Genomic DNA, 115343 nt, shown 5'->3' on the forward strand with positions numbered 1-115343 from the left:
CATCACATTGGTATTGAACGAACCTATCGGAAGCCCGGAGTTGCCACGGTTGGAGAAATTATCCACATGGACTCCCCTGCCGTCATCAAAATTAAAGCCATAGAACGGGATAGAATCAGAGGCTATAAAATCAGCCTTGAACGCCTTGATCCCGCCATTGGCAATGCTTAGCGTGTTTACGGTGTTTACAGGATCCAGCCTTTTGCGAAGGGTATCTTTCCCTATGATCACATCAACAGATGCCGACCGGTTGCCCGACTTCCCATAAAACAGGGTTGGATTGTTCAATGCTGTCAAATGCTTTACATTGTTGGCTTTATAGCGTACCCATATCGGGTTTATGGTATCTCTCTTGGTAAAGAAAACATGGCCGTTCACACCAAAAGGGCTTCTCGGGTTCTTTACGTTCAGGTAGGATTGTGTTTTCCAGTTGGTCGAGAATTGGTGCGTGAGCGTGCTCCGTGATGGCGCCGACTCCGATGTGATGTTCACAAACCCCACACCTTCGCCGCCAAAGCGCTCCTGCAGGCTGGCCCTGAAGTCTTTTACGATAAGGTCGCCATCGGTCATGGAATCGCCGAAATAGGCGATACGTACCTTGCCCTGCTTTTTTGTTTCCAGCTGCAGCAGCTTTTCGTAAAAATTGACAAGGTGCTGGTAGCCTTTATAATCTTCAAAGGTCTCTGTTGGGAATTTGATGCCGTTGACCGCCTCAAAAACAATTTTCCTGTTATTGCTGAGCGTGTCATTCTCCACTTCGCCGCCATCAGCTTCAACGGCTTCGAGCATCATACTGTCGACAACCACGTTCTTTGACGTGCCGGTCTCTGTAAATATCTTGCGCGGGAGGACTTCCTTAAACGCCAGCAGCGCCATTATAGAAATAACTACAATGATAAATGACTGGAAAAAATAAGGTTTACCCTCACCGTGGGGCATGTCTTTTTTATTGGATGTATTTTCGGTATCGGGCATGTTCTCTTTCACAAAAAATGGGCTTTAAATTACATACGCTCCGGCACGCCGATTCCCAGCAGGCCGAAAGCCGATTTTATGGTTTCTCCCACTTTTTTGGAAAGCTGCACTTTGAATACCTTCAGGGAAGCATCTTCTTCTCCCAATATCGAAACGGCCTGGTAATACGAACTGAATTCTTTGGCAAGGTCATAAGCATACCCCGCGATAAGGGCAGGACTGTACTGATTTGCCGCATTCTGAATTATTGCCGGGAATGTTTCAAGCAATTTTATAAGTTCTTTTTCTTTCGGGTGAAGCGCGATATGCGAAACGGTTGGTGTAATATCGAATTCCGCTTTTCTGAGGATAGCACGTGTCCGCACATACGACATCTGGATGAACGGGCCTGAATCGCCATTGAAATCAATTGATTCTGACGGGTCGAAAAGTATCCGTTTTTTAGGGTCAACCTTAAGCATTTGGTATTTCAATGCGCCAAGGCCTATCGTTTTATAAAGTTCGGCTTTTTCTTCGTCAGTAGACCCTTCAAGCTTGCCCATCTCATCGGCAATGCTTTTGGCAGTAGCTACCATCTCGTCCATCAGGTCGTCAGCATCTACCACGGTACCCTCACGGCTTTTCATTTTCCCGGAAGGAAGGTCGACCATGCCATAAGACAGGTGGTACAGATTAGCGGCCCAGTCGAAACCAAGTTTTTTCAATATCAGGAACAGCACCTTGAAGTGGTAATCCTGCTCGTTGCCCACAGTGTATACCATTCCGCCCACATCGGGGAAATCTTTCACCCGTTGTATGGCAGTACCGATATCCTGTGTCATATAAACGGCAGTACCATCCGAACGCAGGACGATCTTACGGTCGAGGCCTTCATCGGTGAGGTCGATCCAAACCGAGCCATCCGCTTCTTTTTCAAAAACACCTTTGGCAAGGCCATCGGCTACGACATCTTTCCCTAACAGGTAAGTGTCGCTTTCGTAATAGTTCTTATCGAAGTTAACGCCAATATTTTTAAAGGATGTGTCAAAGCCTTCATATACCCAGCCGTTCATTTTGCTCCAAAGGGCAACGGTCGCTTCGTCGCCTGCTTCCCACTTAAGGAGCATCTCCCTAGCTAAAGTCATAAGTTCGGTACTATCCTTTGCTATGTCATAAACCAATGTCACCATTTCGGAAATTCGACCTTCAACAATAAGAATGGGTTTAAGAACAGCTTCAAATTGCTTTAATAACTTTTCAGTGTTTTGTTCTGATGTATCCCCCTTTAGTTGAGCAATAAGATTTGAAATCAATAAATCTTCAGATATATACCTTTGTAGAGCGGTAGTAAATTCAGTACTGATTTGATTCAAGGAGAGAAAATCAAGTTTATTAATTAACTGTTTCTTTTCCTCATCCAATTCGTCAATACCCTTATTACAAGCTCTGATATTATTTGCTAATCTACTTTGAGTTTTATCAACTATTCCATTACGATAATTTTCAAAAATTGGAGCCGTCTGAGTTTTTAATTTGATTTCAAACAAAACATAATAATTCCCTACCAGCTTATCTCCTTTGATACCTTCGCTCTCCGGCGTTTCACCATGCCCGAACTTTTCATAGGCCAGCATCGATTTGCAGATGTGTATTCCCCTGTCGTTAATGATCTGTGTTTTGTAGACTTTTTTGCCCGAAGCTTCGATGATGTTTGCCACCGAGTAGCCCAGCAGCACATTACGCACGTGGCCTAAGTGCAACGGCTTGTTGGTATTTGGCGAGGCATATTCTACCATTACGGCTTTACCGCCTTCGGCAGGTTGTTGCTTACCAAAATCCTCGTCATCTTTTATTTCGTTGAAGAAATTGATGTAGAAGGTATCGGATATGACAAGGTTAAGGAAACCGCCCCCGGCAACATTGAATTTTTCCACTTCAGCGGTGTTGTCCAGCAGGTATTGCCCAATGGCATTTCCGAGCGCCTGCGGGTTGCTTTTTACCAGCTTTAAAAGCGGGAAAATAACCATGGTGATATCGCCCTCGAATTCCCTGCGGGTCGCCTGTAATTCTATCTTTTCAACAGAAATACCGAACAAAGCTTCAACCGCTTTTTGTATGTGGGGAACGAGGATTTGTGACAACGCCATTTTACTAAGTTTTTTAAGCGTGCAAAGATAATTATTTTAGTCAACGTACTGATGGGAAAAAACTTAAATAATCGGTAAATTTTAAGACATTGTAAATATGTTTTCCGTATCCAGACCTAAAAGGTTTTCAAAAACATTAGTTTTGAATAATTCACATGTCACTCCTCCGGAGTTTTAGCACTCATATCTAATCTAATATCACTATAAACATACCGCCCGTCGGGGCTGCCAATGATGAGTCCCGGAGGGACGGCATATTTATAGCAAAATGATAGTAAGCCTACTTGAGCTCCAGAGGAGCGAAATATAAACAGTACATATGAAACTTAAAAATCAAAGAATTTGAAAACCCAATCAATTCATTTGTAGCCCTACGAACACTTATGTTTTTAAAAACCTTTTGGCCCTTTCTAAAACGCAATAGTAAGCCGACAGCGTGTAATTCATCACAAATAAAAACTTTTTCACATTTTCCTGTAACAAAACGCGCCTTAACTTGTCTTATGGATATATGCAGATTGTTAGTGACATTAAATAAACATTAATTTATGCATAAAAAGGTACTTTGTATTGCATATTAGTTTCAGAAGCTTTACATTTGCGCCATCATCAATCATCAATCAAATTACGAACATGCATTTCAAGTTACTAATGGTGCTTCTTTTCGGGAGCATCATGACCATGACTGCCCAAAATTCCGGCAGCATCTCCGGGAAAATTACAGACAAGACGACCAATGAGCCTTTACCCTATGTAAGCATTGTGGTAAAAGACAACGGCGCTGTGGTTACCGGTGGCATTACCGACGACAATGGGGCGTTCACAATAAAAAACCTGCCTTTAAAAAACTATACTTTAGAAGTACAGTTCATGGGCTATAAAACTCACATCGCAGCCGCCAACCTTACTGAGCAGGCCAAAGCGATGAACCTGGGCACTATTGTTATAAGCGAAGTTGCCACGACACTTGACACGGTGGAAATCGTTAAGGAAACCTCTACTATCGAGCAGAAAATAGACCGGAAAGTGATCACCGTGGGCCGCGACCTAACCACAGCGGGCGGTACGGCATCGGAGATTATGAACAACATCCCTTCGGTAAATGTGGATCAGGACGGCAAGATCTCCCTTCGCGGCAACCAGAACGTAAGGGTGCTTGTAGATGGCAGGCCTACCAATATCGACCCCGCACAATTACTAAAACAGATCCCTTCGACATCCATCAAAAAAATTGAGCTGATCACCAACCCGAGCGCAAAATACAATCCTGAGGGGATGAGCGGTATCATCAATATCATTCTCCACAAGAATGCCAACGACGGCTTTAACGGCAATTTTAATACAGGTATCACTTTTGGTAAAACTCCTAAATTCAACAACTCGCTCGATTTGAACTACCGCAGCGGGAAGGTGAATTTCTTTGCCAATGTGGGAAATAACGACGGTAAATATTTCAACAACGGGCATGTATTCCGTAGCGATATAAGGTCTAACCAGCTGATTGACGTTGTAAGCGATAACCAGGGCGTACTGGGTAAACTGGGAATGGATTATTACATTAACGACCACAACACATTATCTGTATATACCAACCAAAACTACTTTACCGGCAAGACGGATATCCAGGTGGACATTCTATACCCGGAAGGTAGCGGTTTTAACGACATTTCACAACACACGATGGCTGACGGCGATAACTTCAATAACGCCTATAACCTCGCGTTCAAGCATAAATTCACCAAAGAAGGCCACACGCTCGACTTTGAAGCCAATTACAACGACTCGAGAAATACACAGGATGCCGACTATAATACCTCTACAGGCTCTGCCCTGCCGGCTGTTTACTCCGACCGCCTTGAGGACAACCGCAAGAACATGACCGCCAACCTGGATTATGTTAACCCGCTGAATGATAAGTCGACACTGGAACTTGGTACCGAGGCAAGGTTGATACGTACCGATAATAAATACAACACCAGCAACCCGAACGTGACCAACCCAAATCTGATGAATTCAACCTATACGTATGATGTGGACATCTATTCGGCTTATGGGACATTCGGTCAGAAATTCGAGAAATTCAGCTACCAGCTTGGCGCACGTTTCGAAAGCTACCATGTCAATAACGACTTCAACAAGGGCCAGGCTGTATTTAAAGACAGTTATTTTACTGTGTATCCTTCGGCCTACCTGACCTACAGCGCCGACCAGAAGAATATGTTCCAATTAAGCTTTAGCCGTCGTGTGGACAGGCCGAGCGTTGAGCAGACAAAACCGTTAAGGGAGTTCTCTACACCATTGCTGACTTCTTTGGGCAACCCTGACCTTTTGCCGCAGTTCACCCAGTCGGTGGAGTTCAACTATACAAAAATGTTTGGGCAGGGGTCTTCCGTTACCGGGGGCATTTACTACCGGTTCATCAACGACGAGATCAGCAGGATATTCTACCCCGATGAAACTACCGCCAACACGCAGGACCAGATCATGAGTTTTGGCAACTTCGACAAGAACAAGGCGTACGGGTTTGAGGTATCTGCCAATTATAAGATCGCGAAATGGTGGGACATACAGCCGGCAGTCGATTATTCGAGTATATCACAGCAGGGCACTATATCGGTGCTTGCGGAAGGCTCGGAAACCGATTACGTGATGCAGAATAAAAAAGTGGATGTGAATGCCTTCAACGCAAGGCTGAACAGCAACTTCAGGGTAAACCAGCGCCTTAGCTTCCTGCTTTTCGGTTTCTACAGGGGGCAGGTAAATAGCGTACAGAACCTGAGCAGGGAAATGTACAAGATCGATTCGGGCGCGCGTTACAGCCTGCTGGACAACAAAATGTCGCTTAGCGTGCGCTTTAACGATATGTTCCGTACGATGCGTTACGGCTTCAGCGCCAACAACCCCTTCCCGCAGAGCGGCGAGTTCCGCTGGGAGAGCCGCACGGTGTATTTCGGGCTCAACTATATGTTTGGCGCAGGAAAGAACAGGGCTATGCAGCGCAAGCAGCGTGACGACAACACCAAGCAGGGTGGTGGCGGAATGTTTTAGCCCATCAAAATTGAATAATTAATGTTTTTCATATAATTAGGTTTAGTAGTTAGTTGACCCCGGATAGTTGCGAATCCGGGGTTATTTTTTTGGCCTCTCCCTAAATTTTACTTTTAATACAATTGTAAAATATTTGTTAAAATTTCATATATTCGTAATCATAACCCTGCAAAATATGAAGCTCGAAAAAATACTTAACAATATCAATTCTTTCGAAAAGAATTCTTTCTTAAAGATCATCGACAACTTAATTTCAACTAAGCCGACAAACATCAAGCTGATTGAGAGTGTACTTTCCGATTCAACCAAAGATTTGAAAAGTGTTGACAGTATTAATATTGTCAATGTGTTTCATTTGTTAGAAAATGAATTTACAGAATACATCAAAGACGAATTTCTTAAAACGTCGTCCCAACTTGACATTTTAATTGATATCATATCCAAAGACGGCTCCTGTATCATCAGGCAGGATTGGTTTTCGAGACTGTATGAAAAGGAACTTGCAAGTTTAAAAATTAAATTAAAAGCTTTTGAGGAAGATATTGCAAATGATAAATCTGAAATCTCTGAAGAAAGGAAAAGAGATTATAACATTTATTTATCGTGCGTTAGAACAGCATATTATAATGACGAATCTAATAATCAGGAAAAGAAAATTACTTCCGATGAACATTCCATATTGCTAACACTTTCCAATTGCCTTTCATTATCGCAGGAAGAAGTTAAGTTGATCAATTATTTGATATTACCTGTTAAGAAACTCGAAATTGAAGCCGTTATAAATGAGCTGAAAGCAATTGGGATAGTATTCTATTCTAAAAAGAATAATACGATATATGTTGCGGATGAAATCGTCAGGATATTGCGAAAAATAAGGGGCAAAGAAGTTAGCGATAAGTTTTTTAGAAGAGTGCTATTGCAACTTAGAGAGCCTCAAATAAATTTAATTTGCAGGAAACACAACATCGACAGGAAGCTGACTTTAGAGAATAAAATAGCTGAGATTATAAATGCAGGTATTTCATTCAAACAAATCCTTATCGATGACATACACAAAGACGGAACTAATCTTACCGAAAAGAAAAAGTTCCTGAACGACTTTTGCGAAAAAAATTTAATGATAACTTCACTCAAGGGAAATGTTATAGAGGAAAAGATCGATAATCTAATAAAGCATTTTGAAGACATAGAAAAGGATGATAAAATCGGAATGTCACATGATGGTTTTGAAAAAATGCTTATCCAATTAGGAGAATTCGCACCTCATATAAATCAGTTACTGAAATCAAAATTTGAACTCCAGGATGAAAATGTTTTAAGAAGTAATTTTTTACTGGATTATAATATAAAACCAAGGGATATTTTAGAGTTAATTCCCGATAAGGAGTTAGAGGAATTTTCTAAAGTCAAAGAAATAAAAACAAGAGGCGATCTAATTGTGAATGTTTTGGACGCTTATAAAGATTCTGAAAATCTATTTTTAGAAAATTATGAAAATATAGGCTTTAGAAATCTGTTGGCTCTAAAGATAAGCGGCATTGTTGTAAAAGAGGCGGACCTTGGAATCAAATTTGAAGATCTGACAAAGAAAATATTGACCGAATTAGGATTCAAAATTGATGAAGACTTACGCAAAAAACTAAATACTTCAAAAGATCAAATTGACATTTTAATTAATTTGGACAATAATGACCTGATCATTGTGGAATGCAAAACAATCAAAGAAAGTAATTATAATAAATTCAGTTCCGTTTCCAGACAATTAAAATCGTATGACTCGGTCGCAAGGAAGAATGGGTATAAGGTCGTAAAATCGCTACTAATAGCACCGGAGTTTTCAGATGATTTTATTAAAGATTGTGGACTCGAATACGATTTGAATCTGTCATTGATCACAGCAAGCTCATTAATGAAAATACTTATCGGTTTCAGAAGTTCTAAGCTAAAAGTATTCCCGCACAATTTATTAATGAGAGATGTGGTTATCAAGGAAGATCTTGTTTTGAAAGCTATTGGTAAATAATAATGTTATTGAGGTATAAAGAAAGATTGCTTCGTCGTTCCTCCTCGCAATGACCGTGAAGCGTGAGTGTAGCTGCCCTCTCCTTTAGAGATCCCGATAGGCATAGGGCTGGGGTGAGGCCAATCACGGCAATATCTCAATCACCGCATCTTCCTTCACCGCTTTATATAGCTCCTCCATTTCTTCATTGGTCACGGCAATGCAGCCTGCGGTCCAGTCTTTCCAACGGTGGAATTTGCCAATGTAACCCCTGCCGTTTCGAAGGCCGTGTATCTTGACATCCCCACCGGGAGATTTGCCCTGCTTTGCGGCAGTGGCTTTGTCGGCGGCATTGGGGTACGAGATACCCAGGTTTTTGTAATAAGCGCTGTTGGGGTTGCGGGCATTGATGGTGTAGCTGCCTTCAGGGGTTTTGCAGTCACCTTCGAATTGTTTGTGGCCAATAGGGTCTTTGCCCAATGAAACGCTATAGGTTTTCAACAGTTCATTACCGGACCAAGCCTCCATTTTGCGGGCGGCTTTATGAACGACGAGGCGGTCGATGGTTTTGCCGGAAGGGAGTTGCTGCCCGGGATATAAATAGTAGATGGCAATGACTACCGGAATGATGAAGAATATCCAAAGCATTTTATTACGTTTCATTTAAGCATGCGAATATTTTACCACAAAGCCCACAAAGTTTTACACAAGGGACACCAAGCGGTACATTACTATACTGCATTGCTAATTAGAGCAGTGTAGCTCAATCTGAAATCTGAAATCTCCACTTACCACTTAATAATCGCGCTCCCCCATGTAAACCCGCTGCCGAATGCCGCGAGCACAACAGTATCGCCTTCTTTTATCTTGCCTTGTTCCCACGCTTCGGTTAGTGCGATAGGCACAGACGCCGCCGTAGTGTTGCCGTACTTCATAATGTTGTTGTACACCTGGTCATCGCTCAGCCCGAATTTCTGCTGGATAAATTGCGAAATGCGGAGGTTGGCCTGGTGCGGGATCAACATATCGATATCGCTTACCTGCAGGTTATTCGCTTTCAGGCCTTCGTTGATCACCTCGCTGAAGCGCACCACGGCATTCTTGAAAACGAACTGCCCGTTCATGTACGGATAGTAGCTTTCATCGTTCGGGTCGGCATCGGCAATGATGTCGGTTACCCAGCGCTTGCCCATTCCGGGGGCGATAAGCGAAAGCTCTTCGGCGTGCTGCCCTTCCGAATGCAGGTGTGTGGAAAGGATCCCTTTGGTAAGGTCTTCCTCGCGGGAAAGCACTGCCGCCCCTGCCCCATCGCCGAATATTACCGAAACGCCACGGCCACGGGTAGTCATATCAAGTCCGGTGGAATGCAGCTCGGAGCCTATGATGAGGATATTTTTGTACATACCGGTCTTTATGAACTGGTCGGCTACCGAAAGCGCATAAATGAAACCGGAACACTGGTTGCGTACATCAAGCGCACCAACTGTCCGCTTCATGCCCAGATCCCTTTGCACCAGTACGCCCGGTCCCGGAAAGTAATAATCAGGGCTCAGGGTTGCGAACACGATGAAGTCGATATCTTCTTTATCCAGCCCTGAACGCTCTATGGCTATTTTGGCAGCTTTCACGCCCATAGTAGTGGTGGTGTCGCCATCGCCTTTTACCACATGCCTTCTTTCTTTTATGCCGGTCCGTTCCTGGATCCATTCGTCATTGGTTTCCATGATTTTGGAAAGGTCATCGTTAGTCACAACATTATCCGGGACATAATATCCCAGGCCGGTTATTTTTGAATGGTACATTGAATTTTGATTATTTTAGTAAAAAGCATAGTGTAAAAATAAACATTCCTTAAAAAGTAGCGGGCAAAGTTTAGGAAATTTTAGGGAAAGGTAAACAACGCATAAATGCGTGTATAAAAGTTTTAGCCACAAATTACACAAATTTTCACAAATTCTAAATGCTTTGAATTAATTGAAGGAAAAAAATTAGTGGCAATTCGTGTAATTCGTGGCAAAATTTTTAATGGTTTGACTAAAAAGCATTTCAAACTGTAACAAACATATTGCTATCTTCGACTTATTGAAAAACAAACCAGATCATTATGAAGTCAATTTTCCAGATAACACTATTCCTTCTGACGGCGCTGACCACCTTCGCACAGGAAAATGTCACTTACCAGAAGCCACCCAAAGAGATACTCGAACTGGTTGATGTCCAAAGGGCACCATCCGTTTCGATGGACAGCAAGAATACGAAAATGCTGTTCCTGTACCGCAATGCCTACAAAACCCTTGAAGACCTTTCAGAAGACGAGCTCAAGCTGGGCGGCCTGCGCATCAACCCAAAGACCAATATTTCGAGTACTGTTACCTATGTGAACAACCTGAAATTTAAAAAACTGAAAGACAGGGAGCCGGTACAGGTAAAAGGCCTGCCGCAAAACCCTAAGCTGGCCAACTTTGCCTGGTCGCCGGATGAGACAAAAGCGGCTTTTACCCACACCACTGCGACAGGTGTAGAAGTTTGGCTGCTCGACTTTGCCACGCTCGAAGTAAGAAAACTTACGGAGGCCATGGCAAATGCCAATATGGGCAACCCGATCAGCTGGTTCAGAGACGGAAGCGCCTTACTGGTACGGATGCTCCCGAAAAGCAGGCAGCCGCTCATCAATACTGCCAATACCATACCTGCCGGGCCTACCGTAACCGTAAGTGATGGCACGAAAGCACAAAACCGCACCTACCAGGACCTTTTGAAAAATAAGAATGACGAAGCTAATTTTGAAACGCTTACCACATCAGAGCTCCATAAAGTTTCGCTTGACGGAAAAACCGCCTTATGGAAAGAAGCCGCCATGTACAGCAGCACCAGCTTTTCTCCCGACGGGAACTATGCGCTTGTGACCACTATCCACAAGCCGTTCTCTTACATCGTAACGCTGGATCGTTTCCCAACCACAAGCATATTGTATGACGTTTCAGGGAAAAAGCTGCAGGTATTCAATGAAAAACCGCTGGTAGAAGACATGCCGAAAGGTTTTATGGCTACCGAAAAAGGAAAAAGAAGCATAAGCTGGAGATCTGATAAGCCTGCCACGCTGGTTTGGGCCGAAGCGCTAGACAATGGCGACCCGGCGGTTGAAGTACCTTTCCGCGATGAGATTTTTGAATTGTCAGCACCGTTTAGCCAGGCGCCAAAAAGCCTCGTGAAGACGGTTAACCGTTTTACCGGAATCACATGGGGCACCGATAACCTGGCCCTCGTGAGCGATAACTGGTGGAATACCCGGAATACAAGAACGTATATTTTCAATCCTTCGGATGCTTCACAAAAGCCGGAGATCATTTTTGACCGTAATTATCAGGATACCTATAGCGATCCGGGTGATTTTGATACCAAACGCAACGCATGGGGCCGTTATGTCCTGAATATTGAGGACGGTAATGCTTACCTTGTTGGCGACGGCTTTACCGACAAAGGGCAGTTCCCATTTATCGACCAGTTTAACCTTGCCACGAAAAAGAAGACCCGTCTGTACCAGTCGAAATATACTGATAAGAAAGAATCTTTGGTTTCATTGGTCAATGCCAAAAAAGGCGAAGTGCTGGTGCAATTGGAATCTAAAAACCAATACCCGAATTACTACCTCATCAACTTCAAAAAGAAAAGTGCGCCTGTGGCTGTGAGCTTCTTTGAGAACCCATTCAAAAAGATCGAGAATGTAAGTAAGGAGCTTATAAAATACAAAAGGGCTGATGGGCTGGAACTGTCGGGTACATTATACCTTCCGGCGGGTTATGACAAAAAGAAAAAAGAAAAACTGCCGCTCATTATGTGGGCCTACCCGGCAGAGTTCAAGGATAAAAACAGTGCTTCGCAAAGCACAACCAACCCGAATGATTTTACCTATCCTAATTACGGATCTCCGGTTTACTGGGTTACACGCGGCTATGCGGTACTGGATGATGCCTCCTTCCCGATTATTGGAGAAGGTAAGACCGAGCCGAACGATACCTTTATCGAACAGCTTGTTGCCGATGCGAAAGCTGCTATTGATGCCGTTGATGCACTGGGTTATATCGACAGGAACCGCGTGGCTGTGGGCGGGCACTCGTATGGTGCTTTTATGACGGCCAATTTGCTCACACACTCCGACCTTTTTGCAGCAGGCATTGCACGGAGCGGGGCCTATAACCGTACGCTTACGCCTTTCGGGTTCCAGAGCGAGGAACGCAATTACTGGGAAGCGCCCGAGGTGTACAATACCATGTCGCCCTTCATGCATGCTGATAAAATGAAAACACCACTATTGCTGATACACGGTGAAGCGGATAACAACTCCGGCACGTTCCCTATGCAGAGCGAGCGTTATTTCAATGCACTAAAAGGTTTTGGGGCGCCCGTACGGTTTGTGCTGCTGCCGAAAGAAAGCCATGGCTATTCGGCTATAGAAAGCATATTGCACCTGCTATGGGAACAGGACCAGTGGCTGGAAAAATATGTGAAGAACAGGCCTTCAAAATAGATTATTGGATTGTTGGATATTAGACAGCAAGATATGATGAAAGACAGCCCGTACATTGTGCGGGTTTTGTTTTTTTAAGTAATTTCGCAGCACAAAATATTTATATGAAAAAACTGATCTTCTTCTTTTTTATAGCTTTCATAGTCAACATAACAGTTGTTAATGCTCAGGAAAAACCAATTGACGGAGCCTCAAAAAATCCTCCTGAAGGCTATATCCAGCCACAATATCGTGACGGCTTGGAAGCCTTTTATAAATATGTTGAAAAAGGCATAAAACGCAGGCATATGCCTTCAAAAAGTGGTAAAATCTATGCCTACTTTATTGTTGAAAAAGATGGCAGTATTTCAAATGTAAAGATCCTAAGGGGAATTGAAGAAAAAATTGATGCCCGAATAGTAAAACTCATATCGGAAAGCATAAAATGGACTCCCGGTTACATTAACGGATTACCCACCAGGGCAAGTTATAATTTGCCGATAACTATTACCATAGGCGAATAACCCTTACCCAAAAGCATTCCTGTCCACTGCCAGCGTTACTTCAGAATTTGTCTCCAGTTCCTTGTAATGCTCAAAGAAGATGACCTGCCTTCCGAGGGCAGCTTTCACAAGGTAGCGATTCCCTTTAAAATAGCACTGCTTTACGATCACTGCTAATGGACCTCCTTGTGTGATCTTTAACTGGTGCGGATAAATGAGTACAGTCTCATCAGGCTTTTGCGTAAGCGTGAGGAGTTCGAGCTTTATCTCATTCACTTCCCCAAAAAGCGAGGCGGTATATTTGTCTTTCGGGTGGTAATAAATCTCACGGGAAGGCGCTTTGTCTAAAATGCGGCCGCTTTTAACCACTATTGTTTCATCGGCAAAGGAAAGTGCATCGGTACTGTCGTGTGTTGCAACAATTACGGTTATGCCCTTTTGCTTCAGGTAGGCAAACAGGTTTCTTCGCAACGCGTTTTTACGGAAATTATCAATATGGCTGAAAGGCTCGTCAAGAAGCAGTACTTCAGGCTCCAGCGCCAGTACTTTTGCAAGGGCAATGCGCTGCTGCTGGCCCCCGCTCAGGTATTTTGCCTTTACATAGGCAAATTCGCCCATCTCGACAATATCCAGCAATTCGGCAATGCGCCTTTGCTTTTCGCCGGGATAAAAATTAGAAAGAAAGCTGCCTACATTCTCGGCTGCCGTAACAAAAGGCATCAGGTCGAAATCCTGCGCAAGGTATTTCATGTAGGGCATACCGGGAATAAGGTTGTGCTTTGGGCCGGTAACCATTTCCCCTTTGTACGTGATCTCCCCTTCATTAAGGTCGTATAATCCGTAAATGACTTTAAGCAGCGTGCTTTTGCCACAGCCGCTCTCCCCTATCACGGCTATATTCTGGCCTTTTTTAATTGTAAAACTGAGGTTATGCAATATGGTTTTATCGGTGTAACCAAAAGATATATTCTTAACTGCAAGCATTTGCCGGTGACTGTGTTTATTTTATGCAAAAATATTCAATTCATTCCACAAGATTGCCTGCTTAACAAAATAATAAGGGCACATAAAATTATGCGCCCTTATCAATCTAACCAATAAAAATAAACAAACTATAGATCAGCGACATATCTCCTTCATAGCAATTAATCCGCAATCGCTTCATTCTTTACTATATTTACGCAAAATTTACAGTTAGGGTTTTTTAATACACCCATGTTTTATAAATATATTAATCTTAGCAATTATGAAAAAGTGCCTTTCTCTGTTAACCCTTTTATTGTCGCTGTCGGTTTGGTCGCAGGCCCGGCACCCGCAAGACCAATATTCCATAGAAGCCGGTTATGGCATGGGCATTTCGGGGCATCCTGCCACAGTAGGTTTTTCGCATTTTGAAGTTGGTTTCCGTTATATGGTAGACGAATTTTGGGGAATCAAATTTGATTTTGGATCCGACCGATTCAGGATGGGCGATAACCCGGAACTTGGATCTGATTATAAAAGGTATTCGTTTCAGGGCGTACATAACCTGGGACGAACATTAAAGATCGCAGATAAAATGGGAAGCAACATCAACCTGCTTGCCCATGGAGGACTGGGCTACTCTTCGCTTAAATCTGTTATTCGCGGAGGCACTGACAATATCGGAAGTGTAATCGTAGGACTTACGCCGCAGTTTCGCATGAGCAATTCATTGGCTATTACGCTCGATGCATCGTATATACTGAATTTTACCCAGCATTATAACTTTGACGGACTCCATCCCCCAAAAGGCGACAACAAAGGCCTTAATTCTTTTACCGGACACCTGTTTACTGCATCTGTAGGGCTTACCTACTATTTTGGCAAAAACAAATCTGATGCAGACTGGCGATAAAAAAAGCCGTCCGACAGGACAGCTTTTAAAATTATTATTGGTACTGCTTATTTTGCAAGCAGGAGATTCGTAAGCTTAATATTGCTGGTGTTTACAAAGTCTACGATATAAACACTAAGCCCGAAACGCGATCCGTCAACACTGGTACAGAATTTTGGCGTTGTCTCTTTCGCAGGCTTTACATTTACCCTGACTTTTTCTGCCCGTGCAGCGGGTATCTTTTTGGCGGCCACAGTTACATTCGATGCTTTCTCGATATTAGGTGGCGCGATGTGGTCACCGGCAGTATTGGCCATCGCCGTTGCACCGCAGGCCAGAAGAAAAAAGGTAAATAAAAGCTTTTTCATAGTTGGTAGTTTTTATTGGTAAATAGTAATCGGTTTGTTTTCAGCTATAAAGATAATAAAAACATATTATCCTTTTAACCATGCTTCCCTTATTTTTGCTTTGGAAGCATCTGTTGCGTGGTAGCCTTCCATATCTTCCATAGGCATTTTTACAGTCCCTTTCAGTACCTGCTCCTTGCCGTCACGCTTAATTTTTACGGTTATTGGCTCGCCATCTTTCCACCCTGTGCTGATTTCGATCATGTCATAGATGTTGTCCAGATTGTAAGCTTTATCGTTAACAGCTAATATAACATCACTTCCCTTTATTCCCAACGTGGTCATAAAATCGTTTAGCTCGATATTCGGGATAACCACGATTTCCTTAGCAGCATTCACCGTGATATAAGGCGTTTCCATATTTTTAAGGAACGGTATGCCCGGTTTTTTAATCATGGTTTTGGTAACGCCTACCTTGGCAAAATAATCGTCATAGTTAATTGGTGTATTTCCTGCAACATAGGTCTGAAGAAATTTACCAACCTCAGGATAGGTAAGTTCGGTAATTTTTGCAAAAAGGTCGGCATCGTTAAACGGCTTGCTGCTTCCGTAGACTTTAGACAGGTCCTGCATCAGGTGCAGTATACCTTTTTGTCCGTTGCTGCTCTCCCTCATCTGGATATCGATACACATGGCAATAAGCGCTCCTTTAAGGTACACATTGTAATACGCATCCTTATACGGCTTCTGCAATATGTTCCTACTCATATTGGTGAAGTTCATCGTATCATCAAAATTCTTCGACTGGGCTATCTTTTCGGCTATCCTTGTAAAGAAGTCGTCTTCAGAGATAAGCCCCTGGTTTACCTGGAAAAGGTTCGCAAAATATTCGGTAACACCTTCATACATCCAAAGGTGCTCGCTCATTTTCGGCGTATTGTAGTTAAAGAAGTGGATCTCTTTCGAGTGAACGCTCAGCGGCGTAACGATGTGGAAGAACTCGTGGGAAACAACATCTTTGAGTGTCGAAAGCAACTGCTCCATAGGCATCGCTTCCGGCATTACCACAGTAGTCGAAGTCGTGTGCTCCAATGCACCGTAGCCGTGGGCATCAGTTCCCGTACCATCGGTAAGGTAGAGCATCACACTGTATTTTTTAGTGCTGTTTATCGGGCCGAGGAATTTTTTCTGGGCGCGCATCATCTTTTCCATTTCCGGAGTGATGTCTTTTGCCGTAACCGCTCCGGTGGGCGAATATACCGCAATGAGTATTTCCATTCCATCAACGGTAAATGTAGTATAATCCGGTTTCGAATACATGATCGGGTGGTCTACCAGGTCAGGGTAGCGCGGTGAGTTGAATACGTCAACCTCATTGCTCTTATTAGTATCTACCAACGATGTCGCACCCCACAATGCTGCCGGGTGGGTAACGGTAAGCTGGTAAGGAAGTTCGCCTTTGTCGGCAAAGTAGCCTATAAACCCGTGAATGTTCAGTACAAAGTTTTCATTTGCCTTAATATTGGTACCTGCGGGAGAGAAGATCTCATGCGTACCTTCAATATCATAGGTATCGTTTACAAGGTAAGTTACCTTTGCCAGTTTTTTAGCGCCCTGTATTGTCCATGAGTTATCATCTGCTTTTGCTACCGTAAGCTCTTTGCCTTTGCTGTCGTAGGCCTTAAAATTCTCTACGTACTTGCCGTAATTATCTTCCGAATACGTTCCCGGAACGATTTTAGGAATAAAGAAAGTAGTGGTTTCGGTATCAAAAGCAGGTGGCGTAACAGTTACCATTACCTTATCGTCTTTTACATCTTTAAGGTCAATAGCAACCTTTATATCCTTGTTCTTCTGGGCAAAAGCAGCGCTGCTAACCGAAAGCACAAAGGCAAGCGTACATATAAAATTTTTCATTTTTTAGATTTTGATATAGTAGTAAGTCGAAGAAAGGCTTCTTTTGTTACAGTTTTGAATAAAATTTTAATAAAAAAATTATTATAAATATAGTATACAACATTGTTTATTCATAAAACAGTTCTTCTTTTGTCCTGAAATAAAAGAAGCATTCACCGCGGAGGACAAGGTTCACTTAGATTACTCACTCTTGTAGTCCTCTCCCCCGACCCCTCTCCCAAGGAGAGGGGAGCGAGATGTGCCGACAGTGCGTTTAGAAACAGTACTCATTTTGTTTGCACACTTGCTCCGCGTTCTATGATAAAGAATTATTTAACCTGTTTCAGTATCCATGTAGCTATCTCATTCAATGCCACAGGCGAAAATGTCTGCTCTATTTCGCCGTATTCTGATGGGGCGCCGGTTTTACTTTCCTGGAACAGGTGGTTGAGGCCGGGGAGCAGTTTGGTCGTAACCTTTTTATTGCCGCTTTTTTGCGCCGCCCTTTTTATAGCGTCAAGATTTGCCACCGGGGCGACCTGCAAATCCTTGTCACCATTAAGGGCCAATACCGGGCACTGCACTTTCTCCAGTGCAGGCCCGGGATTGTAGCGTATAAAATTACTGTACCAAGCCGATGCCAGCTCGTTTACCTGTACCTCTATATACTGCATTACCTGGTCTTTGGGCACACCTTTCGATATAAAAAGCGGCTTCAGTTCTTTATCAAAGATTGTCAGGAGCCGTGCCTTTAAGGTATTCGTGTCAGTTTCTTCTTTTATAGCAGTGTACACCTGCTTGTTTATAGCGCCCAGTTTTGTAAGCTCTTCTTCAGGCATGCCGTTGGCTTTGCCCATCATGTAATTTTGCAGCAGCATAAGCTCATCGCCCGGAATTGCCGTACCTGCCAGCAGCACTATAAACGCCACATCCGGATTTTTAGAAGCAACTATTGGTGCTATGGTGCCGCCTTCACTGTGCCCGGCGAGGCCTATTTTATTCTTGTTGATCTCTTTCCTTGTTTTGAGGTACCGGAAAGCAGCTTCGGCATCAGTGGCAAAATCTTCCGAAGTCGCCTTCGCAAAAGTTCCTTGCGAACTGCCTGTACCCCTGTCGTCATAACGCAGTACGGCTATACCCTGCCTCGTAAGGTAATCTGCCAACACCAAAAACGGCTTGTGGCCCAACAACTCTTCATCGCGGTTTTGCTGCCCGCTTCCCGTAATAAGCACAACTGCCGGGTAAGTCCCCTCTTTTTTAGGAACTGTCAGTGTACCGGCCAGGTTTATGCCTGCCTTTTCGTTTTTAAAAACTACGTCTTCGGTATAGTACGGATAAGGCTTTGCCGGTTCCTGCGGACGCACTTTTGGTTTCACCTTTACTTCTTCACGCCCCAGGTCGAGCGGCAGTGCATAGCCGTTTTGCGTAAAAGTGCCTTTAAATATGTTATTTTCCAGTGTGCCTTTATAGTCGATTCCTGCTCCAGGAATACCAAATGCGAGTATGTTGCTTTCAAAGAAAATATCTGTTACAGGGACTGCCTTCGGGCTTTGTTCGGGCACAAGCATAGTAGCAGTATAAGTACCTGTTTCGGCTTTGGCTATAGCTACTGTAATACGCAGCTGCCCGCCGGGAAAAGTTAATACACCATGCCACGGGCCGGTAATATCCTGTGCAGAAAGGGTTAAAGAAAGGAATAACATCAATAGGGCAAAGGCTTTTTTCATCGAAAGTAAATTTTGATAAAGGTAAGTGAAGAGCGGCTTTCGCCAAAACAGAACCTATTAAAAATAAAAAACTCCCATGACGGGAGTTATGTGTATTAAAATTTGTTCCTGATGTAGTATTTGGAATCCAGGTCATCGTCTTCAATGATATTGATTTGCGGCATCGGCTTCGGCTTTTTAGCTGCGGTCTTTTTCTTCCACAATTCAAAATTGTCTGCCGATAATTGTTTGCGCATTATTTCGGTCACTTCTTTTTCGGCTAACCCGAAAATTTTCTTTATTTCCTCGAAAGGCTTTCTTTCTTCCTGGGCAAGCGTTACTATCCGTTCTAGCGCTTCCCTGTCCAGATCCGGACGGTTACTCTTCTTCATCAGATGAAAACATTAAATCAGGTAATTAAGTAAATGTTTAAGATTCATTAATCAATATTACTAAAAAAAATAATTCATTCGCAAAATGGAATGTTATTTTTATCGTTTTTGAATAGTTGAAAATTTACACTCACTTAACAGGGATTATTTTGAGGAAGATTTAATAGTGAAATGGGTTATACTGAAAGTTATGCGTTTTTACAGGTACAATTTTAGCAAAAAGTAAGATGATTCTGAAACAAGATAGCTTTACAAACCTGACAGGTTTTGAAAACATAAGTGTCGGGAAGACTATATCTTACTGTTTTACTATAAATTAAAATTAGGTCTTAATAGTGATTTCTAATTGTTAGTACTCATAACATGCCGTTCCTCCGGAACTCGTCTACGTGTCGTCTATCGTTTGCTATAGATATATCGTCCCTCTGGGACTTTAGTATAGCCCCAGAGGGGCGGTATGTTTATAGAAATATTGAATATGAGTGGTTTAGAGCTCCGGAAGAGCAGTATGTTAATTATACAAACTCTTCCCAACACTTATGTTTTGAAAACCTGTAAAGTATAATGATAAAAGACCTGACCACACACCCTTACGTATAAAGCCACGCCCAGTAAATAAGCGCCAATTGTAATGGAAGCCTAAGCAACAGCACCCACTTTGGCAGCCCCATACCGGCTTTATCATTGGTATACATGTAGATGTTTGCCGGGAATACCGCGACGAGCAGTATTATCAGGCCCCACGCAGCGATATGCGAAAATTGCGGTATGCAAAGCAGTATACCCAAAATAACCTCTGCCGCCCCACTTAGTATATTCAGCAGTTTCGGTGCGGGCAAAGATGGCGGGATCATACGCGCATACAGCCGCGGCACCCTGAAATGGTTGAGGCCTGCGAGTATATAAAGAGAAGCCATTAAATAGAGGTGCCAGGGTAAAGCCATGAATGTAGTTTACCCAAAGTTAGCGAATTATTTCTGCCCCGGCATTTTAATGTTCATCAATACAATGGCGCCAAGTATCAGTGCTATGCCCAGCCATTGCAGCAGGTTTACCTGTTCGTGAAGTATCACATAAGCCATAGTTACCGAAACAGGAAGTTCCAATGACGAAACAATGCTGCCAAGCCCAAGACCGGTGCGTGGAAAACCGGCATTTAAAAGTATCGGCGGGATGATGGTGCCAAAAAGCGCCAATACCAGCCCCCAGGTAAGGAATATCTCGAAATTAAATGTCCCGGGCCAGGTAAACGCCGTAAAGCCCAGTACGATTACCGCACCACCCATAAGCATGAACAGGCTTCGCTGTGCCGACGATATGTGTGTCGCGATAGTATTGCTGGTAAACATGGTAGCCGTAAACGACGCTGCTGCCATGAGCCCCCACACCAGTCCGCGCCAATCAGGCACAGTATCCGATTTTACAAGGTTTGTAGCCAGCAGCGTGCCTGCAAGGACTATAACAACTGAGAGTATTTTTCGTGGTGACGGCGTAACTTTGGTGAGCAGCCATTCCAGCAGCACACCCATCCATACCGTTTGCATAAGCAGTACGATACCTATGGAGACAGGGATGTATTTTACAGCAACATAATAAAACACGCTGGTAAAGCCCATAGACGTTCCCGCCACAATAAGCTGGAGCCTGTTTTTAGGGGAAGCCTTTACAACCGTATCTCCTTTTTTAGCCTTTTGGAATATATTGATCAGCAGCATTCCCGCTATCCCCAGGAGTATTTGCGATGCCGTAACTTCGGCAGTAGTGTAGCCTTCTTCGTAGGCAAGTTTTACAAATGTGGCCAGCATGCCATAGCTCGATGCGCCAAGCCCAACCAGTACAACCCCCTTTAAAACATTATTTTTTACCATTTTGCGTAAATTAAAAAGCGGGCAAAGATATTATTTAGATTTGTTCTGCAAGTTAAATATGCCCAATCTTTTTTTTACATCTTTTATATAGGAAGTCCCAATGCCTGAATACATGAAAAAATGCCTGTAAACCGGAGTTCGCTAAATACTAAAAACATAACAATATAGTTATTAGGGAATACCCTGCAACCTTACCTATATGACCAGATTTATTGTCCTCCTGTTTTTCGGGCTGATCAGCTGTATTGGCACGACTGAAACCGAAGCTGCAAAAGACTACACGTCAAACCACACCGAAGCGCTGGCCTTTTGCAAAAAACAAAAATTTAATGAAGATTATTATTTCCTGATTGATATGAGCATACATTCGGGGAAGAACCGTTTTTATGTTTATGATTTCAAAGAAAAGAAAATAACAGACAGCAATATTGTGACCCACGGCAGCTGCGACATGCTGGCCGATAATGACGAAAAATATGAAAAGGTGAAATTCAGCAACCTTGACAACAGCCATTGCACCTCATCAGGAAAATATAAGATAGGGAAACGCGATTACAGCTCGTGGGGCATCAAGATAAAATACTGGCTCAAGGGACTGGAAAAAACCAACAGCAATGCGGAGGCGAGGGTTGTAGTACTGCATTCATGGACTGCGGTTCCGGATACCGAAGTGTATCCACACTATGCGCCCTTAAGCTGGGGATGCCCTGCGGTATCGGATAACTTTATGAAAAAACTTGACGAGAAGCTTCAAAAAACGGATAAGCCTGTTTTGCTTTGGATCATTGATTAAAACAACCCTTTCAGAGCGGCATTCTTTATCCCGATCTGCGACGGGTCAAAGCTGAATTTGTCTTTCAAAAGGCTGGCATATACACTCCTGAAATCGGTCTCATATTTCAGGTCGCCATTATCAAGGTCCTTAAGGTTCGGATTACTTCCGAGTATCTTTCCTTTGTTTTTACCGCCTATAATAAACATTGGCGCGGCAGTACCGTGGTCGGTGCCTTTGCCATTATCTGCTACGCGCCTCCCGAATTCTGAAAACAATACTATGGTTACCTCATCCAGCTTTTTGGCATGCTTGAGGTCATTATAAAATGCATACACGGCATCATTAACTATGGATAATTTTGAAGCCTGCCCTTCCAGTTGGGCATGATGCGTATCAAAACCATTTAACGAGGTATAGTATACTTTAGAGTTAAGCCCACCTTTTACAAGTTTCGCGATCCATTCCATGTTCCTTGACAACTCTGTTTTGGGATAGGCTACATCCGATGGCGCTGCTTTCTTCAACGCTGTTTGTATCGCATCAGAGCCTCCCGCTATCGATCCGGCGATCTTCCGCACAAAATCAAGCTGCGGATTGTCGGATAGCTTAATGCCTTTCTCCTCGCTTTTTGATTTAAGGTCGTTGCGGTAGGTAACCGTAAGGGTATTCGGCTCAACGCCCCTCAGCGCAAGGTTGTCTATACTATCGGCATTTATGGCTGCCGTGGGATGGTGCTCTTTATAGTGCGCATCGAGAAAACGGCCCAGCCAGCCTTCGGTGAGGTGCTTGTTAGCATCCGATGCTGTCTGCCATATCTCCTGGCTCCTGAAGTGCGAGTGGTCCGGCTCAGGATAACCTACATTTTGTATTACTGACAAATGCCCCTGCTGCTGCATTGCCGCAAAACTTTTCAGTGCTGGGTGGAATGCCATACCGCCGCCTACCGCAAGCACTTCGTTTTTGGATAATGCAATATTCGGCCGGTAGTGGTAATACAGGTCATCCTGGTACGGGACAAATGTATTGAGTCCGTCGTTACCGCCGTTAAGTTGTATAAACACCAGGCAGCTATCGCCGGCGCTAAGATTTTCCTGACTGGCAAACGAATACAGGAAATCGGGAAGCAAAAGAACTCCCCCGCTAAATGTACCTGTAAGTTTAAAAAAATTCCTCCTGTTCATAACCTTCGTTTTATATTAATTGGAATTCGGGTGTCTTTACCATAAAATTGAACAATCGCAGCACACCGTTTTCAGCCCCTTCGGCGGCGGGGTTAAAATCGTACTTAAGCATAGTCTCGAAATCGCCCTGAAGATTTTCATCCACCTGGAATAACAGCCTGTTTTTCAAATCTGATATTATTGCTTTATTATTGCCTTTCCTGTCCCAGTTTAATTTTATATCAAATTTCTTAAGGTTGCTTTTCTCCTCCGCACCAAAAACATTAAGCAGCCTGCTGTCGGCAACCGTATTTTTGCAAAGCAGGTCGGCAACATTCTGGCGCTGCAAATAGATCTGGGTAGCCAGCCAGTAGGTTCCGCCACTCCATCCTTTTACGTTAGGCTGGTTAAAAAGGTCCATCCCCTGGCCTTTCGCAAACTGCGCCACCATTTTGCTGTTTATCTCCTTAATGTCCAGCTCATCCAGCAATTGTAATATAAACACCATCGGGTCTTTTATCTTGGAGCCCGATGTCGGCTTATCAAATTCTTCAGTGAATATCTTCAGTAGGAAAGGCTGTATCTCATAATCCTTTTCCCTTAGGTAATCGCCGTAGTATTTCACAAGCGCTGCAGGGGGATTGTCGTAAATGAACCACTTCAGTATTTTCTCGGTAATGTGGTAGGGCGCGTTTTTTTGCTTAAAAATAATATCCACCATATCATCCACTTTAAAGTTCCCTTTCTTCCCGAAGTATTCAAAAGGCTCATTATTTTCGGCTGAGGGGCGGTAAACCCCTCCTTTATCACCCATGCTTAGGCCAGCGAGGCCTTTAGCGCCGTTCTTTATATCCTGCTCTGTGTAGTTGCCTATACCGATAGTAAAAAGCTCCAGCAGCTCGCGGCTCAGGTTTTCGTTAAATTTCCCTTTTACATTGTTGCCGTTATCAAGGTACTTGAGCATCATATTGGTACGCAGCACTTTTTTAGTGAGCTCCCGGAAGTTCCCGAAAGCATTTTCCCGCAATACCATATTATGGGTATACACCCAGTAGTTTATCCGGACCTTGCCGAAAGTGGCAACAAAGTGATTGTGCCAGAACAAAACCATTTTTTCACGCAGTGGGAATTCGTCCTCCCGCATTTTATCGATCCACCAGGCTTTGAGGGCAAGATTGATTTGGGATTCTTCGGTGCGGGATTTCTTTGCAAAATCGCTGTTGCCTTTTAAACCTTCTTTTGAAGCCCTGACCTCGTCGGGAGTTTTGGGCTGGCCCGCCATGAAAGCGGGCAGGGCGGTATCCGGCTTTTGCGCAAAGGACTGCTCCAGGAAACGCTTTATACCGTCTTTTTTTATTTTCGCGGCCTGCTTACCGCTGAATCCGAGGCGTAATGACCAAAGTGTCTGAGTGTCCATAGTGTTGCGTTTTATAGCGTACCGTTTGTTATTAGACTATCAAAAAGGCAAAAAGTTTACAGCCTCCTATTTATTTTTTTCTGCCTCGTCCAAAAGGTCGCTCAAATGCACCCTAAGCGCCCTTACCGAGATACTGATTTCCCAGAAGGAAACAGCCAGCGAAGTGAGAAGCAGCAAAAGGCTCAACCCGAACACGTATGCACCCCAGTCCATGATACCCCCAAAAAGCAGCGCCATGGCAAAAACCGAAAAAAACAGGCTCAGTACCCCATACATCTGCATGTGGCGGATGAGCGTGAGGCGCAGGCTAAGGTTTTTAATTTCTACCAAAATACTTTTGTTGCGGTTCTGCTCATAACTGGTCTTAAGGCCGCGCACGATTGTCGCAATGGTAAGGAAGCGGTTGGTGTACGCCAGTAATATAAGCGAAGTGGCCGAGAATAAAAGTGCCGGTGTTTCTATGGGGAGGGTCATTGAATTTTTATTTTTTATTGATTATTTTTTATTGAGGTGGGAGCGTGATGATCGTAAATGCATTTCATAATCAAAGATACATAAACCTATAAAAAAAACCTGTAGCTCTCACCACAGGTCTTTCATCATCCCGATAATTATCGGAACTGATAGTCTATTATCTCTTATCTAAAAGTCTATTATCTAAAAATCTTACTTTATCAATTCAAAGCTCCTCTTCACAAATGCCGTAAGCTCCTCCCCTTTCAACAGGTTCTGGCTTAACCTTGCAAGGTCGAGTGCCTGCTTAACCAACGCTTCCTGATGGGTTTTATCTTCGGTGCTTAGGATGCTTGACGACAGCTCGCTATTGGTATTCACCACAAGGTTGTACATATCGGGGAAGTTGCCCATCCCGAACATACCACCGCCGCCGCTCTGGCTCATCTCTTTCATACGGCGCATGAATTCCGGCTGCGTGATCATGAATGGTGCAGCGCTGCTGTCCATTGCCTCCAGCTGTACCGAGTAGCCCGATTTCGGAATGAATTCCTCAATTGCGGTTTTCAGCTTTTCTTTTTCCTCATCACTCAGTTTTGATATTTGCTCCTCATCTTTTTTGATGATCTTGTCAATATGGTCGGCATCCACACGGGCGAATGTCAGGTTCTCATTGTCAGCCTCGAGTTTTTGGATAAGGTGCGATACTATTGGCGAATCCAACAACAGTACTTCATAGCCTTTATCCTGTGCCGCTGCAATGTAGCTGTGTTGTGCATCTTTATTGGATGCATACAGCATTACCAACTTACCGTCTTTATCGGTTTGTGTAGCGGCCAGTTTTTCTTTGAGCTCTTCCAGGGTGAAGAATTTACCGTCAACTGTTGGGTACAATACGAACGCGCCTGCTTTCTCATAGAATTTCGGTTCGCTCAGCATACCGTATTCCAATACGATTTTGATATCGTTCCATTTTTGCTCGAAATCCTCACGGTTTTCGGTAAATAACGATTTCAGCTTGTCTGCAACTTTACGCGTGATGTAGTTGGATATTTTCTTAACCGCGCCATCAGCCTGAAGGTACGAACGCGATACGTTCAGCGGGATATCCGGGCTGTCTATCACGCCGCGAAGCATGGTAAGGAATTCCGGCACGATCCCTTCTACATTATCGGTAACATATACCTGGTTTTGGTACAGCTGTATCTTGTCTTTCTGCACTTGGAGGTCGGAAGACATTTTAGGGAAATACAAAATACCTGTCAGGTTGAACGGATAGTCAACATTCAGGTGGATGTTGAATAACGGCTCCTCAAACTGCATCGGGTACAGCTCATGGTAAAACTCCTTATAATCTTCGTCCTTTAGATCAGCAGGCTGTTTAGTCCAGGCCGGGTTCGGGTTATTGATGATGTTATCTACCTCAACTTCTTCTGCTTTATAATCTTCAGGAGCGTCTTCCGGTTTGGGAAGCGTTTCTTTTTTCGTGCCGAATTTAATCGGTATCGGCATAAATTTGTTATACTTCCTCAGCAATTCGCGGATGCGGCCTTCTTCAAGGAATTCCAGCGAATCTTCGGCAATGTGCAGGATGATCTCAGAACCCCTGTCAGTTTTGTCAGACGGTTCCAGCGTAAACTCAGGGCTGCCGTCGCAAGTCCAGTGTACCGCAGGCTCATCCTTATACGATTTGGTGATGATCTCTACCTTTTCGGCCACCATAAAAGCAGAATAAAACCCAAGCCCGAAGTGCCCGATAATACCTGAATCTTTGGCAGAGTCCTTATATTTTTCAAGGAACTCTTCAGCGCCCGAAAAAGCCACCTGGTTGATGTATTTCTCCACTTCTTCACCTGTCATACCGATACCCTGGTCGGTAATGTGCAGCTTTTTGCCCTCTTTATCGATCTTCACCTCGATGATAGGGTTGCCATACTCTACTTTGGCCTCTCCGATACCGGTAAGGTGTTTTAGCTTAAGTGTAGCATCTGTTGCATTGGACACCAGTTCACGCAAAAAAATCTCGTGATCGCTGTATAGGAATTTTTTGATTAAGGGAAATATGTTTTCTACCGAAACATTTATTTTTCCTGTTGTCATAAGTGAATTGTTTTTTAATGTTTGTAATCTATAGCAGTCAAATAAGATACCAATAGTTTTTTGGTGACAAATTGACATTTCAGAATATCGCCGGATGTCAGAAATAATACGATTACAACTGTTAAAGAAAATGATTTTAAGAAAAGATTAGTACAGAGGAAATCACGGTATTACGACAATTCATAATGCCTTTAAAATTAGAGATTTTCTCCCTCTGACACCTTTAATTATTAGAAAAAATAAAGTATTTCCTGTTAAAAAAATGGCACGGCTATTGTAAAGTATCCCACAATCTTAGTAACTTTAGTCCTCAAAACAGAAAATCTAAACTTAAACCTGATTAACGATTATGAAAAAATTTCTCTTTCTAAGCATGTTCGTGCTTGCACTGGCATCATGCGGGTCACTTGATACAAAATCCCAATCGGGCCTTAAAGGCAACTGGACGATTTCGAGCGTAACCTATCCCAACGCTGACTATATCAAGGTGACCTCTTTTGACATTGCCGACTCCAAATGTTTTGAGGGCAGTTCATGGAATTTTGTATCTATGAGCAACAAGGGTACCATGAGCCTTAACAAAGCCGGCTGTCCTGCTTTTAGCAGCCCAATAGTATGGACAATAACCAAAGACGGTACTTTCACCCTAAAAATAACTGAAGGCGAAAAGGCAAAAAGGGTAACCGATGGCTATTTCCTGAAAGTAAGAAACCAAACCGAGAGTTCGTTTGAGCTTGTTGACAACGTGAGCGTAGGCGGAAAAAATACAGAAGTGGTGTACCAGTTCTCTAAAATGTAATCAGTAAAACAATAAATAATACCAGTATGAAATCAGTAAAAATTTATGCAATGGCAGCTGCCTTTGCGCTAAGTATAGGATTCACATCGTGTGAAGCAGTAAAAAACACCAGTAATACACAGCGTGGCGTAGCGATCGGAGCGGCAGGCGGCGCGGTGCTTGGCGGTGTATTGGGCAACAACGTAGGTAAAGGCGGCAACACAGCACTGGGCGCTATCATAGGTGGTGTTGTAGGTGGTGCAGCCGGTGGCCTTATAGGCAACAGGATGGACAAACAGGCACAGAAAATAGATCAGGCGCTTCCCGGTGCAGAGGTTGAAAGGGTTGGCGAAGGTATTAAGATCACACTTGGTGAAAACTCAGTGAACTTTGACCTTAACAAAGCAACCTTAACTGCTAAAGCCAAAGCTAACCTTGACAGGCTTGTACCGGTATTCAACGAATATCCTGATACCAACATCAATATCTACGGATATACAGACAGTACAGGAGCGGACGATTATAACCTAAAACTCTCGGAACAAAGGGCAACGGCTGTAAAACAGTACCTGGCAACAAAAGGAATCAGCTCTGCAAGGATTACTACATCAGGCCTTGGCGAAGCTGACCCAATTGCTGATAATGCCACAAAAGACGGACAGGCATTGAACAGGCGCGTTGAATTTGCCATCACAGCAAATGAGAAAATGGTTAATGACGCGAAAAAAGAAGCGGGTCAATAATCTAAAGGAACATAGTATTGTAACGGGGCTGCCAATTGGCAGCCCTTTTTATTTGGATTATATCATCCCGGAAATTATAATTTTTCTTACTTTGCATGAAATTTTAACGTTTATCCCTTTATGAGAAGATTTGCCCTTTTACTTTCTGCCTTTGTTTTGCTTACTGCCTGTAAAAAAGAAGACCATGGAGATGCCAACCTGCACATTACCGGTAACATCAAAGGACTTAGCCAGGGCAAGCTGTACATACAAAAGATTGTGGATACTTCTCTGGTAGCTTTGGATACTATTGTGATAGATGGCAAAAAAGGCTTTGAAAGCCACGTGAAAATCGATTCACCACAGATGCTTTACCTTTTTCTTGACAGGGGACAAACGAATTCTGTTGATAATAACCTCCCGTTTTTTGCTGAGCCAGGCACTATGACAATTGAAAGCAATAATGAAGAATTTTTTGCGAGGGCAAAGATTACCGGCTCCAAAAACCAAAAAATCTATGAGGATTATATAAAGATAAAAAACCGATTTAACAACGACAATCTCGACCTTGTAAAAAAGAATCTTGAAGCTTCAAAGCGCGGCAATGTAAAGCAACTGGACAGCGTAATGGCAAAATCTGACCAACTGTTGAAACGCAGGTACCTTTATACCGTAAACTTCGCGCTTAAGAATGCCGACCATGAGGTGGGGCCTTACCTTGCCCTTTCCGAAATTTATGATGCCAATATCAAATACCTGGATACCATCCGCAAAAGCATGTCGCCAAAAGTAGCACAATCACATTACGGAAAAATGCTAACCCAGTTTGTAGCCGACAGGAAAAAGGCGGAGACCACTGAATAAATACAGTAACCAATACAATAAGCAATGAGAAAAAGAAGCAAAACATTCCTTTACTTTTTTGTTGCAGCGCTGCTCCTGCAACTTATTGCCATATTAAAGTTAGTATTCCTGCCGGAAACGATTGACACATCGTTCGACATGAATATATATGACACGTATTATGTAATCGACGAATTTACCTTAATTGAAACTGTTACCGGTGTCTATTTTTTACTGGGCCTGGGCTATTGGATACTTTACAGGCTTAAAAGGAGGCCGAACATTACCCTATCGAACATTCATGCCCTCGTTACGGTTGGCGGGCTTGCCTTTTACCTTATAGCTTCGCCGGTAGCAAGTTTTATCGAAGATGATTCTTACAGCAGCTATTACCGCAATAGCGATACGCTCCTGATACTGCTCATTCCGCTTGTTGCTATAGCACAGGTTTTGTACATTATCAATATTTTTATCGGTATCCAAACGCCATACCACAGGCACAAGCGCAGAAAAACCGAATACTGACATGAAAAAGCTATTGCTACTATCCTGCCTGTTCCTTGCAATTTGCAGCCGTGCGCAGGATGTGCAAAGGCTAAACGCAACCTATACACCGGCCGAGATCATCATTACCGACCTGAATGCCGACAGCCAGAACGATACCATAAGCCTCTATGAATTGCCCGCTGCCGATGGCCTCGGGAAATTCAAAAAAATGAACGTATCGGTGAACGGCAGGCGTATGACTTTCTTCGCCAAAGATGCATGGGATGGGATTGATGATTCTTTTGCCAAAGAGAACAACAATGCGGTAAAATCGAAACTGGCTTTTGTGTATAAAGAGAAAGAACAGTCGTTTATACTACTGTTTGGCTATCCTTATCCTGCAGCCAGGGAGGAAGTTTTTATCCTCTGCATAAAAGGACGGAATATGGATATAGTATTCCATAATAAAATTGAGGAACCGCTCAGGATGGCTGACATCAATAATGATGGCCGTGCTGAACTCATTACACAGGCCACACCGGTATTCTTATCAACTGATGCAAAAGGCCTCACAGGCAGTTACAGTCCCTACCTTGTCTACAGCCTCTCCCCAGCTTTTGGCATTGACAAAACACTTACCGAAAAATACAACCGGGAATACTATGTATGGGCAGGGATGCGTTATAGTGATGCCATTAAGGTATTTTACCCTAACGACGGCAGCAAACCTAAAATAATTAAAACCAACTAATATGAAAAAAGCACTTTTACTACTGTTACTGTTCCCCGCACTTACATTTGCGCAAAGCCTTACCGGAAAATGGGTAAGCAAAGAAGACAAAGAAAGAATGGTACAATTTAATGCTGATGGCACAATGCTGTTTATCGAACCGGATACTCCCGAAGATATGGAGGGCGTAGAAATAAAATATACCCAGACTGTGGAAGCCGGCAAAAAATACCTTACCTGCGAAATTTTTATGGCCGGTGAGAAAATGGACGGCCAGAAAAACCTTTACAAGCTGGAAGGCGATACGCTAACCATTACCGAGAACCCCGAGGATGTGGAGCCCGGAAAAAGCCCTGACAATGTTTTTATACGGGTAAAGGGATAACACCAACAAATATAAAACGCAAAAACCGCTTCATTCCTGAAGCGGTTTTTTTATTGAGCCGATAGAGGGACTCGAACCCACGACCTGCTGATTACAAATCAGCTGCTCTAGCCAACTGAGCTACACCGGCGTCTCAATACGGGTGCAAATATAATAGGGGAAATCAAATTTCCAAAATAAAATTCACACTTTTTTATTGATTTTTTTGCTTACAGCGCATTGATCTTTGCAACAAGCTGACCGGCAGTTTCTTCCAGTTCCTGGTTGATTTGTTTAAAGTGCGATTTTTTATCTTCCACTTTTTTAGCATTTACTTTTTTAACAAGGCTGTCAAAAGCAACAATTGCCTCATCTATAATAGCTTCTGATTTTTCAGATGGTTTTCCGCCTGATGCAAGCTCAGTAAGATATACTGCCTCGATAATGTCTCCTAGTACGTAGTTGATATCTTTCTTTAGATTTCTAACATTTGCCATTTCTATAATTTTTTAAAATTCTCGTGCAAAACTACAATTTATATCCCAGTGTTTTGTTAAGAAATGCATATTTCTAAAAGCGTGGCTTCACCGGAAAGCACAAACGACTTCAGGACGGCAGGTACTAATACCGTATCACCTTTGCCATAACTGAATTTTTTTCCTTCAAATTCCAAGGCGAATTCGCCTTCGGTACATATATATACCGTAAAGCTGCTACCGTCTTTGCCCACGCCCTTATCGCCTTTCAGCGGCAGGAAACTTGTGGTAAAGTAAGGGCAGTCTACCATTACATTACTCTTGTTCGGTTCCTGGGTGTATTGCTTTTGGGTGTCGGTGGTATTATAATTCATGGCATCCAATGCGAGGTCTACATGAAGCTCGCGGCCTTTGCCGTTAGCATCTACCCTGTCCCAGTCGTAAATACGGTAGGTAATATCACTCGTCTGTTGTATCTCTGCGATCACTATTCCCGCACCGATAGCATGGATTGTACCCGTTTCCAGAAAGAAGGTCTGCCCTTTTTCGGCAGGCACTTCATTCAGTATCTCAATGAGGTTTTTATCCTCTAAGTGCTTCAGATATTCTTCAGGGCTGGACTTATGCTTAAAGCCAACAATAATGCGAGAACCCTCATCGGCCTGCATTACATACCACATTTCGGTCTTGCCGAAAGAGTTATGGCGTTTTTTGGCCAGCTCATCATTAGGGTGTACCTGGATAGAAAGGTCTTCCCTCGCGTCAAGGAACTTGAACAGCAGCGGGAATTGCGTCCCAAACTGCGCATGGACTTTAGTCCCTAATATTTCCGCGGGGTATTTTTCCAGTAGTTCCGTAAGCGGCTTTCCGGCATAAGCGCCATCTTTAACCACGCTCACATCGCCGTTGACAGCAGAGAGTTCCCAGCTTTCACCTGTGGTTTTTGTCGGCAGGTTGGTTTTTCCAAGGTCGGTTTCCAGCTTGGTACCGCCCCATATCCTGTCTTTCAGTATCGGTTCAAAAATCAATGGATATACTTCCATACTCATATTATTCTCCTTTATAGGTTACAAAATTTCTTGGGGTTTCATACAGCACCACTTCCAGCGCCATGGCAGGTTCTATACGCCGCCGTATCCTGTTCCATATTACCACAGCAATATTTTCGGCGGTGGGATTCAGGTTAGCAAAGTCAGGCACATCAAGATTAAGGTTCTTATGGTCGAAAGGCGTTTCCACTTCATCGTCAATAATATCCTTCAGTATTTTCATATCCATCACATAACCGGTCTGCGGGTCAATCTCGCCGGTAACGCTCACGGTAAGCTCATAATTATGCCCGTGGAAATTGTTGTTGTTGCATTTCCCAAAAACAGCATTGTTCTGCGCATCGTCCCAGTCCTTGCGGTAAAGGCGGTGTGCGGCGTTGAAATGGGCGTTTCGGCTAACGGTGACCTTCATTAATTTTTATTTTTTATTGACTATTTTTTATTACGCTCCCCAGTTTGAAATTTGTGATTTGCAATTTGGAATTTCTACAACTTGTGTTCTTCCAAATAATGGTAAAACTCATCAAAGATAATGCGGAACCATATTGTATATTCTTCCGGATTTGCCTGCATAGCTTCCTTCACGGCATCAATACCCATCCACTTCCAGCTTTCAGCTTCCTCCCTGTTAATCTGCGGGGCATCGTTATAGTAGCCTATCATGACATGGTCCAGCTCGTGCTCGGTAAGCCCGTTATCGAATGGCGCTTTGTAGATGAACGAGAAAAGTTCTTTCAATTCAGTAGTAAATCCCATTTCCTCCCGGAGCCTGCGCGTACCGGCCTCAATATTGCTTTCGCCTTCGCGCTGGTGGCTGCAGGTGGTATTGGTCCATAACAATGGCGAATGGTATTTTTGCGCCGCACGCTGTTGGAGCATAATCTCATTGTTGCTATTTAGCACAAAAACAGAGAACGCCCTGTGCAGGACAGCCTTTTCATGGGCCTCCATTTTCGGCATCAGCCCTATCTGCTCATCCCTCTCGTTTACCAGTATTACTTTTTCTTCTTCCATAACTATATTAGCTTTCAAAAATAAGAAAAACTTTGCAGAAAGAGGCTGGTTTAACGAATGTTTAAAAAGTTGATACCGTCGAATTCGGAGATGTGTAAAACAAAGTAGAGCCGTTGCAATGAAACGGCTCTACTGCGGTATGAATGCAGATTTCAATTACACATAATTTTCAAAATCATTTATTTTCACCTTCGCTTTCAGGTCAGACAGCAGGCTGTACAGTCCAAAAAAGGTACGGTTGATATAGATAAAGTGTTTCGACCCGCGGTTGGTATTCATTTTGCGCAGTGCCTTATCGTTGGCAAGCTGTTGGCTAAAGCGCGCCACATCGTCCATAAATACAGGGTCGGAAAAATCGAATTCCTCATGCTGCAACGGACGTGTAAACACCATCAGCAGTTCGCGGAACAGTTCGGAGAAGAATTTGATATCGGCAGGCGAATCGGTTTTCCTCAGCATTTCGAGCTCGTACATTTTAGCCATATAAATGTTCTCATCGTTAAGGCTTTCCGATTTTACCAAATCAAAATAAGGCTCATAAAAACTGTCGGGTATCTTCTTCATACAGCCGAAGTCTATCGCGATAAGATTATCAGCCTCATTCACCAGGAAGTTGCCCGGGTGCGGATCGGCATGAAAATATTTCAGCTTGTGAATCTGGAACATATAAAAGTCGAACAGTGTCTGCCCTATGCTATTCCGTCGCTCCTGTGACGGATCAGACTTAATAAATTCAGAAAGATGGATGCCTCCCATCCAGTCCATCGTGATGATCTTATCGCATGAATATTCATGGTAATATTGCGGGAATTTAAGGTTCGGGATGCCGCTGCACGCCTGCCTTACAAATTCACTTTGTTCCATCTCGAGCGCATAGTCGGTCTCTTCCATCAGCTTGCCTTCAATTTCATCAAAATACTCATCGGATGTGCCTTGCAGGTTGAACATACGTATAGCAATTGGCTTCACAATGGCAATATCGGTACCAATGCTTTCCTTTACACCGGGGTATTGTATTTTTACAGCAAGCTCCCTGCCATCCTTTTTTGCGCGGTGCACCTGCCCTATACTTGCGGCATTAACAGAATCGGCAGAAAATTCATCAAACATCTCTTCAGGATAAACGCCAAAGTATTTTTTGAACGTCTTCCGTACCAATGGCGCCGAAAGCGGCGGTACCGAAAACTGACTCAGGGAAAACTTGTCTGAATAGGATTGTGGCAGCAGGTTCTTTTCCATGCTCAGCATCTGTGCTACTTTGAGCGCGCTCCCCTTAAGTTCTTTAAGCGTGTCATAAATGTCTGCGGCATTATCCATGTGCAGTTCATCCTTGGTAAACTCAGAGTTCACCATCTTTTTACCGTAATATTTCAGGTAATTCCCACCCACCTTTACACCTGTGGTAACTAACCGGCTTACCCTGTCGATCTTATTGGTAGGAATTGAATCGAGTCTTTTCATTATGCAGTGAATTTTTCTTTCCAGATGAATTTACCAAGGTCAAAGAGGCTTTGCAACGGCGAATTGTACACCAGGTCGGCTGATGCTTTAACTGATTTCTCGATGAATATATCAGTTTTCTCAAACCCTCCCGAACTATCCTGCATCCAGAATTGGAATATGGAAAGCAGTTGCAGCCAAGCGCCTTCCCGCAATGCTTTGTCCTGTACTCTTCCGGCCCGTGCATAATTGCTCACATCAAAAGGCTTTTCAAGTACCAGTTCGGCGTAGGCTGTAAATGCCTTGCGGAGCTCTTTAAGCTTTACCATGTTGCGCATGCGGCGTCCGCCTTCTTCCAGTGCAAAGATGATGAAGCTCCTGTTGGCTGTAGCCAATTCGAAAAAGGTAAAGTAAAAGGCTGATATTTTTTGGGGTCCGGAATAGTCCTCATAGCCCGGAGATTTTTCAAGGATCTCAAGGGTATGGTTGAACATTTCCAAAAAGTAATGATGCTCCAATATATCAAAAGAGGGAAAATACTGATAAAAATGTGATTCTTCAAACCCGTTTTCTTTAGCGAACTTGTAAACCGAATCCGGCTTTTTGCCGTGCATCAGGCAATAATCAGAGTACTTACTGATAATTCCTGACTTCCCGATAATTATATTTTTCTTCGTAGCCATAATATAGATTTTGTACTATAAAATTACGCATTACTATCTACCAATCACATGAACAAGTGTTAATTGTCTTTCAAATATTTTGAAAGTTCAGAAAGTTAAAACACATGATGAAAAAACGCAGAAAAGATTACGAATGGGTTTTTCATTTTGATGATGGTACTTCTTTCTTAACGATTTACATCTAAAAATGTTTCATTCAAATGAATCATTCCATCACCCTCACCACAAAAACATTATCGGGTTTGGTGTTTTTTTCGTTATAATCGCTGCACTTTTTATTATCATGTGCTAACGGGCAATTGGCGACTTTAAGCGTATCGATCCCTTTGGCTATAGCCTCAAAAGTATAGGTCGTAACACCACCGGCACCATCCGCTTTGGAATTTGAAGTAAATTCGGCACTTTTAAGTTTTACCACCTTAATATTTGTGAGCCAGCAATTACCACTCCCTGTCGACCCATTCTCATCCAGTTTGATGATAAAGGTGTCGCCAACCTCCACGCTTAAATTTCCGTTCTCTCCTTTTTTGTAATGGCCTTTGCCGTCGGTGTACCAAAGCATGGCCAGCGTGATAATGAGTGTTGCTATAAAAACAATTACCCGTATTGGTTTAATTCTCATAATGCTTTAGCTGTTTCTTTTATTAAAACGATCATCACTATGTGCTAAATAACATGTGGAAGATAATGGAATTTTGTTACACGTTAAAGGGCATTCGCAACTATTTTTATACATTTGGCGCAGTTATTATCTTATGAGAAAAATACTTTTTACACTACTGGCCTTCTTTATCGTATTTATTGCAAATGCGCAAAAGATTACTGAAAAAGACCTATTGGGAAGATGGACAATTACTGCAATGACAGTATCCGGTAATCACATGGACTTTAAAAACTGTACGATCACGGTTTCTGATGACTGGCAGAAAGACAGCCCGCAAATGACAAAAGGCGAATGGGAAGCACAGCTAAAAAAAGGCCTGGAATATTTTGGCACCGCCAATACCTCTTTTTCAGAAGGCTCAATTATGTCTTTTTATATGGAAAAGATGGAATACGGAGGCGGCTACCATATTGTTGAAGAGAACGGTTCCACCTACATACAGGATGATGTCACGCCAGGAGATAAATTCCGGATTGAGCTTAAAAACGGATTGCTGTACTGGGAACTGGCTATCGATAAAGGCAATATTTTCCACCTGACCTTTGAAAAGGCAGTTAAATAACTTTCGGGAAGATCAGGATACCAGCTTAGCTGCCTGTACGTGCATCCAGTCGTAATTGCGTTCACGGCCTAAGCTCACCCAGCCTTCCTCTTCCCAGAACTCAAACCACTTATTATACTCCGGCCTCGCGAACGTCGCCTTGTCCCTGCCCCACTTCAGCTGGTTATTTTCGGGGTCAAAATCGAGTGCGATACCCCAGGAATGAGTACTTAACTCATTGCCGCCGCGTATGGGCCGGTACATAAAGCAGCCCCCAAAATAATCCAGCCGCAGCCTTTTTATTTCGGCAATGCCATAATGCTGCAAGGTCTTGTTAAGCACCCTGAGTATACTGTCCTTCACTTTCTTATGGGCGGTTATCTTTGTTGTTTTTTTAGATGGGTCCCACGCTATTATCAAAGGATATGGCACGGTGAAGGTTTCGAGATTTTTGTTTCCCGATGCTTTGGCAGGGCCATAAAAAGCATCCAGGTCGGCCCTGCGCTGCAATGGCCAGTTGTTTGGGTTTACAGGCATCCTGTCCTCAGGTCGCCAGGGTTCGGGCGCCTTACCGTAAAGCAGGATATGCCTTAGTGCGTCATAAGCCGTTTGTGTCTGCGCACCCCACAATCCGTCCACAGGCCCGGGATCCAGCCCTTTCTCTTTTGCATACAGCTGTATGGCCCCGAAAAATTTTCTTTCGTTTGGCCAGTCCGGCTTCAGTCCGGTCAGTTTATTAAGGGCTGCGTAGGTTTTATTTCCGGGTATGCCGTCAACAATACCTGCGTTAAGGTTTTTAAGGTTAAGAAAGCGCTGTGCTATCTTTATTATTTCGGGTGTTAAATCCATAACTGTCAAATTTTTACAGCTTAAATTTAACACTTTTTAGGATACGCCTGCCATTCTTTTTGATGAAAAACAGAAAATGACGTTAAATAGCAAAAACTAATTTTACCACAAGGGCGAGAAGATTTTTCAGAAGTAGCACAAGTTAACCTTCACACTGAAAACTTGCGACTGAAGACTATCTTAATATTCCCCATCAAGATAGTACCACCGCCCTCCTTCGGTCACGAATGTAGATCGTTCGTGATGCACTTGCGCCTGTAGCCTGCTATTTAAATAATAAGCCCTGAACTCAACGATGTTTTCCGAGGCATTTATGATCTCCAGCTTTACCCAATGATTGTCTTTTGCCCATTGGAGCAGGGCACTTTTACTGTGGTGTTTCCGTACTTTGGGGGCGGTAGTTTCCCACAAGTAGTTAGCATCATGAACCGCATAGGCCGAATACCGCGAACGCATAAGCGCTTCCGCGGACGGGGCATTACTTTCTCCTGAAATATAGCGTTTGCAGCAGTTGGCAAATTCAAGGCCGGAGCCGCAGTAACAGTGATTACCTGCCATAATTAAATCCGTTAGCGTAACCAAATATACAAAATGCCGCAGGTATACAAACGAAAAAAGAGCCTTGCGGCTCTCTTTCAAAAGGTATGTACAGCTAATTATTTACTTGCTGTTATTACTGTAGCCGCTTTAGTCTCGCTTGTGGTCTTGATATTCATCTTCATTCCCTGGGCTTCAAATCCCATATCCATATTTACCGTAGCATCGTTACTTGTAGGGTAATTTTGGTCCATATCGTATATCATAACACCCGATCCTGTTCCGGAGCCTTTCATATCCTGGCCTTCAATGTTCGCTTCAAGCGTCATTACATGGGTTACATCAAAAAATGCTTTGCGGCCTTCTACTTTTTTAAGTTTAAAGGTAGCTATATCTTTCATTTTCATGGTTACAGGCCCAAGCGGGATATCCATTGGCGTTTCCTGTACAAAGCTCTCACCTACTTTTACTTTTCTTTCCGGCATAAATATCTGTGAAAGGCCTTTTTCCATCATACCCATCAGCATATCTTTTACCTGATCCTGCATGCCCGGCGCTTCGATCCTTTCAAATGTAGGCATCATTCCGGGTTTCGCCTTGCCGTATATTTTAGCGCCATTCATCTGGTCGGCGCCCTGCTGGCCTGCCTCCATAGAAATTTCCATTACTATAGGCATTTCGTTATTAGCCAGTTTACCTACTGTTGTTTTGGTTGTAATGGTACTTCCTGATTCCTGCTCCATTGGCTCTTCCGCACCTTCATACGTTACGCCAACCTGTGTTTTCTGACTTGTTGTCTGCGTGTACGTAGTGTTTTGTTTGTACCCTACTTTAAAGTTTACTTCCTGTGCCTGAAGGCCCATTGTAAAAAGAAGCGCTACTACCAGAGTTGTGATTTTTTTCATTGTTAATTGTGTTTTAATTGCTCAAAGATACTTATTCCGCAATAAATAAGAGCGTTTCCACATTATTTAGTTGATCTTTTTATTGTATTCCTTTACCATAGTAAGCGTAGATGTATCGGTACTGAATACCGAGTTAAGCCCCTGAGGCTCTTGTGGCGGGTCGGCAGTAAAGTCATCGCCTTTAGCCCATTTGCCGTTCGCAGGGTTATTTTTTCCGCTTCCGCCAAAGCCCCAGAAATTCAGCGCAGCAAAGGCTTCCTTGTTTTTCACGCTCAGTGCCAGCCTGTCGAAAATAGCTTTGTAAAATGTATCCCTTGCTGAAACTGGTGATTTCCTGTCAAGGCTCTCTCCTTCTCTTGGCAGGCCGAATTCTTCCAATACAATGGGTTTGCCAAGGCGTTTTGCAACAGCGATATGCTCATTGATATAAGCAATCGTTTTTGTGATGGATGGCTGCAAGGTTTCCGCAGATCTCGTATGGTCGTACCAACTCCAGTTTTTGGGCCAGATATGCATGGTAAGGTAATCGATCTTGGGGTTGTTGTGGGTGCGCTCATATATGGCGATATCATCTGCCGACCCTGCCTTGCCCTCGCTACCGGTACATATCAGGTGATTTTTATCGAGGCTGTCGATTAAGTCGACTACTCCGTTGAGCCATTTGGTAAAGGCGGCCTCATTATCTGCTGTAAACACACGCGGCTCATTAGCTACCTGCCACGCCATGATAGTGCTGTCTTCGGTATATTTCTTCTTGGTATACGTATTCGTCCGTCCCAAAATATATTTAATATGGTCGTTAAATGCTTTAATACAGGGTTCGCACTTGTGGAATTGCTTCGTGTATTCCATGAACTGCGGCCAGGTGTTCGGCTTAATATTCGGGTTCGGGAGCTTGCCGTATCCGTTCCATTCCAGGTATTGTGCCATACCGCCGCTCCATTCCCAGTTGTTATTCAGGTACAAAACCGCATACATCCCGCGCTTACCCATTTCACTAAGCAGGTAGTCCAGTCCATCCAGTAGGTTTTCTTCATATTTACCCTGTTGCGGCTGCAGTGCCGGGGTCACAGTAAAATCCTGCGTGCCGGCTTCTGCTCCCACGAGTATGCGCAGGTTGTCAATGCCCTTCGACTTCAGTAAGTCGAGTTCTTCGGCAAGTCGCTTGCGGTCGCCTCCTTCTTTAGCGGCAAGCAGAACACCATACCAATAATTGGTACCAATGTAATGATAGGGCTTGTCGCCTTTGTAGAATTGCGTTCCTTTTACGGAAATGCCGGGTTGCTGTGCGGAGCAGGAAAAAGCCATTGGCATGAAAGCAATTATTAAAAGTATTTTCGAAATTTTATTCATATTATTTATTTTAAAGTCCTCTCCCCCTCCCGATAGCTATCGGGACTCTCCGAAGGAGAGGGGAGCCGGGACGCACCACTCAAACGATAATTGATCCGGTATGAGTGAAGCTCAATCTGAAATCTACAATCTGAAATCTGAAATTATTCAACAGGCATCGTGTACATATCCGGAAGGTCGTTTTGCAGCACCGATTCGGCCTTATTGGCAAACTGTAAAAAATCCTGCGTGTTGCTTTGGCCGGAAGGCGGAACGTAATAGCCGTCCTGGTTGTTGGTCCAGAACATCACAAATGCCAGTTCGACATTATTAGCTGTCATTGCCGTGTAGATATTGTTGGCAAAGAACCCCGTGATTGGACTTATGCCTGATGTTACCCTGAAACCTGTTTCGGTCATGGCCGCAATTTTCACTTTTTCTTTGGCAAGGTCGGATACCATTTTGAGCTTGTTGTTCGCAGTGGTCGTGCCGGTGCTGCTTCCGTTAGCGAAGTCGCCGTAATTGTCCATACCGAGGATGTCGATATAATCATCACCCGGATAGCGGCTCAGGTAATTGCCGGATGTAGTGTAGGTGTTATCGGGTGCAAAGGCGTACAGCACATTGTGCACGTTTTTGGTATCGCGAAGGTATTCGACAGTAAACTTCCATGCCTGCTGGTACTGTGCGGGTGTACAGTAAGCCGCTCCCCACCAAAACCAGTTGCCGTCAAACTCATGGAATGGGCGGAAGATGACAGGGATTAGCTTGTTGTCATCACCCTTTAAATTGTTCAGCACACTGGCAACTTTATCGAGTTTTGATTTGTAATAGTCATGGTTTACGCCTCCGGGAAGTATACTGGCAAAGGCTTCCTGTTTATGCTGTTCAGTCATTTCCGATGTATAAAACGTTTCACCTTCAAAAGGCTCACGCAGGTGCCAGCAGAAAATATTCACCATACCTTTATTATAAGCTTCTTTTGCATCATTGATAATCATCTGTTCCTGCTGGTAGAACCAGTTGGAAGGCGTGCCATCGTTATTATCATCGGTAATGAACATGAAGTCGGAGCCCAATAAGGCAGGGTCGTTGCCTGTGGCTTTCTTAATGTCCGAGTCGCCTGCCGCATTATTATAAAAGGAAGCGAAAGCATCCTGCTGGCCTATAAAGTATTTTGTTTTGGAAGTTTTTTTCAGGTTATAAAATAATGCCACGGTCTCATCGGTGGCGTTGGCATCGGCCATATAGGATCTTACATTTTCAGGTGTCAGCACATCCGGGTCTTCGGTTACGGGGCCGTCGTCGCTCATTCCTGAGTACTTATCGTCTTTAGAACATCCCGTTATTGCAAACAGCATCACTGCCAGGGCAGCCTTAAAAACATTTCTCTTTTTCATAATTGTATGTGTTAATATGCCGCTCCTCCGGAGCTCACGTATGAATTGGCATTCATTTGCTATAAATATGCCGTCCCTCCGGGACTCACACTCAAGCCCCCGCGGGGCGATATGTTTATAGAAATTAAATAGACCGATAATTATGAGCTCCGGAGGAGCGGCATATAAAATAATTTAATGAATTTTAATGTAAAGCATGGCAACTACAACCTCCGCATCAACTCCAAACACGCCCTGGAATTATGGTACGGGCATTTCCAGAAACCTGCCTTGTCCTTTTCTATTTTGGAATAGTCGGCGTTGATGCCCCATATCCATTCTCCATTGACTTTATCCAAGATGTATTGCTGAACAAATTCCCAGTTCTTTTCCACTGCTTTGAGGTATTTGGCATCGCCGGTAATCTGCCACGCGTTTACCATGCCTATCCAAAATTCGCTTTGGGGCCACCAGTGCTTTTCGGCGATAAGCTTATTTTCCTCCGGGTCAAATTCGTACCAAAGCCCGCCGTCTTCATCAAGGCCTTCAAAGGTTGCATCGGCCATTGTGACCGCGTGTTTTTTATAAATATCAATAAGACTTTCGTCATGAATCACTTCGGCGCACCATTGCAGCAGCCAGGCAGCCTCAATGTCGTGGCCATAGGAAATCACGTCCGGTTTTTCGATCCAGTCCTCACTGAAGAACAATCGTAAATGTCCTGTCTCTGCATTGATGAAGTACTCGTTAATAGTATAAAGCAGTTCCTTTATAATATCCTTTAATTCCTTATCGGGCCACACCTTGTAAAGATTTGCATATGCCTCCACAATATGCAGGTGGGTGTTCATGGTCTTCTTTTCGTTGGCATCCTTATCGCTCAGGCGAAGGTCATCAATAGGTTGCCAGTCGCGGGTAAAGGCTTCAAGGTAGCCACCATTTCCACCATCGTAACTGTTTAATTCTATTTGTTCGTAAAGCTTTTTGGCTAAAGCCAAAGCTTCCACATTTTTTGAAACAGCATAAAATTCAGACAGGCCATAGATTACGAAAGCCAGTGCATAGATTTGGTTCTTCGTATCTTTCGGATTGCCAAGGTGATCGACGCTCCAAAAGATGCCGCCATTTTCGTTGTCATAAAAATATGTGGCAATGTAGTCGTATGCCCGTTGCGCCAGTTGCAGGTGCTTTTCGTTTTTCGTAACCGGATATGCTGCGGAGAACGCCCATAAGATACGGGCATTCAGTACGGAGCCTTTGTCGGCATTGTAATCTTTATTTTCTGAATGGTCAATGGTGCCAATGAACCCGCCATGCTTTTCATCAACGGTGTTTTCTGTCCAATAGTTAAGTATGGACATTAGTTCATCGTGCATTTCCAGTTTCAGGTTTTCCATTACAGGAATTTGCTGTTATTGTCTACCATTTTTATTATGGTCGCTACCGAACCCGCCGATGTGAACGTATCCTGCGGCGTGTTCATTACGTAGTCCACCAGCTTTTCAACTGTCGAAACCGCTACGTGCATACGCGTATCCGACGATGCATAGTAGATATATACCGTACCGTCCCCATCGGCTATCCAGCCATTGGAGAATAGTACATTCGACACATCGCCTACACGCTCCTCATTTTCAGGCGCCATAAAATAGCCTGCCGGTACATGTGTCACTTTCGAAATATCATTCAGGTCGGTCATGAAAAGGTATGACGTGTAACGCAATCCCGCCGCTGTGTTGCGTACGCCATGCGCCATGTGCAGCCAGCCTTTTGCTGTTTTGATCGGGGCCGGGCCAAGGCCGTTCTTCAACTCATATATAGTATGGTATACTTTGCCAAAAATGATCTTCTCATCCTGGACAACAGGGTTCGTCATATCGTCTATAAAGCCAAGGCCGATACCTCCACCGCTGCCTACGTCGATAAAACCATCCTGCGGTCGGGTGTAGAGTGCATATTTGCCATTGACGAACTCCGGGTGCAAAACTACATTGCGCTGCTGCCCTGTTTTCGACACCAGGTCGGGAAGCCTGTCCCAGCTTACAAGGTCTTTACTGCGCACGATGCCTGCATTGGCAACTGCCGCACTTGTATCGCCGGCAGGTGCATCAGGGTCTTTTCTTTCGGTGCAAAAGATACCGTATATCCAACCGTCCTCATGGGCGGTAAGGCGCATATCGTATACATTGGTATCCACATCATCGAGTTGGGGGATCACGCAGGGCTTATCCCAAAAGCGGAAATTATCCACGCCGTTCGGGCTTTCGGCAACGGCAAAGAACGATTTCCTGTCCACACCTTCTACCCTTACCGCCATTACATAGCTAGTGCCCCACTTCATCGCTCCTGCATTGAACGCTGCATTGATGCCGATGCGCTCCATACCGTGCGGGTTGGTGGCCGCATTCAGGTCGTAGCGCCATGCTATAGGGGTGTGGGCAGCAGTAACCACCGGGTTTTTATATCGTGTATAGACACCGTTGGTTTCCGCAACGGGGCTATTCTTTTGTTCAATAAGCTGTTGGTGGGCTTTTGCAAGCGCATCATAATTCGGTATCCTTACCAGCCTGTCAGTAATCATGTCATTACCCATCTCAATATATTCTTTAATTTGTATTCCTTTAAATTATGATTTCAATACATTTATTCTTTACCACTAGGATCACGAAGATCTTTCACAAAGGGCACTAATACCAGGCTTACTTTTAAAGAACACAAGGCTTTGATCATACAGCCTTGTGAACCTTGTGTAAAAACTTTGTGACCCTTGTGGTAAAATTTCTTTGTTAAAAATCCCTGAGCCTGTTCCACCAGGTGCTCTTCATCACAGTAAATATTACGGCCAGCAGCGCCAGCACGATACCGAAGCCTGTCCATTTCGACAATATAAAATACATAGGCAATAGCGTAAGCAGTACCTGCCCTGTTATGCCCATAGCCACATTGGCCATGTTGATGCCAAAATTCCTGTTCTTTTGTATTCCCGGATCTTCCGCGGCCTGTATTTTCATGCGTACCGGTTTCCAAAAGCCCCACGGCCTTACCGTCTTGTAGAATTCTTTCAGTGTTTCCTCGTTTGTCGGAGGTGCGGCATAGGAACCGAGTATGCAAGCGATGAGCTGTATCACGATAAATACCGGGAAGAAATACAGCATGCGGGTACCGTCAAAATAATCCGTAACGCCGCTTACCGAAAGGGCCGGCGGAATGGCGCTTGCAATGATACCGGCAAACATCCCCCAGAAAAAACCGCTGGCATTGAAGCGCCACCAATACCATTTGAGCACGTTGGCACAAACGAACCCGCCGTAAAGCCCTGCCGTAATGATATTGAATATCATGTTGATGTCGCGTATCAGCAGGCCGAGGCCTACGCCAAGGACTACCATTACCGCACCCGAAATGTAGCTCATGGTAATAACCTGCTTCCTTTCGGCATCAGGCTTTATGTATTTTAAATAAATGTCATTTACAATGTATGCCTGCCCTGCATTCAGCGTTCCGGAGAAGTTGCTCATAAATGCACCGAGAAACCCGGCAAGCACAAGGCCAACCAACCCAACCGGCAGGTATTTATTGATAACCGCAGGCATAATACTCTCGAAGTTAACGCCATTCGCCGACTGGCTTAGGTCAAGGTCTTTGAAGTAGAGCACGCCCAAGATGCACAACCCCATGGTCATAAAGTAGCGTATCGGCAACAATATGATAGAAATGAAGCCGCTCATCTTGCTGGCTTCTTCCGGTGATTTAGTACTTAGTATTTTTTGGCAATCGTAATTTGGCGCAGGCCCGGCAAGGCTTTTCAGAACGCCCGAGAAGAACATCATACCCACTACTGCCGAGAATAATTTATAACCGTCTTTCTCCAGTTTTACCTGGGCATCCGCTAAAATGTGCTGCCAGTCGAGGCCCAATTCTTTCCCGAATAATGGGTTGTCCCAGCCCAGCGGCATCTTGTCGGCAAATACGATACCGGAGTCTGCCAGGTGGATCATGGCTATCGTCCCAACAAAAATGGAACACACGATCATGATCATGTATTTGATGAAGTCGGCAAGCACAATGCCGTGCATCCCGCCCACGATACTGTAGAACGTTGCTACCAAGCAGATGCTTACCCCGTAAAATTGCGCCGTGATGTTTTTTGCTTCATATAATGCTGCTGTATAATCTGCCGATCCTGCAATGTAATGGTCAAGGTGCTGGTCCAGGAACGGTACGACCTCCTTAATAGTTTCATAAGGTATGAATATCTCGAGGAACTCGCCCACACCTACGAACGCGTACGCCATATAGCCAATGCAAAGCATCAGTGCGAAAACCACCACAATAGCATGGCTTTCCCTAACACCTTTATCTGTAAGCCCAAAACGCGTGCCCAGCCATTCGGCGCCGGTAGTAGCGTTGCTGCGGCGGAGCCATTTGCTCAGGAACACCATTAGGAACACCTGGTTGAAAACCGGCCACATCCATGGGATCCAAACGCTCTTGAAACCGTACAGGAAGGCCATGCTCACGAGCAGCATCGTACCGCTGATGTCGAACATATCGCTGGCATCGCTAAGCCCGAGCATGTACCATGGCAGCTTTTTGCCTCCCATAAGGTAGCTGTCCTTGCTGCGCTTTGCGCGGTTTTTCATGACGACCCCTATAATGATCATCATTACAAAATAAAGGGCGATTATTGTAAGGTCTATGACTGTTAATCTCATTCGTTTGTTGGCTTATACACCTATCGGTATAATTTTTCTTTGGTTACATCGCTTTGGAACAATGTATTATCTTTTTTATAGAAATCTGTGAAATCCTTTTCGGATACCTGCCCTTTATAAGGCGCGTAATAGTGCATGCGTGGCGGCTTCATCCATTCGTTCCAGCCGTGGTTGCGCCATACCAGAACATACGATATCTGCTGTTTGCCAATGGCTTCGGCAAGTGTGCCCGTCCACCATTTTGCATCCGGTACGGCTTCATAGCCCGTCTCTGCAATAGCCGAAAGCTTGTTATGCTCTTTGGCTACATCGGTTATTATGGAAACCAGCTTTTTAATATCTGTAATAAACTTATCCCTTTTCGCACCGTCGCCGCCCTGGTAAATATCGAAACTCACAACGTCAACCCATTCATCGCCAGGATAATATCCCATGAAGTCGGCCTTTGTTGTTACGTTTTCATTCGACGTATTGTACACGTAAATGAGGTTGTGCACGCCTTTGCTCTGGAAATAGGTCACGGTGAATTTCCACAACTCCTTAAACTGCTCCGGGGTTGTCGTATTTTTGCACCACCAGAACCAGTCGCCTGTAAATTCATGGTAAGGCCTGTATAATATAGGAATTGGCTTGCCGTCACTGCCTTTTAAGGATAAAAGGAATTCGGCTGCATTGTCCATCCAGCCTTTGTATTTTTCATGCTGTGAGCCTCCGGGAAGTACCGAAACAACTGTACCGGGAGCATTGTCCCAGGCATCTTTGCCGCTAAGGGGATTATTTACGTGCCAGCTAACGGTATTCACGCCGCCGCGGTCGTACACCTGCTTCATGAATTCGCGCATCTTTGCAAATGGTACGCCATCAAGGTCTTTATCTTCTCTATTCTCGATACGGCCAAGGTCCCAACCATATACCGCAGGATAATCGCCCGTTACATCCTTGATATCGCTCCTGCCCGCTTCGTACTTCCACTCTACCCCATAAGCCAGCGCATCCTGGTGCCCGAACATATATCCTTTTTCTTTCAGGCGGAACAGGTTTTTGTATAATGCAATAGTTTCTTTCGTAGCATTTTTATCGACAGGAAGCGTACCCGAAGTTACCGTTTGTGACGTCCCTTTGCAGGAAATCAGGAGCAAAAAGGCAGCTAAAAGGATAAATATATTTCGGACCGGGTTTTGCATCTGCTTCAAATTTAGTGAGATAGTATTGTGAATTTGACAAATATTTAAATCTATAATTTAGAACAGTGTAATTTTAAAGACACTTTTTTGATAATGCCAAAGATAATTTGAGTCATAAATTTAAGTTAATATTATTTTATCAATATTATATCATATAATTGCAAATAAATTGACAGAAATGGACAACCGCAAATTCCACCGCGAAATCCCGCCGCTCACCAAAGGAGACAGTTTCCTTGTTTTTGACCGTACTAAAGACACATTCGACTTCCCGATACATTACCACGAAGAGTTCGAAATCAACTTCATACTGAATGGCAAAGGAGTAAAACGCATCGTGGGCGACCATATCGAAGAGATCGATGATGTCGAATTAGTATTAGTCGGCCCCAACCTGTACCACGGATGGGAACTTAACAAATGCAAAAACAAAAAAATACACGAGATCACGATACAGTTCCACAACGACCTGTTTAGCGACTCGCTTTTGCAGCGCAGGATTATGATGCCGATAAAGGACATGTTCAACCGGGCCAACCACGGCATTCTCTTTTCTAAAAAAACAGGAAAAGAGCTTGCGGACCGATTGATACAGATATCGAAGCTAGACGGGATGGATTATTTCCTGGAGATCATTTCGATACTGCACGACATGGCCAACTCACGGAACCAAAGGCTGCTTTCTACCTTCACTGTTGACTACGATACTTTTGAAGATGATGACAAAATGAAATTGGTGTATGAATACGTCCAGAAAAACTTTTCGAACAAGATCACGCTCGACGATGTTTCTGACACTGCCAATATGAGCCCGGTATCCTTTAACCGATTTATTAAAAAGCGCACCGGCAAGACCTTTGTAAATTACCTCAACGACATCAGGGTGGGTTACGCGGCACGCTGGCTGGTAGAAAAAGACCTCAGCATTTCGGAGATCGCATTCAAGTCGGGATTTAATAATATCGCCAACTTTAACCGCATTTTCAAAAGCATAAAAAATACCACCCCAAGCCAGTACCGCGAGGAGTTTTACGGTATGAAACGCTTTTTATAATACCTATTTGATTAAAAAATACAGGTGGTATTTTTCGTATAAATACAAAATGCAAAAAGTATTATTATTTGATTTTCAGCGTTTTAAATTATAATTGATTTTCGGCCATACCTTGTATAGTAACATTTACGCAAACGTTAGAGAAAATATTATCATTAAATGATAAAATAATATTAACAAACGCTTAACAACTCCCATAAATTTGTTTTTATCAATAATCTATCCTTAAAATTATTGATAGCTAAAAGAATTTGTTATTTATTTTAAGATTTAGTAACTAACCAAACACAAATTACTATGGGTAATACTCTACTTTATGATCTTATTAAATGGTGCACGAGGGGCAAAACCCTGGTTTACCTCATCCTGTTGTGCTGCGCGGGTGCCGCACAGGCGCAAAACACGGTTACAGGTGTTGTGTCCGACGGCAACGGCATGACCATTCCGGGGGTAAACGTAACCGTTAAAGGCACCGGAACCGGGGTGTCTACCAACGTTGACGGACAGTATTCTATCGATGTTCCCGCCGACGGTGTACTTGTATACAGCTTTATAGGCTTTGCAACACAGGAAATTAAGGTGAACGGCAGGAAGGAAATCAACATTGCCCTTGCCGAAAACGCAGAGCAACTTGATGAAGTAGTAGTAATAGGCTACGGAACGCAAAAGAAGGACGACGTAAACAGCGCTGTATCTACCATCCGCACCAAAGACATCGAAAACCTTAAGCAAACTACTGTAGACCAAATGATACAGGGTAAAGCCGCAGGTGTATCGGTAACCAACAACTCCGGGCAGCCGGGCAGTGCGGTATCCATACGCGTTCGCGGAACCACCTCTATATCAGGCACAAATGAGCCGCTTTATGTTATCGACGGTGTGCCGGTTTCGGGAGATGCGACAGGCAAATCGATGAGCGGCAGGCCTATAGCAGGCAACGATTTCTCATCGAGCGGAGGCTCTGGTAATAACGCTGTAAGCCCTTTATCGATGATAAACCCTAACGATATCCAGTCTATAGACATCCTTAAAGATGCTTCGGCAACGGCTATTTACGGTTCCAGAGGCGCTAACGGTGTTATCATCATCACTACCAAATCCGGCAGGAAAGGAACCGGAAAACTGACCTATGAAGGCTATACCTCTACCTCAAGCATCTATAAAAAGCTGGACGTGCTGAACCTGCGCCAGTATGCCGCACATCAAAATGCGCTATCACTCCTTTTCGGTACCGCACCAGACCAGCTTCGTCCGGAATTTGCACACCCTGAGCTATTGGGTACCGGTACCGACTGGCAGGATGCCGTATACCAGACAGCCATTTCAAAGAGTCACCAGCTTTCCTTTTCGGGAGGAAGCGAATCTACTTCCTACTATCTTTCCGGCGGTTTCCTTGACCAGCAGGGAACGCTTTTGGGCTCCGGCTACAAACGATACACGATGAGGCTTAACCTGGACTCTAAAGTGAAGGATTGGCTAAGGGTTGGTGCGAACGTGAACACGGGTATCACTAACGAAATCCTTACCATCAACCAGAGTTACGGCGGTATCATCAGCAATACACTATTACAGGCTCCGGACATACCGGTACGAAATCCTGATGGCTCATTCGCAGGCCCGCTCGACAACGCACTTAACTCGACCTATTTTAACCCTGTGGCCGAGGCGCTTTCTAAGGACAACAAACTGGTAAGAAAAAACTTTTTAGGCAATGTATATGCCGAGGCAGAAATTATAAAAGGCCTGAAATACAGGGTTGAACTTGGGGCCAATACTGAGTTTTCTGACAATACCGAATTCACTCCTGCCTATAACTGGGGCGTACAGGTAAACCAAAGCGCCGACCTTTATGACAGGAGGCAAAACTGGTACTCTGTCAACCTTAAGAACTTACTAACGTATGACAAAGCCCTTGGAAAACACAAGTTTACCGTATTGGCAGGACAGGAAGCTAACGACAGCCACTGGTCGGGAATTTCGGCTTATGGAACAGGGTTCCAAAGTAACTCGCCTTATGGGCTTAACCTTGCCGACCCGGCACAAAACACCGTAACCAGCTACAAAGGCAGCGCAGCGATTTATTCGTTCTTTGGCCGTGTTATTTATGACTTTGACAACAAATACGGCATCTCTGCTTCCTACAGGGCTGACAAATCTTCTAAATTCGACCCTACAACTAACAACCAATGGGGGTATTTTCCGGCGGTATCGGGCTCATGGAAATTGTCTAATGAAAGCTTCATGGAAGGCACCCGCAAATATATAGATAACATCAAATTCAGGCTGGGCTATGGAGAAACCGGTAACCAGCAGATAGGCAATAACCGATATACGGCCTTGCTTAACCAGCAGAATTCAGGCCTTGGTTCAGGGTTCCTTGTAGCTAACATACCGAACCCCAACCTTACATGGGAATCGATGCAGCAAACGAACCTGGGTATCGACTTCACGCTGCTTGACTCAAGGATAGGCGCCAGTGTTGATTTCTATAAAAAGACCTCCGACGGGTTCCTGTTCCAGGTTCCGCTGCCGGACTACCTTACAGGCGGCGGTGCACAGTATGGCGGTATTGATTCGCCCTACTCTAACCTTGGAGAAATGGAAAATAAAGGTATCGACATAACACTCACGTATACTACAAAAGGCAACAGCGATTTCGAATGGAATTCTACCCTGGTGTTCTCGCGCTACAGGAACCAGCTTACGGCTATACAGGACGGGCTTCCGCTGACACAGGAAGTAAACACCAACGGCTATATACCGGTTGTGGCAACCAATACCCAGGTAGGCCACCCTATAGGAATGTTCTACGGCTATGTAGCAGAAGGTTTGTTTACCACTCAGGAGCAGCTTGATAATGCCCCGTTACAGTTTGGGCAAAGCGTTGGGACGGGTGCAGGGCAAACCTACCTTGGCGACGTGAAATATAAAGATGTTGACGGCAACGGTGTTGTGGATGCCAACGATAAAACATTTATCGGCAACCCACATCCAGATTTCACTTTTGGCTTTACCAACAACTTCAAATACAAGAATTTCGATCTTTCGGTATTCGTACAGGGTTCTGTAGGCAATGATATCATGAACCTCACTTACAGGAACGGCACATCGAACGCGCAGCTTTACCAGAATGCGCTTGTGGATGCTGCCAACTACTGGACCCCGGAAAACACCAACACGGATATACCAAGGCCTATAGGATCTACAAGTAACCCTAACGTACAGATATCCAGCCGCTATATAGAAGACGGATCGTATGCAAGGATACAGAATGTAACACTGGGTTATAACCTGCCGCAGGACCTTATAAGCAAAATAAAGCTGACACGGTTCAGGATATACGGCACTGTGCAGAACCTTCACACTTTTACGAAATACAGTGGCTATGACCCTGAGATAGGTTCCTTTAACCAAAACCAGCTCCTTACAGGAATTGACAATGGAAGGTACCCTACACCGAGAACGTGGTCTTTGGGAATAAATGTAGAATTTTAAAAAAAAGAAAAAGAAAATGAAAAGATTCCGCAACACATACAAATTGTTCAGCTTAGCAATTGTATTTACAATACTATCGTCCTGCGCCGAGGATTTTACCAACAGGCCGCCGGAAGACGCCATAAGCCTTGATGCTTATTACAGCTCGAATGACCAGGTAGCATCGGCTACCAACGGTATGTATTCCAGGACATGGTTCCAGTTACATAATAAATTTTTCTTTGCTGTGGCCGAGGTGGGCTCGGGCAATATGTACTCCGGCTCAAGCGACGTTAGCGCCATGCGCAACTTCTCGCTTAACGGGAGCGACCCTGAGCTAAACCAGGGCTGGAGGTCGCTTTGGGCAAATGTAGCACAGGCCAATGCCATCATCAACTTTCTTGCCGACCGTGTGGGCCCGGGAGTAGATGACGCAGTACTGCAAAATACTATTGGCGAAGCTTACTTTATGAGGGCTACTGCTTATTTCTACCTGGTGAGGCTATGGGGGCCGGTGCCTATTATCGAGAACAACCTTGATTATGTAGGTACACCAAACATAAACACCAACAGGATCGAGGATGTATATACCCTTATAGAAAGCGATTACAATACGGCTATAGAAAAGCTGTATGAAAAAGTAAGGACTTCGAACTATGCCAATAACGGCCATGTATCAAAAGGTTCTGCTAAGGCAATGCTGGCAAAGGTGCACCTGTACCAGGGCGAATATGCCGAAGCAAGGGAACTTGCAGAAGAGGTTATTAACAGCAATGAATTCAAGTTGCTTGGCGGTACACAGCTTCCTTCTAAAGGTTTCGGCGACCTGTTTACCTACCCTAATAACAATAACGAAGAATCTATTTTTGCACTGCAATGGGTGACTGATGGTAATTACGGTTCGGCGAGCAACTGCAACACGCAGTTTGGCATCAGTACGGCTGCGCTTACAACCTCTAATGCTTCCTATGGCGGCGTGTTCGCGCCTTCGCAGGACGTACTTGACCTTTATGAAGCCGGTGATATAAGAAAGCACGAAACAATAATGGTCCCGGGAGATAACTATCCTAATGTGAAGGTTATCGTGAATGGTACTACAGAACAGGTTGGCTTTACAGTACCTGCTGCCGACCAGATAGGCGGCCAGAATGCAGGTGCCGCCATAAAAAAATACTGTATAGGTATCGTGAACGGGAATGCTACAGGGCCAGTAGATAACTGGGCGATGATGGAAAACAACACGTATATAATGCGTTATGCAGAACTATTACTGATTCATGCCGAAGCAGTGCTTGCCGGCGGTAACAGTACTTCGGATGCGGGAGCGCTGGCTTCTTTCAATGCGGTAAGGGCGAGAGCCAACCAGCCTGCACTTGCCACTATTACGTTTGACGATATTTTCCTTGAAAGAAGGCGCGAGCTATGCTTTGAAGGCGACTTCTGGTTCGACCTCTGTAGGATCCCAAGGGCACAGGCAATCGCTATTATAGCTGCGCAAAACAGGGGTAATATGTTCCTTGAAGAGCACTTTACACCTGACGAGTCTGATTTTTACCTGGACTACCCCGATAATGATGTGGCCAAAAACCCATTATTGCTGGCAGATCCGGTTCCTTATCAATTCAATTAAAAAAATTACAAGATGAAAAATTTTAACTTTAAACATTTATTGGGATTACTCACGATATTCTCGATAACGCTGTTCACCGCATGCAGCGATGATGAAAATGCAGGAGGCGGACAGCCCGTTATTGAAAGCGTAAGCCTGGCACAAAACGATTCGCTGGTAGACAAAGGCTATGCAGATAACATGTACATCATACGGGGTAAAGGATTTACAAATACCCAAAAGATCTATTTCAACGAAACGGATACGTATTTCAATTCTACCTTCGTGACTGACGAAGTAATACTTGTGACCATTGACAGGAACACACCCTATGAAAACGCACCGGACGAGCTGAAAGTAGTTACCAGTGGCGGAACTGCTATTTACCACTTTGTGGTAGCGCCTCCTGCACCTAACGTGAGGAGCTTCCAGCCGGTTAATGCTGCCGACGGCGAGCAAATCACTATTTATGGGTCGTTCTTCCTTAATCCCGTGGTAACCGTTGGCGGGGTGCAGGCAGAAGTAGTTTCGAATACTTTAACCGAAATCGTAGCGATACTGCCTCCTGGCTCACAGCTAAAGAAAGTAACAGTGACTACTATTTCGGGGGAATCGGAATGGGGAACTGCTGTAGGAACGGCTATATACGACGATGCCTTTTACGCACCATGGGACATTGAATCATGGAACAACCATACCTATGTAACTGATGCGGCCAAAGCGTACCAGGGTGTAAAATTCATCAAGAAAACTATTAACGGATGGGATAACATACAGGGTAACTGGGCCTATAACGATCAGCTGTCGCAGTACACCGGCATCCATTTCTGGATACGTTCTGACGATGCGGGCAAACTTGTGCCAATCATCAACGGCAATGGCTGGGGTGATGCTTCGAAAGCTGTGACTACCGGTACCGAGTGGACAGAATACCGTTATACATGGGCAGAGCTGGGCAACCCTGCTGCGCTACAGAATATAACATTCCAGGAATTTACCGGTGCAGCGCATAACTATTACTTCGATAATTTTGGGTACACTGTTGATTAACGATCATATATAAGTTGTTTTTGTGAACTCCCTGGCTTTGTCGGGGAGTATTTTTAAGGTAAAACACCATGATAAGAAAAACCTGCAGGAATGTTTGCACTGAACGCCTAACGTGAGATTATTTAAACAATGAAAAAGACAATATGTTCCCTTTTTGCAGTATTGGCAACCTTTTACGCAACAGCGCAGGGCAATAATTATGTACAGGATTATACCAAATACCAAAACCTGGCCATGACTCCGCCGATGGGCTGGAACAGCTGGAACAAATTTGCCAGCAATGTAGATGAGGACATGATAAAGCAAATGGCCGATGCCATGGTAACTACCGGGATGAAAGATGCGGGTTACACTTACATCAACATAGATGACTGCTGGCATGGCGACAGGGATGCACAGGGATTTATCCATCCCGATCCGAAACGTTTCCCGAACGGCATGAAGGCACTGGCCGATTATGTACACGGCAAGGGACTTAAGCTGGGTATTTACAGCGATGCCGGAAGCCAGACGTGTGGCGGAAGGCCCGGCAGCCGCGGCTATGAATTCCAGGATGCGATGACCTATGCCTCGTGGGGTATCGACTATTTAAAATACGACTGGTGTAATACCGAAGGCCTGAAGGCTGAAGGCGCTTATAAAACTATCACTGCAGGGCTGAAGCGTGCCGGGAGGCCAATAGTGCTTAGCATTTGCGAATGGGGCACCGATGAACCCTGGAAATGGGGACAGAATGTGGGCCACTTATGGCGAACAACCGGCGATATTTACAACTGTTTTGACTGTATAAAAGACCACGGCTCATGGAAAGCCTGGGGCGTAATGCAGATACTCGATAAGCAGGATGGCCTTCGGCACTATGCAGGGCCGGGCCACTGGAACGACCCGGATATGCTGGAAATTGGCAACGGGGCGCTTACCCCCGGTGAGGACAGGGCGCATTTTACTATGTGGGCTATGCTTGCTGCGCCGCTTATTGCCGGAAACGACCTGAGAAACATGAGTAAGGAAACAACAGAGGTATTAACTAATAAAGAAGTTATTTCCGTGAACCAGGACAAGCTGGGCATACAGGGCTTTAAAGTTACAGCTGAAGACGGCCTTGAAATATGGGCAAAACCTCTACAGGGCGGCGACTGGGCTATTGTGTTCCTGAACCGCAGCACGACAGCCAAAAAGATCGACTATGACTGGGCAACGCAAAAAGTGTACGATGACATCAACAAGCTGGATGCCTCTTTTAAATCTACTGCCTATACAATTAAAAACCTTTGGGACAAAAAAGATAAGGGAACGGCTACTACCAAAAAAGCTTTTAAAGCCGAACTGCCTGCCCATGACGTTATCGCCCTGAGGCTGACTAAAACTAACTAGTATGAAAAAACACTTAAACCTACTCTCCATCGCACTTCTCTTTACTGCACTGTCTTTCGGGCAGGGCGTAAAAGAATACGGCCAGCTTAGTGTAAAAGGCACACAGCTTGTAAATAAAGACGGCAAGCAGGTAATGCTCCGCGGAATGAGTTTTGGGTGGCACAGCTTCTGGCCAAGGTTTTATAATCCCGGTGCCGTAAAGTGGCTGAAGGACGACTGGCATGCCAATGTGGTGCGCGCTGCAATGGGCATTGAAACCGGCAGCAAAGGCCTGACCTACAAAGAAAACCCTGCCGATGCCAAAGCAAAAATAAGGGCTGTTGTTGATGGCGCGATTAACGAAGATATTTATGTGATCATCGACTGGCACAGCCACAACATCAACCTTAAGGAGGCTATGGCTTTTTTTGATGAAATGTCTAAAACATACGGGAAGCATCCGAACGTGATTTATGAGATATTCAATGAACCCGATGAGGAAAGCTGGGCCGATGTAAAAGCCTATAGCGAGGCCGTGATAAAGGTGATTCGCAAGAACGATCCTGACAACATCATCCTTGTGGGCTGCCCACACTGGGACCAGGACATCAACCTGCCTGCTGCCGACCCCATTAAGGGTTACAATAACTTAATGTACACAGTGCATTTTTATGCCGCAACACATAAGCAGGAACTCCGCGACCGTACCGATGCAGCGCTTCAAAAAGGCCTGCCAATATTCATATCGGAATGTGCGGGGATGGAAGCTACGGGCGACGGGCCGCTGAACGTTGAAGAATGGGAGCGCTGGATATCCTGGATGGAAGCGCGTGGGCTAAGCTGGATCACGTGGTCGGTATCGGATAAAGATGAAACGTGTAGCGTACTCAAAAAATCGGCGGCATCTGACGGGAACTGGAAAGCATCCGACCTGAAGGAAAGCGGCATTAAAACGAGGGAGTACCTTAGGAACCTTAACGGTGCCGCAAGAAAAAACAGGCAATATTCTGTAGACGGGAATTAAGATAGTTGAGTTAGTTTAAATTTGGGTTAGAAGCCTCTGCGAAAGCGGGGGCTTTTTGTTTGTTATTCTGCAAAGCTATTGCCCGGATCTATTGCTAAGGACAAAAATTTTTAAGTTTCACGCAAAGTCGCAAAGACTCATCATAGGAGCGTTATTTGAAACTACGAATAAAAAAAAGCAGCGAGCTACCACACCCGCTGCCAACATCTATAAAAATCAAAACTTTTCAACACTTTGAAAATATTTCATTAATTCAAAAAGCTGGCAGGATTATGTAAGACATAATTCAGTTAGGGAGGTGCGGTATTTAAGAGGGGCTTTGTACCCGAATTATTAACCCCGCCCGGCTTTTATTAGGATAGGACTAATATTGCATTGCAACTACAAACATTATGATCTTTTATCCTGAGTCAAAATTCGGGATAAATAATCAATGGGCATAGGTAGGAATTACCTGTTTTTATAAAACAGGTAATTCCCGCATAACAAAAATCGTGGCAAAGGGAACCTACTACGTACCTGCGCTATTATTTAGCCACAACGGAGGTAATAACAATTGAAATGCGAAAATTGCATTGTTTTTCAGACGCTCCTTACGTAATAGTATAGTGGTGTATTTTTGGCATGATGCTACATTACCGGTAGTTCATCTACCTTTATAAAGCCATGCTGTATGGCATATATCACAAGGCCTGCAATATTTTTAGCACCGGTTTTGGCAAACAGGGTTGTTTTATGGCCTTCGACGGTACGGGGCGTTAAAAACAATACTTCCCCAATTTCTTTAGCGGTCATCTGCTGGCAGATGAGGCGAAGCACCTCTATCTCCCTTTCCGACAGCGAGTCATCTTCATCAAGCGCCGGTTTCGGCGTTTTAGAGGAGATCTGGCCCCGCACGGCAGCAAGCTGGTCTTCTTTAAAATAATATCCCTGCCTGTCTACAGTGCGTATTACATCCACAAGTTCGATCGGGGAAATGCCTTTCGGCAAAAATGCCGAGACGCCCGTTTTGAGCATAAAACCCATAAAACTGCGCTGGTAATGGGACGAAACTACAATTACTTTTATATCCGGAAAATCAGCCTTGAGGTGATTTGTAACCTCTATGCCGTCCATGCCGTCCATCTTAAGGTCCAGCAATACTATGTCCGGCAATACTGCTGCTGTTGAAAGCTGCGACAGGAGGCCCGGGCCGCTATAGGCCGTAAAAAGCACTTCCATGCCATCGCAGCTGTGCAGGAATCCCTGCAGCAGGCTTACAATAAGGGAATCATCATCGGTTATTACTATCCTGATATTTTTCATAGTTCTGTAGTTTATATTTCTGCTGCCATAAATGTGGTTGTGCCCTTCCCTGGTGCCGACTTAACCCTGTATTTTGCATTAAGGTACTGCATCCTGAATTCGAGGCTGTTGAGCCCAAGGCCTTTTTTAAGCTGGCCTGTATCAAACCCGCGCCCGTTATCGTTTACAGACAATATGATATTTTTTTCTGTATGGCGAAAGGCTACCTTTATCTCTGTGGCGCCTGCGTGCTTTATAATATTGGTAAGCAGTTCCTGCACCACACGCAGCAACTGTATTTTTATATCCGGCGAAAGGTCGCCTGAAACCCTTACATCACTATAAAAATCAAGGGTAAATTTTTCTTTCCAGGGATGGAGTACCTGCTCAATAAGTTCTTCGGCTGTTGAAAATTCCAGCAGTGGCGGCGTAAGGTCGTGGGATATCCGCCGGGCCTCGGTAATGCTTTCCCCAAGCAGGTTTTCGATTTCCGGCAGCCCTGCCCCTATCTGGCTTTTCATACGGATGAGCGTAAGCTTGCCGATGAGGCTGTCGTGAAGGTCGGCAGCAATGCGCCCGCGCTCTTTTTCCTGCGCCTGCAGACTGGTTTCCATCAGCATTTTCTGGTGTTCGAGCTGCGTTTGGGCTTCCCTCAGGTTGGCCTCTGTCATGCGTTTATAGCCTGCATGCATAATCTTTACCACAAAAAGGATGATGGTAAATATCAGCACAACAATTATTGTGATCCATATAGCAATTACCTTGGGGTCCTGCCACTTTTCCATAAAGAGTATTCAAACGCTGTTAATATCCCAAAAATAGGAACTTTATTGGAGTTATGATGGAATAACGTATTTAATTACAAAGTGATTTTCTTTTGCAGATTATGGTTTTGCTGCCTGCCGTTTTTCCATACAGAATAAGTCAGATACATATAAAGCGCTATTATCATAACTATATTGATATGGAAAAAATAGAATTTTAGCCCTGTCTTTTCATTAACAAGAAAATTGAAAGGCAAAAATACTATAAGGGTAATTGTGAAAAAAACCAGAAGAACGGTATTCAATACGAAATTATTCCAGTGTGATTCTTTGAAATTACTAATTCGCTCAAGGTAAAATGCCAAAGCCATTAAAACAACTATAAAGTTATCTACTACTTTTGAATAAGGCTGGAATTGTTTTGCATCGAGTTTGTTCAATATGAAAAAATAAAATATTTCTCCTACTATATAAGCTATGCCAATGACGCCTGTTATCAAAAATATTTTATTGTATTTTTTCAGCAAGAGTTTATTGTATAGATATAAAAAAAAGCACAAATCAATAAGACTGTATACAAGAAGTATTATAAAATTATTTCCCAGTTTGCCCAAAATCCTTGCCGAAAGATCAAGGCAAAGCATTAATAAAAGGTAAAAAGTAAGGCTCTTATGGATTTTATCAAGAGATTTTTTATATACCCATCCTATAATAACCCCCGCAGTAAGAACCGCAGGGGATAAAAAACTAAAAAAGGTGCTAAAGTCTGAAAACTTCATTAATTTAAACTAATTTGCTCGCCTCTAATAAGTAAAAACTTTGTTCGGGTGCAGTGGCACTATATGGAGGTACCGGTGTTGCATAATCGTCAAATTGAATCAGTGTCTTGTCGTTTTGGTTGGCAATGATCATATCCGCTGTCATAATTCCTTCGTCACCGCCAATCTGTAATCCCAGTGTACCTATGCACTCATCTGACGCAAAGTCATCTGCATGGATATTAAACGCCTTGAACATGCCTATGGGGTCAGAGGCCTGTTTTGGTGTCCAGGTCTGATAATTATCGACCCATCGGTCCATACGCGCCTTCGCCTCCACATCGGGTATAGTATGCGATCCGGTCAGGGTCCAGAAAACTTTGCATGGCTGTGTGTAAGCCGAGATTTGCGCCTTGAATTCCTTTTTATCATACGCCTGGGGAATCAGGAAAAAAAAGAGGTCGTTTTTATAGATCCCCGGATAAGCGTGAATGTAATCTGAAGTCTCGGGATACGAAGTGTTCGTATAGGAAAAACGGTTTCCACATCCCAGGGCTGTAACTAACGCCGGGCCATCTTTAATGATAGCATTCCATTTGGCAATACTCTGTAAGATCGAACGATTTGTCATACTATAAATTTATTGATTACTAATTGGGGTTTGTTAAATTCCCGGTTACGGTTTTAACAAATTTAGCTTTTTCAGGTTACAACATGAAGTGCTACGTAATAATTTTATTATTAATTATCCTTTTCATTACTTACTATGCGGTACACAAGCAGATACGTTCTGTTAAAAATAATCCGGCCTGTACAACCGAACGTTAATTTTAATACATTAGCAACATTATAACACTAAAACAATGAAAAAATTAACGTACCTGTTCGTGGCTTTTTGCCTTACAACAGTAGCTTCGGCACAAAAATTAACCGATAAAGACATCCAGGGCACATGGAAGCTTGCCTCCCTTGAAGCAGCCGGAAATAAAATTGATGTCGTTGCGGGAAAAATAATACTTTCTCCTGAGCAGGAAGCAAAGATGACTCCGGAAATGAAACAGCAGATGGAAGCAGGCATGGCACAGGCTATGGAGATGTTCCAGGAGTCTTATGCCTATATTGATGGCAAAACCCTCAGGCAGACCATGGGCCCGGAAGAGCAAAAAGGAACCTATGTGCTTGCTAACAAAGATGGCAAGAATATAATAACGCTTACTAAAGAAGACGGTACTACGGAAGAGATCACGGTATCTATTGTAGACAAAAAACTTCACTTAGTACAGGCCGGTGAAGGTGCCAGCGCTGATTTTGCCTACACCAGGCAATAAGATTTTAAAAAGCTATTCGTAAATTATCCCATGCAATGCGTGGGATATTTTATTTAATCGCATACTATAACCGCAATACAACCGTTAGCAGATTTTAATATATTCGCCTAAACTTACTGCCAATCATGAAAAAAACTATTTTACTCTTTGTTGCCTGCTTTACGACTGCACTTGCTTCGGCACAGACGATTACAGAAACAGACCTTTTAGGCGACTGGAAGATATGCGCTTTTGACATTAATGGCATCTTCTGGGACTTTAAATCGGATACGGTTAAACTGCCTCCCGAGCTTGCAAGCTCTTTGGGCGAAAGCCAGAAAGCAGCTATGATCGCAGATGTAAAGTATGGACTGTCTGAATATAAAAACGGCACTATGGTATTTAAGAAAGGGTATTATCTTGAGCAGTCTATGGCCGGAGATGAGGCCAGCGGTACTTATACCATTGAAAAAAAGGGTGATCTTTATGTAATTAAGATTACCAACGACGATGCTAAAAATACTGTTGAAACCGTTGGTATAAAGCTGGTTGATGACCAGTTACATATCAGTATGCCGGATGAAATTGGCGGTATGACAATACTTATTTTTTGTAAATAATCCGGACCCTTAATTTCCGGTTAACCTTATTCCTTGTATTCATAATCTGCAGGCAACAAGTCGCCGGCCTTCATCCCTGCCATGTATCCTCCAAATGTGAGTTCGTTAATCGGGAAGAAAAGGCCGTTGCCATCAACATAAAAATATCCTTTGTTAAACGAAAAAGAAGATTGCTCCTTTTTGTCATAGAGTATATTGAAACTAACTCCCCTGAATTTGTGCTGTGCATCCGGTTTCGGTCCGTTAATGAAAATATTTTTTTCCGCTGAACTGGCTTCGGGGACTTTGAGCAGGGTTACTTTTTTGTAATTGAGGCTGTCGCTTACAGCAAAATATTCTTTAGGGTTATCGGGAAAACTTCCGGTATAAAACCCGAATTTTTGTTTTTGCCAGTCCTCCGCAACAATGGTCTTCATAAGGTGCACCGTTGAACCGAGATAGGTTTCCTTACGTATCTTCTCTGCTTTTTCTTTCTTTTTCGCAATGTCTGTAAAAAATGTAGTCCCCGCAAAATAGCTGCGCGACATATACAAAGGCGACAGGCTCTTAACTTTATAGGACACAGCAAAACCAGCCAGGTCAAAAATGATTTTATATTGCAGGCAGTCATTTATGATCCTGAGCGGCTTCGTGGCTTCAGCATGCAATGTGTTGTCATCCGGATCGTAATAGAGTATAATGTCCTGCTCGTTTTCTATTTTGCAGGAACTTCCGGCTTTTGACTTGCCGAGGAATTCGTCCCGGAATACCCGCATCATCTCCCTGCGGCTGAAAGGCCCTTTCTTTTTGTTGATAACAACTTCGTTCAGGCTTATGGCATCTTCGCGCAGAAGTGCTTTAAAAGGCTTTCCGTAGCCGAAAGGGTCTTCAACCCGTAATGTTTCAAAACCTATAAAGGTTATTATGAGCGCACTATTGTATTTCTGTCCCGCATTTATCCGAAAAAAACCATTAGCATCGGTACTGGCTGACAGTGTTGTGCCATCGAGATACACAAAAGCGCCTTCCAACGGTTTGTTTTCTGCTTCATCGTACACATAACCGGAAATGGTTTGGGAAAAGGCCGGCACACTAAGGACCACCAACAAAAGAACAAGTAATTGCTTCATTTAATCATTATATTACGGATATAAATATAGCGATAATATTGAAACCCTGCCCGTACTCGCCGGCAGCTATGTAATCACTATCAGTAACAGAAAGCTACTCTTCCCGTTCTACACTTATTCCTACCGCCAAGACATTGGCCAGGTATTCGTATGCAAACTTATTTTGCAGGGTTATCTTATAATCGCCTTTTTTAAGGGGCACGCCCTGCTTTATAAAAGTATGCAGGTCGCATATATCGCCGGAACATTCTGAAAGGTCATTCCCTTCTGCATCTTTAAGCGGGACGTTCAGCATTATATTTTCTATCTGTCCCGACGGGTCTTTTAAAGTTACCGCTATAGGCACTATACCATATTGAGGTTCATGCACATGCGAGAATGTTAGTTTAATATCGCCTGCATCAATATCCTTTTTCAGCTTAAAGTTAAATGTTTTAATATCTGACGCCATCCAGCGGCTGTCTTCATATGTATACTATCGATATTGCCCGGCATTATGGGCATAACGGCTCTTTTCGGCAGTGCTTACTTTTCCCGGAATAATGAATGACCGCTGTATGGTTTCGAATTATAAAGACTTAAAAAAGGGTTATGAAACCGTTATGTTTCCCGTGCAGCCACAACCCGACATCTGCTATTATGAAGGTAAAAAAATAAGTCAGGGTACACGTATCGCAATAATATTTGAGTAACTTTACCTTACAAACAAAGACGGCATGGAGTTATTCATCTACATTTTTGCATCGCTTTTTTCAGTTATCAACCCGCTTGGCGCTGTCCCGATATTCGTGGGGCTAACTCAGGATGACACCAAAAAAGAGCGGCAGCGCATCTCGCTGTGGACTGCCATAAATGTATTCCTCATCATGATCATATCGTTCTATGTAGGACAGTATGTGCTGGCATTCTTCGGCATCAGCATCGATGCATTACGTATAGCAGGTGGGTTCATTATTGTGAATTCAGGATTCTCGCTGCTTAACCGAAAGTTCAGCAAAAGCCGCGGTGTGAACAAGGAAGTAGAGACCGATGCCCAAAAGCGCAACGACATCGCGCTTACTCCACTTGCCATCCCAATGCTTGCCGGGCCGGGTTCTATATCGCTGCTTATTGCGATGTACCAGGATTATAAAGACGTTATACAAAGCCAGATAATTGCCTGCCTTGCCATGGCTGCTGTGGCATTGGTAATCTTCCTAATAATGCGAAGCTCCCATTACCTGGACAGGATTTTGGGAGCTTCGGGTATCGTGGCCATCTCAAGGATCATCGGGTTTATTGTAATCGCCATTGGGGTACAGTACATTGCCAGTTCCATTGTGAATATCGTGGAATCGATCGATTTCGGGTAGGATAGTCGCCGTTTTCAGTCGCAGTCGCAATCCTTACGGTACAGTATTTAACCAGTGTTATATATAAACTGCTGCCACTGAGGCATAAACTTTTACAAAGGCAGCTGCTTAATATCCCCATTGGCCGTAACCACATACACGATCTTCTTCTCAACGGGCGGTGCGGGAACAGGCTTTGGCTCTTCCTCCTTTTTCATTTTTATAGTCACGTGCAGGTCGTAAAACACCTGGACGCTGGGTTCTGTAACCTCGGGATTCACCACAAAATCGTGCAGTTTCACCATTACGGGATTGTAGTAACTGGTTTCGTTCTTCACCACCTCGTTCACCACGCTGTTCCTGGAATACGGCAGTTGAGACCGCGAAAAGGCTGTGTAATTGCTGTAGCTCTCCACAGGGTACACAAGATTGTAATTCTCGCCTATCGTTTTCTTTTTTGGGCCAAGGTCCTCCCCCAGCAGCAGCGCGTAATATTTTAGCTTATTATTATATTCTTCCAGCATACGAGCCTGCAGCTTTGCCTGGATGGCCTCGAGGTTAGTAATAACGTAGTCCACCTTTACCAGGTCGTACACCTCCTGCGTGGCACAGATCGAAACGATCTTATCCAGCACCGGCGTTTTGTATTTGATGATAAGGTTCTTCTTCATTTCATACCCCGCAGGCTTTTCGTTGTAGGTCTTTTTGCTGAATATCTTTTTGGAAACCTCATATTCATATACGGGTACGAACGATATCATGTCGGTTATCACCTCAATGGTGGGGTCGGAAGCTTTTATCCCGGCTTTAATAGCGTTGATCTTTTCGTTCATCAGCGCGTCGATCTCTTCCAGCGAGGTACCCACCTGCACAATGCTGAAGGTAGCCGAATACAGCGACGGCTTTTCGTTGTAAATACCGCGTATGGCAATATGTATCTCATCACCGTTGGTGCTCATGATGTTATTCATGTTCTGCACCTGCGGCTGGTAGCGGTTCTTCCCGTAGTTCACGTTGCCGCTTTCCTGTGCCAGGGCATTGATGAATCCGAGGATAAGTATCGGGAGAAAAAGTTTTTTCATGATTGTTTGTTTTTTATTTTCTATTAATTATTGAAGTTGTTTATCGTCATTGCAATGACCAACGCGTTTGGAATTTATTATTTGTTATTTGGAATTTTTACCTCTTGATGTGATACACGATCTTCATCTCCACCACATATTGCAGGCATACCTCAGGGTCGGACGGATTGATGACTTTATCGAAAGAAGAAGTGTCGATGCCCTGGTAATAAAAGGTTTTGGCTTTCCGCGCTTCTTTGCGCACGTACTGCTGGTCGTTACTCACATACGTCAGGTCTGAAGATTCGAATGCGCTGTACTTTTGGTATTGCGTGCGGGGCTGAACGCTGTAGTAGCTGTCCTGGATGATGTTGAAATCGTCCGACAAAGTTGCCTTAAATGCTTTCACATACTTTTGCTTTTTGTAGTCGATTGATTTTACTGCCTCATCGAACAATTTAGCATACAGCACATCGACATTCTCATTGATGTATTCGGCTTTTACAATATCATATATTGCAAATTCAGACGCCACATCGGTCAGCTCGTTGAAAGCCTTCACATTGGTAAGGCGTATAATGATGTTCTTCTTTACCTCAAAGCCCGTTTCCTTTTGCACCGCCCTGGTTTCGCCCACCTCATAATCGTATATTTTGGTCTGCGATATAAAATCGGTATATACATCGGCCTCCTTTACGCCAAGTGTTTTAATGGCTTTCAGGAAGCCGTCAATACGTTTTTTGATGCCATCATTACAGCCTTTAACTGTTTTTGCTTCCTGGTTAACGCCCAAAGTCACCACAAGCACATCGGGCCGCACATTCATAAGTACGCGGGTGGATATGGTAAACTGGTCGCCGCTTGCAGAGATAGAATTTTGGGGCGCATGGTTCTGTCCGCCACCGCCAAAGTAGTTATTATTATTGTTGTCGTTATACATCTGGTTGCCGCTTATCTGGGCAGAGGCATTTATGTAGCCGAGGACAAGGATGGAAAGAAGGATTTTTTTCATGATTTCTGTTTTTAATTTCTACTGATTATTTAATTAATGGCATATTTATTTTGCCGAAATGACGACAAATGTTTTCAGAGATTTTTCGACTCCGTTGCACTTCGCTCAAAATGACACAGCGCTTTCGGAATTTTATTTGGAACCTGTCATTCTAAACTTTCGGTGCAAACGTAATCCCGCCACCAAAAAAAGACAGCGCAAACCCGTGGCAAACAATAGGTAAAGTATTTTTCAGTAGTTTTACAGTGGTTTTACAGTGGCCTGAGACGCCTATTTTCATACTTTTACTACCGGATGAACGACATTGCCCTCTTTTACCTGCTCAAGCAAAAAATACTTGTAAAGTACAGGGAACATTTCCCGTATTATGATGGCGGCATACATAAGTTTGGCAACAAGGAGATCGCGCAGCTGATCGATGCCATAGAAAAAGAATGCAATGAAAGGGTGAGCGAGAAATGGGTATATACCCACCTGAAGCCACTGGAAAATGAGAAACTGCCTCGTAAGGACATGCTCAATATCTTTTGCAGGTGGACGGGCTATAGCGACTGGGACGAGTTTGCCTTCAATAATAAAAACACTCCCGGTGCCCAACAAGAAACGCTTCCGCCAAAGCACCGCAACGACAAAAAAAAACTGTATACAGTTATGGGAATAGCAGCCGTTTTACTGGCAGGGATCATAGGATTTATGGCGATGGAAGGCGATACCTTTATCTGCTTTAAGGACAAGTACACCAAAAAGGAAATTGAGGGCGACAAACTAGTTGTAAGTATCCTTAAAAAAGGTGGAAAAGAAAAACTACTCCGCCGGGATAATTGCTTTTTACTGAAGGATACCGATACCGAAACCCTGCTGCTTGTGGAAAGCGCCTATTACAAACCCGACACGATTCGGATTGCCCGGGGCGGGACTGCCGGAAATTATGAATTCGACCTGCAGCCCGATGATTATGCCATGATGATGCGCGCGTACCTGAATAATAACGCCGAAGACTGGAAGAAAAGGAAAAGCCAGCTGAACGACATTATTTCGGATGATGCCGTAATAGAAGAGATCATGTTTGATGATATTGGTGTTGAATTTCTTGATAAGGCGGAATTTATAAATAAAATGACTACCCCTTCCAAGATTTCAAAAGCGATGGAGATCGTTGCTATTGAATATAAAGACAATAAGATTGTTTCACTAAAATACATGCAAAAAGAAAAATGAGAACACTTGCAGCACTTATCGTACTGATGCTTGCCACTGCAGCAACAGCCCAGGAAGCCATGCCCAGAACCAACCCGGCAGCGGCGCTGTCGCAAAAAACAATTGAAGCCTACGAATTGAAAGCCGAATCGAAAGCAGGGGAGTTTTTCAGCTATGTAGAATTGCTTACCGACCCCACAGCTAATGCCGAAATGAAAGCGCAGACTACCGCCGAAGCTGTCAGGCTTTACGAAAATGAAGGCATTACCATCGAAAATGTGTTCGACACAAAAGGCAGCGTTGTAACCGTGAAGAAACTATTGGACTTAGCTGCATCTCAAAAGCAAAAAGCAAGCCTGTCAATGACTTCATTCAACATTATGAAAAGGGGCGAAACCAGCAGGCGCCGCGACTGGCTAATGACCTATGAACTCATTATAGGGAAAAGGGCACTGACCGTTAGCCAGGGATTCTATATCGTTCTGGAAGATAAGAAATTCGGCACTACTATAAAGCAGGTATGGAACTCCTATCTGGGTGAGATGAGGGTGGTAAAAAAATAGCACCCGCTTTATCATAAAAAAATCCTCAGGAATTCTGAGGATTTTTTTGTGTTATGCATAGTAGTCTAAATTATTTAAACTCACAAGATTTAAAAACACAAGGGTTCGGAAAGGGTTGCGAATGACCCACATGTCACTCCTCCGGAGTTCTTAGCCACTCATGTTCAATGTTTCTATAAACATATCGCCCCGCCGGGGCTACCACTGATGAGTCCCGGAGGGACGGAATATTTATAGCAAAATGTAGCGAAACTCACTTGAGCTCCGGAAGAGCGGTTTATATCATTCCAAATTTAAAATTGGTATTATTTTGCCTTATGGTTTTCCATTTCCAGAAAATCCCTGCTTAGTAATGCCGTGAATATGGTGGATCCTTTTTTATTCATATGCGATTTGTCAAAGGCATTCTTCACTTCCCACAGCTCTTTATGTTTGTTGGGGTCGGCAACATCAATTATATATCCGGGCAGCTGCTTTTTTATGGCATGTATCTCGCGATAGCTAGCCAGCCTTGGCTGTATGATAAATTTCACCTCAATGCCATATTGTTTTGATTTTTCGATGATATCCTTCATCATTTTAAGGTGTTCTGCATTATATTTTGCGGCAGACGTTTCGGCGTATTCTTTTTCAGCATTGATCCTTGCTTTTATAAGCTTTGTGGTATCTTCTTCAAACCTTGCCCTGAATTCCTGCAGTTTCTTTTTTTGCTTGAGGTCGGTAACCAGCTTTATCTCATCATCATAATCCACATAGCCATCATGGTTCTCCCCCAACCATACATTGGCATCCTTACTGGTTTCCTGCAATGGGTTATCAAGGTAGTTAAACCCGAAATAATGTATCAGGAATGCATAGAAATAGTTGAAATAGCCTCTCTTTACAGCTGCCCCGTCCTTTAGGTAGCTTACCAAATGGCCCGCATAGTTGGCATCAAACCAATACGATGCCTTCCTTGAAGATATATTTTGGAATTCCAGGACATCCATAGGATTCAGTTCGAGGAAAACATATTTTACCGGCCTTTCTTTCATTTTAGAGTAATCCCTTAGAAAAGCATCATACTGGTAATACGTTTCGAAAAGCTTGTTGGCAGGCGTACCCAGGTTAAAGCCTTTCGTAGTAATACCATTGGCTTTGTTAATTGAGTCAAATACAGATGGTACAATATGCCTTATGGTACGGCTGGTGCCAAAAAACAGCGTATTGTAATTGTTTAAATTATCCTTAAGGTAATCGTAGCGCACTTCATAGCGGTCGTCCTGCACCGGGTAAAAGGTACAGATATTAATAATGAGGTTGATGGCTGCCACACAGGCTACGAACAGGGTTGCTTTCTTTAAAAATTTTTTCATCTGTCGCCCGGATTAAAATTGAAAATATATGAATTCCTGCTCACTGCCAAAGAATATAAATATAAGCCCGATGAGCACAAAATAAAACGCCCATCGCACCGCACCCGGAAGTTTTACACCGAAGCGTTCGAGTGCATAATTATTCTCCCGGCCCAGCCATTCTATCACCATAAAAAAGGCGATAAGGGCAAACAGCAGGTACGGCTTTATCGTTGGTACTGTGAACAGTGATGCCGAAAATATCCCGCTGATATAATCAAAGGCATGCGTAAGGCTTTCAGCGCGGAAGAATATCCAGGCGAAAACCGCGAGTGCAAATGTTGTGGTGAGCTGAAACGCTTCCCGAAGGTTCGGGAACAGCCTGCCCTGAGCAACGATATCTATGTTGTTCCTGTTGGTTTTCATGATAATGGACGGCATGATGAACAAAGCGTTCAGCCCGCCCCAGAAAAGAAATGTCCAGTTGGCTCCATGCCAGAAACCACTCACCAGGAAGATTATGAATGTATTCCGTATACGCATCCAGTTACCGCCTTTGCTTCCGCCAAGAGGAATATACAGGTAGTCTTTAAACCATGTGGATAATGAGATGTGCCACCTTCTCCAAAACTCGGCTATATCCCTTGAGAAATAAGGGAAATTAAAGTTCTTCAACAACTCAAAGCCCAACAGCCTTGCGCTTCCTAATGCGATATCAGAATATCCGGAAAAATCGCCATAGATCTGGAACGTAAAGAAAATAGCCCCCAAAACCAGCGTACTCCCCGATTGTTCTCCTGAATTATTGAATATCTCGTTGGCAAAATAGGCGCAGTTGTCGGCAATAACGATCTTTTTGAAAAGCCCCCATAGCATCTGCTTAAGGCCATCTACTGCCTTTTCATAACGGAAAACCCTTGGCTTTTCTATCTGTGGCAGGAGGTGTGTTGCCCTTTCGATAGGGCCGGCCACCAACAGCGGGAAAAAGCTAACGAACAGCGTATAGTTTACAAGGTTGTAGGTTGGCTGTATCCTCCTGTTGTAAATATCGAAAACATAGGACAGGCCATGGAAGGTGTAAAAGGATATTCCTATCGGGAGAATAATATTCAGTGTAGCATAATGCGGCGACATGCCCATAGACCGCACCAAATCGGCAAAAGACTCGATAAAGAAATTATAGTATTTGAAGAAACCGAGGAAACTAAGGTTAAGGCCAACACTTATTATAAGCCATGCTTTCCTTACCGCATTCGATTCCGACCTGTGGATCATGATCCCCGACCCGTAATCGAGCGCCGTGGAAAATGCCAGCAGGAATACAAAACGCCAGTCCCAGCATCCGTAAAAGAAATAACTGGCCAGCAAAAGCATTATGTTCTGAACCTTCAGCGATTTTTTGGTAACAAACCAGTAGAGGAAAAATATTAATGGAAAAAATAACGCGTAAGTGAATGAGTTAAAAAGCATATAGTTTATTTTGCCAATGATTCCTGTCAATTATCTTACCACCCCCTACCCTAACCATCAGCCACACAGCATTAATGGGGGATTGCTCAAGATTTATTCGGCAATATTAACATTATTAACTGATACAGACAAACAATCTTTATCATGATTTCGACAAATTTGGTCGAATTAGTTATTTTTAGCCGCATGTATATGCAGCCCGCATTCCTTCTTCCCATTTTCCCACCACCAGCGCCCGGCCCTGAAGTCTTCATCTTTTGTAATGGCACGGGTACATGGCGCGCACCCAATACTCAGGTAGCCTTTTGCATAGAGGCTATTAACAGGTATCTCAAATTTTTTGACCTCACTTTCTACCTCATCCAGCGTATAGTGAAGCAAAGGATTAAATTTCACCAATTGATTGACTTCGTCCCACTCCAGGTACTCCATCGTTTCCCTGTTTGCCGATTGTTGCGCACGCAAACCGGTTATCCATAACCCCGCACCAGCAATAGCTTTTTGCAGCGGAACGACCTTACGGATACGGCAACACTCCTTACGGCTTTCAATGCTGTTGTAAAATCCGTTGATACCGTCTTTATGAACATACTCCCTTATATCTTTTTCATCCGGAAAAAACGTTTCGATCTTTAATGATGGGTATTTTTCAAGAGTTTGCTGAAAAACATCATAGGTCTCATTAAACTGCCTTCCGGTATCAAGCGTAAAAACCGATACAAAATCGGCATAAGGTTCGATGTAATACGTTAGCAGCTGGTCCTCAATCCCGAAGGAAGTCGAAAAAACTTTTCTGCCGTTTATGTTTTTTAATACAAATGGTATTGCATCTTCAATTGCCATTCCTTTTAGCTGTATGTTAAGTTGCTGCAGCCTCTCTTTGTCCATGCTTCGTTTTTATTATTCCTTCCCTATATATGGAAGGCGGTTAATTATTTTTCAAATATAACCATTAGCCTATAGATTTAATAGAGTAATTGAATAAAAAAAAACTTAAGCAACCGTTAAATCATACAATGTCTTGTGTTGCAGCAGCTCAAGGGTGTTATCACGCACCTCGGCCAGAAATTTATTAAGGGAGCAAACCTCCTCATGCGGACAATCGTCGCATTTCTCGTAGTAGTTAAGGCTCACGCAGGGCAGCATGGCAATGGGCCCGTCAAGCACCCTTATAAGGGTTGCCGCGGTAACGGTCTTCGGGTCTTTCAAAAGATAATAGCCCCCGCCCTTCCCTTTTTTGGAACCAAGGATACCAAATTTCTTGAGGTCAAGCAATATGGCCTCAAGAAATTTTTTGGGTATCTGCTCATTTACTGAAATATCAGAGATCAGGACAGGTGTAGTACTGTCCTGCCTGGCTATATAAATCAGAGCCTTAAGCCCGTATTTGGTCTTTTTTGAAAGCATCTATTTTTTTAATAAAAATACCTCAGCCATCATGCAGCGTGCGCTTCCTCCACCGCATGCCTCAATTGTGTCAAGGCTCGAGCTTAGTATTTCGGTATGTTTTTCAATTTTTGCAACCTGGTCTTTGGTAAGCACCTGCCTTGCCGAGTCGCTCATCACAAGATAACTTTTGCCATTGGCACCCTGCACCTGCAGCATGTTGCCTGCAAAATGGTTCAGCTGCTCTTCTGTAAGAAGAATAATCTCTTTGCCGTCGTTGCGGAGGTTTTCGAGCACCATTTTGCGTTCTTTCTTATCGTCGATACAGTCTGCACATATAACAGCAAACGTGTCACCTATGCACATCATCACATTGGTATGGTAAATGTTTTTACGCTCACCGTTAACGGTTTGGAATGCTTCGAATATCACGGGCGAAAATTCAAAATCCTCACAGTATTCGATCAGCAGCTCTTCATCTGCCCGTGGCGAAAGTGCGCAATAGGCTTTATGGTTCACCCTGTCCAGCACGATACTGCCGGTACCCTCAAGGAATATATTATCTTCCTCAGCCGATGTATAATCTACTATATTCTCTATGTTGAAACCATGATCTTCAAGCATGTCAAGGATATCCTCACGGCGTTCGCTGCGACGGTTTTCGGCAAACATCGGGTAAAGCGCTACATCGCCATTGTCGTGGAAAGAAACCCAGTTATTAGGGAATATTGAATCAGGGGTATCCGGATCCAAAGTGTCATCCACTACAACCACATTGATACCTGCAGCACGAAGCTTTTCTACAAACGCGTCGAATTCCTGCTGTGCTTTGGCGTTCACCGTTCCGGGAAGCAGGCCGTCCATTACTTTCTGGTAATAATTATTTACTGCCGTCTGCTCATTCATCCTGAATGCCACCGGACGTATCATCAATAATGTATCTGTAATCTGTCTCATTCTTTATTAATTTCCTTATTCCCTTATCAGAGGTAATGTTGAACATCGTAAAAGCCCTTCCTGTTTTGCAATTTCGGCGTAAGGTACTTCCTCAACCGTAAAGCCTTTTTCAAGCAGCCAGTTTTTAAGCCTGGTAAAGTTCTTCTCTATAACCACAACATCCGTATCAATAGAAAAGAAATTTGATGTCATGTGGTACATTTCCTCTCTTTCGATATGGAAAAGATTATCCTTCCCAAACAAGTCAACAAGATACAAATAATCTGCTTCTTCCCTGAACCCGCTTTTATAAATTACCCCTTTATTTTTCCCTACCGGCTGAAAGCAGCAGTCAAGGTGCAGTGCGTTATCGCGCGGCTCTATCCTCGATTTTACAAGGTCGAATTCCTTTACTATCTTGTGCGGGAACATTTCCTTAATATAGTTTACGCCATGCATGTTGGTACGTGCCGTGATAAAGTCTTTATAATCACTCCCTTTATAAGTACCTATAAAAATGTGGTCATCCCATAATATTACATCGCCGCCTTCAATGTGTACTTCTTCGGGCGGCCGGAGCACTTTGTTCGGATCCATCCTGTCGATAACATATTGTATAGCATCAAGTTCCCGCTCCCTGTCCGGAAGTATATTTGCCTTAATAAAAATATCGTCGATAACAAACCCGATGTCCCTGCTGAATATCTGGTTATAATCTTTAATGATTTCGGGACGGTATACCTCTACACCATATTTAAGGAAAACCTGGTTCATAGCTTCCATTTCGGCACACATATCTTTTTCTACCGGATAGGTTCCGGCTTTGATATGTTCCAATGATTTCGGGTCATAAGCCTCCTCAATGGTTGGCGTAGGCCCATTACATTCGGCAGTACCCAGAATAACAGCTTTTAGCCTCGAAGTCTCGTTCTTTACATTAAGTTGTAACATTGCTTGTATATTTGGCTTTTGGCAAATATAAAAAAAAGCCCTCGCAGGAAGGCTTTTTTTAGGGCTATTCTCATTATAAAGTTATAATACTGATGATTGTGATTGCTTTTGTCCTAACGAATAATAAATTTCTTAGTGCTTTTTGCACTACCATCAACTACCGTGAGCATGTAAACACCTGATGCATAGCGCGAAGTATCAATAGTGTGAGTACCTCCTGATACGGACGGTGAAATATAGATGAGCTTACCGGTAATGTCACGCACTTCAAAAGCGGCATTTGCCGAAGCATCCGCCATTTTTATAGTAATATGGTCATGTGCCGGATTTGGATAAATCAGTACAGAATTAACGCTCAGGCCATCAGTACCCAATACAGCCAGTGCTATAGTACCCTGGTAGGGAATAAAGTTTTGCTGCGTGATCGTCACCGAAAGGGGCACAAGTTCACCTGACAGGCCATTCAGTGTAATGACAACCTGTCCACCGGAAACAATCCCGGTACCAACGATTACTCCATTTTGTGTTATTGCTACCCTTGCACCTTCAACTGCACATTGTATCGTAACAGTAGCGTCACTATCCTCTATTACTTCCTGATGGGTCGCAACGATCTGCGTAGCCTCATTTGTCCTGAACACTACCGACGGGTCCCCGAAAAGTACCCATGTCTGCATTATTTCGATAGCAGTATCACTATCGCTATAATTTTCCAACATACTCATTTGCCCGTTGTAAAACAGTCCCCCGAGTGTATATTTTTCATTACCGGGCTCACTGCCTGTTATAAGCTCTGCCATTTCATCCTGTGTCTGCATCGGCTCTGCCCATGCCATAAGTATCGAAGACCCTGCTGCTGCAATTGCACCCGCCGGAAGTTCATTATGCTGCACCCTGAGCATGGCTTCACACAGCGAGGTACCACCGGCAAAAGTGCCGTTATTACAAGCCACCGAAACCACAAAAGGGTATTTACCGTTATTCTCGAGCCCGTAGGCATCATTGATGGTGTACCAGCCGGTAACCATAACATCCTGCCCACCGTGGCCGGTATAGTTCAAAAGGCCTATACCACCGTTGAGGGCATTCGCGACCATAGAAGGCTGCACATCACCATCTTCATCATTTTCGCCGTGGCTGCCATCATAAAGTTCGTGCACATAGCTATAGCCATTTTCGAGCAGCTTTGTGGCGATATTCCTCATGTGCTGCCAATCGGGTTCGCCATCGTCGCCAATACCGTCGCCTTCGTTAGAGCCAATACCCGCAGCACGGGTTATCCAGTTGCCCTCGTGCGGGTTGATTTCATATTCCAGTGTCCGGTTTACCATAAGGGAAACCTCCTCAACATTGCCTGAAAACCTGCCGATAAGCGCTTCGGGGTAAAAATCGTTCCCTTCCAGCTGGGCATAATAGGTATCGCTCCATAGTTCTTCCCCGCCCCCGCTTATACCATAGGTATACGTAGGCAGGTCGTCATGGTCACCCGCCAAAAGAATGTAAATAAGGCCTGGATTGCTGTTGTAAAAATCCCGGATATAGGCTTTGATATCTTCCGGTGTATCTCCCGTTTCCGATAATGGGGCAATAGTAGTACGGATGCCTTTTTTTGTTTTCCATTCTGCCAAAGGGGAAAGTGCTTCCAGATACTCATCCGGTGCAATAACCAGCATTTCGCCATTTTCGGCTACCGGCAGGTACATCTCGGAATTGATATAATGGTTTTGATACACCTGGTTGAAAAGCCCTGTTGAAGTTGCTTTGGTATTGGTCTTTTCGTTTATCCCCTGCTCATTTTGATTTACAACAACATTGGCAGTTATATTCCTGTACAGCCTCAGCTTTTTAGTCACCGGATTGTATTGGTACGGATAAAACGAAACCGTAACACCCCGGGTATCCCTCAGGATATAAGGCTTGGATACCGCTGCAAGATTGCCGGGATAAAAGGCGTCCTGCGTATAGGCTGTGCCAAAATCGTAAGCAATGGCGTTAGGGTTTACATTCCTTTTCAGGCTGCCTTTGGAGGGCAGTACGGCAACATTGTCAAATTCCTCAAAGCTTTCGTAAGAAATTACAATGGAAACATTCCCGGAATCCGGCACGATAACCGACTCGGAATGTACCGGAAGCGCCGGCGCACCTTTTTCCATGGTCAGCACTTTCGAAGCGCTGCTGAAATCCTGGTAAGCAGTTCCGTTTACATTTTTAGAATGCGACACAAAAACAGGAGCAGCATTATTAAGCGTTATTTCGCTAGCTGTATTCCTAACCAGTTTAATTTCCTGAGCCGATGCGGCAATAAAGGACAGCGATGACAGCAGGACGAGCGTAAAGTTTTTTGTCATAATTTTTTATAGTTTTCGCTATAGCGCGTTAAAGTTATTGATTTTTTCGCAATTAATTCACTATCTCACAAACAATTGTAAACAAAAAAACCGCCCCTGGATGAGGACGGCTTTACTATATCAAACGAGGTTGTTACCTGTTTTCTGCATTTACAAAAGGCCTTAGCGGCGCGCCTGTATAGATCTGTCTTGGGCGGCCTATCGGTTCTTTGTTGATACGCATTTCTTTCCATTGTGCGATCCAGCCCGGTAAGCGGCCGATAGCGAACAATACGGTGAACATTTCTGTCGGGATGCCCAGCGCCCTGTAGATGATCCCTGAATAGAAATCAACGTTAGGGTACAGGTTCCTTGATTTGAAGTACTCATCCTGCAAAGCCGATTCTTCAAGTTTTTTAGCGATGGTAAGAATAGGGTCGTCAACACCTAATGTTGCCAATACTTCATCCGCTGCTTTTTTGATGATCTTCGCACGCGGGTCGAAATTTTTATACACCCTGTGTCCAAAGCCCATAAGGCGGAATGGATCTTCTTTATCTTTTGCTTTAGCAAGGTATTTATCAGCATCGCCACCGTTAGCCTGAATTTCCTCAAGCATTTCAAGCACTGCCTGGTTAGCGCCGCCATGAAGCGGACCCCAAAGCGCAGAAACACCGGCAGATATAGAAGCGAAAAGTCCTGCGTGTGATGAACCTACCATCCTTACTGTAGATGTAGAGCAGTTTTGCTCATGGTCAGCATGAAGGATAAAAAGTTTGTCCAGTGCATTGATAACAACAGGGTTGTTTTTGTAAGGCCCCGTAGGCAGCTCAAACATCAGCCTCATGAAGTTCTCAACATATCCCTTTGTGTTATCGTAATAATTTAAAGGAAAGCCCATATTTTTCCTGTACGTCCATGTAGCTATAACAAGGAATTTACCCATTGTTTTGCACACCGCCTCATACATATCTTTTTCGTTGGCAACGTTAACCGATTTTGGGTTGAACGCTGTCAGTGCACTTGTAAGCGATGCCAGAACGCCCATCGGGTGGGCATTTTTAGGAAAACCATCAATGATGTTTTTCATTTCCTCATTAACGAGGGTGTATTTCCTGATGTCAGTCTCAAATTTTTCGAGTTCGGCTGCTTTTGGCAATTCACCAAAAATAAGGAGATAAGATACTTCAAGAAAATTGGATTTTTCGGCAAGGTCTTCAATAGAATACCCCCTGTAGCGCAGTATGCCTTCTTCCCCGTCAAGGAAAGTTATTTCGCTTTTGCAGGAACCCGAATTCTTGTAACCCGGATCCATAGTAATCGCGCCGGTCTCACTGCGTAATTTATCGATATCAATGGCTACTTCATTTTCAGAGCCCATTATTATCGGAAACTCATACTTTTTGCCGTCAATTTCTAATATTGCAATATTTGACATGATTGTATTGTGATTTTGTTTCAGAAAAATTAATCCTGCGAATTTACTAAATTGTAATTTATTCTTAAAGGAAATTACGTAATAAAATAGTTAAATACAACAATAAAAAACAAAAGTCATTACTTGCATGCAAAGAGTTTTGTTAAATATGTAAAATTTGTTATGGGAGAAAATTATTCAGGGAGAAGCGTCAAAGTATCGCACAAAAAAACCGGCACTCCCGCGCCGGCTTTCCTCCGTTTAGTAGTTTAAGAATTATTCACGGATTACATTTTCTACTTTAACACCTTTATCGGTGGTTACTTTCACAAAGTATATTCCTGTTGGCCTCATGGTCATGTCGATCGTAGTGCTCATATCATTTATGATACCCGTCTCAAGCATCCTGCCCTGTACATCATATAGTTCTATCGACTTAACCATGTTGTCTGATGTTATGTTCAGGATCTGGCGGGCAGGGTTAGGATATACCTTCACCGAATTATCTTTTTGGAAATCGCCGGTGCTTAAGGCTTCGAATGTGGTGTTGGCATCATTGGTTTCCACAGGGAATTCATAGTCAAAGAAGATCCTGGCATTTGTAGTTACCGATGCCCCCTGCATAAGGCTTGGTTTTGTTTTTACCTTGAAGAGTATGTTGCCATGCCCGGCAGCCGAAAGGTTGGCATTCTGCATTATAAACTCGACTTTGTTGCCCGTTACCCTTGCGTTCGTCCTGTGCGAACTGTTGAGTACCTGCAACGACCCGATATCAAACTGGGCAGGGTTTAAGTCATGCGCAACTACAATGGATGTAGCAGTCCCGGATCCGGCATTTTTAAAACTAACCACATAATGCAGGTAATCGCCAATGGCTTCTACAGATTCCGAATCTCCCTCAATGCAGGTAATACTATTTGGACTGGATGCGCCCACGGCAACCTGGTCAAAATTAAAGGTATTATCCTGCGGGTTATCATCTCCCGAAACCGAAGTTGCTGTCGATGAAAAAAGTATCGAATCGCCAATATTTACAGCCGGCGTATCTGTCGGGCTGTTTATGTAAAGGCCAATATTTATCTCCCTGTTCTCAAAAGGCTTCAGCCCGCTGAAATTCCATGTATACGTATTCGGAACAATGTTGTCCGGTGCGGGATCAACTGCGGCGTAATCAAGGTAGTCCTCATCGCAGCTAAACGTTACACTGCCCGACAACACCTGATTCCCTTTGTTCTTATACACTACTTTATAAGTAGCCAGGCCTCCAGGCACCGCGGGCATGAGCGGCTCTACAACCACTTCAACATCCGGATGCACGCCATTGGCAGCAATACAGAAATTGTCGGTTACTACAGAATTATCCACTATAGGGAAAGTAACCGCGTTTGAAGCCGGCGTTATAGTAAAATAGCTGTCGTTTTCAAGCTGGGGCGTCACGGTAAAGATCCCGCTACCAGTGTAAAACGCATATTCCCCCTCTTCATCAGAAAAGGCAGCTCCGGTCGTTGTTCCGTCATCAATGCCTATTTTTATAAAGGGCTGCGGTATGTCGCCGGTATCGCAGCCATCGTTGTCGCCATCAAAAAGGAGCGCACCGGTAATCGTGTTATAATCACCACCGGGCACAAAGCTGCAATAGGTATTAAAATTCACCGTAAGCCCGTTTGCCGCAAGGATCGTGTTCACTACTGCCGTTTCGCTATCATCAATACAAATGAAAGCAAGGTTGGGGTTGCCGTACCAGTTATTAGGCGCTGTTGTAACATTATACATCTGGTTGTTGCCATTTTTTATATTGATGTAGGTAAGGTCGTTCTGGAAACAATCCAGCTCATTAAAAGCAGGATTACCCGAAAAGTCAAGGGTTGTGATCTGGTTTTCAGAACAATTTACGCTGATCAGGTATTCCAATCCGGTAAAATCGAGCGCGGTAAGATTGTTTTGATAACATACTAATGACTCCAGACGGCCCAATCCCGAAAGATCCAGTGTAGACAGTGAATTGACAGCACATTCTATCAGCCGCAGATCGGTCAGGTTTGCCACCGAAAGGCCTATCATTGAGTTGCCGTTGCATTTCAGTTCCCGAAGATTGGCCAGCGCAGTAACGTTTAGTGTTGTGAATTGGTTGTCGTTACATTCCAGCCAGCGAAGGTCGGTCACACCTGTAAAGTTGATAGCCGAAAGATAGTTGGCTGAGCAGTAAAGCCCACGTAGATTGGAGAGCCCTGTTATGTCAAGTGTCGAAAGGTAATTCGCTCCGCAGTATAGCGTTTGAAGGTCCGCAAGTCCGGTAAGGTTAAGGGTCGAAATAGTATTGTCCTGGCAGTTTAGTACCTGCAGGTTATTAAAATTCTGAATACCGGTCATATTCGATATGGATGATGCCGAAACATCAAGCTCATATATCGCATCAACCTCTGCCTGTTGTATATAGGTATCATTATTCACATCGACCTTAATCGAAGCGCCGCCGCTGTTTTTAGCGATATTGTTAGTTGTATTTGCAGCCAGCAGTTTATTCCTGAAATTAGTATCCGGAATATTCACTATCTGTGCACTGGCGATACCGGTACAAAACAACAGTAAGTATAGTAATAATTTTTTCATAACAAAATTTTGTTATTTGTCAGTTTTTCAAATATATAGTATCTCAACCGGCATTCCAAAAGCCGTTTAGAATTCGCCCGCTTCCACTTAGAATTTGCATTATAAAGATTTCAACAATTCCTGCAGCCGTTCTTTTTTCCGTTGCGAAATTGGCAGGTTGCTGTTGTCGGCCATTACTGCATAGCCACCATCTTTTTTGATGTACGATTTCAGGTAAGCGAGGTTAATCAGGTGCGACTGGTGTATCCGCTCAAACCCCTGCTCCGATAGCATGTCTTCATACTCTTTAAGCGTCTTCGCGATCAGTACCGGTTTGTGGTCCTTAATATGGAACCTTGTGTAATTATCCTGCGATTCGAGCCTTATTATGTCGCTCACCTCAAACAAATGTATCCCATCCGACGTAGACAGAGCGATTCGCTTGAACTTGTCTACCTTCTTCCTGATATTTTCCAGCAGCAGGTCGATATGCGCATAACTTTCATTATTTGTAAGTACTTTTTTTATCTTCTCGGTTACTTTGCGCAGCTCTTCGGGGTCTACCGGCTTCAGTAAATAATCCAGAGCACTGAAACGGAATGCCTTCACTGCAAACTCCTCATGTGCGGTAATGAATACCACATGCGACGACAGTTTACCCTTTTTCTGCGCAAGCTGTTCCAATATATCAAAACCGGTCCCATCACCTAATTGGATGTCGAGGAAGATCACATCCGGGTTATGCGTTTCGATTGCAGTAATGCCTGTTTTTACGCTGTCAGCCTCGCCAAGTATATTTATATCGGGCGCATACATGCCTAGCATGGCCTTCATACCATTCCTCAGGTTTCTATCGTCGTCTATAAGTAAAGCTTTGATCATGAGTTAGTTTGTTGAATATTGTACCGGCAAATTTAATATAATTCGTGTTCCCGACGGCTCGCCCATGGCATTTATAAGCTCTTTTATTTCCACCTGTGAGGTTTTCGAGGTAAATGCCTGTATTACCTCAAGCCTTTTACGGGTAATTTCCATAGCCATCGACCTGTGCACTGTTATCGTATTCTCCTTCAGTTTTTTAGACCTATGAATACCGATCCCGTCATCTGTTACGGTACATACGAGCTTATCGTTTGCCAACTTAAATTCAATATTGATCGAACCGTGAACTTTTTTGGGAACAATGCCGTGTATAATGGCATTTTCGACAAAAGGCTGCAACAGCAATGGCGGTATACCCATGTCGTCTTCAATAGCAGGGTCTTTTGTTATAACGAAATCGAACATCTTATTAAAACGAAGCTGTTCCAGTTCCAGATAGTTCTGTAGGCCCTCGATCTCTTTATCAATAGGAATAAGCGACTCTTTGGAATACTCCAGAGTAAGCCGCATAAGTTTCGAGAATTTCGAGAGGTATTTTATAGCCTGGTCGGTGCCGTTCTGAACAATAAAGCTCGAAATAGACCCAAGGCAGTTGAATACAAAGTGGGGGTTCATCTGGAGGTGGAGCGCTTTCTGCTCATATTCAGCTAGGTCGCGCTGCAATGTCAGCCTTTTTTTCAGCTGGAGCCTGCTGTATATCAAAAACGCTATCCCGAAAAGCAGCAGCGCCGAGAGTCCCGTAAACAACATTTGCTGTACGTGCCTTTTCGCCTGTTCATCAAAAAGCACCTGTCTTTTTTCATTTTCAACCCTTTGCAGGGCTTCCTTACGTTCAAATTCATAGTTCATCTCCTCGCGCACCATATTCTTTATGTTCTCGCTATTGATGATCTTGTCCTTTGCGGCAGTATAATTTTTGTAATGTTCCAATGCCTCGGCTGCATTACCCCTCTTTTCATAAATATCGCTGAGGCCTTTTTCCGATTCCTTAACCTGTTCCAGCACCCCTATCTCGGCAGCATGTGCGGAAGATTTTTTGAAGTATTCAATGGCCTCTTCGTTTTTACCCTGAAGCGCATTGATGTCACCCAAAAATCCCAACGATGCCGATGCACCGTACTTTTCACCGGACTGTTCAAAAAGGGCAAGGGCTTTGTTATAGTAGGCTACCGCACCGCTAAAATTATTTTTCTTCTTGTGGTAATTGCCGAAGTTATTATACAATTCCGCCAGCCCCCTGTTGTTTTCAAATTTACCAAACTGCTTTTCGGCTTCATTAAAAGATTCGAGTGCTTTCTCATCTTCCCCTTTCGCAAGGTATATTTTGCCAATATTGGAAATGGTGATTGCCGACGAAGGATCGCCCGTCTTTTTCTGTATCCAAAGCGCCTTGTTGAAGTATTCGAGCGCCTTGTTATATTCTTTCAGCGTTGCATAAATGTCGCCTATGTTGTTGTACACAACCGCAACGATCTCTTCCTGCCCTGTTTCGCGGAAAAGCTTCAGTGCTTTAAAATAATACTCCAGCCCCTTAGGATAATTGTTCTGTTCCGAGCAAACGATGCCTATACTGCCGTATACATTAGCGAGCCCGTCTTTGTAGTCATTATTTTCCCTTGCCGATTTAACCAGGCCTTCATACAATGCCTGCGAGTTGCTGAAGCTTTTCAGCGCCTGGGTGTATTTGCTCTGTATGATGTTGGCGTTGCCTATGTTGCGCCAAGAATCGGCTTCCTGCTGCTTTAATCCTGCCTTGTGTGAGACTTCCATTGCCTGTTTGGCATACTTTAGCATCAGGGCCGGCTCATTTTCATATTCGGCAGCTATTGCGTTAAGCAATCCCGCTTTTTTAGCATCGGTTGCCGGGTGCTTCAGTTCAACGAAAAGGCTGTCGAGTATTTTGGTTTGCGAAAATGACGGCATGCAGTAAAAAACCGCAAAGAAGAGAAACAGAAATTTTAAAATTTTCATACGCCGCATGTATTACCAAACAAAAGTATAATTTCATTCCGATTAAACATCAGCCGTTTAGAATTTAAAGCCTTCCACTTAGAATTCGCAGTAAAAAAAGACACCCGCCGGATGAGGGCGGGTGCTAATAGTTATTATCCTTAGTATATTACTTAATAACCTTATCAGGGAAATATTTAACCATAAGTTGTTCAACGGTTGATTTGTGGCGATTAATTATGAAGAGTTTGGTCCGGTCCGGTAAATCAAATACTTCTATGAATTCTTTCGCGAAGTTTAACTTTTTGTTCTTCAACACATCATACCGGCCTTTTAATAAATTAAGTGTCTTTTCATGGTCCTTTGAAACTATAAAGACTTTGGTGATGGGCAACTCATTCGCTTTTTCTATCTGGGTGATATCTATTGGCGCTGCCATCCTGCTATTGGAATAATAACGAAAAGTCCTCCTGATATACTTCCAGTCGTCACTGGTATCGGCTACAATGTACCTGTAAGTCAAGATATGGTCCAGCTCTTTATTCCATTGCGGGAATTTTTTATCATACAGGCCCACGTATATTTTTACAAACGCCTCATCCATCGGCTTCCTGCTTTTTATATATTCCTTTACTGTGGGATATATCTCTTTGGCCATACCCGAAATATAGCTGTTGGCATACCAATCATCTTCTTCGATCTTTCCATTTAGCTGTTCCATGATATAGGCATTACCCAAAGCTGTTGCCAATACTTCATTCATCAGTAATAAGGCATACTGGCTATTCAGTGAGTTCGTATCATCGAACCATTTTTGGATATTGCTTTTCATCTCCAGGGACTGGTTGTCATAAATTGTGTGGTATATCTCGTGCATTGCCACGCTAAATAATGACTTATGGTCTGTTGAACCAAGCGGCGCTTCGCAGACGGCCACATTAAAAAACGCCCTTGCACCTAAATTATCTTTATCGAGGGACGGAAGCAGGTTAACTTCAAAAGGGATTTTTTGATCCCATACAGTGTTGTAAAAAACCAATCCCGCCTGGAAATAGTCTGCAAACATGCCTTTGTCTATGTAGTTCCGAAGGTTGTGGTCCTGGATAGCTATTGCATCTTTATTCGGAAGATAGATCAGCTCATGGTATATGGGCAGGAAGGTTTCCAATATCCCGGAGAAGGTGTACAATATATCATTGGGGATAAGCCCTATAGACCTATTTCTGAACTCATCTACAGTCTGGCTTACAGCCAGATTCTTTTCCAGCAAATCCCTTATCATAACCCCTGATTTGAGAGGCTGTGGATACTGCCGGTAGAAATAGCTGTAATCAATCGCCAACTGTTCAAATTCTGCTATCTTCCTGATATTGCTTTCTGTATTATACGTTGATTGCAGAAAAATACTTTTCAGCTCATTATCAGGATAGTTTTCTGAAATTTTACCCAGAAAGTCATATACCGCGTAAGGTTCTGAAAATTGCAACCTGAAATTTACACCGGACTGCCCAAAAAGGGAAAATGTAGCAGTAAATAACAGTAGGGTAAGGATATTTTGTTTCATTTTATAAAGTCGGTTCAATGTATCGAATTTCTGATTATTTCCATATGTACATATATTGCAAATGCAAATAAAACGAAAATTCGGGATAAGAAATTACTTATCCCGAATCCGCAGTATAATTTATTTTATTTATTGCTTCACCTTAAATGCTTTTTCACCAGGGAAGTAAGCTACTTCACCAAGTTCCTCTTCGATCCTGAGCAATTGATTGTATTTTGCCATACGGTCAGAACGCGAAGCTGAACCGGTCTTGATCTGGCCGCAGTTAAGGGCAACAGCAAGGTCGGCAATAGTTGTATCTTCAGTTTCTCCCGAACGGTGCGACATTACCGATGTGAAACCTGCATTGTGTGCCATGTTTACGGCTGCAATGGTTTCTGTAAGCGTACCGATCTGGTTTACCTTGATAAGGATTGAATTGGCAATACCCTCGTTGATACCTTTTTCAAGACGCTCAACGTTGGTTACAAACAAATCGTCGCCTACAAGCTGAACCTTATCGCCTATTTTCTCTGTAAGGAGTTTCCAGCCATCCCAGTCGTTCTCCTGCATGCCATCTTCGATAGAGATGATCGGATATTTAGCAGCAAGCTCGGCAAGGTAATCCACCTGCTCAGCAGATGTTCTTATTTTTCCGGTCTCGCCTTCAAATTTAGTATAGTCGTATTTTCCGTCCACATAAAATTCAGAAGCAGCACAGTCCAACGCGATTTTTATATCGCCGCCAAAAGTATATCCGGCTTTCTCAACAGCAAGCTTAATGGTGTCAAGCGCATCCTCAGTACCACCTGCAAAGTTTGGCGCAAAGCCTCCCTCATCACCTACAGCAGTGCTCAGGCCACGGTCGTGAAGCACTTTTTTAAGGTGGTGGAAAATCTCAGTGCCCATCTGCATCGCGTGGGTAAACGTTTTTGCTTTTACAGGGAAGATCATGAATTCCTGGAACGCGATAGGCGCATCAGAGTGCGAGCCACCGTTAACAATGTTCATCATGGGAACCGGCAGGGTATTAGCAGATACACCACCAACATAGCGGTATAGCGGCAAGCCAAGCTCATTCGCTGCTGCTTTTGCTACAGCCAAAGAAACGCCCAATATAGCATTAGCGCCCAGGTTTGATTTATTGTCAGTGCCATCAAGCTCAATCATTGCTTTGTCGATAGCATTCTGTTCGAAAACCGACATACCAACGATTTCAGCAGCCAGTTTTACATTTACATTCTCAACGGCTTTCAAAACACCTTTGCCCAGATAATCCTTTCCGCCATCGCGAAGCTCTACAGCCTCATGCTCCCCGGTAGAAGCCCCTGAAGGGACAGCCGCCCTTCCAAGAACGCCATTTTCTGTAACAACATCTACCTCTACTGTCGGATTACCACGTGAATCCAATATTTGCCTTGCGTGAACTTTAATAATAATGCTCATTAAATTTTTGTTTTATCGTTATTATTTTGTTGTTTAATTTGAATAAAAACCAAATTTAATCAAATTAAAAAATGAAATTCCTTATTTTTTAAAAACTTATAAACGCAATCGTTTTAGCTTCAGTAATTTAATTTTAATATAAGTAACTGTCTATTTTTTTCAACTAACCACATAGATACATAGGATCTTTGGTGATTAGTGTTGATAATGAAGGAGACATATTATCACATAGTGAAGCGAAGCTTCATACTCTGTGTCTCTTTATTGGACTTTAAAATTACCCTCTAAGGCTATGTCCCTATGTGGTTAAATATTGTCCTTTTAAATTTAGACATTACTAAGTAAGACTGCTTTTTACTTTTTAGCGTTCTCAATATTCGCGATAAACTGGTCGAAAAGATAGGTCGCGTCATGGGGACCCGGACTTGCTTCAGGATGGTATTGCACCGAAAAGCAGTTTTTGCTCTTCATACGCATACCAGCAACTGTACCATCATTCACATGTTCATGGGTAATCTCAAAATCCGGATGCCTTTCCAGCTCTTCACGAACGACAGCAAATCCGTGGTTCTGCGAGGTTATTTCGCCTTCACCGGTAAGAAGGTTCTTTACAGGATGGTTGATACCCCTGTGACCGTTAAACATCTTATATGTTGAAATCCCGTTGGCCAAAGCCAAGACCTGGTGCCCAAGGCAAATTCCAAAAACAGGCTCATTCTTATCTAATATGTTGCGTGCAGTTTCCTGTGCTGCAAAAAGCGGGTCAGGATCGCCGGGGCCATTCGAAAGGAAATACCCGTCCGGGTTAAAGCTTTTCATTTCGTCATACGTAGCATCATACGGGAATACTTTTATATAGCAATCCCTTTTTGCCATGTTCCTCAAAATGTTTTTCTTAATGCCAAGATCAAGGGCAGACACTTTATATTTCGCATCCGGATCCCCGATGAAGTATGGTTCTTTTGTAGAAACCTGAGACGATAATTCCAAACCTTTCATATCCGGTACAGCGGCAAGGCGTTTTTTCAGTTCGTCAATATCGCAGTCTTCCGTACAAATGGCTGCGTTCATGGCACCGTTGTCTCGGATATAGCTTACCAGTGCGCGGGTATCTACATCGGATATGGCAACGAGGTTTTGCTTTTCAAAATATTCTTTAAGCCCTTCAGTAGAGTTAGGCCGTGAATGGTTAAAGCTGAAGTTTTTGCAAACCAGCCCAGATATCATGATCTTGTCGGCTTCGATCTCTTCTTCGTTCGTGCCGTAGTTGCCGATATGAGCATTGGAAGCCACCATGATCTGGCCGAAATAGGATGGGTCGGTAAATATCTCCTGGTATCCGGTCATCCCGGTATTGAAGCAAACCTCACCAAAAACGGTACCCTCAATACCTATCGATTTGCCATAAAATATCGTCCCGTCTGCCAAAAGGAGGATCGCGCGGTCCCTGTTAGAATATTTCATTATGTAGTGTGTTGTTGTGTTGCGTGCAAATTTACTTTAAAAAATCGTGAAAGCGAAACGTATTTTATTTGTCATGAAATTACTAATGGCTATAATCGCGACAGCCATTCTGAAGACAAACGTCCAAGCATCTTTCTAAGTAACCAAACCTCGTGAAAAGGAAAGATTGCCGCGCTCCGTAAACTTCGCTCCAATGACAGTGACGCGGGTTGACCAAATCACAAGCCAAAAAAAAAGGACAAACTAAATAGTTTATCCTTTTTTGATATTTGAAAATCATTTGTTCATGATTATTCAGTAGCTTCTTTGTTTTCGTCTGTATCAACAGCCGGAGCTTCTTTAGAAGCAGGAGCCTCGGCAACCGGTGCAGTAGCGTCTGCTTTTTTAGCAGTACGGCTACGACGTGTAGTTTTCTTAGCTTCTTTTGCTGTAGCGTTGTACAGTTCGTTAAAGTCTACCAGTTCGATCATTGCCATATCAGCGTTGTCACCAAGACGGTTGCCAAGCTTAATGATACGGGTATATCCTCCCGGACGATCGCCAACTTTAGCAGCTACTTCCCTGAAAAGTTCAGTAACGCCATATTTGTTGCGAAGGTAAGCAAACACAATACGCCTGTTGTGGGTAGTGTCTTCTTTAGATTTTGTGATCAAAGGCTCAACAAACTGCTTAAGCGCTTTTGCTTTAGCCACAGTCGTATTGATACGCTTGTGCTCTATAAGTGAACAGGCCATGTTAGCAAGCATAGATTTCCTATGCCCGGTCTGCCTGCTTAAGTGATTATTCTTTTTTCCGTGTCTCATCTCTGTAGTAATGTAAACCTAAAAAGGTCCGGATTATTCTTTATCTAATTTGTATTTCGTCAAATCCATGCCGAAGTGCAGGTTTTTAGACGCTACAAGCTCATCAAGCTCAGTTAGCGACTTTTTACCGAAGTTACGGAATTTCATTAAGTCATTTTTGTTGAACGATACAAGGTCACCCAAAGTATCAACTTCAGCCGCTTTCAAACAATTAAGCGCCCTAACAGAAAGGTCCATATCAACAAGCTTGGTTTTAAGAAGCTGCCTCATGTGCAATGACTCTTCGTCATACGATTCTGTTTGTGCTATTTCATCGGCCTCAAGTGTAATTCTTTCATCAGAGAACAGCATAAAGTGGTGTATCAGTGTTTTTGCTGCCTCAGTAAGCGCTTCTTTAGGATGTATAGATCCGTCAGTGATGATTTCAAAAACCAGTTTTTCGTAGTCGGTTTTCTGCTCAACACGGAAGTTCTCTATAGTATATTTTACATTCTTTACCGGGGTAAAGATAGAATCTGTAAAAATAGTACCTATAGCAGCGTTTTGCTTTTTATTCTCTTCAGCCGGAACATATCCCCTGCCTTTCTCGATGGTAAGCTCAAGGTTTATGTTTATTTTGCTGTCCATGTTAAAGATAACAAGATCCGGATTCAACACCTGGAAACCTGAAATGTACTTTTGGAAATCGCCGGCAGTAAGCTGGTCTTTTCCTGTAAAAGATACAGATACAGACTCGTTGTCAATATCCTCGATCTGGCGTTTAAAACGAACCTGTTTCAGGTTCAGGATTATTTCTGTAACATCTTCAACAACCCCAGGTATTGTGGAAAATTCATGGTCAACTCCTTCAATGCGAACTGAAGTAATTGCGTAACCTTCCAGTGAAGAAAGCAAAACTCTTCTAAGTGCGTTACCAACAGTCAATCCGTATCCCGGTTCCAAAGGTCTGAATTCAAATTTCCCCTGGAAATCGGTAGAATCGATCATTATAACTTTATCGGGCTTCTGAAAATTAAATATTGCCATATTTCGACTAATGTCAATTATTATTTGTTATACAACTCAACGATTAGTTGTTCTTTGATGTTTTCCGGAATCTGCAGCCTTGCAGGTACAGAAACGAAAGTACCTTCTTTGGTATCGTTGTTCCATGTGATCCACTCGTATACACGAGCAGAATTTGATAAAGAACGCTCTATTGTATCAAGAGATTTCGATTTTTCGCGAACTGCTACTTTATCGCCGGCTTTCAGGTGGTAAGAAGGAATGTTTACCAATTCGCCGTTTACGGTAACGTGCCTGTGAGAAACGATTTGCCTTGCTGCCCTTCTTGAAGGTGCAATGCCCATCCTGTAGACAACGTTATCAAGCCTTGCTTCACAAAGTTGTAAAAGGATCTCGCCTGTTACACCTTTGGATGCTGCTGCTTTTTCATACAGGTTCCTGAATTGTTTTTCAAGGATACCGTAAGTGTACTTCGCTTTTTGCTTTTCCATTAGCTGTACAGCATACTCAGACTTTTTACCTCTCTTTTTGGCCAAACCATGTTGTCCCGGAGGGTAATTTCTTTTATCGAAGGCTTTATCGTCTCCGAAGATCGCCTCGCCGAATTTACGGGCGATTTTTGTTTGTGGACCAGTATATCTTGCCATTTTAAAAAATTAAAAAACAGGGAATCATGAATTCAGGTCACATCCTCCGATGATCCGTATTCCTGTTCGAATTATACTATAAATTAAACTCTTCTTCTTTTCGGAGGGCGGCAGCCGTTGTGCGGCATAGGCGTTACGTCTATGATCTCTGTAACTTCGATTCCTCCATTATGTAGGGACCTGATAGCAGACTCACGTCCGTTACCCGGGCCTTTAACGTAAACTTTCACCTTCTTAAGGCCAGCCTCAAGAGCAACTTTGCTACAGTCTTCTGCTGCCATCTGAGCTGCATACGGGGTGTTCTTTTTAGAACCCCTGAAGCCCATCTTACCTGCAGATGACCATGAAATAACTTCACCTTTCTTGTTAGTCAAGGAAATGATGATGTTATTAAAAGTCGCGCTAATATGTGCTTCGCCTGTCGACTCTACAATAACTTTACGTTTTTTTGTACTTGCTTTAGCCATACTACTTATTATTTAGTTGCTTTTTTCTTGTTAGCAACAGTTTTTCTCTTACCTTTTCTAGTCCTGGAGTTGTTTTTAGTGCGTTGTCCCCTAAGCGGAAGACCTGCCCTGTGGCGGATACCCCTATAACAACCGATGTCCATCAAACGTTTAATGTTCAAGGATACTTCTGAGCGAAGCTCACCTTCGATCTTGAAATAAGAAACAGCCTCACGGATGGCGCTGATCTCATCATCATTCCAGTCCTGTACTTTAGTATCTTCGCTAACTTTAGCTTTCTCTAAAATCTCTTTAGCCCTGCTGTTACCGATACCGAAGATATACGTTAAAGCAATAACTCCTCTTTTGTTTTTAGGTATGTCTACCCCTGCAATTCTTGCCATAATTATCCTTGTCTTTGTTTAAATCTAGGATTCTTTTTGTTAATAACATATAATCTGCCTTTCCTGCGCACAATTTTGCACTCGGCACTTCTTTTCTTAACTGATGCTCTTACTTTCATGTTTAATAGCCTATTAGTATCTATAAGTAATTCTTGCTTTGGATAAATCGTAAGGGCTCATTTCCAGTTTCACCTTGTCGCCCGGAAGCAATTTGATGTAGTGCATACGCATCTTTCCTGAAATGTGAGCAATCACAATGTGACCGTTTTCTAATTCAACACGGAACATCGCATTGGACAATGCCTCAATGATCGATCCGTCTTGTTCTATTGCTGATTGTTTTGCCATAAAAATTGTTAAGCTACTGCTTTTCTATTCTTACCACTCTTCATCAATCCGTCATAATGCCTGTTCAACAGATAAGAATTTATTTGCTGAATGGTATCGATCGCAACCCCGACCATAATTAACAGTGATGTACCGCCATAGAATAATGCCCACTGCTGCTGAACCCCAAAGTTACTTACCACTGCCGGGAACACGGCAAGGAAAGCTAAGAATATCGCTCCGGGTAAAGTAATCAATGACATGATCCTGTCGAGGTAATCGCCGGTCTCAACACCCGGCCTAACGCCTGGTATAAAGCCCCCGCTCCTCTTAAGGTCGTCTGCCATTTTGTTAGTAGGCACCGTAATCGCGGTGTAAAAGTACGTAAAAATTATAATTAATAAAGCAAAAACCACGTTATAGGCCAAACCGAACACATTCTGGAATTGCGAAGTGATGGTTGTGGCGGTTTCAGACTTCGATAACCCTGCCAATGCGGCAGGTATAAACATAATGGCCTGGGCAAAGATGATCGGCATAACTCCCGAAGCATTAAGCTTCAACGGAATCCACTGCCTGTTACCACCCATCATGTCCTGCTCAAAATCGCCCGAAGTTGTACGCCTTGCATATTGTACAGGAATTTTCCTTACTGCCATGATCATCATGATACAAGCAATAATTACGAGAAGCCATGCAACAATTTCAAGAAGCAACTGCAAAGGCCCGCCATTGTTTTTGGTTACCACAGAAGTAAACTCCTGGATAAACGCCTGCGGCATCCTTGCGATGATCCCAACAAGGATCAAGAGGGATATACCATTACCAATACCTTTATCTGTAATTTTCTCTCCAAGCCACATTGCGAAAATGGTACCTGTTGTAAGTATTACTACAGAAGAGAAAAGGAAGGCAAAAGAACTGGAAGGCAATAAGAATGCTCCCGGCGGCAGTGTCCTGTAAAGGTTGTAGATATAACCCGGACCCTGAACCAGCGTAATAAGGATAGTAAGCCACCTTGTAATCTGGTTTAGCTTTTTCCTGCCGCTTTCTCCTTCTTTCTGAAGTTTTTGCAGATAAGGTACCGCGATACCCATTAGCTGAACAACGATTGAAGCAGAAATGTAAGGCATGATACCCAATGCAAATACAGATGCCTGCGAAAACGCGCCACCTGTAAATACATCGATAAGCCAGCCAATACCACCCTGGGTCTGATTTGTCAAACTGTTTAGTTGTGTAGCATCAATACCCGGTAATGTTACGTGTGCGCCAAAACGGTACACAAGCAACAATCCTAAAGTAACTAAAATTCTGTTTTTTAGTTCCTCGATCTTCCAGACATTGGCAAACGCTTCGAAAAATTTCTTCATAAGAAAATAGGATTATAAAGTTACTGCTTCACCACCGGCAGCTTCGATAGCCGCTTTAGCAGTTGCAGTAAATTTGTGAGCAGTTACTTTTAGTTTTGCCTTAAGCTCTCCTCTTCCTAATATCTTTACCATTTCATTTTTTGTAGCCAGGCGGTTTTCTACCATTACTGCAAAATCTACAGTATCGGTAACAATTCCGTTGTCAACAAGAGCCTGAAGCGTGTCAAGGTTTACACCTTCATATTCCTTACGGTTGATGTTTTTGAAACCAAACTTAGGAACACGACGCTGTAAAGGCATCTGACCACCTTCAAAACCAATCTTTTTAGAGTAACCTGAACGTGATTTCGCTCCTTTGTGGCCACGTGCGGAAGTACCGCCTTTGCCTGAGCCTTCACCACGGCCTACCCTTTTGTTTTTATTGTGAACTGAACCTTCTGCAGGTTGTAAGTTACTTAAATCCATGAGTGTATTTTGTTAGTTGATTTCTTCTACAGAAACCAAGTGTTTAACTTTGTTTACCATTCCAAGGATAGCTGGAGTCGCATCATGCTCAACAACCTGTCCAAGTTTACGAAGGCCTAATGACTCAAGCGTAAGCTTTTGTGTTTGCGGACAGTTGATTTTACTCTTAACTTGTTTTACTTTTATTTTTCCCATGATTTCCTCAGAATTAACCTTTGAATACTTTTTCTAATGAAACACCCCTTTGTTTTGCAACAGTGGCAGCGCTCCTCATTTGAAGTAAAGCGTCAAAAGTAGCTTTAACAACATTGTGAGGGTTTGATGAACCCTGTGATTTTGATAGTACGTCGTGAATACCTACCGATTCAAGAACCGAACGTACAGCACCACCGGCAATTACACCGGTACCGTGAGAAGCCGGCATTAGCAGTACGCGTGCACCACCAAATTTACCTTTTTGCTCATGTGGAACTGATTGTCCTGACAGAGGGATCTTAACAAGGTTCTTTTTAGCATCTTCCACTGCTTTTGCAATAGCTTCAGATACATCTTTAGATTTACCAAGTCCGTGACCCACAACACCATTCTCGTCACCTACAACTACAATTGCAGAAAAGCCGAAAGCCCTACCACCTTTTGTAACTTTAGTAACACGATTTACAGCAACCAGGCGATCCTTAAGTTCAAGGCCGCTTGGTTTTACTAGTTCTACGTTTTTATAACTATGATACATAATTTCTCTTAGAATTTAAGTCCGGCTTCTCTTGCGCCTTCCGCTAATGATTTTACACGTCCGTGGTAAAGGTACCCACCCCTGTCGAAAGCGATGGTATCAATACCGGCTTTAAGAGCCGCTTCTGCAATTGCTTTTCCAACAGCTGCAGCAGTTTCTATGTTAGTACCCTTTGTTATGCCTTTGTCTCTTGAAGAGGCAGCAGCCAAAGTTACACCGTTTACATCATCTATGATTTGCGCATAGATCTCTTTATTGCTCCTGAACACAGAAAGTCTTGGCATAGCAGCAGTTCCGCTTACAATCTTTCTGATCCTGAACTTAATTCTTTGTCTTCTTTCAGATTTGTTTAATGACATGTCTTAGATTTTTAAGCTGATTTACCTGCTTTTCTTCTCAATACCTCACCTACAAATTTAACTCCTTTTCCTTTGTAAGGCTCAGGCTTGCGGAAAGAACGGATCTTGGCCGCTACCTGCCCTAAAAGTTGTTTGTCGTGCGAAGCTAATTTAATGATAGGGTTTTTACCTTTCTCTGATACAGTTTCAACAGTAACTTCAGACACAACTTCAAGAACGATATTGTGAGAGAAACCAAGTGCTATATCTAATTTCTGTCCCTGGTTTGAAGCCCTGTAACCAACGCCTACCAGTTCAAGCTCTTTAGTAAAGCCGTCAGACACACCAACAATCATGTTGTTGATAAGCGCCCTGTATAAACCGTGTTTAGACCTTTCGTCCTTGTGGTCCGAAGATCTTTCAACTATAACCTGGCCTTCTTCAAGTTTTACAGTAACATCTGTAAATTCTTGTGTAAGCTGGCCTTTTTTTCCTTTTACCGTAACAACATTACCGTTAACCTCTACAGTTACGCCGGCTGGTATTGCAACTGGATTTTTACCTATTCTTGACATCGTATAAGTTTTATTTATTAGTATACGTAGCAGATTACCTCACCACCTACATTCTGCTGTTTTGCCTGTTTTCCTGTCATCAGTCCTTTTGATGTAGAAACGATTGCAATACCCAATCCGTTAAGGATCCTTGGAAGGTTTGAAGCGCCTGCGTATTTACGTAAACCCGGTTTACTAATTCTTTGGATATCTTTGATTACAGACTCTTTAGTATCTTTGTCATACTTAAGGGCTATTTTGATGGTGCCTTGTACAGCGTTGTCATCAAATTTGTAACTAAGGATATATCCCTGGTCAAATAAAATCTTTGTGATTTCTTTTTTCATGTTAGAAGCAGGAATTTCAACCACTTTGTGGTTTGCCCTTACTGCATTTCTAATCCTTGTCAAAAAATCGGCAATTGGATCTGTATACATATTTATTAATTTGCGGTTACGGTTTTCGGCCAGTTACGGCCGAACCTGAAACCAATTTATAATTCTCTTTTTACCAGCTGGCTTTTCTAACTCCCGGTATCAGGCCGTTGTTAGCCATTTCACGGAAAGTTACACGTGAAATACCGAACTGACGCATATAACCCCTTGGCCTTCCTGTAAGTTTACAACGGTTGTGCATACGTACGGGTGAAGCGTTTTTAGGAAGCTTTTGCAGGCCTTCATAATCTCCGGCTTCAAGAAGAGCCTTCCTTTTTTCAGCATACTTTGCTACCGTCGCTGCCCTTTTTACCTCACGGGCTTTCATTGATTCTTTAGCCATAACTTAATTCTTTTTAAAAGGTAAACCTAATTCTGTCAAAAGTGACTTTGCTTCTTTATCGGTTTGCGCCGAAGTTACAAAGGTAATATCTAATCCTGATATTTTGTTCACTTTGTCAATATCAATTTCAGGGAAAATGATTTGCTCAGTAACACCCAGGTTATAATTACCCCTTCCGTCGAAACCTGTAGCTTTAATTCCGTTAAAATCCCTTACACGTGGCAGTGAAGATGTCACTAGCCTGTCAAGAAATTCATACATCCTTTCGCCACGAAGGGTTACTTTAGCACCGATAGGCATACCTTTCCTTAGTTTGAACGACGCAACGTCTTTCTTAGAAATGGTAGAAACAGCTTTTTGGCCGGTAATTTTAGTAAGCTCATCAACTGCATAGTCAATAAGTTTCTTATCAGACACAGCGGCGCCAACACCACGGCTAAGAACGATTTTTTCCAGTTTTGGAACCATCATTACATTTTTGTAACCGTATTCTTCTTTAAGTGCAGGGATTACCCTGTCCTTATATTCTTGTTTTAATCTTGGTATATAAGCCATCACTATAGTACTTGATTAGATTTTTTTGAAAATCTCACGTTCTTATCTCCCTCTTTCCTTACGCCTGTCTTTGTAGTTTCCTTAGTTTTAAGGTCTACAAGTGCAAGGTTTGAAATATGGATAGGAGCTTCTTTCTTAACAATACCACCCTGCGGGTTTTTAGCGCTTGGCTTAGTGTGTTTAGACACCATGTTAGCACCCTCAACGATAGCTTTGTTTTTATCTACAAGGACACGAAGTACTTTTCCTTCAGTGCCTTTATGGTCACCGGCGATTACCCTTACGGTATCTCCTGATTTTATCTTTAGCTTTATCATTTTGTATAATATTAAAGCACTTCAGGTGCCAATGATACAATTTTCATGAATTGTTTTTCACGAAGTTCCCTTGCTACAGGACCAAAAACACGAGTTCCCCTCATTTCACCGGCAGCATTCAACAATACGCAAGCGTTATCGTCAAACCTGATGTATGAACCGTCGGCTCTTCTCACTTCTTTTTTGGTACGTACAACAACTGCAGTTGAAACAGCACCTTTCTTAACGTTACCGTTAGGTGTTGCGTCTTTTATAGACACTACAATTTTATCTCCAACAGAGGCATAACGACGTTTCGTTCCCCCTAATACACGGATGGTCAAAACTTCTTTTGCGCCCGTGTTATCTGCTACTTTTAGTCTGGATTCCTGTTGTACCATAATTACTTCGCTCTTTCAATGATTTCTACTAATCTCCAACATTTTGATTTACTCAAAGGACGTGTTTCCATAATCCTTACTGTATCACCAATGTTACAGTCGTTTGTTTCGTCGTGTGCAACAAATTTCTTTGTTTTTAACACGAACTTACCGTATAGCGGGTGTTTTACCCTTGTAGTTTGAGATACAACAATAGATTTTTCCATTTTGTTGCTGGTTACTACACCAATTCTCTCTTTTCTTAAGTTTCTTTTTTCTTCCATCTTTTGGCAGAATACAATTATTGTAACTCTCTTTTAGTTAGCTCAGTGGCTACCCTTGCGATTGACCTCCTTACGGTCCTGATCTGTAGCGGGTTCTCGATTGGAGAAATAGCGTGAGCTGATTTTAGGTCGGCATATGTTTTCTGTAACTCACCAAGTTTGCTTTGCAACTCAGTAGCAGATAGATCTTTTATTTCTGATTGTTTCATAATAATTCTGATTATGCTTCAAAATCTCTGGCAATGACAAACTTTGTTTTCACAGGCAATTTCTGGGCAGCAAGGCGAAGCGCCTCTTTAGCTACGGCCAGTGGCACGCCTCCTACTTCAAACATTATCTTACCTGGTTTAACAACGGCAACCCAGTATTCAACGGCACCTTTACCTTTACCCATACGTACCTCAAGAGGTTTTTTGGTTATCGGCTTGTCCGGGAAAATTTTAATCCACAACTGTCCTTCCCTTTTCATGAAACGGGTTGCAGCGATACGTGCAGCCTCGATCTGGCGGGAAGTAATAAAAATCGAATCTAAAGACTTGATACCAAACATACCGTTAGAAAGCTCATGTCCCCTCTGGGAAATGCCCTTCATCTTACCTTTCTGTACCTTGCGGTATTTTGTTCTTTTAGGTTGTAACATTTTTCTCTAGTTTTTTTAATTACTTTCTTTTGCGTTGTTGGTTTGGTCTATCACCATCAGGGCGTCCGCCCGGCCTTCCGCCTGGTCTTCCGCCTTGTGGCCTGTCCTGAGATCCTGCAGATTTAGACTGTTTTTTGTCCATACCTACTAACGGAGAAAGATCTCTTTTTCCATAAACCTCACCTTTCATGATCCATACTTTGATTCCCATCCTACCATAAGTAGTATGAGCTTCAGCCAATGAATAATCAATGTCCGCCCTGAAAGTTGATAGAGGAATCCTTCCTTCTTTGAACATTTCCGAACGTGCCATCTCTGCACCGTTCAAACGGCCTGAGATCATCACTTTTACACCTTCTGCATTCATACGCATAGCGGCAGCGATAGCCATTTTGATAGCCCTCCTGTAAGAAATACGGCTTTCAATCTGGCGGGCAATACTTGTACCTACCAAGTAAGCATCAAGTTCCGGCCTTTTAATTTCAAAGATGTTGATTTGAACCTCTTTGTCAGTAATTTTCTTAAGTTCTTCTTTTAGCTTGTCTACTTCCTGGCCGCCTTTCCCGATGATGATACCAGGACGTGCAGTAGTAATAGTAACGGTTACAAGCTTAAGGGTCCTCTCAATGATTACCTTAGACACACTAGCTTTAGATAAACGGGCATGGATGTATTTCCTGATTTTGTGATCTTCGGCAAGCTTGTCACCGTAGTCATTTCCACCATACCAGTTAGAATCCCAACCCCTGATGATACCAAGGCGATTTCCTATTGGATTTGTTTTTTGTCCCATTTCTCTTAGTTGCTTTGTGTGTTATTATTCTTAGCTCCAAGCACGATAGTTACGTGGTTAGAACGTTTCCTTATCCTGTGAGCGCGACCTTGCGGTGCAGGCCTAAGCCTTTTTAGCATCATTCCGCCGTCTACCCTGATTTCTTTTACAAAAAGACCAGCTTCTTCAAGGCTTTCCTCACTGTTTTTTTGCTGCCAGTTATTGATAGCTGATAGCAACAGTTTTTCAAGCTTGCGTGACGCCTCTTTTGAACTAAACCTCAATATATTTAGCGCTAATTCTACCTTTTTGCCCCTTACAAGGTCTGCAACTAAGCGCATTTTGCGGGGTGAAGTAGGGCAGTTATTTAGCTTAGCAAAAGCAATAGACTTATTAGCCTCTTTTCTTGCCTCTGCAGTTTCTCTTTTACGAACTCCCATTGCTATTATTTTTTACCTTTATTTTTAGCACCAGCGTGGCCCCTGAAAGAGCGCGTTGGCGAAAATTCTCCTAATTTATGACCTACCATATTCTCTGTAACGTAAACCGGTACGAATTGACGACCGTTGTGTACTGCGATAGTCTGCCCAACAAAATCCGGGGTAATCATAGAAGCGCGAGACCATGTCTTAACTACTCCTTTGTTACCTTTCTCGATATTTTCCTGAACTTTCTTATCCAACTTATAGTGAACGAAAGGTCCTTTCTTTAATGAACGTGCCATATCTTACTTATTATTTCTTTCTACGTTCTACGATATACTTATTACTCGGGTTAACTTTAGAACGAGTCCTGTAACCTTTAGCCGGGATACCCTTCCTTGAACGTGGGTGACCTCCTGAAGAGCGTCCTTCACCACCACCCATTGGGTGATCAACAGGGTTCATCGCTACTGGTCTTGTCCTCGGCCTTCTGCCTAACCAACGTGACCTACCGGCTTTACCGGAAACGATCAACTGGTGGTCAGAGTTGGAAACTGCACCAATCGTAGCAGTACAGGTAAGAAGGATCAACCTTGTCTCGCCTGAAGGCATTTTGATGGTAGCATATTTTCCGTCCCTTGCCATTAGCTGTGCAAAAGTACCGGCACTACGAGCAATAACAGCTCCTTGTCCCGGACGTAGCTCAATACAAGATATAACAGTTCCTAGAGGAATTTTGCTTAGGGGTAAAGCGTTACCAATTTCAGGCTGTGCATCAGCACCTGAAGTAACAACCTGGCCTACCTGAAGCCCATTTTGTGCAATGACGTATGTTTTCTCACCATCAGCATAATACAATAGTGATATAAATGCTGAACGGTTCGGATCGTATTCGATTGTCTTAACTGTAGCAGGAACACCCACTTTAGTTCTTTTGAAATCGATCATACGATACCTTTGCTTGTGACCACCGCCTGTATAACGCATGGTCATTTTTCCTTGACTATTTCTACCGCCTGAGTTTTTTTTCGGTGCGATCAATGAACGCTCCGGCTTATCAGTTGTAATAGTGTCAAAGCTATTTACAACTCTAAAACGCTGACCCGGGGTAATAGGTTTTAATTTTCTAACTGACATTTTCTATTAGATATTATTATAAAAATCTATTGTTTCACCTTCCTGTACTTGTACAATTGCTTTTTTGTAAGCATTTGTCTTTCCTGAGATCAAGCCACTCTTAGTGTACTTAACCGATCTATCAGCCCTGTAATTCATTGTGTTTACGTTAACAACAGCAACTCCGTATGCAGCTTCAACCGCATTTTTGATCTGGATTTTGTTTGCTTTTTTGCTAACCACAAAACCAAAACGGTTGAAAACTTCTCCGTCTTTGGTAATTTTTTCAGTTACGATAGGTTTAATTATGATACTCATGGCCTGTTATTTGCTTAAATTTTCCTCAATTCCTTCTAAAGCACCTTCCAAAAGAACTAAATTATTTGCGTTTAAAATCGCATAAGTATTTAACTCTGAAGTAGTTACAACATTAGAAGCCTTTAAATTGCGTGACGACAAATATACATTTTTATTTGTATCACCCAACACAATTAAAGATTTTTTGTTCTCTAACCCTAAAGCTTTCAAAAAGTTAAGGAAATTCTTAGTGCTTGGAGCGTCGAATTCGAAGTTCTCAATTACAGTAAGATTTGACTCCTGAGCTTTCATTGTGAAGGCTGATTTCCTTGCTAAACGCTTAAGGTTTTTATTAAGCTTGAAGGAATAGCTTCTTGGCCTTGGGCCGAAAATTGTACCTCCACCTTTAAACAAAGGGTTCTTAATACTACCCGCACGGGCTGTACCGGTTCCTTTTTGCTTTTTGATCTTGCGTGTACTTCCAGTTACCTCAGCTCTTTCTTTAGCTTTGTGGGTTCCCTGCCTTTGGTTAGCAAGATATTGCTTAACGTCCAGGTATACAGCATGCTTATTAGGCTCAATTGCGAATACTGAATCAGAAAGAGTGATCGTCCTGCCAGTTTCTTTTCCGTTGATATCTAATACTTTTACTTCCATTACTTCTGAATGATTACATAAGAGTTTTTGTGTCCAGGGATCGCCCCTTTTATCACAAGCAGGTTCTTATCAGCCACTACTTTTAAAACTCTAAGGTTTTGTACTGTTACATTGTCTCCTCCTGTTCTTCCTGCCATGCGCATCCCTTTGAATACACGTGAAGGATATGATGATGCTCCAACAGAACCCGGCGCCCTAAGACGGTTGTGCTGACCGTGAGTAGCCTGTCCAACACCACCAAAACCGTGACGTTTTACAACACCCTGGAAACCTTTACCTTTAGACACACCCTGTACATCTACGAATTCGCCTTCAGCGAAAACATCTACAGTAAGGACATCGCCTAACTTGTGCTCATTCTCAAATTGGAATTCAACGACTTTTTTCTTCGCAACAGTACCTGCTTTCTTAAAGTGGCCAAGAGCCGCTTTAGTAGCATGTCTTTCTGCTTTGTCATCGAAACCAAGTTGCAACGCTTCATACCCGTCAACCTCGTTGGTTCTGACTTGGGTAACAACGCATGGGCCAGCTTCGATTACGGTACAAGGGATGTTTTTCCCGTTCTCGTCGAAAATACTGGTCATGCCGATCTTTCTACCAATTAACCCAGACATATTAAACTTTTATAAATTAATAAATTGAGAACAGCGCATACTGCTCCCTTAAGAGGGCGCAAAGTTAATTATCTTTTTGGTATACACAACACTTTACAAATAGTTTTTTGTAAGTTTTTTGCACATAACATCAAGAAAATAAATTTATTACATAACACATAACGCTTTACGCCGCTATTTTATAAAAAAAGCCCCGACACCAGTCGGGGCTCCATTTATCTTTTGTATGATTTATCACACTTTGATCTCAACTTCCACACCACTAGGAAGCTCCAGTTTCATTAGAGCATCGATAGTTTTAGAAGAAGAACTGTAAATATCAAGAAGCCTTTTGTAAGAGCTTACCTGGAACTGCTCCCTTGATTTTTTGTTTACGTGCGGAGAACGCAGTACGGTAAAAATCTTTTTGTGGGTAGGCAACGGGATTGGACCTGTTACCACTGCGCCTGTACTTTTTACAGTCTTAACGATCTTCTCGGCTGACTTGTCAACAAGGCTGTGATCGTATGATTTTAATTTTATTCTGATTTTTTGACTCATTTTCTTTTTAATTAAGCGTTACCTTTTGCTTTTTTAATAACCTCGTCCGCAATGTTGTTTGGCGTCTCAGCATAGTGAGAGAACTCCATTGTAGAAGTAGCACGTCCTGAAGATAGTGTCCTTAGGGTAGTTACATAGCCGAACATCTCAGAAAGAGGCACACTGGCTTTAACTACTTTAGAACCTGCCCTGTCGTCCATGTTATTGATCTGTCCGCGACGACGGTTAAGGTCACCCACGATATCACCCATGTTCTCTTCCGGTGTAAGCGCCTCAAGTTTCATGATTGGCTCAAGGATAACAGCGCCGGCAGCTTTAGCAGCTTCTTTGTAACCCATTTTGGCTGCAAGTTCGAAAGAAAGTGCATCCGAGTCAACCGGGTGGAATGAACCGTCAAGAAGTACAACCTTCATACTGTCCATTTCATAACCTGCAAGAGGACCCTGCTTCATAGCTTCTCTGAAGCCTTTTTCGATAGCCGGGATAAACTCTTTAGGGATGTTACCACCTTTAACTTCGTTAACGAACTGAAGCCCCATTGGAACTTTTCCTTCAACTTCGTCTGCTGGCCCTAGGCGGAATACGATATCACCAAATTTACCACGACCACCGGATTGCTTTTTATAAGTTTCCCTGTGCTGTGCCACACGTGTGATAGCTTCTTTGTACTCTACCTGAGGCTCACCCTGATTAACCTCTACCTTAAACTCACGTTTAAGACGGTCTACAAGGATGTCAAGGTGAAGCTCACCCATACCTGAGATGATCGTTTGTCCTGAAGCATGGTCAGTCCTGACAGTAAACGTTGGGTCTTCTTCAGCAAGTTTAGCCAAAGCCATACCCATTTTATCAACGTCGGCCTTAGTTTTAGGCTCAACTGCGATACCGATTACCGGATCAGGGAAGTTCATACTTTCAAGCACTATCGGGTGTTTCTCATCAGAAAGGGTATCCCCTGTCTTGATATCTTTAAAACCTACAGCTGCACCAATATCACCTGCCTCGATGTACTCGATAGGGTTTTGCTTGTTAGCGTGCATCTGGTAGATACGCGAGATACGCTCTTTATTACCTGAACGATTGTTAAGGATGTAAGAACCTGCATCAAGGCGGCCTGAATAAGCCCTGAAGAACGCAAGGCGTCCTACGTAAGGGTCAGTAGCGATCTTGAAAGCAAGTGCCGCGAACGGCTCAGTAACCGATGGCTTACGTGTAACAGGCTCATCTGTATCAGGGTTTGTACCTTCGATAGCTTCTTTGTCCATTGGAGAAGGAAGGAATTTACAAACCGCGTCAAGCATGAACTGAACACCTTTATTTTTAAAAGAAGAACCACAAAGCATTGGAATAATAGCCATATCGATGGCAGCTTTCCTAAGCGCTTCATTAATTTCGTCTTCGGTAATAGAATCTTCATCTTCCATGAATTTCTCAAGAAGGTTCTCATCATAAGCAGCAACTTCTTCGATAAGCTGTGCCCTGTATTGGTGAGCCTCTTCTTTCATATCTTCAGGGATAGGAACGATATCGAATGTAGCGCCCTGAGTTTCGTCATGCCATATGATTGCCTGGTTTTTGATAAGGTCTACAACACCCCTAAAGTCAGCCTCGTCACCGATCGGAAGTACGATAGGCACGGCGTTTGACTTAAGCATGTCTTTTACCTGCTGGCAAACCATAAGGAAGTTAGATCCCTGACGGTCCATTTTATTCACAAAGCCCATACGCGGCACTTTGTAGTTATCAGCAAGCCTCCAGTTCGTTTCAGACTGCGGCTCAACACCGTCAACAGCACTGAAAAGGAACACAAGGCCATCAAGTACCCTTAGGGAACGGTTTACCTCAACGGTAAAGTCAACGTGTCCCGGAGTATCGATAATATTGAAATGGTAATCCTTAGAATCAGAGGTAGTTTTACCCTGGTCCGTAGGGAAGCTCCATGTACAGGTAGTTGCCGCAGAGGTGATGGTAATACCCCTCTCCTGCTCCTGCGCCATCCAGTCCATGGTTGCTGCTCCATCGTGTACCTCACCTATCTTGTGGGATTTACCCGTATAGAAAAGGATACGCTCGGTAGTTGTTGTCTTACCCGCATCAATGTGGGCAGCAATACCAATGTTTCTTGTATATTTTAAGTCTCTTGCCATTTTAAATGTTTTTCTTTTTCTTTATGATTATGAATTAAAACCTAAAGTGAGAGAATGCTTTATTCGCCTCTGCCATTTTATGAGTATCCATCCTCTTTTTAACAGCAGCTCCTTCTTCTTTAGCAGCAGCTAAAATTTCAGAAGCAAGCCTTTGAGCCATAGATTTCTCGTTTCTTCTTCTTGCATAAAGTATCATCCATTTCATCGCCATAGAGATCTTCCTGTCCGGACGGATCTGCATTGGTATCTGAAATGTAGCACCGCCCACCCTGCGGCTACGTACTTCTACGTGCGGCATAACGTTAGTCAATGCATCTTTCCATGTTTCAAGCGATGATTTTTCAGCATCTTGCTTTTTAGCTTCTACGATATCAATAGCATCATAGAATACTTTGAAAGCGGTTGATTTTTTACCATCCCACATTAAGTTATTTACAAAACGTGTAACTAATTGGTCATTAAACCTTGGATCTGGTAAAAGAGGTCTTTTTTTGGCCTGTCTTTTTCTCATGTCTTTTTCTTAAACGTTTTTAAAATTACTTTTTCTTTGCGGGTGCAGCTGCCTGCCCTGGCTTAGGTCGTTTTGCTCCGTACTTAGACCTGCGTTGTGTCCTTCCGGCTACACCTGCAGTATCCAAAGCACCACGAACGATGTGATACCTTACTCCTGGTAAATCTTTTACCCTTCCGCCTCTAACTAATACTATCGAGTGCTCTTGAAGATTGTGTCCTTCTCCGGGAATGTACGCATTCACCTCATTACCATTAGTCAAACGTACCCTCGCAACTTTACGCATCGCAGAGTTTGGTTTTTTTGGTGTTGTGGTGTACACACGTGTACAAACGCCCCTTCTTTGAGGACAAGAATCTAAAGCAGCCGATTTACTCTTCTTAGTTATCTGGGCTCTCCCTGTTCTTACTAATTGTTGAATTGTTGGCATAATTAAATACTAAAAATTTCTTTTGATTAAAAATCCCGCTTTTTACGGGGTTGCAAATGTAGAAATTAAAATTTACAAAACAAATTGTAAATCATTAATTTTCAAACCCATTCGGCAACAAACCGCCTGCGCATATTTTTTCAGTTATTTTTGCGTTATTTTTACAGCTAACAAATCCCGGATTGAAAAATCTCATCCTAATATATATAGTATCCTTCGCTTTTTTTTCGGCAAAAGCACAAACCCTTTACCTGAAAGCAGAAGGCAGCAGTATATTGGAAACCAAAATAATCGACTCCATCCCTTACAGCAAGATGCACACAAATGCAAAATCGGTTGCCGATGAAGCTGCATCGCTATCTAACACTTTACTAAAGAGCGGCTATCTGGAGAACCGCGAACTGGCCCATATTAAGGTAAACGATTCCACCTTTGTATATTCTTTTTCTGTTGGCCGGAAAACAAGCAGCATCAATATATACACAGGACATATCCCGAAAGAGGAAAAAGACCTCCTCGACATCACAAAGGACACTATAATAATGGCCATGGCCGATGTGGAGCCTTTCATGAACAGTAGCATTGCTGCACTGGAACGAAAAGGGTACTCCCTCAGCTCTCTCCAGCTGACAGATTACACAAAAAACAATAATACCCTCACAGCCCGCCTGAATGTAAAAACCGAAAAGAAACGAACCCTCGACAACATCGTGATAGAAGGCTATCCGAAATTCCCCGAAGGTATTCGCAAAAATATCGCAAAGCAGTACAAAGGAAAAACATTTAACCAGGAAAACCTGCAACGGGTTTATAATGATTTCAACTCCCTGCGATTCGTAAGCCAGGTGCGCTACCCGGAGATACTCTTTAAAAAGGACACTACTAAAGTATATGTGTATTTACAAAAAGCAAAGCCGAATACTTTTGACGGATTCATAGGCTTTTCTAACGACGAGCAAAGCAACGTGATCTTCAACGGCTACCTTGACCTTAACCTGAACAATGTGCTGAACTCAGGAGAAAAATTCAACCTGTTCTGGAAAAGCGATGGCCAGAAGCAGACGACATTCAACGTTGCTACAGAATTACCCTATTTATTCAGAACTCCGGTAGGCCTCAAGGCGAGCCTCAGGATTTTCAAACAGGACAGCACTTTCCAAAACACTGTGACTGACATCAACGTGGGTTATTATTTCAGCTACAATTCAAAATTATATATAGGACACCAAAAAACGCAGTCGGTAGATATACAGAATAGCAATACAGCTACCCTGAGCGATTACAGTAATGCTTTCTGGACATCCAGCTACGAGTTTACCGACTTTAATGTGGATGATTTTCTTTTTCCCGAAAAAACATCCTTACTTTTAAAAGGCGGACTGGGAAAACGAAATGCCAAAACCGGAGACAGCGACCAATACTTTGCACAGATAAATGCATCGCACAACATTTACCTCAATAAAAAAAATATAATCAACCTTAAGAACCACACCTGGTACCTGAAAAGCAACACTTATATAATTAATGAGCTTTACCGGTTTGGAGGCATTAATTCTATCCGGGGTTTCAATGAAAACAGTTTGCAGGCCAGCCTCTATACCGCACTAATGGCAGAGTACCGATATACCCTCTCCCCTACTATGTATATGCACTCTATTACGGATTACGGATATTTTCAGGACAAAGCTTCGGGCGCCGAAGGCAAACTGCTTGGCCTGGGTTTTGGTTTTGGCTTATTTACAAAAACCGGCCTTTTTAATATTATTTATGCTAATGGCAGCACTGAAAACCAACAAATAAAGCTATCAAATTCGATTGTACACATTAGCTTTAAAACAACTTTTTAACATTTACTCCTACACAAAAACACAAAATCTTACTAAAACTCTAAATTATATCATAAAATTTTTGGTTTTGTAAATAGTTCGTCAGATATTTGATACACTAACTCAAATTTTTTTCAATGAAAACAAAGCTACACGTTTTATTAACGCTGCTCTTTGCGTTAATGATGCAAATTTCGTTTGCACAGGAGAGGACAGTATCAGGTACTGTTACAGACGAAGCGGGATTCCCGATCCCCGGGGTTAATGTAGTGGTGAAAGGCACCACTACGAGCACCCAAACCGATTTTGATGGTAAATACCAGATACAGGCAACTCCGCAACAGGTGCTCGTATTTAGTTACATCGGGATGGGTACCACCGAAATTTCGGCTGCTTCTGCCACTATCAACCCAACACTAAAAGATTCGGCAACCGAATTGGAAGGCGTTGTAGTTACTGCAGTAGGTATCCGCAGGGAAAGATCTTCTATCGGTGCCGCAACCACCACTCTTAAATCGGATGAAGTCCTCAGGGGGCAGCAGGTGAACATTGCCGATGCTATTAAAGGTAAAGTGGCAGGTGTTGTTATCTCCAACAGCTCTACAGATCCCGGCGCATCATCAAGTATCATTATTCGCGGTATTAAATCAATTTCAAAGAATAACCAGCCGCTTTATGTAATAGATGGCGTGCCTATTCTGGACCAGGCTAATTCTTCATCTGACCTGACTAACGGCTATGACTTTGGTAATGGAGCGGCTGACATTAACCCGCAGGATATTGAGACCATGACTATCCTGAAAGGTGCCTCTGCAACGGTACTTTACGGCTCAAGGGCTGCAGGCGGAGCGATCATCATTACTACCAAAAAAGGAAAAGAAGGAAAAATGGTAATTGAATATACCAACTCCACTTCCTTTACCCAGATCAACAGGACTCCTAAGTACCAGTCTACTTACGGACAGGGGTGGGATGGCGTGCATTATCTTATAGAAAACGGATCATGGGGAGCGCCTTTTGACGGCCTGCCGAGAGTTTGGGGCCATGTTGTAAACAACAGCCAGCTACTAAAGCCTTACTCTTTCCAGAAAGACCAGCTTGAAAACTTTTTCACGACCGGTACTTCAAGGATAAATTCATTCAATGTTTCCGGAGGACACGGCGACAGCACGGTACGCCTTTCGTACACGAACACACAACAGGACGGTATATACCCTACGGATGCCGACTCTTTTGAGAGGAATGTATTGAGTCTTTCGGGAACTTCAAAAGTAAAAAACATCAGCATAAGCGGAACCATGAACTATGTGAGCAACGCCGGCAGGAGTATAGGTACAGGCCAGGGTGTAACTGTTTATAACAACCTGATGCAGATACCCAACGATATCCCTATCTCAGAATTTTCAGACTATACAGGCGACTTTCACAACATAGATAACTACTACACGCCATACGGGGTTGCCAACCCTTACTTTACACTAAATGAAAATGGCGCAAAAAACCGCAAGGAGCGCGTATACGGATCGTTTGAATTCAACTACGCTATCAACAGCTGGTTTAATACAACCTATCGTTTTGGTATGGACTTTTCTACTGAAAGAAGCAAAGTATGGACAGCACGTATTGATGCTTCTCCCGGCAGCCCGAATGACGGTTCTACTACTGAAGGCCCCGGAAGCTACGCTGAAAGCTACAATCACGCCAAACTTATAAATCATGATATCCAGATGAATTTCGATTTTGAGCTTGCCGAAAAACTAAGGCTTCAGACAACAGCAGGTTTCAATATCTGGGACGAGCAGTACAGCAGCCTTGGCGCATCGGTAGCCAGCCAGGATATACCGGGCTTTTACAATCTCGCAAACAGTTCACAGATCCCAACTGTCGCAACAAACATGACGAGCAACAAGCTTTACGGCCTTTATGATACCGCTACCCTTTCTTATGATGACCAGATTTTCCTTACCGGAAATCTCAGGAACGACTGGTTCTCCAACCTTCCGGAAGCAAACAGGTCGAAACTGTATGCCGGTGGAAATGTGAGCTGGGTATTTACACGGACTTTTAGTGGTATAGAAAAAGTACTGAACTACGGTAAACTGAGGGTTGGTTATGCAAGCGTAGGTGTAGGTACTCTTCCCTACCAGGTTAATGCTGTGAATACCCAGACCGATGTACTTATGGGTTTTGGTAATCTTACCTTCCCTATAAACGGAATAAACGCGTACGGGATAGGTAACCGCATGGAAAATCTGGACCTGAAACCTGAAGTTAAAACTGAGTTTGAAGTAGGTACGGAATTATCTTTCTTTAACAACCGGATAACTATCGATGCTACCTATTTTGATGCCAAGACCAAAGACCAGATCCTTGCGCTTCCTTTAGCGCCGAGTACAGGATATACCTCGCAGCAGGCCAACGTTGGTACGCTTCGTACAAAAGGTTTTGAAGGGCTTATCAATATCAACTGGATAAGGAGCACTGACGGATTCAACTGGAGTTCAAGTGTAAATTACTCAAAATATAATAGTGTTCTGGAAGAACTTGACCCAAGGATCGACCAGGTAAACCTGGGGGGCCTTACCACCTATGAATACTTAGCAGTAAAAGGACAGAATGTAGGGCTTATTAAAGGATATGTTCCTGAAACAGACACTAACGGAAATGTGGTTGTAGATGTTAATGGTATACCTGTTGCTGCTTCTACAAAACAAATTTATGGCGATACGCAATACGATTATACCATGGGTATCGGCAATAACTTTAGCTGGAAAGGCCTGTCGCTTGACTTTACCTTCGATATCCGCCAGGGAGGGCTAATGTATTCAAGGACTGCTGATATTACAAGGTTTACCGGTAACTCCATTACGACAATGTATAATGACAGGCAGCCGTTTGTTGTTCCGAACTCCGTAGTGAAAAACGTGGCTGATGATGGCACTGTTTCCTACTCGCCAAACACTACACCTGTTGAAAGGGAATATATGGACGACTATTACCGCGCCGATGCCAACGCACGTGCCAACGTAATCGACAAGTCATTTGTAAAGCTTCGTGAGGTAGTACTTAGCTATAAGTTCCCTTCAAAAATTTTAGAAAGAACACAAATACAGTCACTTACATTTTCTGTAATCGGGCGTAACCTGTTCTTGTGGACTCCGAGCAACAACCAGTTCATCGACCCTGAGGTTTCAACATTTGGTAACGACCTTGCCGGGCAGTTTGGTGAATTTAGCGCTAACCCATCAACAAGGAGCCTTGGTTTCAGCTTAAAAGCAACATTCTAATAAAATAACTATGAAAAATATAAATAAGTTTTTAATCCTTTTTATTGCAGGGCTTTTTATAGCCTCGTGTGATGAAAAACTGGACATCAACACTGACCCAAACTATCCGGCCAACATTAACGCAAGCCTTGCGCTTACCTCTGCCGAGGCAACACTGGCGGCGGTTGCAGGAGGCGAATTTACGAACCTTGGCGGATTTTACGCGCAGTACTACACACAATCTCCAAGTGCAAGCCAGTTTGAGAATATCGACTCCTACAACCTCAACACGGCTTATGCCAATACACCCTGGACACAATTGTATTCCGGTGTACTTACCGATTTAAAGTATGTAACCGATAAATCGGCCGAATCGGGTGACACTGCTACAGCACTTATGGCCGAAGTATTGCGTGGCTATACGTACCAGCTATTAGTAGACCTTTTTGGCGATGTACCTTATGCCGAAGCGTTACAGGAAGGCAATATAACGCCATCTGTAACACCCGGTGAAGAAATTTATGCCGATGTAATCAGCAGGATCGATGCAGCAATTGCTGCATATGAGGCAGACCCTACCGAATCTGAAGCAAAATTGCAGGATGTGATTTTTGAAAGTGATATGGACAAGTGGGTTCAGTTTGCCAATACTCTTAAACTTAGAATGTACATTCGTATGTCCTATACATCACAGGCAAACCCTACCGCTGCTCTGGCTCTTGTTACTGAAGGAAACCTATTGACCGAAGATGCCAAGTTTGGACTCTTTAACGAATCTGCAGATAAAAGAAACCCTTTCTATGAAACGTTCCTTTCGCAAACAGGATTAGGTGATGTTAACCATATTGCAAGCAACACGATACATGACTTTTATGTAGAGAATAATGATCCGCGACTTGAAGCTGCTTTCAGGGCAAGCAACACCGGAACATACACTTCTATACAACAAGGTACGGGTAACACCTTTAACAATACGGCGATATCATATGCGCGCCCTAATATTGGCCCAACTACACCGGTATACTTTATCACTGCATCAGAGAGCTACTTCCTGCAGGCAGAAGCGCTTATCCGTTATTCAGGTGGAACAGGAGCGAAAGAGAAATATGATGCAGGCATCGCCGCTTCATTCGCTACATATACCGCCGACTTTGGCCTTACAGGTGCTGTTGCTACAGACTTTACAAATGCAGGCGGAGCCTATGAATACCAGGCTGGCGCCAATGTTGAAACTACAGTAAGGCAGGTGATTATCCAGAAATGGGCAGCCCTTGCCTCAGTAAACAACATTGAGGCGTATATAGAAGCGACAAGGACAAAATTCCCTGAAGTTGTAGAGGAAGGCAGTGAGGACTATGCCATAGGAAACCGCATACCATCAGCAATTTCCATACTACCGGGCACAACTATACCAAGCATCCTGTTCTACCCGGACAGTGAAGTGAACAGGAACCCGAACATCACCCAAAGATCGTCTATCACCGAAAATGTGTGGTGGGATCAAAAACCAGAATAAATAAAAAACTATGAAAAATATATATAAAAAAGGATTGGGGCTGATAGCGGTAATACTCGCTTTCACCTCGTGCAGCCCGGATGAAGGGATTCACTCTACGGTCACAAATTACCCTATTATAACTGTTGCAGGAGACGAAACTATATTCCTCGATGAAGGAGAAGCCTTTACTGATCCTGGCGCTACTGCAACAATTGGCGATAGTGAAGTTCCTGTAGATGTCAAATATGTAGGCAGGTACCGCGGCAATGTTTTTACCGGAACATTAGATACGAGTATCGCTGATATATATACAGCAGAATATTCAGCTGTAAATGAAGATGGTTTTGCAGGTGTTGCAACAAGGCAAATTATTGTTGCCAATACTGGTGACCTCGTTAACAGTATTGAAGGCCTTTACACATCAACGGTATTTAGGAATGGGTCCCAGGGCTCACCAGCATCTGCTTACACAGATATTGAATATATACTGATATGGAAAAATGACGATGGTACTTATGAAGTATCCGACTCATTTGGCGGATGGTATCTGTTTGCACGTGCAATAGCCGATTCTGAAACGCCGGGTGGTATTATTGTAGCTAATGACATTCCTGCCAATGATTTTAGCTTTCCGGGAACGCAGACAAATCTTTATTTTGGAGGATCATCGGAAATAGAAGATCTTGAGGTTAATCCTGTAACAAAGACTCTCGTACTTACTACATCATGGGAGACTACCCCACCAGTCACTAATTACACCTTTGTATCAACATTAGAACAGGTTCAATTTTAAAAGCAAACTCTTATGAAGAATATAAAATTAAATATAAAACTTATACTTCTCGGCGTATTCTCACTTGCTGCCTTTACAGCCTGTGATGAAGATGGATATGCCGATTATGATGCCGGAGGAACCAAAACCCAGAAGCTAAATGGTGAATTCTGGATTGATATTGCCGATGCCGATGGAAACGTTTATGTAGCACATGCGCTGCATAAATTGTATGACATGAACGGAGAACTGGTTATCACCGACAGGGTTGGCTCTGACGATTCTTTTACAGGATGGTATACTGAGGCTGTGCTTGACTATGATCTGGAAAACCTTACTTTCAGTGCTACAGATGCCGAAAATACCGCGGATGATTCTGTAGTGACCATTACCGAGGGAAAAATACTAAAAGGAGCAGGCCGTTCCAGAACCGGCGCTGTTACAGACAGCATTTATTTTAAGGCTGTGTTTGACTATGACCCGGGGACTGTACTAACCTTCGCTGGTACCAGAAGGACAGGCTTTGAGGAAGATGAATATTAGTATTTATAATATTGCTATCAAAACCATCCCAAAACGGGGTGGTTTTTTTATACCTTTGCCCCATGGAAAAAGAACACCAGATATTCGGCATAAGGGCTATCATTGAGGCCCTGAACTCAGGTAAGGAAATAGACAAGGTTTTTATACAGAAGGATGCCGATGGCGACCTCATGCGCGACCTCATGAAAACGATGAAGCGCCTTAACGTCAATTTCTCATATGTGCCTGTAGAAAAGCTGAACCGCCTTACACCGAATAACCACCAAGGCGCTGTTGCCACCATTGCCCCTATTGCCTTCCACAAGCTGGAAACATTAGTGGAAACGGTAATGGAAAGCGGCAAGATGCCATTGTTCCTTATCCTGGATCAATTGTCGGACGCACGCAACTTCGGAGCTATAATCCGTACTGCAGAGTGTACCGGTGTAGATGGGATCATCGTACAAAAGCAGGGGTCCGCTCCTGTAAACGGTGATACGGTAAAAACTTCGGCAGGTGCGGTGTTCAACGTGCCTATCTGTAAAGTAGAGCACATTAAGGATGCTATTTTCCACCTTCAGGGATCGGGCATCAAAACCGTTGCCGCCACTGAAAAGACCGAAGACAGCATTTATGACATAAAGCTAAACGAACCGCTGGCCATCATCATGGGATCTGAAGACAGGGGAATTAACCCATCGGTACTTAAGATCGTTGATGAGAAGGCTAAACTACCCATGTTTGGGACAATTGGGTCGCTTAACGTATCTGTAGCGTGTGGGGCTTTTTTGTATGAAACAGTAAGGCAGAGGGGCTAAATTTCAGAAGATAGATTGCTTCGCCAGTTCGGACTATGCCCTCGGGTCAGATCGGGCTTCGCTCATCATGCAAGATCCTTAATCTATATCATTCAGTTTTAAATAAAAAACCGGGGCGGCCAATGGCCGCCCCGGTTGCATTACAACTACTAACGTAAACCTATACTAGTTAACTATGATCTTAACTGTATATACTTTGTTGGAATGTACCTTCAGGATATAGGTTCCTGTTGGCAGGCTTTGGTTGATCAGTGAGAAATTATAGTCCTCTATGTTTTTGGAGGTATAGAACAGGTTGCCTGTCATGTCGAACATATCGATCTGGTCGATACGGTACTTCGATTTGATGAAGGTACGCTCTCCTGCTTTTGCCGGGTTAGGGTACACCATCAGCGCGTCCTGCCCCTTCCATTCTTGATTCCCGGCAGTATTGTCCACCTGGAAGCTGATCCTGTTGGAAACTTCATTATACGAATCGTCTGTAAAAATTACGATAAAGTAGCCTCCCGCCTCTGTTGGCAGCTTGTCGTCCGGCAATGCCATTGTGCCTTCCGGTTGGCCGTCAAAATACGTATAGCTTACCAGCTGATCAACATTGGGTTCATCACCTTCATGGTAAATCCCGATCCAGTCCTTGATGATACCCGGCGCATCAGTCCAGGTAGCAATAATGTTCTCATTCAGGTTATACACCGTTTTGTTGATGGCCAGCTGTGTGATCATTGTACCCACCTGGAAGAAAGCCTTTTCACCAACAGCATTGTAGCCGTCCTGCAGCAGGTACTGTGCATAGTAGTAGCCGTCTGCCAGCCCGCTGTACGTAAAGCTTCCCTGTGCCGAAGTAACATAATCCCAGTCTGTTGAGCCAATCTGCCCGGGTACCTGCCCTACTTTGTAAATACCTATCCAGTCCTGTGCAAGGTGCGGCGCATCGGTAAAGTTCACCGTAACTGTCTCTCCCGACTGGTATGCCGGCTGGGTGGTGGTAAGTACCACATTCGGGCCGACATAAAAATAGATCC

General features: G+C 43.4%; 114 protein-coding genes, 1 tRNA gene and 3 pseudogenes (2 of these 118 cut by a window edge). 30 read left to right on the plus strand and 88 right to left on the minus strand.

Going from position 1 to position 115343, the window contains the following annotated elements; translation table 11 throughout:
- The 3 genes and pseudogenes from AAEO56_RS13910 to argS (AAEO56_RS13920) form a co-directional block, all read right to left on the minus strand.
- On the minus strand, nt 1–876 hold the 5' portion of the coding sequence (locus AAEO56_RS13910) for an SGNH/GDSL hydrolase family protein (protein ID WP_407934966.1). The gene continues 636 nt to the left of window position 1, outside the view; 876 of the gene's 1512 nt are visible here — the first part of the coding sequence; its start codon is at nt 874–876; the stop codon falls past the left edge of the window.
- A 128-nt stretch (nt 877–1004) separates the two neighbouring features.
- A pseudogene (gene argS, locus AAEO56_RS13915) lies at nt 1005–2126 on the minus strand (arginine--tRNA ligase); the annotation flags it as partial.
- A 210-nt stretch (nt 2127–2336) separates the two neighbouring features.
- Nucleotides 2337–3101, minus strand: a pseudogene (gene argS / locus AAEO56_RS13920) (arginine--tRNA ligase domain-containing protein); the annotation flags it as partial.
- A 633-nt stretch (nt 3102–3734) separates the two neighbouring features.
- Between argS (AAEO56_RS13920) and AAEO56_RS13925 the strand changes: the two are divergent.
- The gene (locus AAEO56_RS13925; protein ID WP_341697681.1) at nt 3735–6149 is read left to right on the plus strand and encodes a TonB-dependent receptor domain-containing protein; all 2415 of its coding nucleotides are present in this window, start codon (nt 3735–3737) and stop codon (nt 6147–6149) included.
- 175 nt (nt 6150–6324) lie between these two features.
- Nucleotides 6325–8172, plus strand: coding sequence for a hypothetical protein (locus AAEO56_RS13930; RefSeq protein WP_341697682.1), 1848 nt, complete (start codon nt 6325–6327; stop codon nt 8170–8172).
- 123 nt (nt 8173–8295) lie between these two features.
- Here the strand turns inward: AAEO56_RS13930 and AAEO56_RS13935 are convergent, their stop codons facing one another.
- Nucleotides 8296–8814, minus strand: a complete 519-nt coding sequence (locus AAEO56_RS13935) for a L,D-transpeptidase family protein (protein WP_341697683.1) — start codon at nt 8812–8814, stop codon at nt 8296–8298.
- A gap of 125 nt (nt 8815–8939) precedes the next feature.
- A complete protein-coding gene (locus AAEO56_RS13940; protein ID WP_341697684.1) occupies nt 8940–9953 on the minus strand; it encodes a 3-oxoacyl-ACP synthase III family protein in 1014 nt (337 codons plus the stop codon).
- Between the two features lie 302 nt (nt 9954–10255).
- Here AAEO56_RS13940 and AAEO56_RS13945 point away from each other — a divergent pair, with 302 nt between their 5' ends.
- Together AAEO56_RS13945 and AAEO56_RS13950 are read left to right on the plus strand one after the other, a co-directional pair.
- Nucleotides 10256–12679, plus strand: coding sequence for a S9 family peptidase (locus tag AAEO56_RS13945; protein WP_341697685.1), 2424 nt, complete (start codon nt 10256–10258; stop codon nt 12677–12679).
- 104 nt (nt 12680–12783) lie between these two features.
- The gene (locus AAEO56_RS13950; RefSeq protein WP_341697686.1) at nt 12784–13182 is read left to right on the plus strand and encodes an energy transducer TonB; all 399 of its coding nucleotides are present in this window, start codon (nt 12784–12786) and stop codon (nt 13180–13182) included.
- Nucleotides 13183–13185: 3 nt separating this feature from the next.
- On the opposite strand, the gene AAEO56_RS13955 is transcribed toward AAEO56_RS13950, so the two are convergent.
- Entirely contained in the window at nt 13186–14145 is a 960-nt protein-coding gene (locus tag AAEO56_RS13955; RefSeq protein ID WP_341697687.1) for an ABC transporter ATP-binding protein, read from the minus strand.
- 262 nt (nt 14146–14407) lie between these two features.
- Here AAEO56_RS13955 and AAEO56_RS13960 point away from each other — a divergent pair, with 262 nt between their 5' ends.
- Nucleotides 14408–15037, plus strand: coding sequence for a hypothetical protein (locus tag AAEO56_RS13960; protein ID WP_341697688.1), 630 nt, complete (start codon nt 14408–14410; stop codon nt 15035–15037).
- 47 nt (nt 15038–15084) lie between these two features.
- Here AAEO56_RS13960 and AAEO56_RS13965 read toward each other — a convergent pair whose 3' ends face one another.
- The 6 genes from AAEO56_RS13965 to AAEO56_RS13990 form a co-directional block, all read right to left on the minus strand.
- Nucleotides 15085–15384 carry a hypothetical protein gene (locus tag AAEO56_RS13965; protein WP_341697689.1) on the minus strand — a complete coding sequence of 100 codons (300 nt, stop codon included), beginning with the start codon at nt 15382–15384 and terminating at the stop codon, nt 15085–15087.
- 66 nt (nt 15385–15450) lie between these two features.
- Complete coding sequence (locus AAEO56_RS13970; protein WP_341697690.1) at nt 15451–17280, minus strand: M61 family metallopeptidase; 1830 nt, start codon at nt 17278–17280, stop codon at nt 15451–15453.
- A gap of 308 nt (nt 17281–17588) precedes the next feature.
- Nucleotides 17589–18986: an alpha/beta hydrolase family protein gene (locus AAEO56_RS13975; RefSeq protein ID WP_341697691.1), complete on the minus strand. Its 1398-nt coding sequence runs from the start codon at nt 18984–18986 to the stop codon at nt 17589–17591.
- A 95-nt stretch (nt 18987–19081) separates the two neighbouring features.
- Nucleotides 19082–19357, minus strand: coding sequence for a DUF2805 domain-containing protein (locus AAEO56_RS13980; RefSeq protein ID WP_341697692.1), 276 nt, complete (start codon nt 19355–19357; stop codon nt 19082–19084).
- Between the two features lie 590 nt (nt 19358–19947).
- Nucleotides 19948–20301, minus strand: coding sequence for a DoxX family protein (locus tag AAEO56_RS13985; protein ID WP_341697693.1), 354 nt, complete (start codon nt 20299–20301; stop codon nt 19948–19950).
- Nucleotides 20302–20328: 27 nt separating this feature from the next.
- Nucleotides 20329–21225 (minus strand): EamA family transporter, encoded by an 897-nt coding sequence (locus AAEO56_RS13990; RefSeq protein WP_341697694.1) that lies wholly within the window; start codon nt 21223–21225, stop codon nt 20329–20331.
- 199 nt (nt 21226–21424) lie between these two features.
- Here AAEO56_RS13990 and AAEO56_RS13995 point away from each other — a divergent pair, with 199 nt between their 5' ends.
- A complete protein-coding gene (locus AAEO56_RS13995) occupies nt 21425–22018 on the plus strand; it encodes a murein L,D-transpeptidase catalytic domain-containing protein (RefSeq protein ID WP_341697695.1) in 594 nt (197 codons plus the stop codon).
- Here the strand turns inward: AAEO56_RS13995 and AAEO56_RS14000 are convergent.
- The 4 genes from AAEO56_RS14000 to htpG form a co-directional block, all read right to left on the minus strand.
- Nucleotides 22015–23181, minus strand: a complete 1167-nt coding sequence (locus tag AAEO56_RS14000; protein WP_341697696.1) for a DUF1501 domain-containing protein — start codon at nt 23179–23181, stop codon at nt 22015–22017. The genes AAEO56_RS13995 and AAEO56_RS14000 overlap by 4 nt on opposite strands.
- A gap of 10 nt (nt 23182–23191) precedes the next feature.
- Nucleotides 23192–24577, minus strand: coding sequence for a DUF1800 domain-containing protein (locus AAEO56_RS14005; protein ID WP_341697697.1), 1386 nt, complete (start codon nt 24575–24577; stop codon nt 23192–23194).
- Between the two features lie 66 nt (nt 24578–24643).
- Nucleotides 24644–25051: a DUF2721 domain-containing protein gene (locus tag AAEO56_RS14010; protein ID WP_341697698.1), complete on the minus strand. Its 408-nt coding sequence runs from the start codon at nt 25049–25051 to the stop codon at nt 24644–24646.
- A 192-nt stretch (nt 25052–25243) separates the two neighbouring features.
- Complete coding sequence (gene htpG / locus AAEO56_RS14015; protein WP_341697699.1) at nt 25244–27130, minus strand: molecular chaperone HtpG; 1887 nt, start codon at nt 27128–27130, stop codon at nt 25244–25246.
- A 349-nt stretch (nt 27131–27479) separates the two neighbouring features.
- Between htpG and AAEO56_RS14020 the strand changes: the two genes are divergently transcribed.
- From AAEO56_RS14020 to AAEO56_RS14045, 6 genes are all read left to right on the plus strand, one after another.
- The gene (locus AAEO56_RS14020) at nt 27480–27929 is read left to right on the plus strand and encodes a lipocalin family protein (protein WP_341697700.1); all 450 of its coding nucleotides are present in this window, start codon (nt 27480–27482) and stop codon (nt 27927–27929) included.
- Nucleotides 27930–27955: 26 nt separating this feature from the next.
- Complete coding sequence (locus tag AAEO56_RS14025; RefSeq protein ID WP_341697701.1) at nt 27956–28651, plus strand: OmpA family protein; 696 nt, start codon at nt 27956–27958, stop codon at nt 28649–28651.
- A gap of 120 nt (nt 28652–28771) precedes the next feature.
- Nucleotides 28772–29494 carry a DUF4369 domain-containing protein gene (locus tag AAEO56_RS14030; RefSeq protein ID WP_341697702.1) on the plus strand — a complete coding sequence of 241 codons (723 nt, stop codon included), beginning with the start codon at nt 28772–28774 and terminating at the stop codon, nt 29492–29494.
- Between the two features lie 24 nt (nt 29495–29518).
- Nucleotides 29519–29998, plus strand: coding sequence for a hypothetical protein (locus tag AAEO56_RS14035; protein WP_341697703.1), 480 nt, complete (start codon nt 29519–29521; stop codon nt 29996–29998).
- 1 nt (nt 29999) lies between these two features.
- On the plus strand, nt 30000–30710 hold the full coding sequence (locus tag AAEO56_RS14040) for a hypothetical protein (protein ID WP_341697704.1): 711 nt from the start codon (nt 30000–30002) through the stop codon (nt 30708–30710).
- A gap of 1 nt (nt 30711) precedes the next feature.
- Nucleotides 30712–31074: a hypothetical protein gene (locus AAEO56_RS14045; RefSeq protein WP_341697705.1), complete on the plus strand. Its 363-nt coding sequence runs from the start codon at nt 30712–30714 to the stop codon at nt 31072–31074.
- Nucleotides 31075–31130: 56 nt separating this feature from the next.
- Here AAEO56_RS14045 and AAEO56_RS14050 read toward each other — a convergent pair.
- From AAEO56_RS14050 to AAEO56_RS14085, 8 genes are all read right to left on the minus strand, one after another.
- Nucleotides 31131–31204: transfer RNA gene (locus tag AAEO56_RS14050), tRNA-Thr, on the minus strand.
- A 79-nt stretch (nt 31205–31283) separates the two neighbouring features.
- Nucleotides 31284–31550 (minus strand): hypothetical protein, encoded by a 267-nt coding sequence (locus tag AAEO56_RS14055; protein WP_341697706.1) that lies wholly within the window; start codon nt 31548–31550, stop codon nt 31284–31286.
- Nucleotides 31551–31606: 56 nt separating this feature from the next.
- Entirely contained in the window at nt 31607–32578 is a 972-nt protein-coding gene (locus AAEO56_RS14060) for a type I phosphomannose isomerase catalytic subunit (protein ID WP_341697707.1), read from the minus strand.
- 1 nt (nt 32579) lies between these two features.
- Nucleotides 32580–32990 carry a 6-pyruvoyl trahydropterin synthase family protein gene (locus AAEO56_RS14065; protein WP_341697708.1) on the minus strand — a complete coding sequence of 137 codons (411 nt, stop codon included), beginning with the start codon at nt 32988–32990 and terminating at the stop codon, nt 32580–32582.
- Between the two features lie 74 nt (nt 32991–33064).
- Nucleotides 33065–33592: an isopentenyl-diphosphate Delta-isomerase gene (gene idi / locus AAEO56_RS14070; protein ID WP_341697709.1), complete on the minus strand. Its 528-nt coding sequence runs from the start codon at nt 33590–33592 to the stop codon at nt 33065–33067.
- A 156-nt stretch (nt 33593–33748) separates the two neighbouring features.
- Entirely contained in the window at nt 33749–35053 is a 1305-nt protein-coding gene (locus tag AAEO56_RS14075) for an ABC1 kinase family protein (RefSeq protein WP_341697710.1), read from the minus strand.
- On the minus strand, nt 35053–35715 hold the full coding sequence (locus tag AAEO56_RS14080; RefSeq protein WP_341697711.1) for a TetR family transcriptional regulator C-terminal domain-containing protein: 663 nt from the start codon (nt 35713–35715) through the stop codon (nt 35053–35055). The genes AAEO56_RS14075 and AAEO56_RS14080 overlap by 1 nt, the downstream gene beginning before the upstream one ends.
- A gap of 205 nt (nt 35716–35920) precedes the next feature.
- Nucleotides 35921–36337 carry a protease inhibitor I42 family protein gene (locus tag AAEO56_RS14085; RefSeq protein ID WP_341697712.1) on the minus strand — a complete coding sequence of 139 codons (417 nt, stop codon included), beginning with the start codon at nt 36335–36337 and terminating at the stop codon, nt 35921–35923.
- Nucleotides 36338–36470: 133 nt separating this feature from the next.
- Between AAEO56_RS14085 and AAEO56_RS14090 the strand changes: the two genes are divergently transcribed.
- Nucleotides 36471–36941 (plus strand): hypothetical protein, encoded by a 471-nt coding sequence (locus AAEO56_RS14090; RefSeq protein ID WP_341697713.1) that lies wholly within the window; start codon nt 36471–36473, stop codon nt 36939–36941.
- Nucleotides 36942–36953: 12 nt separating this feature from the next.
- Here the strand turns inward: AAEO56_RS14090 and AAEO56_RS14095 are convergent, their stop codons facing one another.
- The 9 genes from AAEO56_RS14095 to AAEO56_RS14135 form a co-directional block, all read right to left on the minus strand.
- Nucleotides 36954–37769 (minus strand): M15 family metallopeptidase, encoded by an 816-nt coding sequence (locus AAEO56_RS14095; protein ID WP_341697714.1) that lies wholly within the window; start codon nt 37767–37769, stop codon nt 36954–36956.
- A gap of 180 nt (nt 37770–37949) precedes the next feature.
- Nucleotides 37950–38327, minus strand: a complete 378-nt coding sequence (locus AAEO56_RS14100; protein ID WP_341697715.1) for a YchJ family protein — start codon at nt 38325–38327, stop codon at nt 37950–37952.
- Between the two features lie 98 nt (nt 38328–38425).
- Nucleotides 38426–39211, minus strand: coding sequence for a hypothetical protein (locus AAEO56_RS14105; RefSeq protein ID WP_341697716.1), 786 nt, complete (start codon nt 39209–39211; stop codon nt 38426–38428).
- A gap of 66 nt (nt 39212–39277) precedes the next feature.
- The gene (locus AAEO56_RS14110; protein ID WP_341697717.1) at nt 39278–40564 is read right to left on the minus strand and encodes a glycoside hydrolase 5 family protein; all 1287 of its coding nucleotides are present in this window, start codon (nt 40562–40564) and stop codon (nt 39278–39280) included.
- Between the two features lie 143 nt (nt 40565–40707).
- Nucleotides 40708–41943 (minus strand): glycoside hydrolase family 26 protein, encoded by a 1236-nt coding sequence (locus AAEO56_RS14115; RefSeq protein WP_341697718.1) that lies wholly within the window; start codon nt 41941–41943, stop codon nt 40708–40710.
- Nucleotides 41944–42146: 203 nt separating this feature from the next.
- Nucleotides 42147–43319, minus strand: coding sequence for an AGE family epimerase/isomerase (locus AAEO56_RS14120; protein ID WP_341697719.1), 1173 nt, complete (start codon nt 43317–43319; stop codon nt 42147–42149).
- Nucleotides 43319–44515 (minus strand): glycoside hydrolase family 130 protein, encoded by a 1197-nt coding sequence (locus AAEO56_RS14125; protein WP_341697720.1) that lies wholly within the window; start codon nt 44513–44515, stop codon nt 43319–43321. Before AAEO56_RS14125 ends, AAEO56_RS14120 begins: the two co-directional genes overlap by 1 nt.
- Nucleotides 44516–44708: 193 nt before the next feature.
- Nucleotides 44709–46637, minus strand: coding sequence for a sodium:solute symporter family protein (locus tag AAEO56_RS14130; protein WP_341697721.1), 1929 nt, complete (start codon nt 46635–46637; stop codon nt 44709–44711).
- 20 nt (nt 46638–46657) lie between these two features.
- Entirely contained in the window at nt 46658–47821 is a 1164-nt protein-coding gene (locus tag AAEO56_RS14135; protein ID WP_341697722.1) for a glycoside hydrolase family 26 protein, read from the minus strand.
- Nucleotides 47822–47999: 178 nt separating this feature from the next.
- Here AAEO56_RS14135 and AAEO56_RS14140 point away from each other — a divergent pair, with 178 nt between their 5' ends.
- The 6 genes from AAEO56_RS14140 to AAEO56_RS14165 all read left to right on the plus strand — a co-directional run bounded on the left by AAEO56_RS14140 (nt 48000) and on the right by AAEO56_RS14165 (nt 57385).
- The gene (locus tag AAEO56_RS14140; protein ID WP_341697723.1) at nt 48000–48875 is read left to right on the plus strand and encodes a helix-turn-helix domain-containing protein; all 876 of its coding nucleotides are present in this window, start codon (nt 48000–48002) and stop codon (nt 48873–48875) included.
- Between the two features lie 297 nt (nt 48876–49172).
- A complete protein-coding gene (locus AAEO56_RS14145) occupies nt 49173–52370 on the plus strand; it encodes a SusC/RagA family TonB-linked outer membrane protein (RefSeq protein WP_341697724.1) in 3198 nt (1065 codons plus the stop codon).
- Nucleotides 52371–52386: 16 nt separating this feature from the next.
- Complete coding sequence (locus AAEO56_RS14150) at nt 52387–53979, plus strand: RagB/SusD family nutrient uptake outer membrane protein (RefSeq protein WP_341697725.1); 1593 nt, start codon at nt 52387–52389, stop codon at nt 53977–53979.
- Between the two features lie 12 nt (nt 53980–53991).
- Nucleotides 53992–55008, plus strand: a complete 1017-nt coding sequence (locus AAEO56_RS14155) for an IPT/TIG domain-containing protein (RefSeq protein WP_341697726.1) — start codon at nt 53992–53994, stop codon at nt 55006–55008.
- Between the two features lie 129 nt (nt 55009–55137).
- Nucleotides 55138–56382, plus strand: coding sequence for a glycoside hydrolase family 27 protein (locus tag AAEO56_RS14160; RefSeq protein WP_341697727.1), 1245 nt, complete (start codon nt 55138–55140; stop codon nt 56380–56382).
- A 1-nt stretch (nt 56383) separates the two neighbouring features.
- A complete protein-coding gene (locus AAEO56_RS14165) occupies nt 56384–57385 on the plus strand; it encodes a glycoside hydrolase family 5 protein (RefSeq protein WP_341697728.1) in 1002 nt (333 codons plus the stop codon).
- A gap of 630 nt (nt 57386–58015) precedes the next feature.
- On the opposite strand, the gene AAEO56_RS14170 is transcribed toward AAEO56_RS14165, so the two are convergent.
- From AAEO56_RS14170 to AAEO56_RS14185, 4 genes are all read right to left on the minus strand, one after another.
- Nucleotides 58016–58690, minus strand: coding sequence for a response regulator transcription factor (locus tag AAEO56_RS14170; RefSeq protein ID WP_341697729.1), 675 nt, complete (start codon nt 58688–58690; stop codon nt 58016–58018).
- An 11-nt stretch (nt 58691–58701) separates the two neighbouring features.
- Nucleotides 58702–59454 carry a sensor histidine kinase gene (locus tag AAEO56_RS14175; RefSeq protein WP_341697730.1) on the minus strand — a complete coding sequence of 251 codons (753 nt, stop codon included), beginning with the start codon at nt 59452–59454 and terminating at the stop codon, nt 58702–58704.
- 74 nt (nt 59455–59528) lie between these two features.
- Entirely contained in the window at nt 59529–60212 is a 684-nt protein-coding gene (locus AAEO56_RS14180; RefSeq protein ID WP_341697731.1) for a hypothetical protein, read from the minus strand.
- A gap of 4 nt (nt 60213–60216) precedes the next feature.
- Nucleotides 60217–60822: a hypothetical protein gene (locus AAEO56_RS14185; RefSeq protein ID WP_341697732.1), complete on the minus strand. Its 606-nt coding sequence runs from the start codon at nt 60820–60822 to the stop codon at nt 60217–60219.
- A 232-nt stretch (nt 60823–61054) separates the two neighbouring features.
- Between AAEO56_RS14185 and AAEO56_RS14190 the strand changes: the two genes are divergently transcribed.
- Nucleotides 61055–61519, plus strand: a complete 465-nt coding sequence (locus tag AAEO56_RS14190) for a hypothetical protein (RefSeq protein WP_341697733.1) — start codon at nt 61055–61057, stop codon at nt 61517–61519.
- Nucleotides 61520–61644: 125 nt separating this feature from the next.
- Nucleotides 61645–62118 (plus strand): hypothetical protein, encoded by a 474-nt coding sequence (locus AAEO56_RS14195; RefSeq protein ID WP_341697734.1) that lies wholly within the window; start codon nt 61645–61647, stop codon nt 62116–62118.
- A 26-nt stretch (nt 62119–62144) separates the two neighbouring features.
- Here AAEO56_RS14195 and AAEO56_RS14200 read toward each other — a convergent pair whose 3' ends face one another.
- Both AAEO56_RS14200 and AAEO56_RS14205 read right to left on the minus strand, forming a co-directional pair.
- Complete coding sequence (locus AAEO56_RS14200) at nt 62145–63227, minus strand: carboxypeptidase-like regulatory domain-containing protein (RefSeq protein WP_341697735.1); 1083 nt, start codon at nt 63225–63227, stop codon at nt 62145–62147.
- A 94-nt stretch (nt 63228–63321) separates the two neighbouring features.
- Nucleotides 63322–63681 (minus strand): annotated as a pseudogene (locus AAEO56_RS14205) (gliding motility lipoprotein GldH family protein); the annotation flags it as partial.
- A gap of 262 nt (nt 63682–63943) precedes the next feature.
- On the opposite strand from AAEO56_RS14205, the gene AAEO56_RS14210 reads away from it, so the two are divergent.
- Nucleotides 63944–64579, plus strand: a complete 636-nt coding sequence (locus AAEO56_RS14210; RefSeq protein ID WP_341697736.1) for a MarC family NAAT transporter — start codon at nt 63944–63946, stop codon at nt 64577–64579.
- A 92-nt stretch (nt 64580–64671) separates the two neighbouring features.
- Here the strand turns inward: AAEO56_RS14210 and AAEO56_RS14215 are convergent, their stop codons facing one another.
- The gene (locus AAEO56_RS14215; RefSeq protein ID WP_341697737.1) at nt 64672–65640 is read right to left on the minus strand and encodes a hypothetical protein; all 969 of its coding nucleotides are present in this window, start codon (nt 65638–65640) and stop codon (nt 64672–64674) included.
- 97 nt (nt 65641–65737) lie between these two features.
- Nucleotides 65738–66631 (minus strand): SIMPL domain-containing protein, encoded by an 894-nt coding sequence (locus AAEO56_RS14220; RefSeq protein ID WP_341697738.1) that lies wholly within the window; start codon nt 66629–66631, stop codon nt 65738–65740.
- Nucleotides 66632–66925: 294 nt separating this feature from the next.
- Here AAEO56_RS14220 and AAEO56_RS14225 point away from each other — a divergent pair, with 294 nt between their 5' ends.
- Nucleotides 66926–67849, plus strand: a complete 924-nt coding sequence (locus tag AAEO56_RS14225; RefSeq protein ID WP_341697739.1) for a hypothetical protein — start codon at nt 66926–66928, stop codon at nt 67847–67849.
- A complete protein-coding gene (locus AAEO56_RS14230; RefSeq protein ID WP_341697740.1) occupies nt 67846–68391 on the plus strand; it encodes a hypothetical protein in 546 nt (181 codons plus the stop codon). Before AAEO56_RS14225 ends, AAEO56_RS14230 begins: the two co-directional genes overlap by 4 nt.
- A gap of 305 nt (nt 68392–68696) precedes the next feature.
- Here the strand turns inward: AAEO56_RS14230 and AAEO56_RS14235 are convergent, their stop codons facing one another.
- The 46 genes from AAEO56_RS14235 to rpsL all read right to left on the minus strand — a co-directional run bounded on the left by AAEO56_RS14235 (nt 68697) and on the right by rpsL (nt 105619).
- Complete coding sequence (locus AAEO56_RS14235) at nt 68697–69746, minus strand: hypothetical protein (protein ID WP_341697741.1); 1050 nt, start codon at nt 69744–69746, stop codon at nt 68697–68699.
- A 12-nt stretch (nt 69747–69758) separates the two neighbouring features.
- Nucleotides 69759–71195, minus strand: a complete 1437-nt coding sequence (locus tag AAEO56_RS14240; RefSeq protein ID WP_341697742.1) for an MBOAT family O-acyltransferase — start codon at nt 71193–71195, stop codon at nt 69759–69761.
- Nucleotides 71196–71363: 168 nt separating this feature from the next.
- On the minus strand, nt 71364–72083 hold the full coding sequence (locus AAEO56_RS14245; RefSeq protein WP_341697743.1) for a phosphoadenylyl-sulfate reductase: 720 nt from the start codon (nt 72081–72083) through the stop codon (nt 71364–71366).
- A gap of 105 nt (nt 72084–72188) precedes the next feature.
- Nucleotides 72189–72602, minus strand: a complete 414-nt coding sequence (locus AAEO56_RS14250; protein ID WP_341697744.1) for an RrF2 family transcriptional regulator — start codon at nt 72600–72602, stop codon at nt 72189–72191.
- The gene (ctlX, locus tag AAEO56_RS14255) at nt 72603–73538 is read right to left on the minus strand and encodes a citrulline utilization hydrolase CtlX (RefSeq protein WP_341697745.1); all 936 of its coding nucleotides are present in this window, start codon (nt 73536–73538) and stop codon (nt 72603–72605) included. It abuts the gene before it with no gap.
- A 15-nt stretch (nt 73539–73553) separates the two neighbouring features.
- On the minus strand, nt 73554–74468 hold the full coding sequence (locus AAEO56_RS14260) for a dimethylarginine dimethylaminohydrolase family protein (protein ID WP_341697746.1): 915 nt from the start codon (nt 74466–74468) through the stop codon (nt 73554–73556).
- A 113-nt stretch (nt 74469–74581) separates the two neighbouring features.
- The gene (locus AAEO56_RS14265) at nt 74582–76816 is read right to left on the minus strand and encodes a C25 family cysteine peptidase (RefSeq protein ID WP_341697747.1); all 2235 of its coding nucleotides are present in this window, start codon (nt 76814–76816) and stop codon (nt 74582–74584) included.
- 133 nt (nt 76817–76949) lie between these two features.
- Entirely contained in the window at nt 76950–78233 is a 1284-nt protein-coding gene (locus AAEO56_RS14270; RefSeq protein ID WP_341697748.1) for a citrate synthase, read from the minus strand.
- Between the two features lie 255 nt (nt 78234–78488).
- The gene (locus AAEO56_RS14275) at nt 78489–80822 is read right to left on the minus strand and encodes a DUF7619 domain-containing protein (protein ID WP_341697749.1); all 2334 of its coding nucleotides are present in this window, start codon (nt 80820–80822) and stop codon (nt 78489–78491) included.
- Between the two features lie 99 nt (nt 80823–80921).
- Complete coding sequence (locus tag AAEO56_RS14280) at nt 80922–81683, minus strand: LytR/AlgR family response regulator transcription factor (RefSeq protein ID WP_341697750.1); 762 nt, start codon at nt 81681–81683, stop codon at nt 80922–80924.
- A 3-nt stretch (nt 81684–81686) separates the two neighbouring features.
- Nucleotides 81687–83654 (minus strand): tetratricopeptide repeat-containing sensor histidine kinase, encoded by a 1968-nt coding sequence (locus AAEO56_RS14285; protein WP_341697751.1) that lies wholly within the window; start codon nt 83652–83654, stop codon nt 81687–81689.
- Nucleotides 83655–83802: 148 nt separating this feature from the next.
- Nucleotides 83803–85197: a hypothetical protein gene (locus AAEO56_RS14290; protein WP_341697752.1), complete on the minus strand. Its 1395-nt coding sequence runs from the start codon at nt 85195–85197 to the stop codon at nt 83803–83805.
- A gap of 129 nt (nt 85198–85326) precedes the next feature.
- Entirely contained in the window at nt 85327–86622 is a 1296-nt protein-coding gene (gene eno, locus AAEO56_RS14295; protein WP_341697753.1) for a phosphopyruvate hydratase, read from the minus strand.
- Between the two features lie 354 nt (nt 86623–86976).
- On the minus strand, nt 86977–88086 hold the full coding sequence (carA, locus tag AAEO56_RS14300) for a glutamine-hydrolyzing carbamoyl-phosphate synthase small subunit (protein WP_341697754.1): 1110 nt from the start codon (nt 88084–88086) through the stop codon (nt 86977–86979).
- A 290-nt stretch (nt 88087–88376) separates the two neighbouring features.
- Nucleotides 88377–88889 carry a 50S ribosomal protein L17 gene (rplQ, locus tag AAEO56_RS14305; RefSeq protein WP_341697755.1) on the minus strand — a complete coding sequence of 171 codons (513 nt, stop codon included), beginning with the start codon at nt 88887–88889 and terminating at the stop codon, nt 88377–88379.
- A 33-nt stretch (nt 88890–88922) separates the two neighbouring features.
- On the minus strand, nt 88923–89915 hold the full coding sequence (locus AAEO56_RS14310) for a DNA-directed RNA polymerase subunit alpha (protein ID WP_108776507.1): 993 nt from the start codon (nt 89913–89915) through the stop codon (nt 88923–88925).
- A gap of 20 nt (nt 89916–89935) precedes the next feature.
- Nucleotides 89936–90541: a 30S ribosomal protein S4 gene (rpsD, locus tag AAEO56_RS14315; RefSeq protein ID WP_341697756.1), complete on the minus strand. Its 606-nt coding sequence runs from the start codon at nt 90539–90541 to the stop codon at nt 89936–89938.
- An 83-nt stretch (nt 90542–90624) separates the two neighbouring features.
- Nucleotides 90625–91008, minus strand: coding sequence for a 30S ribosomal protein S11 (rpsK, locus tag AAEO56_RS14320; RefSeq protein WP_108776509.1), 384 nt, complete (start codon nt 91006–91008; stop codon nt 90625–90627).
- 8 nt (nt 91009–91016) lie between these two features.
- Nucleotides 91017–91391, minus strand: a complete 375-nt coding sequence (gene rpsM, locus AAEO56_RS14325; protein WP_341697757.1) for a 30S ribosomal protein S13 — start codon at nt 91389–91391, stop codon at nt 91017–91019.
- Nucleotides 91392–91393: 2 nt separating this feature from the next.
- Nucleotides 91394–91510 (minus strand): type B 50S ribosomal protein L36, encoded by a 117-nt coding sequence (ykgO, locus tag AAEO56_RS14330; protein WP_073370549.1) that lies wholly within the window; start codon nt 91508–91510, stop codon nt 91394–91396.
- Nucleotides 91511–91523: 13 nt separating this feature from the next.
- The gene (gene infA / locus AAEO56_RS14335) at nt 91524–91739 is read right to left on the minus strand and encodes a translation initiation factor IF-1 (protein WP_007136545.1); all 216 of its coding nucleotides are present in this window, start codon (nt 91737–91739) and stop codon (nt 91524–91526) included.
- 8 nt (nt 91740–91747) lie between these two features.
- Nucleotides 91748–93091 (minus strand): preprotein translocase subunit SecY, encoded by a 1344-nt coding sequence (gene secY / locus AAEO56_RS14340; RefSeq protein ID WP_341697758.1) that lies wholly within the window; start codon nt 93089–93091, stop codon nt 91748–91750.
- A gap of 12 nt (nt 93092–93103) precedes the next feature.
- Entirely contained in the window at nt 93104–93556 is a 453-nt protein-coding gene (gene rplO / locus AAEO56_RS14345; protein ID WP_108776512.1) for a 50S ribosomal protein L15, read from the minus strand.
- Between the two features lie 12 nt (nt 93557–93568).
- Nucleotides 93569–93751 (minus strand): 50S ribosomal protein L30, encoded by a 183-nt coding sequence (gene rpmD, locus AAEO56_RS14350; protein ID WP_099084894.1) that lies wholly within the window; start codon nt 93749–93751, stop codon nt 93569–93571.
- Between the two features lie 13 nt (nt 93752–93764).
- Nucleotides 93765–94289 carry a 30S ribosomal protein S5 gene (gene rpsE, locus AAEO56_RS14355; protein WP_341697759.1) on the minus strand — a complete coding sequence of 175 codons (525 nt, stop codon included), beginning with the start codon at nt 94287–94289 and terminating at the stop codon, nt 93765–93767.
- 8 nt (nt 94290–94297) lie between these two features.
- The gene (gene rplR, locus AAEO56_RS14360; RefSeq protein ID WP_108776514.1) at nt 94298–94648 is read right to left on the minus strand and encodes a 50S ribosomal protein L18; all 351 of its coding nucleotides are present in this window, start codon (nt 94646–94648) and stop codon (nt 94298–94300) included.
- An 11-nt stretch (nt 94649–94659) separates the two neighbouring features.
- Nucleotides 94660–95202, minus strand: a complete 543-nt coding sequence (gene rplF, locus AAEO56_RS14365) for a 50S ribosomal protein L6 (protein WP_341697760.1) — start codon at nt 95200–95202, stop codon at nt 94660–94662.
- 17 nt (nt 95203–95219) lie between these two features.
- Nucleotides 95220–95618 (minus strand): 30S ribosomal protein S8, encoded by a 399-nt coding sequence (gene rpsH, locus AAEO56_RS14370; protein WP_108776516.1) that lies wholly within the window; start codon nt 95616–95618, stop codon nt 95220–95222.
- Nucleotides 95619–95688: 70 nt separating this feature from the next.
- Nucleotides 95689–95958, minus strand: coding sequence for a 30S ribosomal protein S14 (rpsN, locus tag AAEO56_RS14375; RefSeq protein WP_294823755.1), 270 nt, complete (start codon nt 95956–95958; stop codon nt 95689–95691).
- Nucleotides 95959–95961: 3 nt separating this feature from the next.
- A complete protein-coding gene (gene rplE, locus AAEO56_RS14380; RefSeq protein ID WP_108776518.1) occupies nt 95962–96513 on the minus strand; it encodes a 50S ribosomal protein L5 in 552 nt (183 codons plus the stop codon).
- Nucleotides 96514–96515: 2 nt separating this feature from the next.
- Nucleotides 96516–96830 (minus strand): 50S ribosomal protein L24, encoded by a 315-nt coding sequence (rplX, locus tag AAEO56_RS14385; protein WP_341697761.1) that lies wholly within the window; start codon nt 96828–96830, stop codon nt 96516–96518.
- 11 nt (nt 96831–96841) lie between these two features.
- Entirely contained in the window at nt 96842–97210 is a 369-nt protein-coding gene (rplN, locus tag AAEO56_RS14390; protein ID WP_007803649.1) for a 50S ribosomal protein L14, read from the minus strand.
- 2 nt (nt 97211–97212) lie between these two features.
- A complete protein-coding gene (gene rpsQ, locus AAEO56_RS14395; protein ID WP_341697762.1) occupies nt 97213–97473 on the minus strand; it encodes a 30S ribosomal protein S17 in 261 nt (86 codons plus the stop codon).
- Between the two features lie 17 nt (nt 97474–97490).
- Nucleotides 97491–97682 carry a 50S ribosomal protein L29 gene (gene rpmC / locus AAEO56_RS14400; protein ID WP_294823745.1) on the minus strand — a complete coding sequence of 64 codons (192 nt, stop codon included), beginning with the start codon at nt 97680–97682 and terminating at the stop codon, nt 97491–97493.
- 11 nt (nt 97683–97693) lie between these two features.
- Nucleotides 97694–98113 carry a 50S ribosomal protein L16 gene (gene rplP / locus AAEO56_RS14405; protein WP_341697763.1) on the minus strand — a complete coding sequence of 140 codons (420 nt, stop codon included), beginning with the start codon at nt 98111–98113 and terminating at the stop codon, nt 97694–97696.
- 19 nt (nt 98114–98132) lie between these two features.
- On the minus strand, nt 98133–98906 hold the full coding sequence (gene rpsC / locus AAEO56_RS14410) for a 30S ribosomal protein S3 (RefSeq protein ID WP_341697764.1): 774 nt from the start codon (nt 98904–98906) through the stop codon (nt 98133–98135).
- Nucleotides 98907–98911: 5 nt separating this feature from the next.
- Nucleotides 98912–99325, minus strand: coding sequence for a 50S ribosomal protein L22 (rplV, locus tag AAEO56_RS14415; protein WP_341697765.1), 414 nt, complete (start codon nt 99323–99325; stop codon nt 98912–98914).
- A gap of 5 nt (nt 99326–99330) precedes the next feature.
- Nucleotides 99331–99609, minus strand: coding sequence for a 30S ribosomal protein S19 (rpsS, locus tag AAEO56_RS14420; RefSeq protein WP_014085019.1), 279 nt, complete (start codon nt 99607–99609; stop codon nt 99331–99333).
- A gap of 10 nt (nt 99610–99619) precedes the next feature.
- Complete coding sequence (gene rplB / locus AAEO56_RS14425; RefSeq protein WP_341697766.1) at nt 99620–100444, minus strand: 50S ribosomal protein L2; 825 nt, start codon at nt 100442–100444, stop codon at nt 99620–99622.
- Between the two features lie 6 nt (nt 100445–100450).
- Entirely contained in the window at nt 100451–100741 is a 291-nt protein-coding gene (gene rplW, locus AAEO56_RS14430) for a 50S ribosomal protein L23 (protein WP_341697767.1), read from the minus strand.
- Between the two features lie 6 nt (nt 100742–100747).
- Nucleotides 100748–101377: a 50S ribosomal protein L4 gene (gene rplD, locus AAEO56_RS14435; RefSeq protein WP_341697768.1), complete on the minus strand. Its 630-nt coding sequence runs from the start codon at nt 101375–101377 to the stop codon at nt 100748–100750.
- A complete protein-coding gene (gene rplC, locus AAEO56_RS14440) occupies nt 101377–101991 on the minus strand; it encodes a 50S ribosomal protein L3 (RefSeq protein ID WP_341697769.1) in 615 nt (204 codons plus the stop codon). Before rplC ends, rplD begins: the two co-directional genes overlap by 1 nt.
- Nucleotides 101992–102225: 234 nt before the next feature.
- Nucleotides 102226–102531 (minus strand): 30S ribosomal protein S10, encoded by a 306-nt coding sequence (gene rpsJ, locus AAEO56_RS14445; protein WP_128388592.1) that lies wholly within the window; start codon nt 102529–102531, stop codon nt 102226–102228.
- Nucleotides 102532–102542: 11 nt separating this feature from the next.
- The gene (gene fusA, locus AAEO56_RS14450) at nt 102543–104678 is read right to left on the minus strand and encodes an elongation factor G (RefSeq protein WP_341697770.1); all 2136 of its coding nucleotides are present in this window, start codon (nt 104676–104678) and stop codon (nt 102543–102545) included.
- A 34-nt stretch (nt 104679–104712) separates the two neighbouring features.
- Nucleotides 104713–105189: a 30S ribosomal protein S7 gene (rpsG, locus tag AAEO56_RS14455; RefSeq protein WP_341697771.1), complete on the minus strand. Its 477-nt coding sequence runs from the start codon at nt 105187–105189 to the stop codon at nt 104713–104715.
- A 25-nt stretch (nt 105190–105214) separates the two neighbouring features.
- Nucleotides 105215–105619 carry a 30S ribosomal protein S12 gene (gene rpsL / locus AAEO56_RS14460; protein ID WP_248432887.1) on the minus strand — a complete coding sequence of 135 codons (405 nt, stop codon included), beginning with the start codon at nt 105617–105619 and terminating at the stop codon, nt 105215–105217.
- A gap of 182 nt (nt 105620–105801) precedes the next feature.
- Between rpsL and AAEO56_RS14465 the strand changes: the two genes are divergently transcribed.
- From AAEO56_RS14465 to rlmB, 6 genes are all read left to right on the plus strand, one after another.
- Nucleotides 105802–107466 carry a BamA/TamA family outer membrane protein gene (locus AAEO56_RS14465; RefSeq protein ID WP_341697772.1) on the plus strand — a complete coding sequence of 555 codons (1665 nt, stop codon included), beginning with the start codon at nt 105802–105804 and terminating at the stop codon, nt 107464–107466.
- A gap of 116 nt (nt 107467–107582) precedes the next feature.
- Nucleotides 107583–110732, plus strand: coding sequence for a SusC/RagA family TonB-linked outer membrane protein (locus AAEO56_RS14470; RefSeq protein ID WP_341697773.1), 3150 nt, complete (start codon nt 107583–107585; stop codon nt 110730–110732).
- Between the two features lie 10 nt (nt 110733–110742).
- Complete coding sequence (locus tag AAEO56_RS14475) at nt 110743–112227, plus strand: SusD/RagB family nutrient-binding outer membrane lipoprotein (protein ID WP_341697774.1); 1485 nt, start codon at nt 110743–110745, stop codon at nt 112225–112227.
- A gap of 10 nt (nt 112228–112237) precedes the next feature.
- Nucleotides 112238–113002, plus strand: a complete 765-nt coding sequence (locus tag AAEO56_RS14480) for an immunoglobulin-like domain-containing protein (protein WP_341697775.1) — start codon at nt 112238–112240, stop codon at nt 113000–113002.
- Between the two features lie 12 nt (nt 113003–113014).
- A complete protein-coding gene (locus tag AAEO56_RS14485) occupies nt 113015–113524 on the plus strand; it encodes a lipid-binding protein (protein WP_341697776.1) in 510 nt (169 codons plus the stop codon).
- A gap of 62 nt (nt 113525–113586) precedes the next feature.
- Nucleotides 113587–114321: a 23S rRNA (guanosine(2251)-2'-O)-methyltransferase RlmB gene (gene rlmB, locus AAEO56_RS14490; RefSeq protein WP_341697777.1), complete on the plus strand. Its 735-nt coding sequence runs from the start codon at nt 113587–113589 to the stop codon at nt 114319–114321.
- A 165-nt stretch (nt 114322–114486) separates the two neighbouring features.
- Here the strand turns inward: rlmB and AAEO56_RS14495 are convergent, their stop codons facing one another.
- On the minus strand, nt 114487–115343 hold the final stretch of the coding sequence (locus tag AAEO56_RS14495; protein WP_341697778.1) for a fibronectin type III domain-containing protein. 1882 nt of this gene lie beyond the right edge of the window; 857 of the gene's 2739 nt are visible here — the last part of the coding sequence; its start codon lies beyond the right edge, outside the window — the gene reads right to left on this strand; the stop codon is at nt 114487–114489.

Origin of the sequence: Flavobacterium arundinis (genome assembly GCF_038289855.1) — a bacterium.
GTDB lineage: Bacteria > Bacteroidota > Bacteroidia > Flavobacteriales > Flavobacteriaceae > Flavobacterium > Flavobacterium arundinis.

Bases quoted from the DNA above. Each gene is read 5' to 3' on its own strand.
- AAEO56_RS13990 (WP_341697694.1), bottom strand. From the start codon at position 21,225: ATGGTAAAAAATAATGTTTTAAAGGGGGTTGTACTGGTTGGGCTTGGC.
- AAEO56_RS14075 (WP_341697710.1), bottom strand. From the start codon at position 35,053: ATGAAAAGACTCGATTCAATTCCTACCAATAAGATCGACAGGGTAAGC.
- AAEO56_RS13945 (WP_341697685.1), top strand. From the start codon at position 10,256: ATGAAGTCAATTTTCCAGATAACACTATTCCTTCTGACGGCGCTGACC.
- rplX (WP_341697761.1), bottom strand. From the start codon at position 96,830: ATGATAAAGCTAAAGATAAAATCAGGAGATACCGTAAGGGTAATCGCC.
- ctlX (WP_341697745.1), bottom strand. From the start codon at position 73,538: ATGAGACAGATTACAGATACATTATTGATGATACGTCCGGTGGCATTC.
- AAEO56_RS14220 (WP_341697738.1), bottom strand. From the start codon at position 66,631: ATGAAAAAAATCCTTCTTTCCATCCTTGTCCTCGGCTACATAAATGCC.
- AAEO56_RS13975 (WP_341697691.1), bottom strand. From the start codon at position 18,986: ATGAAAAAAGCCTTTGCCCTATTGATGTTATTCCTTTCTTTAACCCTT.
- rplO (WP_108776512.1), bottom strand. From the start codon at position 93,556: ATGGATTTAAGTAACTTACAACCTGCAGAAGGTTCAGTTCACAATAAA.
- rpsN (WP_294823755.1), bottom strand. From the start codon at position 95,958: ATGGCTAAAGAATCAATGAAAGCCCGTGAGGTAAAAAGGGCAGCGACG.
- rpsD (WP_341697756.1), bottom strand. From the start codon at position 90,541: ATGGCAAGATATACTGGTCCACAAACAAAAATCGCCCGTAAATTCGGC.
- AAEO56_RS14260 (WP_341697746.1), bottom strand. From the start codon at position 74,468: ATGTTACAACTTAATGTAAAGAACGAGACTTCGAGGCTAAAAGCTGTT.
- infA (WP_007136545.1), bottom strand. From the start codon at position 91,739: ATGGCAAAACAATCAGCAATAGAACAAGACGGATCGATCATTGAGGCA.
- rplW (WP_341697767.1), bottom strand. From the start codon at position 100,741: ATGAGTATCATAATTAAACCTATCGTAACTGAAAAAATTACCAAAGAC.
- rpsQ (WP_341697762.1), bottom strand. From the start codon at position 97,473: ATGGAAGAAAAAAGAAACTTAAGAAAAGAGAGAATTGGTGTAGTAACC.
- rlmB (WP_341697777.1), top strand. From the start codon at position 113,587: ATGGAAAAAGAACACCAGATATTCGGCATAAGGGCTATCATTGAGGCC.
- AAEO56_RS14140 (WP_341697723.1), top strand. From the start codon at position 48,000: ATGGACAACCGCAAATTCCACCGCGAAATCCCGCCGCTCACCAAAGGA.
- AAEO56_RS14055 (WP_341697706.1), bottom strand. From the start codon at position 31,550: ATGGCAAATGTTAGAAATCTAAAGAAAGATATCAACTACGTACTAGGA.
- AAEO56_RS14145 (WP_341697724.1), top strand. From the start codon at position 49,173: ATGGGTAATACTCTACTTTATGATCTTATTAAATGGTGCACGAGGGGC.
- rpmC (WP_294823745.1), bottom strand. From the start codon at position 97,682: ATGAAACAATCAGAAATAAAAGATCTATCTGCTACTGAGTTGCAAAGC.
- AAEO56_RS13940 (WP_341697684.1), bottom strand. From the start codon at position 9,953: ATGTACCATTCAAAAATAACCGGCCTGGGATATTATGTCCCGGATAAT.
- rplV (WP_341697765.1), bottom strand. From the start codon at position 99,325: ATGGGAGTTCGTAAAAGAGAAACTGCAGAGGCAAGAAAAGAGGCTAAT.
- AAEO56_RS14200 (WP_341697735.1), bottom strand. From the start codon at position 63,227: ATGAAGCAATTACTTGTTCTTTTGTTGGTGGTCCTTAGTGTGCCGGCC.
- rpsH (WP_108776516.1), bottom strand. From the start codon at position 95,618: ATGTATACAGATCCAATTGCCGATTTTTTGACAAGGATTAGAAATGCA.
- AAEO56_RS14130 (WP_341697721.1), bottom strand. From the start codon at position 46,637: ATGAGATTAACAGTCATAGACCTTACAATAATCGCCCTTTATTTTGTA.
- AAEO56_RS13980 (WP_341697692.1), bottom strand. From the start codon at position 19,357: ATGAAGAAGAGTAACCGTCCGGATCTGGACAGGGAAGCGCTAGAACGG.
- AAEO56_RS13930 (WP_341697682.1), top strand. From the start codon at position 6,325: ATGAAGCTCGAAAAAATACTTAACAATATCAATTCTTTCGAAAAGAAT.
- AAEO56_RS14185 (WP_341697732.1), bottom strand. From the start codon at position 60,822: ATGACAAATCGTTCGATCTTACAGAGTATTGCCAAATGGAATGCTATC.
- AAEO56_RS14165 (WP_341697728.1), top strand. From the start codon at position 56,384: ATGAAAAAACACTTAAACCTACTCTCCATCGCACTTCTCTTTACTGCA.
- rpmD (WP_099084894.1), bottom strand. From the start codon at position 93,751: ATGGGAAAAATAAAAGTAAAACAAGTTAAGAGTAAAATCAACTGTCCG.
- AAEO56_RS14285 (WP_341697751.1), bottom strand. From the start codon at position 83,654: ATGAAAATTTTAAAATTTCTGTTTCTCTTCTTTGCGGTTTTTTACTGC.
- AAEO56_RS14125 (WP_341697720.1), bottom strand. From the start codon at position 44,515: ATGGGTAATGACATGATTACTGACAGGCTGGTAAGGATACCGAATTAT.
- AAEO56_RS14025 (WP_341697701.1), top strand. From the start codon at position 27,956: ATGAAATCAGTAAAAATTTATGCAATGGCAGCTGCCTTTGCGCTAAGT.
- AAEO56_RS14275 (WP_341697749.1), bottom strand. From the start codon at position 80,822: ATGAAAAAATTATTACTATACTTACTGTTGTTTTGTACCGGTATCGCC.
- rplP (WP_341697763.1), bottom strand. From the start codon at position 98,113: ATGTTACAACCTAAAAGAACAAAATACCGCAAGGTACAGAAAGGTAAG.
- AAEO56_RS14010 (WP_341697698.1), bottom strand. From the start codon at position 25,051: ATGACCCTCCCCATAGAAACACCGGCACTTTTATTCTCGGCCACTTCG.
- rpsK (WP_108776509.1), bottom strand. From the start codon at position 91,008: ATGGCTAAAGCAAGTACAAAAAAACGTAAAGTTATTGTAGAGTCGACA.
- idi (WP_341697709.1), bottom strand. From the start codon at position 33,592: ATGGAAGAAGAAAAAGTAATACTGGTAAACGAGAGGGATGAGCAGATA.
- secY (WP_341697758.1), bottom strand. From the start codon at position 93,091: ATGAAGAAATTTTTCGAAGCGTTTGCCAATGTCTGGAAGATCGAGGAA.
- AAEO56_RS14005 (WP_341697697.1), bottom strand. From the start codon at position 24,577: ATGGACACTCAGACACTTTGGTCATTACGCCTCGGATTCAGCGGTAAG.
- AAEO56_RS13960 (WP_341697688.1), top strand. From the start codon at position 14,408: ATGAAAAAGTGCCTTTCTCTGTTAACCCTTTTATTGTCGCTGTCGGTT.
- AAEO56_RS13970 (WP_341697690.1), bottom strand. From the start codon at position 17,280: ATGAAAAATTTTATATGTACGCTTGCCTTTGTGCTTTCGGTTAGCAGC.
- AAEO56_RS14475 (WP_341697774.1), top strand. From the start codon at position 110,743: ATGAAAAATATAAATAAGTTTTTAATCCTTTTTATTGCAGGGCTTTTT.
- AAEO56_RS14045 (WP_341697705.1), top strand. From the start codon at position 30,712: ATGAAAAAAGCACTTTTACTACTGTTACTGTTCCCCGCACTTACATTT.
- AAEO56_RS14155 (WP_341697726.1), top strand. From the start codon at position 53,992: ATGAAAAATTTTAACTTTAAACATTTATTGGGATTACTCACGATATTC.
- AAEO56_RS13925 (WP_341697681.1), top strand. From the start codon at position 3,735: ATGCATTTCAAGTTACTAATGGTGCTTCTTTTCGGGAGCATCATGACC.
- AAEO56_RS13995 (WP_341697695.1), top strand. From the start codon at position 21,425: ATGACCAGATTTATTGTCCTCCTGTTTTTCGGGCTGATCAGCTGTATT.
- AAEO56_RS14175 (WP_341697730.1), bottom strand. From the start codon at position 59,454: ATGGAAAAGTGGCAGGACCCCAAGGTAATTGCTATATGGATCACAATA.
- rplF (WP_341697760.1), bottom strand. From the start codon at position 95,202: ATGTCAAGAATAGGTAAAAATCCAGTTGCAATACCAGCCGGCGTAACT.
- htpG (WP_341697699.1), bottom strand. From the start codon at position 27,130: ATGACAACAGGAAAAATAAATGTTTCGGTAGAAAACATATTTCCCTTA.
- AAEO56_RS14000 (WP_341697696.1), bottom strand. From the start codon at position 23,181: ATGAACAGGAGGAATTTTTTTAAACTTACAGGTACATTTAGCGGGGGA.
- AAEO56_RS14115 (WP_341697718.1), bottom strand. From the start codon at position 41,943: ATGAAAAAGAGAAATGTTTTTAAGGCTGCCCTGGCAGTGATGCTGTTT.
- AAEO56_RS14065 (WP_341697708.1), bottom strand. From the start codon at position 32,990: ATGAAGGTCACCGTTAGCCGAAACGCCCATTTCAACGCCGCACACCGC.
- AAEO56_RS14105 (WP_341697716.1), bottom strand. From the start codon at position 39,211: ATGAAAAAAATCACAACTCTGGTAGTAGCGCTTCTTTTTACAATGGGC.
- AAEO56_RS14030 (WP_341697702.1), top strand. From the start codon at position 28,772: ATGAGAAGATTTGCCCTTTTACTTTCTGCCTTTGTTTTGCTTACTGCC.
- AAEO56_RS14040 (WP_341697704.1), top strand. From the start codon at position 30,000: ATGAAAAAGCTATTGCTACTATCCTGCCTGTTCCTTGCAATTTGCAGC.
- AAEO56_RS14160 (WP_341697727.1), top strand. From the start codon at position 55,138: ATGAAAAAGACAATATGTTCCCTTTTTGCAGTATTGGCAACCTTTTAC.
- rplE (WP_108776518.1), bottom strand. From the start codon at position 96,513: ATGGCTTATATACCAAGATTAAAACAAGAATATAAGGACAGGGTAATC.
- AAEO56_RS14280 (WP_341697750.1), bottom strand. From the start codon at position 81,683: ATGATCAAAGCTTTACTTATAGACGACGATAGAAACCTGAGGAATGGT.
- AAEO56_RS14120 (WP_341697719.1), bottom strand. From the start codon at position 43,319: ATGGAAAACCTGAAACTGGAAATGCACGATGAACTAATGTCCATACTT.
- AAEO56_RS14090 (WP_341697713.1), top strand. From the start codon at position 36,471: ATGAGAAAAATACTTTTTACACTACTGGCCTTCTTTATCGTATTTATT.
- fusA (WP_341697770.1), bottom strand. From the start codon at position 104,678: ATGGCAAGAGACTTAAAATATACAAGAAACATTGGTATTGCTGCCCAC.
- AAEO56_RS14080 (WP_341697711.1), bottom strand. From the start codon at position 35,715: ATGGCTACGAAGAAAAATATAATTATCGGGAAGTCAGGAATTATCAGT.
- AAEO56_RS13985 (WP_341697693.1), bottom strand. From the start codon at position 20,301: ATGGCTTTACCCTGGCACCTCTATTTAATGGCTTCTCTTTATATACTC.
- AAEO56_RS13950 (WP_341697686.1), top strand. From the start codon at position 12,784: ATGAAAAAACTGATCTTCTTCTTTTTTATAGCTTTCATAGTCAACATA.
- AAEO56_RS14235 (WP_341697741.1), bottom strand. From the start codon at position 69,746: ATGAAAAAATTTTTAAAGAAAGCAACCCTGTTCGTAGCCTGTGTGGCA.
- AAEO56_RS13935 (WP_341697683.1), bottom strand. From the start codon at position 8,814: ATGAAACGTAATAAAATGCTTTGGATATTCTTCATCATTCCGGTAGTC.
- rplR (WP_108776514.1), bottom strand. From the start codon at position 94,648: ATGTCATTAAACAAATCTGAAAGAAGACAAAGAATTAAGTTCAGGATC.
- rplB (WP_341697766.1), bottom strand. From the start codon at position 100,444: ATGTCAGTTAGAAAATTAAAACCTATTACCCCGGGTCAGCGTTTTAGA.
- AAEO56_RS14240 (WP_341697742.1), bottom strand. From the start codon at position 71,195: ATGCTTTTTAACTCATTCACTTACGCGTTATTTTTTCCATTAATATTT.
- carA (WP_341697754.1), bottom strand. From the start codon at position 88,086: ATGAAATATTCTAACAGGGACCGCGCGATCCTCCTTTTGGCAGACGGG.
- AAEO56_RS14110 (WP_341697717.1), bottom strand. From the start codon at position 40,564: ATGAATAAAATTTCGAAAATACTTTTAATAATTGCTTTCATGCCAATG.
- rplC (WP_341697769.1), bottom strand. From the start codon at position 101,991: ATGTCTGGGTTAATTGGTAGAAAGATCGGCATGACCAGTATTTTCGAC.
- AAEO56_RS14150 (WP_341697725.1), top strand. From the start codon at position 52,387: ATGAAAAGATTCCGCAACACATACAAATTGTTCAGCTTAGCAATTGTA.
- AAEO56_RS14035 (WP_341697703.1), top strand. From the start codon at position 29,519: ATGAGAAAAAGAAGCAAAACATTCCTTTACTTTTTTGTTGCAGCGCTG.
- rpsS (WP_014085019.1), bottom strand. From the start codon at position 99,609: ATGGCACGTTCATTAAAGAAAGGACCTTTCGTTCACTATAAGTTGGAT.
- rpsG (WP_341697771.1), bottom strand. From the start codon at position 105,189: ATGAGAAAAAGACAGGCCAAAAAAAGACCTCTTTTACCAGATCCAAGG.
- AAEO56_RS14180 (WP_341697731.1), bottom strand. From the start codon at position 60,212: ATGAAGTTTTCAGACTTTAGCACCTTTTTTAGTTTTTTATCCCCTGCG.
- AAEO56_RS14170 (WP_341697729.1), bottom strand. From the start codon at position 58,690: ATGAAAAATATCAGGATAGTAATAACCGATGATGATTCCCTTATTGTA.
- AAEO56_RS14265 (WP_341697747.1), bottom strand. From the start codon at position 76,816: ATGACAAAAAACTTTACGCTCGTCCTGCTGTCATCGCTGTCCTTTATT.
- AAEO56_RS14225 (WP_341697739.1), top strand. From the start codon at position 66,926: ATGAACGACATTGCCCTCTTTTACCTGCTCAAGCAAAAAATACTTGTA.
- ykgO (WP_073370549.1), bottom strand. From the start codon at position 91,510: ATGAAAGTAAGAGCATCAGTTAAGAAAAGAAGTGCCGAGTGCAAAATT.
- rpsE (WP_341697759.1), bottom strand. From the start codon at position 94,289: ATGTATCATAGTTATAAAAACGTAGAACTAGTAAAACCAAGCGGCCTT.
- AAEO56_RS14485 (WP_341697776.1), top strand. From the start codon at position 113,015: ATGAAGAATATAAAATTAAATATAAAACTTATACTTCTCGGCGTATTC.
- AAEO56_RS14095 (WP_341697714.1), bottom strand. From the start codon at position 37,769: ATGGATTTAACACCCGAAATAATAAAGATAGCACAGCGCTTTCTTAAC.
- rpsJ (WP_128388592.1), bottom strand. From the start codon at position 102,531: ATGAGTCAAAAAATCAGAATAAAATTAAAATCATACGATCACAGCCTT.
- AAEO56_RS14310 (WP_108776507.1), bottom strand. From the start codon at position 89,915: ATGGCAATATTTAATTTTCAGAAGCCCGATAAAGTTATAATGATCGAT.
- AAEO56_RS14210 (WP_341697736.1), top strand. From the start codon at position 63,944: ATGGAGTTATTCATCTACATTTTTGCATCGCTTTTTTCAGTTATCAAC.
- rpsM (WP_341697757.1), bottom strand. From the start codon at position 91,391: ATGGCAAGAATTGCAGGGGTAGACATACCTAAAAACAAAAGAGGAGTT.
- rplN (WP_007803649.1), bottom strand. From the start codon at position 97,210: ATGGTACAACAGGAATCCAGACTAAAAGTAGCAGATAACACGGGCGCA.
- AAEO56_RS14020 (WP_341697700.1), top strand. From the start codon at position 27,480: ATGAAAAAATTTCTCTTTCTAAGCATGTTCGTGCTTGCACTGGCATCA.
- rpsL (WP_248432887.1), bottom strand. From the start codon at position 105,619: ATGCCAACAATTCAACAATTAGTAAGAACAGGGAGAGCCCAGATAACT.
- rplD (WP_341697768.1), bottom strand. From the start codon at position 101,377: ATGGAAGTAAAAGTATTAGATATCAACGGAAAAGAAACTGGCAGGACG.
- AAEO56_RS14470 (WP_341697773.1), top strand. From the start codon at position 107,583: ATGAAAACAAAGCTACACGTTTTATTAACGCTGCTCTTTGCGTTAATG.
- AAEO56_RS14290 (WP_341697752.1), bottom strand. From the start codon at position 85,197: ATGAAACAAAATATCCTTACCCTACTGTTATTTACTGCTACATTTTCC.
- AAEO56_RS14480 (WP_341697775.1), top strand. From the start codon at position 112,238: ATGAAAAATATATATAAAAAAGGATTGGGGCTGATAGCGGTAATACTC.
- AAEO56_RS14135 (WP_341697722.1), bottom strand. From the start codon at position 47,821: ATGCAAAACCCGGTCCGAAATATATTTATCCTTTTAGCTGCCTTTTTG.
- eno (WP_341697753.1), bottom strand. From the start codon at position 86,622: ATGAGCATTATTATTAAAGTTCACGCAAGGCAAATATTGGATTCACGT.
- AAEO56_RS14085 (WP_341697712.1), bottom strand. From the start codon at position 36,337: ATGAGAATTAAACCAATACGGGTAATTGTTTTTATAGCAACACTCATT.
- AAEO56_RS14215 (WP_341697737.1), bottom strand. From the start codon at position 65,640: ATGAAAAAACTTTTTCTCCCGATACTTATCCTCGGATTCATCAATGCC.
- AAEO56_RS13965 (WP_341697689.1), bottom strand. From the start codon at position 15,384: ATGAAAAAGCTTTTATTTACCTTTTTTCTTCTGGCCTGCGGTGCAACG.
- AAEO56_RS14195 (WP_341697734.1), top strand. From the start codon at position 61,645: ATGAAAAAAACTATTTTACTCTTTGTTGCCTGCTTTACGACTGCACTT.
- AAEO56_RS14190 (WP_341697733.1), top strand. From the start codon at position 61,055: ATGAAAAAATTAACGTACCTGTTCGTGGCTTTTTGCCTTACAACAGTA.
- AAEO56_RS14245 (WP_341697743.1), bottom strand. From the start codon at position 72,083: ATGGACAAAGAGAGGCTGCAGCAACTTAACATACAGCTAAAAGGAATG.
- AAEO56_RS14060 (WP_341697707.1), bottom strand. From the start codon at position 32,578: ATGAGTATGGAAGTATATCCATTGATTTTTGAACCGATACTGAAAGAC.
- AAEO56_RS14270 (WP_341697748.1), bottom strand. From the start codon at position 78,233: ATGTCAAATATTGCAATATTAGAAATTGACGGCAAAAAGTATGAGTTT.
- AAEO56_RS14100 (WP_341697715.1), bottom strand. From the start codon at position 38,327: ATGGCAGGTAATCACTGTTACTGCGGCTCCGGCCTTGAATTTGCCAAC.
- AAEO56_RS13955 (WP_341697687.1), bottom strand. From the start codon at position 14,145: ATGCTTGCAGTTAAGAATATATCTTTTGGTTACACCGATAAAACCATA.
- AAEO56_RS14250 (WP_341697744.1), bottom strand. From the start codon at position 72,602: ATGCTTTCAAAAAAGACCAAATACGGGCTTAAGGCTCTGATTTATATA.
- rplQ (WP_341697755.1), bottom strand. From the start codon at position 88,889: ATGAGACACGGAAAAAAGAATAATCACTTAAGCAGGCAGACCGGGCAT.
- AAEO56_RS14230 (WP_341697740.1), top strand. From the start codon at position 67,846: ATGAGAACACTTGCAGCACTTATCGTACTGATGCTTGCCACTGCAGCA.
- rpsC (WP_341697764.1), bottom strand. From the start codon at position 98,906: ATGGGACAAAAAACAAATCCAATAGGAAATCGCCTTGGTATCATCAGG.